Source organism: Streptomyces pacificus, from assembly GCF_011766325.1.
Classification (GTDB): domain Bacteria; phylum Actinomycetota; class Actinomycetes; order Streptomycetales; family Streptomycetaceae; genus Streptomyces; species Streptomyces pacificus.
The window spans coordinates 1-113,776 of record NZ_BLLG01000011.1 but is presented as its reverse complement, the minus strand read 5'-3'; the positions used below and the strand labels follow the sequence as shown (position 1 = coordinate 113,776).

Below are 113,776 nucleotides of genomic sequence, written 5' to 3'. Positions count from 1 at the left end.
CGCGCTGGCCGATCGCGGCGGCCTGCTGCACCATCCGGCCCACGGAAGCGGCGTCCACGATGGTGCTGTCCACCGCGGTTCCGTCGGCATCGTCGAGCCGCATGATTTCGAAGCGCATGAAAACTCCCCTCTGGCCGTCCCTGTGTATGCACCTCACAACGGGATGCCAACTACAAACATTCCCTACGCTAAAGAAATTTTTCGAATGACTAACTACTGGCGGACGGTCCCCGGCCCGCTCACAATGGGGTCGTCATGAACGACTCTGAGCTTTCCGAGATGAGCGCCCGCCTGGAGCGCACCAACGAGCTGCTCCAGCGCATGATCGCCGAGGTCGCCAAGACCCCGTCCACGCACGCCATCTTCGTCGACGCCGGTTATGCCTATGCTGCGGCCGGATTGCTGGTGGCGGGTACCGAGGACCGGCGCTCGTTCGACCTCGACGCCGAAGGGCTCATCGAGGCGTTCATCGACAAGGCCCGCACGATCTTCGCGGACAGCAGGCTGCTCCGCGTCTACTGGTACGACGGCGCGCGGCGCCGCATCCACACGGCCGAGCAGCAGGCCATAGCCGAACTGCCCGACGTCAAGGTGCGTCTCGGCAACCTCAACGCCAACAACCAGCAGAAGGGTGTCGACTCCCTGATACGCGGCGACCTGGAATCCCTCGCCCGGCACCGGGCGATCAGCGACGCGGCGCTCGTCGGCGGGGACGAGGACCTCGTCTCGGCGGTGGAGGCGGCCCAGGGTTACGGCGCCCGGGTCCATCTGTGGGGCATAGAGGCGGCCGAGGGCCGCAACCAGGCCGAACCCCTGCTCTGGGAGGTCGACAGCCAGCGGACCTTCGACCTCGACTTCTGCCGGCCGTACGTCACGCGCCGGCCCGTCACGACATACGAGGACGACAGCCCGCCCCCGCCCCGGGACGATGTGCGCTTCGTGGGCGCGCAGATAGCCGCCACCTGGCTGGCCGAACGCGGCCGGGATCCGCTGGGCGCCCTGCTGCCCGGCCACCCCTATCTGCCCGGCCCCGTCGACCAGGACCTGCTCAATGAGGCGGAGAAGCTGCTGAAGCACTCCCTGCGGGGCTATGCCCATCTGCGGCGGGCGCTGCGGGACGGCTTCTGGGAGCACCTGCAGGACCGGTTCTGAGGCCGCAGCGGCGGCTCTCAGGCCCGCAAAGGGCCCGCAGCCCCGCAGCGGACCCGAGGGGGCCCGTCACCCGGCCGGGCGGGGGCACCCCGGCCGCAGCAGCCCCGCGGGCCGGGTCTGCGGGGGCAGGACCGTCAGTGCCGGGACCAGAAGTCCACCAGGGCCTCGGCGGTCGGCGCCGGGCGGTCCGTGTTCGGCGAATGCTCGGCTCCCTCGATCACCGTCCTGGCCGCGCCGAGTCGCGCGGCCATCTCGTCGAGCAGCGGCACCGGCCAGGTGTCGTCCCGCTCGCCCGACAGCACATGCACGGGCAGCGGCCCCGCGGCGGCGAGCTCGTCGACCCGGTCCGGTTCCACGGTGAGCTGTCTGCCGGTGGCCCGCAGCTGGGCGGGCCGGTGACGCAGCCATCGGCGACGCAGCCGCTCGCCGTCGGTGGCCGCCTCCTCCGGCGGGTCGAGGGCGCGCATGGCCTCCCACAGCTCGCTCATGTCCATCACCGCCAGTGCGTCGTTCAGCAGCCTGACCTTGTGCTGCTGGGCGGGGGAGATGCGCGCAGGGCCGGACGACATCAGCGTCAGGGTCCGGAACGGGCGCCGGTCGAGGAGCACGGCGGCCCGGGCGATCTGGCCGCCCAGGGAATGCCCGACGAGGTGCACCGGCGCGTCGCCGATCGCCTCCGCCTGCGCGAGCACGTCCCGCGCCAGCTCGGGCTGCGCGTAGGCGGACTCGTCGTCGGGGCCTTCGGTCTCGTACTGGCCGCGTCCGTCGACGGCGACGGCCCGGAATCCGGCCGCGGAGATCGGCTCCAGCAGCGCGATGAAGTCCTCCTTGCTGCCGGTGTACCCGGGCAGCAGCAGCGCGGTCCCCCTGCGGCCGCGGACACCCCCGCCCGGCTCGGCGTCCAGCACGGCGAACTCCCCGCGGCTGGTGCGCAGCGCGTAGGCGCGGGCGCAGGCGGGCGGGCTGAAGGTGGGTGGCCGGCTCATGCGGACGAGGTTACCGGCGCGTCAGGCCCGTGACCTCAGGCGGGTCGCCGTCGCACGGCCGAGGGCCCGCCCCGGGGACCGGGGCGGGCCCGGCGCGAACGGCTCAGGCCTCCGGCTGGACGGCCTTGGCGCGGGCGCGGGTGCGGCGGCGCCGCGGTGCGGCCGGCTCCTCGGTGGTGGTGGGGGTGGTGGGCGCCTGCTCGGTGGGTGCCTCGGTGGTGGTTCCGGCGGCGGCCCTGGTGCGGGTGCGGCGGCGCCGCGGTGCGACGGGTTCCTCGGCGGTGGTCCCGGCGACCGCCGCCTCGGCCGTCTCGGTGCCCGTACCCACCCGGGTCCGCCGGCGCCGGCGCGGGGTGCGCGGCGCCTCCACCGTCTCCGCCGCCGTCCCTTCCGCCGTGTCCCCGGCCGCCGGGGCGGCCGGGGCACCGGTCACGGCCGTCTGCGCCTCCACCTCGGCGCCACCGCGGGTGCGGCGCCGCTGACGCGGGGTGCGGGTACGGGCAGGGGGCTCGGAGCGGTCGCCGGCCCTCCCGCGCGCCCCGCGGCCGCCCGGCTCGCCCAGGTCCTCCAGTTCCTCGGCCGCCAGACCGGCGCGGGTGCGCTCGGCACGCGGCAGGACGCCCTTGGTGCCCGCCGGGATGCCCAGCTCCTCGAACAGGTGCGCAGAGGTGGAGTAGGTCTCGGCCGGGTCGTTGAAATCCAGATCCAGCGCCTTGTTGATCAGCTGCCAGCGCGGGATGTCGTCCCAGTCCACCAGCGTCACGGCGGTACCGCTCGCGCCCGCCCGGCCGGTGCGGCCGATGCGGTGGAGGTACGTCTTCTCGTCCTCCGGGGTCTGGTAGTTGATCACATGCGTGACGCCCTCGACGTCGATGCCGCGTGCCGCGACATCGGTGCACACCAGCACGTCGACCTTGCCATTGCGGAAGGCGCGCAGCGCCTGCTCGCGCGCGCCCTGGCCCAGATCGCCGTGGACCGCTCCGGAGGCGAAGCCCCGCCGGGCCAGCTGGTCGGCGATGTCCGCCGCCGTGCGCTTCGTACGGCAGAAGATCATTGCCAGGCCCCGGTCCTCGGCCTGCAGCATGCGGGCGACCAGCTCCGGCTTGTCCAGGGAGTGAGCCCGGTACACGCGCTGGGTGATGTTCGCGACGGTCGCGCCCTGGTCGTCCGGTGCGGTCGCGCGGATGTGGGTGGGCTGGGACATGTAGCGGCGCGCGAGACCGATCACCGCGCCCGGCATGGTCGCCGAGAACAGCATGGTCTGCCGTCGCACCGGCAGCAGCTGGATGATCTTCTCCACGTCGGGCAGGAAGCCCAGGTCGAGCATCTCGTCCGCCTCGTCGAGAACGAGCGCCTTGACGTGCGAGAGGTTCAGCTTCTTCTGTCCAGCGAGGTCGAGCAGCCGGCCGGGCGTGCCGACGACGACGTCGACCCCCTTCTTCAGAGCCTCGACCTGGGGCTCGTAGGCGCGGCCGCCGTAGATCGCGGTGACCCGGACGTTGCGCACCTTGCCGGCCGTGAGCAGGTCGTTGGTGACCTGAGTGCACAGTTCGCGGGTGGGAACGACCACGAGCGCCTGCGGTGCTTCGGTCAGCTCACCGGACCTCGCCCGGCCCGCCTCCACGTCCGCGGGCACGGTGACCCGCTCCAGCAGCGGAAGGCCGAAGCCCAGCGTCTTGCCCGTGCCGGTCTTGGCCTGGCCGATGACGTCGGAGCCGGAGAGTGCGACCGGAAGGGTCATCTCCTGGATGGGGAACGGCGTGGTGATGCCGACGGCCTCCAGGGCCTCGGCGGTCTCGGTGAGGATCCCGAGCTCTCGGAAAGTCTTGGCCTGCGTAGTCAGGGTGTTGCCTCTTCTGTGAGACGCGGCGCGAGGCGAACGCTGGGGTCCTACCGCACCTGGGTACGGGTGCCGGCCGTGGATTGGCCGGAAGGCGCGGGACCACTGCCGTCGCTCGAGCGCTCGTGCCGCTGAGGGCCCCTCATGTGGCGGAATGCGCACAGAGGGCTGTCAGGTCGGAGCCGATCGGGCCACCGACCGGGCATCCTCATTCAGAGGGCCCGCCGAATTGTCCGGCAGGCTTAATACCACTGTACCCCGGATTCGCGCATCTGTGTTGGCCGCATTCACGGGAGCCGTGTCGGGACGGGGCTGACCAGGCCCTTCCTCGTTGACGGCGGCGGGCTATTGTGCGCTTCATGGAGACGCCTGACAACGCCACCGCGCCGGCCGCCGACGCGGCCGAAAAACCGACCGGCATCGCCGCCCAGGACTGGGCCGCGGCCTCCGCCGACCCCCAGTACCGCGCCGCGGTCGTGGACCTGCTGGGCGCGCTCGCCTACGGCGAGCTGGCGGCCTTCGAGCGGCTCGCCGAGGACGCCAAGCTGGCACCGACGCTGGCCGACAAGGCCGAGCTGGCGAAGATGGCCTCCGCCGAGTTCCACCACTTCGAGCGGCTCCGCGACAGACTGGCCGCGATCGAGACCGAGCCCACGGAGGCCATGGAGCCGTTCGCGGCGGCACTGGACGGGTTCCACCGCCAGACCGCCCCATCCGACTGGCTGGAGGGCCTGGTCAAGGCGTATGTCGGCGACTCGATCGCGAGCGACTTCTACCGCGAGGTGGCCGCACGGCTGGACTCCGACACTCGCGGCCTGGTGCTCGCGGTACTCGACGACACCGGTCACGGCAACTTCGCCGTGGAAAAGGTCCGCGCCGCGATCGACGCGGACCCGCGGGTCGGCGGCAGGCTCGCACTGTGGGCGCGCCGGCTGATGGGCGAGGCGCTGTCCCAGGCCCAGCGGGTCGTCGCGGAGCGCGACGCACTGTCCACGATGCTCGTGGGCGGGGTGGCGGACGGGTTCGACCTGGCGGCGGTCGGTGAGATGTTCACCCGGATCACCAAGGCGCACACGAAGCGGATGGCGGCGCTGGGGCTCGCCTCGTAGGTCTCCTGCCGCGGCTTCCGGTCACGACGCCCTGCCCGGCTTCCGGCCGCGCCCTTGAGCCGTCGTCTCCTGTCGCAGCCTGTGGGGAGAGGCCGCGGGCAGCGGATCCGGCCCGCGGCTGCGTGACTCAGGCGGCGGCTGACCGGCGCAGCCCTGGCGGTCCCGGCCGGATGAGCAGCGAGAGTGACACGGCTGCCACGAGCACGGCGCCGAGGAGGGTGCCCGGCAGATGGCCGGTGCCGAGGGCCGTGTGCGTCAGATAGGCGCCGAACAGGGCGCCGAGGATGCCCGCCGGGTACACCACCCGCTGGGTGGGGAGCCGGTCGGCAAGCCGCCGCAGAGCCGCCCAGGAAAGCGCGAGGCCGAGCAGGACGGAGCCGAGAGCCTCCAGGATCACCACGGATCACCTCACGGGCGGGCGGGCGGCGGATACGGTCGTAGCCCGTCCTACCCGGACCGGACGGCGAACAACCCTGGGTTCCACCCGATCACCGCCTGACACATCGGCCTCGGCCGATGTGGCGGCGGACACGCGGAGGGGCCCGGTAGGCGACAGCGTCACCCACCGGGCCCCTCCGGCAGCCGGTGCCCCTGGTGCCGCGACCGGCGGGTTCCGCCCTGCCGGGCTGACACCGCCGGTCGCGGCACCAGGGCAGCCGGCGAAAGCTCCCCGCCCCGGGTGCCCGGCAGCCGGGGCGCCAGAACCCTGCCGGGAGGCGAAGGAGCTTCCCGCCGTGCCGTCGGAGTCATCCGGGCACGTCCGGAACGAGGACGGCCCCCGCGCGATCGCATCGCACCGGACGCCGTAGGCCCCCGGCCCGGGGGCGGGGCGGAGCTGCCCTCGCCAGATGCCTCTACACGTCTACAGCGCGCCGAAGCCCACGCGGCGCGTGGCCGGCTCCCCGATCTCGATGTAGGCGATCCGGTCGGCAGGTACCAGCACCTTGCGTCCCTTGTCGTCGGTCAGGCTGAGCAGTTGCGCCTTGCCGGCCAGAGCGTCGGCGACCGCCTGCTCGACCTCCTCCGCACTCTGACCGCTCTCCAGAACGATCTCCCGGGGCGCGTGCTGCACGCCGATCTTGACCTCCACGGCTAAGTCCCTCCGAACGGTCAGCGATGCGCGGTCAACCGCGCCTTACGCAGCACACATTAGCCCGGTGAGGCGACATCGCACCGCCCGGCCGTACACGCCCGCAGCGAACAGCGGGGGCCGGGCGGTCACTGGCCGTTGCCGTGGCTCTCGGCCGAGTGGAGCGGGAAGCCGGCGATACCGCGCCAGGCGAGCGACGTCAGCAGCTGCACCGCGGTGCCGCGCGGGATGCCCGAGCTGCTGGAGAGCCAGTAGCGGGCGACCACCTGGGAGACCCCGCCGAGCCCGACGGCCAGCAGCATCGACTCCTCCCGCGACAGGCCGGTGTCCTCGGCGATCACTTCGCAGATGGCCTCCGCGCACTGCAGCGACACCCGCTCCACCCGCTCGCGCACGGCCGGGTCGTTCGTCAGGTCCGACTCGAAGACCAGCCGGAACGCGCCGCCCTCGTCCTCGACATACGCGAAGTACGCGTCCATCGTGGCGGCGACCCGCTGCTTGTTGTCCGTCGTCGACGCCAGGGCGCCGCGCACGGCCTGCAGCAGCGACTCGCAGTGCTGGTCCAGCAGCGCCAGATAGAGCTCCAGCTTCCCGGGGAAGTGCTGGTACAGAACCGGCTTGCTGACACCGGCCCGCTCCGCGATGTCGTCCATCGCCGCCGAGTGGTACCCCTGGGCGACGAAGACCTCCTGGGCCGCGCCGAGGAGCTGGTTGCGTCGGGCACGGCGCGGCAGGCGGGTGCCTCGCGGGCGCGCCGCCTCTGTCTGCTCGATGGCTGTCACGCCGCCTCCCACGTTCGATGTCACAAGCACAGTGTCCCGTGCGTGCGCTGTGCGCTCACGCCCGCCATCGTACTTTCGGGTAACCGCGGTGTGCGCGCTGCGGGCGCAGAATTTCACGGACCGGACGCCCACGATAGGCGGTGGCTCGAAGAAGACGAACAGATCAGCGGTAGTCGTCCTCGTCCAGGGTCACCACCCTGGCCTGCTCCAGAGCGTCTGCCTCGTTGGCGTCGGCCGGGTCGATGCGCGTGAGCGGCTCGTCGTCGGCCGGGCGCACCTCGGTGTGCTGCTCGGCGGCGTCGGCCTCGGGCGTCTCCTCGGGGAGCCCCTCGGGAAGCCCTTCCGGCCCTCCGCGTTCGTTCGGTGTCCCCTGGTCGCCCTTCGCCGTGAGGGCGCCGGGGTCCGTCGGGTCGGCAGCCATCTGGGTCGATCCCCCTTCCTTCGTTTTCCTCCGCTTTCCTTCGCTCTCCTCCATTTTCCGCCGTTTCCCGCCGCTTGCTGCCGCTTTCCTCTGTCTTCTCCTGACCTTCTCCTGACCTTCTCCCGACCTACTCGTGCCTACTCGCCGCCTACTCCTGCCGTCCCGTGTCGAGTCTCTGCTTCCTTCCGTTGTTCTCCGGTTCCCGCTGTTCCCGCTGTTCCCGCTCTTCGTCTTGTTTCTCTTGTTTCTCTTCCGCTACGGCGTCAGCCCGGAGACGGCTCCCCTGGATCGAGCCTAGGAGCATGCCCGGCCGGACGCTATGCGGTGTGTGACGCCGAACACAGGTTCCGCCGCGTGATCGTCTCGTAACATTGCCCCCATGTCTTCGACCGAGCCGCCGGGAATCCGCGCCGTCGATCCGGCCGGGCGGACGCGTGCCGTGCGGGTCGCCCAGGGGGAGGAACTCCGCTCCGTGGCGCTCCCCGGGCTGACGCTCACGGTGCGGAGCCGGCCGCCGGCCGCCCCCGGGCTGCCCCCGGCGCTCTTCGTCCACGGACTCGGCGGCTCGTCGCAGAACTGGACGCAGCTGATGGGCGCGCTGGAGGACGCGGTCGACGGCGAGGCCGTCGATCTGCCCGGCTTTGGGGACTCCCCGCCGCCCGGCGACGGCGACTACTCGATCACCGCCCATGCCCGTGCGGTGATCCGGCTGCTCGACGCAGGCGGCCCCGGCCGCGGCCCCGGCCCCGGCCCCGTCCATCTGCTCGGCAACTCGCTGGGCGGCGCGGTCGCCACCCGGGTCGCGGCGGTCCGCCCCGACCTGGTGACCACCCTCACCCTGATCTCGCCCGCGCTGCCCGAACTCCGTGCCCAGCGCAGTGCTTGGCCCACCGCGGCGCTCGGCCTGCCCGGTGCGGCCTCGCTGGTCCAGAGGCTGACGCGGGACTGGACACCCGAGGCGAGGGTGCGGGGGGCGACGGCTCTCTGCTACGGGGACCCGGGCCGGGTGACGGACGAGGCTCTGCTGCACGCCGTCGAGGAGATGGAGCGCAGGCTGGAACTCCCCTACTTCTGGGACGCCATGGCCCGTACCGCGCGCGGTCTGGTTGACGCGTACACGCTAGGGGGGCGCCATGGGCTGTGGCGCCAGGCGGAGCGGGTGCTCGCGCCGACGCTGCTGGTCTACGGCTGCCGGGACCAGTTGGTCTCCTACCGCATGGCGCGCCGGGCGAGCGCCGCCTTCCGCGACTCGCGGCTGCTGACCCTCCCGGACGCGGGCCATGTCGCCATGATGGAGTATCCGGAGACGGTCGCAGCGGCCGTACGGCAACTGCTCGACGACAGCACGAGGAGCTGATCCGGGGCGTGGGACGACACAGCCGCAAGGGCCCCGCACCCGAGGCCGCCGACACCACCCCCGGCGGCGCTGCGGACGCCCGGGGTCCGGCCGCCGGCCCCGGGCGGCGCAGGCGGCCGGGGCCGGTGTCGGAGCACTCCGGCCCGGCGGCCGGTGGAACACCGGCGCACGGCGTACCGCAGGTGCGCGGTGGCCACCCGCAGCAGGACGAGACGGGCGGTGGCCGGGTCGGGCCCGCGGCCGGCGGGCGGTACGGGGACTGGCAGGGCGTCCCGCGCGACCGCACGGCCGCCACCGGTGAACGGCGGCCGGGAGAGCCCCCCGCCGCCGTGTCCGGGCGGGCGGCAGCCGAGACCGGGCATGCACCGGCATCCCCACCCGGCGCCCCGCGCCCGCCGATCGGCGCGGGTGCCCGTATCCCGGGCCCGCGCCGGGAGTTCGTCGAGGCATTCGACCCGCCGCCGCCCGGCGACCGCGCCCAGGGCGCGGGGATCGAACCCGGGGGCGACGAGCCCCTCTCCAGACCCGCCCGCGGCCGCACGGTCACGGGCGTCGCGGCCGCCGCCGTGACGACGGTCCTCGCGGTCGTGGTCGCCGGACAGGTCGGCGACCAGGGGACCGGCGCCGCCGCCCCCGAGGCCGCCGAGGGCTCCGAGCGGGTCACCGAGGACGAGACGTCCCGCTCCGACCAGCGTGCGCGGCCGACGGGGCAGGCGACACCGTCCGCCCCGGCGCCGCCCGCGTACGCGCAGCTGATGGCCCGGCAGTTCCCGTTCGACCCCGAACTCAAGGGTCCGGGGAAGTTCGACGCGGTCCCGGGGCTCGACCAGGCGCCCGGCGAAGGCCGGAAGGTCCGCTACCGGGTGGATGTCGAGCAGGGACTGGGCCTGGACGGGGCGCTCTTCGCGGACGCCGTCCAGCAGACCCTCAACGACGAGCGCAGCTGGGCGCACGGCGGTGCCATGAGCTTCGAGCGGATCTCCTCGGGAGAGCCCGAGTTCGTCATCACCCTCGCGAGCCCGGGCACCACCGCGGTCTGGTGCGCCAAGTCGGGTCTCGACACCACCGTCGACAACGTCTCCTGCGACTCCGCCTCCACCGAGCGCGTGATGATCAACGCGTACCGCTGGGCCCGGGGCGCCGAGACGTACGGCGCCGGGGCGATGCTGTCGTACCGCCAGATGCTCATCAACCACGAGGTCGGCCACCGTCTCGGCCACGGCCATGTGAACTGCCGCACCTCCGGCGCCCTGGCCCCCGTGATGCAGCAGCAGACGAAGTCGCTGGACATCGGCGGGATCACCTGCCGGCCCAACCCCTGGGTGCATCCGGGGGGCTGATCGCGCCGGGCGCGCCGCCCGGCGGCGGTCGCGCGGGTGACACCGCCTTCGGCGCCGGGCCGCCGAGGGCCGGCGAGCCGCGCGGGGGACCGGGACCGCAGCGCCCGGGCGCTGCACTCGTACGCGCTCCCCGCCGTCCGGCCGGAGCCCGTGGCAGCGCGTGGAGAGAGGGCGTGCCGGGATCGTGCCGAGCCCCCGACGGCAGTTGACGGCAGCCGCGTGTAGCGCCACCAAACGCTACGAGAGCGGGAAAGTCACGTGCATTCACCCCTTCCGGTGGCGCGATGGACAACCGTCCGTCGCGCCACCGACAACTGCGCATAGGTTTTTGGCGCTGCGGGACGCCGGACGGAAGGCGCCCGCCCACACAGGAGATCGGGGGTGCGCTCGTGCGGATCGGGTTGCTCACGGAAGGTGGCTATCCGTATGCGACGGGTCAGTCCAGGCTCTGGTGCGAGCGGCTCGTGCGCGGGCTCCCGCAGCACGACTTCGACGTCTACGCACTCAGCCGCTCCGCCCATCAGGAGGACCAGGGCTGGATGGAGCTGCCGCGCCATGTCACGCGGGTGCGGACGGCGCCGATATGGGCGCCCGAGGACGACGGCCGCACCTACGGTCGCCGTGAACGGCGCCTCTTCGCCGCCCACTTCGCCTCCCTCGCCGCCGCCGTGTGCTCCGACGGCGACCCCGGGGCGTTCGCCGAGGGGCTGTACGGCCTCGCCGGCCTCGCCCGGGAACGCGGCGGTCTGCACGCGGCACTGCGCTCCGAAGTCGCCGTGCGCACCATGGAATCCGCCTGCCGTGCTCGCGGCGCGCGCCGTGCCGTGCACGCCGCGGCGGTACCGGACTACCTCGCCTTCACCGACGAGATAGAGCGCGCCCTCCGCCCGCTCTCGCTCGACTGGTACGGGGACGACTCCCTCGGCGCGGCCGATCTCTGCCATGCCGCGTCCGGCGGCACCGCGGCCCTTCCCGGGCTGCTGGCCAAACGCTTCTTCGGGACCCCCCTGCTGGTAACCGAGTACGGCGTACCACTGCGCGCCCACTATCTCGCGGCCTACGGCGCGCACCTCGCCGCACCCGTCCGCGCTCTGCTCGGCGCCTTCCACGGCTGCCTCGCCTCGGAGGTCTACCGGCAGGCGTCCGTGATCACCCCCGGAAACACCCACACCAGGCGCTGGCAGGAGAGATGCGGGGCCGACCCCGCCCGACTGCGCACCGTCTACCCCGGCATGGACGCCGAGCGCTTCACCGCGGTGGGGGAGGGGAACGACTCCGGCGACCCGCACACCCTCGTCTGGGTGGGCAGGATCGAGCCGGCCAAGGACCTCATAGCGCTGCTCCACGCCTTTGCGAAGGTGCACCGGGAGGAACCGGGAACGCGGCTGAGGGTCATCGGCCCCCCCGTCACGGGACCTGACTCCGGCCGCTACCTCGCGCACTGCAGAACCCTGGCCGCGCAGCTCTTCCCCGACGAGGCCGCGGACGCCCACACCGTCGGCGAGAACCCCGTCTCGTTCGAGGAGATAGGAGGCCCGAAGGCCCCCGACCTCACGGACGCCTACGCCGCCGGAGCGGTGATCGTCCTGTCGAGCGTCGTCGAGGGCTTCCCGATCAGCCTGGTCGAGGCGATGTTCTGCGGCCGGGCGACCGTGTCCACCGACGTAGGCGCCGTCGTCGAGGTCATCGGTGGCACGGGGCTCGTGGTCCCCCCTCGCAACCCCCGGGCTCTCGCCGACGCCTGCCTGGCACTGCTGCGCGACCCCGAACGCCGGGAACGGCTCGGTGCCGCGGCCCGTTCGCGGGCACTCGAACTCTTCACCGTCGAACAGAACGTCGCCGCTTTCCGCGGCATCTACCTGGAGCTCATCTCCCACAGCCCGGTCCACCGCCTCTCGGACACCGTGGACGGCGACGGTGCGCCGGTCCCCTTCGCCACCCCGGCGGAGGCCCATGCCCCCGGTCGCCTGACCGGTGGCCGCAGCCGCCCCAGCTGGGCGGACTCCGCTCCGGACACCACCGCTTCCCTCACCACCGCGGCCGCGCCAGGAGGGCCCGATGCCTGAGCCCACCGACCTCACCTCCGCCGGCCCAGCGGCCACCGCAGGGCAGTCCGGCTCCGGCTCGGGACACCGCCAGGTCCCACCGGCCGGTGACCCGGAGCAGGCCCCCGGTGCCGACGGCCCGGGGGGCACCGCTTGTGCCGACGCCGCTGAGCGTGCTGTCGTGGTCGGTGGCCCGGGTGGCCCGGGTGGCCCGGGTGGCCCGGGTGGTCCGGGTGGCGCTGCCGGTGTCGACTCCCCGGGGCGGATCGCCGTTGCAGCGGATCGTGGCACAGGCCCGAAGGAGCGTGCGGCGAGTGAGGACGCGGCGGCGGCCGGTGCTGTCGGTGCTGCCGGTGCTGCCGGTGCGGCCGCTCGGGCCCGGGACGGCCGGCGCGGGCCCGCCGACCCGGTGAGAGCCCTGCTGCACCGCCACCGGGAACTGTGCGAGCGCGCCGTGGACCCGCTGGAGATCGCCGCCGGCCTGGAGGCCCACGGCGTCACCGACAGGACCGCCGCACGCTTCCGGCACCGCGATGTCTTCTCCCTCGCGGAGGAGCTCTACGCCAGGGTCCCGCGGGGCGAGGAGGCTGCGCAGCCCCAGGCGGATGAGGCAGCCGCCGCACGCCCGGCGCACCTGGTGTCGGCGATGGCGCCGGGGGCCGTCGCGGTCGCCACCGCGGCCGGGCTCCGCTTCACCGACGGCGGAGCCCGGCTGGGAGCGGGGGCGGCCGGAGCCGTCGCGCTGGCCGTCGCGCTCGGCTGGAGTCTGCGGCGCGGGCCCCTGCGCGCCCCTGGGCGCGCCAGGCGGGTGACGCCCTATCTGGTGTGCTGGCTCGCGGCGTACTCGCTCCTCGGCGACGGCCTGCTGGCCGAGCTGGTCGCCGGCGGCCCCCTCGGACCCTGGCCGGTCGCGCCCGGCCCGCTCGTCGGCCTCGCCCTCGCCGTGGCTCCTGCCGCCTGGGTCGCTCGATTGTTCTCCGCCCGGGCGCGGCGCGGGCTCGGCGGCAGCAGAGGGCTCGAGGAGTTCGCCGCGGGCACCCGGCCCCTGCTGCTGGGCTGCGTCGCCCTCCACACCGGCGCCCTTATCGCCCTGCTCCTGCTGACGTCCCTGCTGGTGCCCGTGGTGATCGCCCCGGCCATCGCCCTCGGTCTGCTGCTCTTCCTCGCCCGGCTGCTGACCGTGCACGGCTACCCGCAGGCGGCGGTGACCGGTCTCGCGTTCGCCTGTGCCGGCGAGGCCCTGGCACCGGCGGCCATTCTCGGCGGCCGCCTTCCCGGGTGCGGTTTCCTCGCCCGACCCGTCGAGGCGGCGGTGCGTACCTGGGGTGCCGCGGCCGTCCCCGCTCTCGTGTGCGGCGCGGCCGCCCTGGGGCTGCTCGTCCACGCGAGCGCGGCCCTCTCGAGGGCCTCTGCCCACACCACGTAGCCCCACGTAGCCCCCATGTGAACCACTCGACCCGCACCCGACAGCACCGCCCGCACCCGACAGCACCGCCCGCACCGCCCGCACCCGACAGCACACCCCTCACACGGGGCCCACACGCCCCACTGCTCCCGCGGAGCCGACGCCGCGGGCGTATCCCACCACCGCACCATCCACCGAGGAGACAGACGACGATGACCCCGCACCACCCAGCACCGGCCCGTCGGCCCCGAGGAGCCGCGCGATGAGGGTGCTGCTGCTCGGAGCAAACGGATTCCTCGGCCGGTTCGTCGCCGACCGGCTCGTCGCCGACCCGGCCGTGCACCTGACCGCGCTGGGGCGCGGCGACGACGCCGACGTACGGTTCGACCTCGCGGGCGGCAGCCCGGGAGCACTCACCCGGTTCCTGGACGCCGTCCACCCGGGAGTCGTGATCAACTGCGCGGGCGCCACCCGCGGCGGCGCCCGCGACCTCACCCGGCACAACACGGTGGCCGTCGCCACCGTCTGCGAGGCCATGCGCCGCAGCCGCTGCGACGCCCGGTTCGTCCAGCTCGGCTGCGCGGCCGAGTACGGGCCCTCGCAGCCCGGTTCCTCGACCGCGGAGGACGCCGTGCCGCGCCCCGGAGGGCCCTACGGGGTGTCCAAGCTCGCCGCGACCGAGCTGGTACTCGGATCCGGACTCGACGCCATCGTCCTCCGGGTCTTCTCCCCGGTCGGCCCCGGCACCCCGGCCGGCTCGCCGCTCGGCCGGCTGGCCGAGGCCATGCGCCGCGCCATGCAGTCCGGCGACGCCGAGCTGAAGCTGAGCGGCCTCGGCATCCAGCGGGACCTCGTCGACGTGCGGGACGTGGCGCGCGCCGTGCACGCCGCCTCGCTCTCCGCCGCACAGGGCGTCGTCAACATCGGAACGGGCCGCTCCGTGCGGCTGCGCGACGCCGCAGCCGTGCTCGCCAGGGTCGCCGGGTACACGGGGACGCTGCACGAGCTGGACGGCCCGCCCCCACGCCCCGGTCATCCCGTGATCGGTGCTCCACGGGGCCCGGAGCCCGTCCCGGAACAGCTGGGCAGCACGCCCTACCCCTATCCCGACGGCTGCGGCAGCTGGCAGCAGGCGGATGTGCGAACCGCCCGCGACCGGCTGGGCTGGCGGCCGCGGATCAACCTCGAGGAGTCCCTCGCGGACATCTGGATGGAGGCGGCATGCCGCATCTGATCAGCACGGAACGCGCACTCTCCGCCACGGGCGCCGACCGGATCGGCCTCGGCGTCCCGGGCTACGCCCACCCCCTGGTAGCCCCGGCCGAATGGGCCGAGCTGACCCGACCGGGCACCCCGCTGCACTGGACCGTCCTGGACGTCGCGGACGGGCCGGGCAGCAGACCCGACCCCCACTGCCTGGAGGCGGCAGGCCGGCTCACCAACGCCGGGGTCCGGGTGCTGGGCCGCATCGACCTCGCCCACGGCGACCGGATGTTCAGTGAGATCCTCTCCGACGCCCATCGCTACCTCGACTGGTACCGCGTCGGCGGGTTCCTGCTGGACCGCTGCCCGGCCGGACCGGCCGACCTCTCCCGGGTGCGCCGTACCACGGCCACCCTGGAGGCCGTTCTCGACGGTGGGCACATCGTGCTGGGCCATGGTGCGCACCCCCACCCCGGATACACGGAGGCCGCCGACCAACTCGTCACCTTCCGCGGCGCCTGGACCGACTACCGCTGGTCGCAGGTGGCGGAGTGGACGGCCGACCATCCGCCGGAGCGCTTCGTCCATCTCGTGCACGGGGTGCCCCGGACGCATCTGGACGAAGCCATGAGGATCGCCCGCTGGCAAGGAGCCGGAACGATCTTCTTCACCGACCGCTGGGGCCCGAGACGGGGCCGGGACGGGGCCTTCGACTCGCTGCCCGGCTACTGGGACGAAATCGTCTCGCGGATCGGACCGGGTGTCTCGGAATGAGAGGGCGCGTGGCAGTGTTGCAGCGAGAGCAACCGTACTGACGACGCAACCACCAACGACGGAGTCCCCGTGTCGCTGCCACCCCTGGTCGAGCCGGCCGCCGAGCTCACCGTAGACGAGGTCCGCAGGTACTCTCGCCACCTGATCATCCCCGATGTGGGGATGGACGGGCAGAAGCGGCTGAAGAACGCAAGGGTGCTGTGTGTGGGTGCCGGCGGTCTCGGCTCGCCTGCGCTGATGTACCTGGCGGCGGCCGGTGTCGGCACGCTCGGCATCGTGGAGTTCGACGAGGTCGACGAGTCGAACCTGCAGCGTCAGATCATCCACAGCCAGTCGGACATCGGCCGTTCCAAGGCGGAGTCCGCCCGTGACAGCGTCAAGGGCATCAACCCGTACGTGAACGTGGTCCTCCACGAGGAGCGGCTCGAGGCCGACAACGTGATGGACATCTTCAGCGGGTACGACCTCATCGTCGACGGCACGGACAACTTCGCCACCCGGTACCTGGTGAACGACGCCTGCGTGCTGCTCGGCAAGCCCTACGTGTGGGGGTCGATCTACCGCTTCGACGGCCAGGCCTCGGTGTTCTGGTCCGAGCACGGCCCTTGCTACCGCTGCCTCTACCCGGAGCCCCCGCCCCCCGGCATGGTGCCCTCCTGCGCCGAGGGAGGCGTGCTGGGCGTGCTCTGCGCCTCCATCGGCTCCATCCAGGTCAACGAGGCGATCAAGCTGCTCGCCGGTATCGGGGAGCCGCTGGTCGGCCGGCTGATGGTCTACGACGCACTGGAGATGCAGTACCGCCAGGTGAAGGTCCGCAAGGACCCCGACTGCGCGGTCTGCGGCGAGAACCCGACCGTCACGGAACTCATCGACTACGAGGCGTTCTGCGGCGTGGTGTCCGAGGAGGCGCAGGAGGCGGCGCTCGGTTCCACGATCACTCCGAAGCAGCTCAAGGAGTGGATCGACGAGGGCGAGAGCATCGACATCATCGACGTCCGCGAGCCGAACGAGTACGAGATCGTCTCGATTCCCGGGGCGCGCCTGGTCCCGAAGAACGAGTTCCTGATGGGCGGTGCCCTCCAGGACCTGCCGCAGGACAAGAAGATCGTCCTGCACTGCAAGACGGGCGTCCGCAGTGCGGAAGTCCTCGCGGTGCTCAAGTCGGCCGGTTTCGCCGACGCCGTGCACGTCGGCGGAGGCGTGATCGGCTGGGTCAACCAGATCGAGCCGCAGAAGCCGGTCTACTAGCGCGTGTGGTGAGAGCCGCTTCGTCGACCGTCCGTCGGTCCCTGCCCGCGGGGGCCGACGGACGCCGGCCCGGACACGGCCCGGCCGGCCGTCAGCGGCAGACGGTGCCGGGTGCCGGTACCCGGCCCTCCAGCAGGTACTGGTCCACCGCTTCCGCCACGCACGTGTCGCCGCTGTTGTAGGCACCGTGGCCCTGGCCCTCGTACGTCACCTCGACCCCGACCCCCTCGCCGAGCGCCTCGGCCATGGCCCTGGCACCCTCGTACGGGGTCGCCGGGTCACCGGTGTTGCCGATGACGACGATCGGGGCCGCGCCGGGCGCGCTGACGTCGGGGGTCTCCCACTGCCCCGGCACCGGCCAGTGCTTGCAGCCCATCAGACCCCAGCCGAGGTAGTCGCCGAAGACCGGGGACGCCTCGCGGAACTCGGGGAGCCGCGCCTTGGTCTCGTCCAGGGAGTACCGCTCCTTGAAGTCGACGCAGTTGATCGCGGCGTTCGCCGCCTGGATGTTGCTGTAACGCCCTTCCCGGTTGCGCCCGTTCATCGCGTCGGACAGCGCGAGCAGCAGGGAGCCGTCGCCGCCGTCCGCCTCGTCGATCCCCTGCTCGAGCAGGGGCCAGTACTCCTTGGAGTACAGGGCCTGGGCGATGCCGTTGGTCGCCTGGGTCTGGGTGAGTTCACGGTCGCCGATGCCGGGGATCGGCCGCTTCTCCAGCCGGTTCTGGAGATCGATGACGAACTGCTGGATCTCCTCGGGGGTGCTGCCCGGCAGCTGGCACGCGTCTCCCCGCGCGACGCAGTCCTCGGCGAAGTTGGTGAACGCCAGCTGGAATCCCCTGGCCTGTGCCAGCGAGCCCTGCACCGCGGTGCTGGTCGGGTCGACGACGGCGTCGAACACCGCTCGTCCCACGTTCTCCGGGAAGAGGTGGGCGTAGACGCCGCCGAGCTCGGTTCCGTAGGAGATGCCGAAGTAGTGGAGCTTGTCGTCACCGAGGACCCGGCGCATCAGATCCATGTCCCGCGCGGCGTTGGCGGTGCCGACATAGGGCAGGTCAGGCCCCGAGTTCTCCTCGCAGGCCGAGCCGTACCGCCTCAGATTCTCGCTGTACGCCTTCTCCTCGGCGCTGTCGTCCGGGGTGGCGTCCTGGGCGTAGTACTCGTCCAGCTCCTGGTCGTCGAGGCACTCCACGGGCTGGCTGCGGCCGACCCCCCGCGGGTCGAAGCTCACCAGGTCGTAGCGGGCGCGCAGCCGCTCGAAGTCCGCCGCCGCCGCGGGCAGGGTGCTGACGCCGGAGCCGCCGGGGCCGCCGAAGTTGAAGACCAGGGAGCCGATCCGGTTGGCCTGGTCGCGGGCCTTCGCCCGGATGAGTGCCAGCTCGATGGTCTCGCCGTCGGGCTCGGCCCAGTCGCGCGGCACCTCCATGAAGGAGCACTCCCACGTGGTGCCGCCGGGCAGCGGTGAGGGCGCGGTTCCCCCGCCCTCGGCCTCCGAGGGCGCGGGGCACGGCTCCCAGTCGAGGCTCTGGCCCGTGAGGTCCCGGTCGCGCTGCACCCCGTTCCCGCCTCCGCCGTCGCCGTCCGCGCAGCCGGCGGTGATCAGGAGCGTGGTGGCGACGGCGGCGGCGAGCAGGGTCCCGGCGCGCCGCGCGGCAACGCTGCGGCGTTCGGGGCTCCCGGCGCCGGCGGCGCCGGGAGTGCTCGGCGCGTCGCCGTCCCGGCCCGGGGCGGCAGCGCTCCGGTGCGGGACGGATGCCTTCGGGGGGTCGGCGGTGCCGGTTTCCCGGCCGTCGCCGCCGGGATCAGGGCCGGCGGGGCGGCCGGTAGGAGAGGTCGGCATGCCCCCATCCTGCGGCTCGGCACGGCGGCCCGCCTGTCGGCGGCGCCCCACCGGGATCGGTTCGGCGGCACCCCGCCCACCCGGGACACCGGTATGGCGTCCGGGCTCCGCTCGGTTCCGCCGCCCCGGACGGAGGCGGTGAGCCGGACCGATCGCCGTGGACCAGGGCAGTGCGGACACCCGCGGTCCCGGCCGCCTCGCACGGTCGTGCGGGCGGCCGGCCGATCGGTCATTCGCGGCCCGTCAGAGCGCGCCCTTCCGGGTGAGGTGGTTGAACGACAGCCAGCCCGGCAGCACCGGGAGCCAGAGTGTCAGCAGCCGGTACATCAGTACGGCCGGCGCCGCGACCTCCGGCGGCAGCCCCACGGCGATGAGCCCCAGGGTCAGCGCGCCCTCCACGGCACCCACACCGCCCGGCGTCGGGGCCGCCGACCCCAGGGCGTTGCCGGCCAGGAAGACGACGGCGATGCTGGCATAGCTGAGCTGCTGGTTGCCGTTGTCGAAAGCCCGGATGGAGGCGTCCAGGCACATCACGAAGGAGCCCGTGAGCAACAGCATGCCGCCGATTCCGGTGATCAGCTTCCCCGGCCGCTGGAGGACGTCCAGCATGCGCGGGACGACCCCGGCGAAGAGGGAGCGCAGCCGGGTCGCCACGAACTTCCGCAGGAAGGGGATCGCGGTCACCACCAGTACCAGGACGGCGACCGTCAGCAGCCCGGCGATGACGGTCCTCGACGGCGTCAGCGACGATGTCTTCTCCGTGCCGGTGAGATAGCCGAAGGCGAGCAGCAGCAGGATGTGCGCGCCGAGCCCGAAGAGCTGCGAGGCGCCGACGCTCGCCACGGCGAGCCCCGGGCGGACTCCGGAGCGCTGCAGGAAGCGGGTGTTCAGCGCGACGCCGCCGACGGCCGCGGGTGCGACGATCTTCACGAAGGAGCCGGCGACCTGCGCGACCACGGTCCGGGGGAACGGCACCCGCTCCGGCACGAAGCCCAGCAGGCTCATCGCGGCCGCCAGATAGCTGAACGCCGAGAACAGCACCGCGGCGGCGACCCAGCCCCAGTGGGCCTGGCTGACCACGGCGAGATCGGTCCGGGTGATCTGGGACAGCAGGAAGTACGCGGCGATGGCCCCGGCGATCAGGCTGACGAGCGTGCGCGGCCGGATCCGCTCCAGCCGGGCGGGCTCCACCGGCGCCTGCGGACGGATCAGCAGTACCTGGTGGCGGATCTGGGCGAGCAGGTCCTCCTCGCGTGCCTCGTCCAGTGCCTCGCCCATGGCCCGCTTCTCGGCCTGCTTCTCGGCGCGCGACGATCTGCGGACGGCTTTTCTGCCGTCCTCCGCTCCGGGCGTGCCCTGCTCGGCCCTTTCCCGGCGGGCCGACTCGGCTGCTGCCAGCACCGCCTCCCGCTCGCGCTGTGCCCGCTCGCGTGCCAGTCGGCGCAGCGTGGCCCGGGTGGAGCGGCTGAGCGCGATGGGCTGCAGCAGCGGCAGGCAGTCCGCGACCCCGTCGGGCCCCAGCACCTCGACGGCCGCGGCGACCGCGCGCTCGGCTCCCACCCGCAGACCGACGGTCGTCAGCAACTGCGCGACGTCCATGCGCAGTACCACGTCGCCCGCCGCGATCTCGCCGCCGCGCAGGTCGGTCAGCACCACCCTGCCGGAACGATCCACCAGAATCGCGTCGCCGGTGAGCCTGCGGTGCGCGATACGGCGTGACTGCAGCGCCCGTACCTGCCGGAACGCTCCGTGGACCACCCTGTCGGTGATCTCCTCCTCGGACAGGCAGTCCAGCGACCGGCCGCCGAGGTGCTCGTACACCAGCATCACGGCATCCGGGCCGAGCTCGGACGTGGCGATCAGACGGGGCGCGTTGGCGCCGGCGGCGATGGCGGCGTAGGCGAGCAGCGCCTCCTGCTCCAGGGCCTGCCGCAGCGACTGGTTGGAGCGACGGGTGGTGATGCCCCGCAGCGTCAGCCGGCGCCACACCCGGTAGAAGTAGCCGTGCGCCTGCTGCTCGCGGTCGACGACGGTGACGTCGAGCGGCGGGCCGTCCTCCAGGGTGACGAGGTACCGCCGGCCCCGGTCGCCCTGGTCGGCGTAGTCCGGCGCGTCCTCGGCGCGCATGGCGGTCACCGGGCGGAAGCCGACGTGCCGGAGGCCGGCGAGAAGGGTCTGACCGGTCGGCCGCACGTTCGGGGAGCCGACGGCGTACAGCGTCCCGTAGGCGACGGTCCAGCCGATCAGCACGGTCAGGATGATCGAGAACGGTGTGGTGTAGCCGGCGACGAGCATCGCGAAGGCATCGAGGAGCAGCACACCCCACAGCGCGACGCGCCAGCGCGGCCTTCGCGCCATGCCGACTGCCGTCATATAGGCGATCACGGGTGCCAGATAGCCGTGGACCGGGTCGGTGAGCCCGCCGCCCGAGGCGGGCTGGGTCAGTGCGTCCTGGATCTGGGCCGGGGCGGCTTTGGCGACCCAGAGGTCGGTGGCGAGCGTCACCCCGTGTGCGAGCACGGCTGCGAGTACACCGTCGGCGATCCGCAGCCCGTCCCGTTTGATGAGCCGCTCGATCGCGAAGGCGACGGGGACCAGCAGCACCGCGATGCTCGACATCAGCCCGGCGAGTTTCACGAGCAGGTCGGGGGCCTGGCCGGTGCCCTTGGAGATGTCCGACTCGAGGCCGGTGGTGGTGCCGTGGGCGAAGGCGGCGACGCCCAGCACGACGGCGATCGCGAGGATGCCCGCCAGGAGCCGCGTCAGATCGGACGGGCGGTGGACGCGAGCCGCCAGCAGGGGCTCGTCGCCCGAGAGGCGGTCGATGTGGGCCACGTCGTCGCCGGCGCCGGGTGCGTGCCGGCGTTCGGGTTCCGGCGCCCGGTGCCCGGTCTCGCCCGGAGGGCGGGCCGGCGCGGTGGGCCGGTTCCGCGCCCCGGCGCCCTCGGCCGGGGTCGGGGTCGAGCCCGCCGGGGGGGCCGCCGAGGGGGCTCCGGAGGCGGGTGCGGCCGGGTGGGAGGGGGCGGCCCCCCGGCCCTTCTGCCCATCCCGGCTTTTCACCGGGTCTCCTTCCGGCGGCTCCCGGCCCTTCTCCGGCTTCCGGTTCCCCTCCGGGCCCTGGTCCCCCCCGGGCTCCCGGGTGTGGTCGGGGTCTTCCGCAGAGCCCCCGGAGTGGCCCGGGTTTCCGGCGGGGTCCTGGGGGCCCTGGTGCGGTCCGGCGGCTCCGGAGCGCGACTGGGGGCCGGAGGTGCTCGCCGCCGTGGGAGGCTGCACGCCCAGCTCCTTCGTCGTGTCGGTCTCTTCTTGATCTCGTATCACCAGTCACCGCCCGGACGATGGTGGCATGGCGAACCGACAGAGGGGGGCATCAGGGTGCGACGCGAAGGTACGTGCTGTGCTGTTTGCCCCCATTTCTCGTTATGTATGCAGTATGTCGTCGGCTCGGCTCGCTGTCGGTGGCATGGGGCAGGATGGGCGGGATGAGCGATGAGGTGCCGGAACGGCCGGAGCTGCCGGAGCTGCCGGAGTACGCGGAGCGTGTGCTCGCGGTCGCCGAGCAGATACCACCCGGCCGGGTCATGACGTACGGTGATGTCGCCGAATGGCTGGGTGAGGGGGGACCGCGCCAGGTCGGCAGGGTGATGGCGCTGTACGGAGGAGCGGTTCCCTGGTGGCGGGTGGTGCGCTCCGACGGCTCCCTGGCGGCGGGCCACGCGCTCCGGGCACTGCCGCACTACCGGGCCGAAGGCACCCGGCTGAGGCAGGCACCGCCGGGCGCGGAGGGCCATCTGCCGCGCCTCGACATGAGGCGGGCCCGCTGGGACGGCGTCACCCGCGCCCCGGACGGGACCGGCGGAGGAGCCCGCATCTGACCGCTTCCGCCATGCGAGGGCGCCGTCACGCGTCCGCGGTCCGCCGCCCGTGCCGGCGGAGGTTCCGGGCGGTCCGCCCGCGGCCCGGGGGCATGCGGGCGTAGCGTCTGCCCCGACGCCCGGGGCGTCCGCGCCGCCGGCGGCTCCTCCCCACCGCCCCCGGGCCCGTCCGCTCCGCCCGTGCGCCCGCGCCGGGCCCGTCGTCAGCACTGTCCGCACACCCACCAGGACCGGCGATCCACGTGAGTTCCTCCTCCTTCACCGGGAGTACACCGCACCGTCGGGTACGGCAGGGGTTCCCTCCGGGCCCGCAAGGGCGCAAAGGGCGGGCACCGGGCGCGTACCGACTGGTTCGCACCTCGCCGAGCCCGGTGGATCCCCCTCTCCTGGACGCCTCGCAGCGTGCCGTGGTTGACCATGGGCGCGGCCCCCTGCTCGTACTCGCGGGGCCGGGCACCGGAAAGACGACGACGCTGGTCGAGGCGGTCGCCTCCCGGATCGAGCGGGGTGCGGACCCGGAGCGGCTGCTGGTACTCACCTTCAGCAGGAAGGCGGCCGTCGAACTGCGCGACCGGATGGCCGTGCGGCTGGGGGGCGCACGGGCGCCGCAGGCCACCACCTTTCACTCCTACTGCTATGCGCTGGTGCGGGCCCACCAGGACGCGGACCTCTTCGCCGAGCCGCTGCGCCTGCTGTCCGGTCCCGAGCAGGACGTGGCCGTCCGGGAGCTGCTGGCCGGGCAGCTCGACCTGGAGCGGGAGGGAAGGGCCGGGGTGCGCTGGCCCGCCGAGCTGCGGGCGTGCCTCACCACCCGCGGCTTCGCCGACGAGGTGCGGGCCGTGCTGGCCCGCAGCCGGGAACTCGGCCTGAGCCCGGCTGCGCTGGCGGCCTTCGCCCGGCGTACCGGGCGTCCCGACTGGGATGCCGCCGCGTCCTTCCTCGCCGAGTACCTGGACGTCCTCGATCTGCAGGGCGTCCTGGACTACGCCGAACTCGTCCACCGGGCGTCGCTCCTCGCCGAGCGGCCGGGCACGGGCGACCACATCGCCCAGCGCTACGACGCCGTCTTCGTCGACGAGTACCAGGACACCGACCCGGCCCAGGTCCGGCTGCTGCGGGCGCTGGCCGGGGACGGCCGCACCCTGGTCGCGTTCGGCGACCCCGACCAGTCCATCTACGCCTTCCGGGGCGCTGACGTGAACGGCATCCTCGGCTTCCCTGCGGTGTTCCGGCGCGGCGACGGCCGCCCGGCCCCGGTCGCGGTACTGAGGACCTCCCGTCGCTCCGGGGAGGCCCTGCTGTCGGCCACCCGTCGGCTCACCCGGCGGATGCCGCTGCCCCGGCTGCCTTCGGACCGGGTCCGGGCCCACCGCGAGCTGACGGCCACCCGTTCGGGCGGCCGTGTCGAGGTCTACACGTACCCGACCGCATCGGCGGAACTCGGCAACGTCGCCGACATCCTGCGGCGCGCCCATCTGGAGGAGGGCGTGCCGTGGCACGACATGGCGGTCCTCGTGCGCGCGGGCACGCGCAGCCTCCCGGCGACGAGGCGCGCGCTCACCATGGCAGGCGTGCCGGTCGAGACGGACGGTGACGACATCCCCCTGCGCCACGAGCCGGCGGTGACGCCCCTGCTGACCGCACTGCGGACCGCGGCGAGGCCGCTCGCCCCGGGACACACCGCGGCCGAAGGCGGGGACGGCGGCGGGGACGGCGGCGGGGACTGCGGCGGGGAGAGTAGCGGGGAGAGTAGCGGGGACGGTGGCGGTACGGGAGAGGGGGGTCAGGACGAGGGCGGCTGGGGAGGGTATGCCGGGGACGGCCGCGGGCGCCCGGACGGCGTTCGGGACGGGGGCGGGCACGCCGGCTCCGGCGCCCCTTCCCGGCCGGACGCAGGCCCCGGTCCGGATTCCGCGGCTTGTGCGGGTTCCGGCTCCGGTTCCGGCTCCGGCTCCGGTCCGGATTCCGCGGCTGCGGACGCCGTGGGCTCTGGTCCCGAAGGCTCCGCTCCCGGCTCCCCGCCTCAGGAGCATGCCCCCGTCGACGCCGACACCGCGGTGACCCTCCTCACCTCCCCTCTCGGCGGCATGGACACCGCGGATCTCCGCCGGCTCGGCCGCGCCCTCCGTGACGAGGAGCGCGCGGCCGGCGACCGCGTACCGCCCCCGTCCGACGTCCTCATCGCCCGCGCCCTGGCCGAACCCGAGCGGCTGGCCGTGCACGACCCGGCGTACGCCCGCCCCGCCCGGCGGCTCGGCCTCCTGCTGCGCAAGGTCCGCGAGCTCCTCGACGGCGGCGGGACCGCGGAAGAGGCACTCTGGGAGCTGTGGACCGGCACGTCCTGGCCGCAGCGTCTGGAGCGGACGGCCCTCCGCGGCGGTCCCGCCGGCCGCAACGCGGACCGCGACCTCGACGCCGTCTGCGCGCTGTTCGAGACGGCAGCACGAGCCGAGGAGCGCACCGGCGGCCGCGGCGCCCTGAACTTCCTCGACGAGCTGGAGGCCCAGGACATCGCCGCCGACACGCTTGCGCGCCGGCCCGAACGCCCCGCGGCCGTACGGCTGATGACCGCCCACCGGTCCAAGGGCCTGGAGTGGGGCCTCGTCGTGGTCGCCGGTGTACAGGAGGGCCTCTGGCCGGACCTGCGCCGCCGCGGGTCGCTGCTGGAGGCCGACCGGATCGGCCGCGACGGACTGGCGGAGCCCCTCACCCCCGGCGCACTGCTCGCCGAGGAGCGCCGTCTGTTCTACGTCGCGGCCACCCGCGCCCGGGACCGCCTCGTCGTCACCGCCGTCAAGGCCCCCTCCGACGACGGCGACCAGCCCTCGCGTTTCCTCACCGAACTCGGCGCCGAACCACGGGACATCACCGGCCGGCCGCGCCGCCCGCTCGCCGTCGCCCCGCTGGTGGCCGAACTCAGGGCCACCACCGTCGACCCCGACGCCTCCGACGCGCTCACCGACGCCGCCGCGCGACGGCTCGCGCGCCTCGCCGCACTCACCGACGACGAGGGGCAGCCCCTGGTGCCCGCGGCGCACCCCTCCCGCTGGTGGGGACTGGAGGATCCGACGCACAGCGGGGTGCCCCTCCGCGATCGCGACCACCCCGTCACCCTGTCGGGGAGTGCCCTCGACCAGCTCGCGAACACCTGTGCTCTGCAGTGGTTCCTGGGACGGGAGGTCAGGGCGGACGCCCCCGCCACCGCGGCGCAGGGTTTCGGCAATGTCGTGCACGTCCTGGCCGACGAGGTCGCCTCCGGCCGCACCCCCGCCGATCTGGCCGTCCTCATGGAACGACTCGACTCCGTGTGGGACGCCCTCGCCTTCGACGCGCCCTGGAAGTCGGCCCAGGAGAAGGAGCACGCGCGCGCGGCGCTCGAGCGCTTCGTCCGCTGGCATGTGACCGACCGCGGCGGCCGCACCCCCGTCGCCACCGAGCACGAGTTCGACGTCACGCTCGAAGCCGGCCCGTACGAGGTGCGCATCAGGGGTTCCATGGACCGCGTCGAGCGGGACGAACGAGGGCGGGCGTACGTCGTCGACTTCAAGACCGGCAAGCAGGCCCCGACCAAGGGCGAGGTCGAGCGCCACCCCCAGCTCGCCGTCTACCAGCTCGCCGTCCGCGAGGGCGCCGTCGACGAGTTCTTCGACGGCGACCGCCCCCTGCCCGGCGGCGCCGAACTCGTGCACCTCCGCCAGGCCGCCCCCAAGAAGGAGGGCGGGGACGCGGTCCCCCGCGTCCAGTCCCAGGAACCCCTCTCGGGCGAATGGGTCGGCGACCTTCTCGCCACCGCCGCGGGACGGGTCCTCGACGAACGCTTCACCCCCAGCACCGGCTCCCAGTGCGAGCACTGCGCCTTCCGCTCCTCATGCAGTGCCAGGCCCGAGGGACGCCACATCGTCGAATGACGGCCGGGGCCGCGCCGCGCCGGGGCCCGGCGGCGGCCTTGCGGCCGTCGGCCATCGCGGGCGGCCCGGGGTGGACCAGCGGTGGCCGGCCCCCGCGGACCGCGCACCGCCGTCCGGCCCGGTCTGCGGGGGCCCGCGGTCCGCGGGGCAGCGGCGTCCGGCCGCCGCGGAACCGCCGTCCGGCACGGCGCACGGGGCCGCGGGGCCCGGTCCGCGGGGCCGCCGGATCCCGGGTGCCGGCGTCGATGTCGGTGGTCGCCGCTAGCCTCTCTGAGGTGTCCGCACGCATCACCGACCCCGAGCAGCTCAAGGAACTGCTGGGGGTCCCTTTCACCCCGGAGCAGACGGCCTGCATCATCGCGCCGCCCGCGCCGCAGGTCATCGTGGCCGGGGCCGGATCCGGGAAGACGACGGTGATGGCCGCCCGCGTGGTGTGGTTGGTCGGCACCGGCCAGGTGGAACCGCAGCAGGTCCTGGGGCTGACCTTCACGAACAAGGCCGCGGCCGAGCTCGCCGAGCGTGTTCGCGCGGCCCTCGTCCGGGCCGGGGTCACCGACCCGGACATGATCGACCCGGACGATCCGCCGGGAGAGCCGAGCATCTCGACCTACCACGCCTTTGCCGGACGCCTCCTCAAGGACCACGGCCTCCGTCTCGGGCTGGAGCCCACCTCCCGGCTGCTCGCCGACGCCACGCGCTACCAGCTCGCCGCGCGCGTGCTGCGCGAGGCCCCGGGCCCCTACCCCGCGCTGACCAGGTCCTTCCCCTCCCTGGTCGGAGATCTGCTCGCCCTCGAGGCCGAACTGGCCGAGCACCTGGTGGAGCCCGAGGACCTCCGGGCGCACGACTCCGCGCTGCTGCGCGAACTGGGGGGCGCCGTACTGGGCAACGCGGACCTGCGCAAGGTCCCCGAGGCGGCCGCAGCCCGCCGGGAACTGCTCGATCTCGTCGTGCGCTACCGCGTGGCCAAGCGGTCCCGCGACCTCCTCGACTTCGGCGACCAGATCGCGCTCTCCGCGCGGCTTGCGCTCACCCGCCCCGAGGTCGGCCGCGTCCTGCGCGACGAGTTCCGGGTGGTTCTGCTGGACGAGTACCAGGACACATCCGTGGCCCAGCGCCTGCTGCTCTCCGGTCTCTTCGGCCGGGGGCCGGCCCGGGGCGGTGCACCGGCCGACGGCACGGGCCATCCCGTGACGGCGGTGGGCGACCCCTGCCAGGCGATCTACGGGTGGCGCGGCGCGTCCGTCGCCAACCTCGACGACTTCCCCCGGCACTTCCCCCGTGCCGACGGCCGCCCGGCCACCCGCTTCACCCTGAGCGAGAACCGCCGCAGCGGCGGCCGCCTCCTCGACCTCGCCAACGGCCTGGCCGAGCCGCTGCGCGCCCGCCACGAAGGCGCCCGGGCGCTCCGTCCCGCACCCGGGGCGGAGCGGGACGGGTCGGTGCGGATCGCGCTGCTGCCGACCCACGCGGAGGAGATCGGGTGGCTCGCCGACTCGATCGCCCATCTCGTCCGCACGGGCAAGGAGCCGGGCGAGATCGCGGTACTGTGCCGCACCGCCGGGGATTTCGCGGCGATTCAGGGTGCGCTCGTCGCCAGGGACGTCCCCGTGGAGGTCGTCGGACTGTCCGGGCTGCTGCACCTGCCGGAGGTCGCCGACCTGGTCGCGGTCTGCGAGGTGCTCCAGGACCCGGGCGCGAACGCCTCGCTGGTCCGCCTCCTCACCGGCCCGCGCTGGCGTATCGGAGCCCGCGACCTGGCCCTGCTCGGTCGCCGGGCGCGCCTGCTGGTCCATCGTCCCGACGGCGGGGAGGCGGATGCCGACCAGCGGCTCGCCGCCGCCGTCGAGGGCACCGACCCGGCAGAGGTCGTCTCCCTCGCCGACGCCCTCGACACGTTCCTGGAGCAGACCGGGCCGGACGACGGCCTGCCGTTCTCCGCGGAGGCCCGGGTCCGCTTCGCCCGTCTCGCCACCGAACTGCGCGACCTGCGGCGTTCGCTGGCCGATCCGCTGATGGACGTCCTCCACCGGGTCCTCGCCACCACCGGCCTCGACGTGGAGCTCTCCGCCTCGCCGCACGCCCTGGCCGCCCGGCGCCGCGAGACCCTCGCAGGCTTCCTCGACGCCGCCGCGTCCTTCGCCTCCCTCGACGGTGACGCGACACTGCTGGCCTTCCTCGGATTCCTGCGGACGGCCGAACAGTACGAGAAGGGCCTCGACCAGGCGCTGCCGGGCGGCGAGAACACGGTGAAGGTACTCACCGCCCACAAGTCCAAGGGGCTGGAGTGGGACGTCGTCGCGGTGCCCGGCCTGGTCGCCGAGCAGTTTCCCAGCACCCGCCCCCGTGAGTCCTGGACCTCCCAGGCCAAGGTCCTTCCCCATGCGCTGCGGGGCGACGCGGCCACCCTGCCCGGCGTCACCTCCTGGGACGCGAAGGGCGTCAAGGCTTTCAAGGAGGAGATGAAGGCGCATCAGCGCACGGAGGAACTCCGGCTCGGATACGTGACGTTCACCCGCCCCCGCGCCCTGCTGCTCGGTTCGGCGCACTGGTGGGGCCCCACCCAGAAGCGCCGCCGCGGCCCGTCGGAGTTCCTGGAGGCGCTGTACGGGCACTGCGCGGCGGGCTTCGGCGAGATCGAGGCATGGGCCGAGGAACCGGAGGAGGATGCCCGGAACCCGGTACTGCATGCGGCGACGGCGGAGCAGGCGTGGCCGCTGCCGCTGGATCCCACTGCGACCGCGCTCCGACGGGAGGCCGCGCGCACGGTGCTGGCCCATCTGGAGTCGATGACCGGCGCCGGAGCCTTGCCGGTGCCCGGCCCTGTGGCCGGGCCCACGACCGGCCCTGCGGCCGGGCCCGCGATGGGTAGCGCCACAGCCGCCGTGCCCCACGACCGCGGGGGAGTCCCAGGCAGCGGAACCGTGCCGGGCGGAACCGGGGGTGTTCTCCAGGACGCACCGTCCGGCGTCGGCCTCTGGCCCGATGAGCTCACGGAGCCCGCCGGTGAGCCGTGGCCGGAGGAGGCGTGGACGGAGGAGCCGTGGACGGAGGGGCCGCGGCCGGAGGAGCCGTGGCCGGGGGGCTGCCCGCCCGCCCGCAGTGCGACTGGGGTCACGGAGAGGCCGACGGACCCTCGGCCCCCGAGCCCGCCTGCCGGAGACGCGGGGGAGGCCACGGTCCCCGCGGACGCCGGGGAGGTCGCAGACACCGCAGGCACGGCGGACATCGGAGACGCCGACGGGCCTTCGGCCTCCGGGCCACGCGGACCCGCATCCGGGGAGGGCGCGGCCATCGGCGCCGCGGACGACGGCGATGGCCCCGCTCCGGTGCCCGGCGGAGCCGCCCGTGCCCCCCACGACAGGGCGGACCCCGGTCCGCACGCCTCCCCTCCGGCCCGCTACCGGCTGCCCGGACAACGCGCCGAACCCCTCACCCCGGAGGACGCCCGGGCCATCGCCTCCTGGGACCGCGATCTCGAAGCCCTCACCGGTGAACTCCGCCGCGCCCGCGAATCCGTGCGAGAGGTTTCCCTGCCGGCATCGCTGTCGGCGTCCCAGCTGCTGCGGATCGCCGCCGACCCGGACGGTTTCGCACGGGAACTGGCGCGTCCCATGCCCCGGCCGCCCCAGCGTGCCGCCCGCCGGGGCACCCGCTTCCACGCCTGGGTGGAGTCGCGCTTCGAGGAACTGCCGTTGCCCATGCTGGGGCCGGACGAACTGCCGGGGGGCGACCCGGATGGGGCCGGTATCGAGGACGAGCGCGAGCTTGCCGCCCTGAAGGAGGCGTTCGAGCGCACGCCGTATGCCGGCCGCGTCCCGTACCGGCTGGAGGCCCCTGTCCAGGTCAACCTGGCGGGCAGGGTCATCAGGGGCCGGATCGACGCCGTCTACCGCGACGCCGCGACGGGCGCCTTCGAGATCGTGGACTGGAAGACCGGCCGTGGCCGTGACGCCGATCCGCTGCAACTCGCCGTCTACCGGCTCGCCTGGGCCGAGCAGCACGGCCTCCCGCCCGAGGCGGTCGCCGCGGTGTTCGTCCACGTGCGCACGGGAGAGATCGTCCGCCCCGGTGGACTGCCCGGCAGGGCGGGCCTGGAGCGCATCCTCCTGGACGACCGTGCGCCGGGTGGCGGCCCCTGGTCCGATGACGGCGGGGCCGGTGCCCCGGGGTCCGGCGGCAACGGGCCTGACTGAGGGCGTCCGGTTCCGAAGACGGCGGGCCGGTGCCTCCCGTGTCCCGAGGTCTTGTGTCGCAACGATCGGTGCCCCAAGGCCGGTGCCCCGGGCTCGGGCGCCGGCGCCCGAGCCCGGGACACCGCGCCCCCGCCCGTGCCTCCTGGGGCGGCCGCGGGGTGACCGTGCGTCCGACGGCCCCCGCCGGGCACTCCGTCCGCGCCCCCGGCTCGTGCCCCGCCCCGCCTCGCCCCGCCCCCACCGGCCGGTCGGGGGACCGCTCCCGGCGCCGGATAGGCTCGAGGCCATGAGCGACACCCCGGACAGCGCCGTCCGTATGTACATAGCGGAGCACCGCGCGGCTTTCCTCGCCGACCTCGCCGAGTGGCTCCGTATCCCGTCCGTCTCCGCGCAGCCGGAGCGTGGCGAGGACGTACGGCGCAGCGCGCGGTGGCTGGCGGCGAAGCTCAAGGACACCGGCTTTCCGGCCGCCGAGGTCTGGGAGGCTCCCCCGGCCGCGCCGGGCGCCGCCCACGGTGCGCCGGCCGTCTTCGCCGAATGGCCGTCGGGTGACCCGGACGCTCCCACGGTGCTCGTCTACGGCCACCACGATGTGCAGCCCGCCGCCAGGGAGGACGGCTGGGACACGGACCCCTTCGAGCCGGTCGTGAGAGACGGGCGGATGTACGGCCGGGGCGCCGCCGACGACAAGGGCCAGGTCCTCTTCCACACCCTCGGCGTACGCGCCCACCTGGCCGTAACCGGCCGCACGAGCCCGGCAGTGAACCTCAAGCTGCTCATCGAGGGCGAGGAGGAGTCCGGGTCACCGCACTTTCGGGCCCTGGTCGAACAGCACCGGGACCGGCTCGCCGCCGATGTCGTGATCGTCTCCGACACGGGTATGTGGTCGGAGACCACGCCCACCGTGTGTACCGGCATGCGCGGTCTCGCCGACTGCGAGGTCGCCCTGTACGGCCCGGACCAGGACATCCACTCCGGTTCCTTCGGCGGCGCCGTACCCAACCCGGCCACCGTCGCCGCCCGGGTCGTCGCGGCGCTGCACGACGAGAACGAGCGGGTGGCGGTCCCCGGCTTCTACGACGGTGTCCGCGAGTTGACCGCTACCGAGCGCGAACTCCTCGCCGAGCTGCCGTTCGACGAGTCCGAGTGGCTGCGCACGGCCAAGTCGTACGGGACGCTCGGCGAGGCGGGCCACACCACCCTGGAGCGCGTCTGGACCCGCCCGACCGCCGAGGTCAACGGCATGGGCGGCGGTTACCAGGGACCGGGAGGCAAGACGGTCATTCCGGCCGCGGCCCGGCTCAAGCTCTCCTTCCGGTTGGTGGCCGGCCAGGATCCGGACCGGGTGGAGGAAGCGGTGCGCACCTGGATCGCGTCCAGGGTGCCCGCGGGTATCCGCCACGAGATCACCTTCGGCGCGGCGACCCGGCCCTGCCTGACCCCCCTGGACCATCCCGCCCTGCGGTCGCTCACCCGGTCGATGAGCCGCGCCTTCGACGGGCAGAAGATCCGCTTCACCCGGGAGGGCGGGTCGGGGCCCGCCGCAGACCTCCAGGACGTGCTCGGTGCGGCGGTGCTCTTCCTGGGCGTTTCCGTACCGTCGGACGGTTGGCACGCACCCGGCGAGAAGGTGGAGCTGTCCCTGCTGCTGAAGGGCGCCGAAACCGCCGCGTACCTGTGGGGCGACCTGCCCGGCGCCCTCCGCTGAGGGACGGCCGGCCATCCGCAGACGACCGACCGGCAGACGACCGGCAGACGACCGGCACACGACCGGCAGAGAACCAGTCGATCCGGGAGAGTGGAAAGCACCTGTGAGTTCCCTGAGCCGACCCCGGGACCCGTACTTCGCAAGTCCGCGGAGTGCGGCCCCGGCAGGGCGTGTGGCGCAAGCCCCTCCCGGCCCGCGACGCCCGGCCCGTACGCCCTCGTGGCCGGCCCCGCACGGGGCGCGCCCCCTCGCCGGGTGGTCGGACTCCTCCGAGGGTGCCCGGTGCAAGGGTGACGGCGCGCCGTGCGCCCGCACGCGGCAGGCGCCGGGGGCCCCGCTCTGCGGGCGGACGCAGCCGCTCTCGCGCCGTGCCGCAGGCCGCGAGGGGCGTCACCGTGCCCTGTTCGGTCCTGTCGCCGAGGTGGTGGTTCCCGGGATCGCCCGGGGTCCCGGTTCGCCGGCGGTCCCCCGTCACACACGGCCGGGAACGCGCGGCGGTGCAGGCGGCGGGGGGACGGCGCCCCGAGCCCGCCCGGGCGTCACGGCCGATCTTCGCGGCCCGGACGCCGGCACGGCGGCCGTCGTCCGCGTCACCCGCGGCGGCCGGCCGGGGGCCGCCGGCGGCGGCGCAGCGGAAGGCCCCGGTCCCAGCCGATGTACACGAAAGGAGTACCCCTGTGCCAAGTGCGGAGTACCTGTCCGGTGACGAGGACGTCTGCCGGGGCCGTACCGGTCGGCCCGCTGCCGGCCTTACGCCTGACGCAGATCGGACTGCCTCGGTGCGGTGGGGCCGGCACAGCCCGCCGCTGCCGTCACCCGCCGCACACGCCGGGTCGTGCACCCGCCGGTACCGGGAGGTCGCACCCCTGCCCGTGAGGGCCGCAGAAGGGATGGTCCTCTGATGGGCACCTTCGACCATGTCACCGACGGCCGCCCCGTCGGCCTCACCGCGCCCAGCGGTATCGACCGCGCCGCGCACCACCGACTCGACGAGGCGTGGCTGGCCGCGGCGTGGAGCCACCCGACGACACGGGTGTTCGTCGTCTCCGGGGGGCAGGTGCTGGTCGACGATGCACCCGACGGCCGTACCGAACTGGTCACGACGCCTGCCTTCGAGGCGCCGCCCACCGAGACTCACCGGTACTTCCTCGGCACGGACGAGGACGGCGTCAGCTACTTCGCGCTGCAGAAGGACTCGCTGCCCGGCCGAATGGACCAGTCCGCCCGCCCTGCCGGACTGCGCGAGGCCGGTCTGCTGCTGCCCCCCAGAGACGCGGGGCTGATGGTCCACGCGGTGGCCCTGGAGAACTGGCAGCGGCTCCACCGTTTCTGCTCCCGCTGTGGCGAGCGGACCGTCATCGCGGCCGCCGGGCACATCCGTCGCTGCCCGGCCTGCGGCGCCGAGCACTATCCGCGCACGGATCCTGCGGTGATCATGCTCGTGACGGACGAGGAGGACCGGGCGCTGCTCGGCCGTCAGGTCCACTGGCCGGAAGGCCGCTTCTCCACGCTCGCGGGCTTCGTCGAGCCCGGTGAGTCGATCGAGCAGTCGGTGATCCGAGAGGTGTACGAGGAGGCCGGTGTCACGGTCGGCGAGGTCGAGTACGTCGCCAGCCAGCCGTGGCCTTTCCCGTACAGCCTGATGCTCGGCTTCATGGCCCGCGCCACCTCGGCCGAGGTCTCCGTGGACGGCGACGAGATCCACGAGGCCCGCTGGTTCTCCCGGGAGGACCTGCGGGCTGCCTTCGAGTCGGGGGAGGTCCTCCCCCCGTACGGGATCTCGATCGCGTCCCGGCTGATCGAGCTCTGGTACGGCAAGCCGCTGCCGAAGCCGGGTTCCCCCGTCTGAGTCCGCGCCCCGGCCGGGGCCCTCGAGTCCCGTGGAGGCTCCTGGTGATCGTGCGGCACGGGAACCGGCAGACCGCTCAGGGCCTCCCTGGGCGTCGGGCGACCCGGCCGGTCCGCCTGTCCTCGACCTCACCGTAGACCGGAACGTCGTCACCGGTCCGCGGTCGGGCAGACGGCCGCCGACGGCTACGCCAACGGTGCCCGATACCACGGAGCCGTTCAGCTCCCGGTCGGGCCGACCGGCCGGAGGACGGCCGGGAAGTGGGTCGGGTTCGGCGGGGACTTGGACGGGAACACGGGGCCGTGGGAGCTGCGGCTCAGTGGACGGGTCCCCATCGAAGGCGATCTTGGAGCAGTACTCCCGCGCACCTCGGTGGTCTCCGGGACGTGGGCAGGGCCCCTGCCGGAGCAGGGGCCCTGTCATGCCGACGGGGGCGGGAGGGTCAGCGGGCGAGGGCCTGCTTGACCTGTGCCAGGCTCGGGTTCGTCATGACCGACTCAGTACCGGAGGGGGAGATCGCCAACACCGTGGGGACGGTCTGGTTGCCGTTGTTCGCCTTCTCGACGAACGCCGCCGACTGCGGGTCCTCCTCGATGTTGATCTCGACGTAGGAGATCCCCTCGCGGTCCAGCTGGCTCTTGAGCCGCCTGCAGTAGCCGCACCAGGTGGTGCTGTACATCGTCAGGGTGCCCTGCATGTCTCTCTCCCGCTTCTCTGGGCAGGTGGGGGCCGGTGCCCCACGGGGTTTCCGGGTGGTGAACGCACGCGGCCCCGCCACCATTCCCCGTGCGGGTGCCCCGACGGTTCCCGTACCGGCGTCGGCGGTGCCCCGTACCGCTGCGCCCTGTGCCACCACGGCCACCGGTACGACCAATCCCCTACCACTGTGGACAACAGTCCCGGTGATCTCGTGGTACCTGGCAGCATGGCGGGGTGACAGCAGCAACGCACTCCTCTCTCTTCCCTCCGGTTCCCGAGTCCGCGGACGCGGTGCTGGACGGGCTCGACCCCGAGCAGCGGGCGGTCGCCACGGCTCTGACCGGCCCGGTGTGCGTCCTGGCCGGCGCCGGCACGGGCAAGACGCGGGCGATCACCCATCGCATCGCGTACGGGGTGCGGGCCGGGATACTCCAGCCGGCGAGTGTGCTGGCCGTCACGTTCACCAACCGTGCGGCCGGCGAGATGCGCGGCCGGCTGCGGCAGCTCGGCGCGGGGGGAGTGCAGGCCCGCACCTTCCACTCGGCGGCGCTGCGGCAGCTCCAGTACTTCTGGCCGAAAGTCATCGGCGGGGAGTTGCCCAGACTGCTGGAGCGCAAGGTCCAACTCGTCGCCGAGGCGGCCGCCCGCTGCCGTATCCGGCTCGACCGCAATGAGCTGAGGGACGTGACCGGCGAGATCGAGTGGGCGAAGGTCACGCAGACCGTCCCCGCCGACTATCCGGCCGCTGTCGCCAAGTCCCTCAGGGACGCCCCGCGCGACACTGCGGAGATCGGCCAGATCTATGCGCTGTACGAGCAGCTGAAGCGGGACCGCTCGGTGATCGACTTCGAGGACGTCCTGCTTCTCACGGTCGGCATCCTCCAGGATCGGCACGACATCGCCGACCAGATCCGCCGCCAGTACCAGCACTTCGTGGTCGACGAGTACCAGGACGTGTCGCCGCTCCAGCAGCGGCTGCTGGAGCTGTGGCTCGGCGACCGGGAGAGCCTGTGCGTCGTCGGGGACGCCAGTCAGACGATCTACTCCTTCACCGGAGCCACCCCCGACCATCTGCTGAACTTCCGCACCCGCCATCCCCAGGCGACGGTGGTGAAGCTGGTGCGCGACTACCGGTCGACCCCCCAGGTGGTCCATCTGGCCAACGGCCTGCTGGGGCAGGCGCGCGGCCGCGCCGCCGAGCACCGGCTGGAGCTGGTCTCGCAGCGCGAACCCGGCCCGGAGCCGTCCTATACGGAGTACGCGGACGAGCCCGCCGAGGCCGAGGGCACCGCCCGCCGGATCCGCGATCTGATCGCCGCGGGCGTCCCGGCCGGCGAGATCGCCGTGCTGTTCCGGGTCAACGCCCAGTCCGAGGTGTACGAGCAGGCCCTCGCCGACGCGGGCGTGCCCTACCAGCTGCGCGGCGCGGAGCGCTTCTTCGAGCGCGCCGAGGTCAGGGAGGCCGGCGTAGCGCTCAGGGGAGCGGCCAGGGCCGGGACGAACGACTCCCTGCTGGACGAAGCGGAGGATCTGCCGTCGCAGGTCCGGGCCGTGCTGTCGACCAAGGGCTGGACCGGGGAGCCGCCCGCCGGTTCGGGTGCGGTGCGCGACCGCTGGGAGTCGCTGGCCGCCCTGGTCAGGCTGGCCGAGGACTTCGCCAGGGGCCGGCCGGGGGCCGGCCTCGCCGACCTCGTCGCCGAGCTCGACGAGCGTGCTGCCGCCCAGCACGCGCCGACCGTCCAGGGAGTCACCCTGGCCTCGCTCCACTCGGCCAAGGGACTGGAGTGGGACGCCGTGTTCCTCGTCGGGCTCAGCGAGGGGATGATGCCGATCACCTATGCCAAGACCGAGGAGCAGGTCGAGGAGGAGCGCCGGCTCCTGTATGTCGGCGTCACCCGGGCCCGGCTCCATCTGTCGCTGTCCTGGGCGCTCTCCCGCTCACCCGGCGGACGCGCCTCCCGTCGGCCCACCCGCTTCCTGAACGGGCTCAGGCCCGGATCCGCGGCCACCGGCCCCCGAGCGGCCGGCGGCGCCGGAGGCGTCGAGCGCGGCGACACGGGCCGGCGTAAACGCCGAGGCCCGGTGCTGTGCCGGGTGTGCGGCAAGACGCTCACCGACGCCGGCGAGATGAAACTGATGCGCTGCGATGACTGCCCCTCCGACATGGACGAGGCGCTGTACGAGCGGCTGCGCGAGTGGCGCTCGGGGCAGGCCAGGGAGCTGGGCCAACCGGCGTACTGCGTCTTCACCGACAAGACCCTGATGGCGATCGCCGAAGCCGTGCCCGGCAGCGAGCGGGAGCTTGCCGCCATCTCGGGTGTGGGTGGACGCAAACTGGACCGTTTCGGCGCCGATGTGCTGGCCATCTGTGCAGGCCAGGAGGTTGGGGATGATGAGGAGGGCGACTGATGCGAACTCGTCGAGAAAATAGTTTGCGCGCGCGCCAGTCGTCCCCATAGGTTCTTAACCACGGGCACGGCGGCTTCTCCGAAGCCCCGTCTGTCTGTGCTGTACTTATCCGAATACGCGCGATCGGCCCCGGCCGGTCCCCCGAGACGCCGAGAGGAGGCGATTCCAGTGATCAGCATCAACACCGGCTTTACCCGCACCACTGCCGAAGCGGCCGATTTCTCGGTCGTCTCCGCCTGCTCGCTCGGCCTCTCCGGTTCGGCGCTCGCTGGCACTGGTCTGTCCTGCTCCGTGGCCGCTCTTCCGCTGGCCGTCGGCGCTGGTCTGCCCGTCCGGGAGCGCAATGAGCGACCGACCACGGCACTGGAAGCAGCAGGAGCGGCGGCAGAGGCCAAGGCCTATGCCCTCGCGGCGGCCAGTGCCGGAATCCAGAAGCAGACGACGCAGCACCACACGATGTGGGCCTTCCGTGGGCTCGAACCCTGGAGCGATCCAGCCTGATCCAGGATCAGGCCGGCGCCTTCAGGGCCGCGGAACCCCACCAGGGATCCGCGGCCCTTCTGTTTTCCCGATGAGGAAGCAGAGCGAAGGTGCCTCGGGACCAGCAAGACCCGGTACCAGCCGAAGCCCGGTCCACCGACCGGACAGAAAAGACGAGGAAGACACCACCGTGCAACTCGAAGCGCACGCCCCGTCCGTACCGCCTTCCCAGACGATCCCCCCGCCCGGCCCCACGGAGGACTCCCCCTTGACCCCCCTCACCACGCTCACCGCGCTCGACGACGCCATCGAGAGCCTCGGCGCACCCGTCCCCTGCCGTTCCTACGACCCGGAGGTCTTCTTCGCCGAGTCGCCGGCGGATGTCGAGTACGCCAAGTCCCTCTGCCGCACCTGCCCGCTGGTCGAGGCCTGCCTCGCCGGCGCCAAGGATCGGCGTGAGCCCTGGGGCGTCTGGGGCGGAGAGCTCTTCGTCCAGGGTGTGGTCGTCGCCCGCAAGCGGCCGCGTGGCCGCCCGCGCAAGAACCCGGTCGTGGCATGAGCGCGCATCCGGGAACCGTCGACCGACCCCTTACGCACGATCCCCAGAAGCAGGCCCCGATGACCTCTTCCCCCAGCGAGCCGTCCGGTTCCGCGACCCCGTACGTCACCGCCATCGGCGCGAACGCCTCGCGCCAGAACAGGACCCGCGAGATGCAACTCATCCCAGAAGCCCTGGCCCGTGCGCATATGCACGAGCGCCTGCGCGAAGCGGAAGCCGAGCGCCGAGCCGTGCGCCTGGTGGCCGCTCGGCGGATGCAGCGGCGTGCCGAGCGCGCGTCCCGCCGCGCCCGTCGCGCGCTGGCCATGGCCGTCATGCAGTGATCCGGTCGCCAGGCCGCCGCCGTTGACGGATGCCTGGCCGTCCGCACTGTCAGCGCCTCCTGTGGGGGCCGGTCCGAGGACCGGCCCCCACGGTGCGTTGTCCCGTCCCGGGCACCGCACGGGGTTATCGTCACGTGGTGGACAAACAGGCTCATCATCCTGCCCAGCCGGGTGCGGAGAACGTCGTGTGTTCGCGGTGCGGCGCGGTCGCCGAGGGCACTCCTCCCACCTGGACCTGCTCCGTGGAGAACGGACGCCGGCACTATGTCTGCGAGGAGTGCGCACGGGCCAATATCAGGGCCATCGAGGGCCGGCTCGACTCGTCCTGGTGGTGACCGTCCCGTCATGTTCTGGGCGGCCGGGCCATCGTGCTCCCGGCCGGGGGCCCTGTCTTGCCCCGGGGGCGCTGCCTTACCCCGGCGCGTTGTCCGGGCCGGCAGCGGCCCGGACAACGCGCCGGGGCGGGTCAGACCTCGGCCGCAAGGCCGTCGGCCTGGGCCTTGACCTCGCTGCCGGTCTCGGCAGCGGCGACGAAGCCGGGCAGCCAGGACTCGAGTTCGTCCCGGAGCCGCACGGTCGCGTTGAGCTGGCAGAGCACGCCGATCGTGCTCAGTGTCACACGGTGGATCAGCAGATAGGCCGGCGGTAGGTTGAGCTGCTTGCCCAACTGGTATGCGGGGGAACGGGGATCCGCTATCCGAGCCGCTTGGTCGCGCATCCAGCCCCGGGTGAAGGCGAACCGGTCCACCGCCGCGGGTTCGATGATCGGCAGCAGATACTCCAGCACCGCGGCCGGGTCGAGGTCGATCGATTCCTTGACGAAGCCCTCCTCGGACAGCACCCCGTAGACCGCGTCGGCCTCCCCCGCCAGAGTCATCCGGAGGGAATCGCCGATCGTCCGGGGGAGTCCGCCGGGCAGCCGGTCCACGGTGCCGAAGTCCAGGACGCCGAGCCGCCAGCGGGCCGGATCTCCTTCGCCGTCCTCCGCGCCGGCCGCGGGGAGCAGCCGGAAGTTGCCGGGATGCGGGTCGGCGTGCAGCAGCCCCGTCCTGGCGGGTCCGCAGAACAGGAAGCGGGCCAGCAACTGGCCGGCGCGGTCCCGCTGTCCGGGTGTGCCGTCGCTGATCACCTGTGCCAGCGGAATCCCGTCCATCCATTCGGTGACCAGCACCTGGTCGGCCTGGTGGACCACATCGGGGACGGCCACGTCGGGGTCGCCCGCGAACTTCGCGGCGTGCTCCCGCTGGGCCCGGGCCTCCAGTGCGTAGTCCAGCTCCTCCGACACCCGGTCATGGAGTTCGGCGATCAGCGGCTTGACGTCCATTCCCGGGATCAGCGGTCCCAGCAGCCTGGCGAAGCGGCTCAGCTGGGACAGATCCGAGAGCAGGGCCTCTCCCGCCCCCGGGTACTGGACCTTCACCGCGACCTCGCGTCCGTCGTGCCAGACCGCTCGATGGACCTGCCCGATGGACGCGGCCGCCGCGGGCTTGTCCTCGAACTCCAGGAAGAGGCCGCGCCAGTCCTCGCCCAGCCGCTCCGCCAGCGCCTGGTGGACCGTGTGCGTGGGCATCGGGGGAGCGGCCTCCTGGAGTTTGGTGAGCGCGGCCCGGTAGGGCCCGGCCACCTCCTCGGGCAGGGCCGACTCGAAGACCGACAGGGCCTGGCCGAACTTCATCGCACCACCCTTCAGCTCGCCCAGCACCTTGAACAACTGCTCAGCCGTGCGCTGCTGCATTTCCCGCGCCACGACCTCCGCGGACCTGCCGCCGATCCGCTTGCCCAGGCTCCAGGTGGCGCGGCCGGCGAAACCCAGTGGCAGAGCGGCCAACTTGGCCGTACGGGTGACCGCCTTCCGGGGAAGATCAGACATGCGCCCCTCCAATTCCCAGCTGCCGTGCCGCGGCCGCCGTCCGGAACTGCTCCGCCGGCGCCGCTGCCCCGGCCATTGTGTCGTGCGGCGCTCCCGGCCCCGAGAGGCACTCCCCCCGATTCTGCCCAGCCGCCCCGCAGGGGCAGTCCGGGTGGGCCGGGATCCGCCGCGATCGCCATTCGAGCAGTGGCAGCGACACCTCCCACCGGGCGCCCGTGCTGGCCGGCAGTGCACCGTCCAGGAACGACAGGGCATGCGAGGCCGCCATGCCGGCGACCGCCGTGGCGAGTCCGAGGTCGCACGGACCAGGATTCGCTTCCCGGCGGTGGGGCGTACGCCACTGGGCGGCCATCCGCGGCCACACCGGATCCAGCTCGGCCCGCCCCAGCGCGAGGCAGCCGGCGCACGCCGAGCCTCCCGGCAGCACCAGCGGGCCCACCACTGCGGACGCCTCGACCACACCCGTGTAGAGATGGGGGGTCCCGGTGGCCATCCAGCCCTCGGCCGCCAGCGGATCCGGGGCGTACGCGGGGAAGCCGTCGCGCGGGGCGACGATCACCAGGGAGAGCGGTGGCCGTTGCGGGGGCACGCCGTCGGGCCGCCGGGCGGCTCGCCGCCCGCTGCCGGGCGCGGACCGGAGCACAAGCTGCTGGGCGGACACGGCCCTGCGTTCCCCGACGGCCTCCGCGGGCAGCCCGCCCGGCGTCACGTCCCACGGCTCCACGCGCCCCCCGTCCAGCACGTCGACCCGGCCCACCCCGGAGGCCGACAGCACGGCGGCGAGCGCCGCCCCGACCCGGCCCGCGCCCCGCACCTGTACCCGCATCGCGCCCCGGGCAGCCAGCCGGGCCGCTCCGCCGCCCGGTTCGGCATGGACCACCGACAGCGACGCCAGGTCCGGACGCAGCCGGTCGTACGCCTCCTTTCTCTTCCGCAGCGCCAAGGCCGCAGGACCCCCGCCCGTCACGTCGTCCACCAGGCCCGCCTCTCCCAGCCGCTCCAGGAGGGCGTCGACATGGCCGTCGGGGAGCCCTATCGCCCGGGCCTCCTCACGCAGCCGGGGGAGTCCCCGCGTGCCGTCGAACAGCGACAGCAGGCTGCCCGTCGCGGTGTCCACCGGCCCCATCACCACGGCATGCGCCGCCGTCACCCCGAACTGCACAGAGCGCAGATCCCGCCACGCCTGCCGCAGTGCAGGCTTCACCATCGGATGCACGACAACCCCCGTTCTCAGACCAACATCGTCCGTGCCCGGACAGACTTCGCACGCTTGCTGTTCGTTCAGCGGTCTCACCGGGCTCTCTCGGTGCCCGATCAGCGGATTCCCGCGCCCCTCAGGCGAGAGCGATCCCGTGCGGCATCAGAATGCCCCCCATCGCCGGAGGCCGGAGAAAGTTGTCCACAGGCGGGGGGTATTAGTCATCCGAGTAGTGCCCCGTGCTCCTCCCGGCAGTGGCGCCGTGCGGGGCGGAGCAGTGGCGCCGTGCGGGGCGGAGCAGTGGCGCCGTGCGGGGCGGAGCAGGGCCGGGGGCAGGGCCGGGGCACGCCGGAGCAGGGCAGGACCGCTCTGCTCGCCGCCGAACCGCCCGGGGCGGGACATCCCCTGCTGCAGCCGGTACCGTCGGGGCGTGCCCGCCGACCGACCGTTCCGCGCCCCGAGCCAGCACCGCGCCCCGAATGCCCAGCCGTCCCGTCCCGCCGCGACCAGCCCGGTCGAGGTCCGGCGCAGTGCCAGGCGCCGTAGAACGGTCTCCGCGTACCGCGACGGGGACCGGACCGTCGTGCTGATCCCGGCCCGGATGAGCGAGGCGGAGGAGCAGCGCTGGGTGACGGTGATGCTGGACAAGCTGGCGGCCCAGGAGAGCAAGCGGACGCTCGGCGACGGGGAACTGGCGGAACGCGCCCGGGAGCTCTCCGAGCAGTACCTGGACGGGCGCGCGCGACCGGCGTCGGTGCGCTGGGTGACCAACCAGAACACCCGCTGGGGGTCGTGCACTCCCGCGGAGGGCAGCATCCGCCTCTCGCACCGGCTGAAGGGCATGCCGGAGTACGTCGTGGACTATGTGCTCCTCCATGAGCTGGCCCACCTTCTGGTGCCCGGCCACGGGCCCCGCTTCTGGCGTCTCCTGGACGCGTTCGCGCGCACCGAGCGCGCCCGGGGCTATCTGGAGGGCGTGGTCGCCGCCGACCGCCTGCCCCATCTTCCTGCTGCCCGGGGCGAGTGACCGGCTCCACCCCGTACCGAACCCACCCCGGCCTGACCCGATGTCAGAGCAACCCGTCAGCCCCCGTCAGCTCCCGTCAGCTCCCGTCAGCTCCCGTCGGACTGGCCGGACGCAGGCGCAGGCGCAGGCCGGCGGGGTCGGGGACGGCCGTCAAGCACGGACAGGGGGAGTTTCCCGGTGGCCGGAGAGGGTTGACGCGGCCCCCGGGCCGAGGTCCTCGGCCGACACCGGAGAGCGATCCGCACGCAGGGGGTGCGGATCGCCGCCCCCGGGCCGAGCTTCGGCATCGGCTGCTTCGGCCTCGACGCCGACGAGCGGCTCGGCGAGACCCCGCGCCAGTTCACGACGGTGACGTCCATCGGCGATCCGGTGCGCATCGGGTGATCAGGGCAGGGTCCCCGGCGACTCCCGGAGCCGGGCGCGGGTCCGTTCCAGAAGACGGACCACCGACCCGTCGGCGACATCCGCCACCTCCGCATAGCCGAACCAGCGCAGATCGAGTGACTCGTCGCTGATCGCCGGAGCCGCGTCCGGTGCCGCCAGTGCCGCGTACTGCACATCCAGGTGCCAGTGGCACGGCGCCGGGATCGCGTGCCGGTCCAGCGTCACGGGACCACCGGGCAGCAGCGCAAGCCCGGTGATGCCCGACTCCTCGGTCGCCTCGCGCACCGCTGCATCCGCGAGCGTGGCGTCCCCCGGCTCGCAGTGGCCGCCCATCTGCAGCCATCTGCCCAGCTTCCGGTGCAGGGTCAGCAGCACCCGCTCGTGCGCGGGGTCCACGACCAGGGCGCTGGCCGTGAGGTGCCCGGCCGGGCACGCCTTCCAGACGCCGTCGGGACGCTCTGCCAGATGGCCCAGGTAGGTCGCGCGCAGCTCAGGTTGCCCTCCGTCGTACTCCTCGAGCACGCGGACGGCGTCGTCGTGCAGGCTCACGTGCCGGTGCCCTCCCCGTCCCGGCCTTCCGGCTTGTCCTCGCCGTCGGCCGTGGTGCCGTCGGCCGTGGTGCCGTCGGCCGTGTGCCGACCCTGTGCCGCGTCCCGGCCGTCCGCCGCGTCGCCGAGCATCTTGTCCAGCTCCGAGAAGTCGAGCTGCTCGCGGTGGACGAACCCGTCCGGGTCGTCGAGATCGGTGGCCGTCGGCAGCATGTCGGGATGCGCCCAGAGTCCGTCGCGCCCGTCCATACCGCGCGCGTCGGTGAGCGACGCCCACAGCCGGGACGCGTCCCGCAGCCGGCGCGGCCGCAGCTGCAGACCGATGAGGGTGGCGAACGTCTGCTCCGCGGGACCGCCCGAGGCGCGGCGGCGGCGCAGCGTCTCGCGCAGGGCGTTCGCCGACGTCAGCCTGTTCCTGGCCGCGTCGTGCACCACCGCGTCGACCCATCCCTCGACCAGGGCCAGCGCGGTCTCCAGACGGGCCAGCGCGGCCTTCTGCTCGGGGGTCTCCTCCGGCTGGAACATGCCCTGCTGGAGAGCCTCCTGCACCTGCTCGGGGTGGGCGGGGTCGAACTGGCCCACCACGTCCTCGAGCTTGGACGTGTCGACCCTGATCCCGCGGGCGTAGCCCTCGACCGCGCCGAACAGATGCGAGCGCAGCCAGGGAACGTGGGTGAAGAGCCGCTGGTGGGCCGCCTCACGCAGTGCCAGGTAGAGCCGGATCTCGTCCTTGGGGACACCGAGGTCCCTGCCGAACGCCTCGATGTTCAGCGGCAGCAGCGCGGCCTTCCCGGCCGGGCCGAGCGGCAGGCCGATGTCCGTCGAGCCGACGACCTCGCCCGCGAGCACCCCCACGGCCTGCCCGATCTGCTGGCCGAACATGGCTCCGCCCATGGAGCGCATCATGCCGATCAGCGGACCCGCCATGGCCTGCATCTCCTCGGGCAGTACGTCGCTCATGGCGACGCCCACGCGCTCGGCGACGGGGTCCACGAGCTGCTGCCACGCCGGAAGGGTCGCCTCGACCCACTCGGCCCGGCTCCACGCCACCGCGGTGCCGGCCCCGGACGGCAGCGACGTGGCACCGTCGAGCCACAGGTCGGCGAGGCGCACCGCCTCCTCGACCGCCGCGCGCTCGGCGGGGCCGACGCTGGAGTCCTTGGTGCCGTCCTGCGTGCCCTGGGAGACGGTCTGGCGGGCGATCTGCTTGGCCATGTCCCAGTTCACCGGGCCGCCCTCGTAGCTCAGCATCTGACCGAGCTGCTGGAACGCGGCCCCGAGGTCGGTCGGATTCAGCGAGCCGAAGATCGCGGCGAACGGGTTGTCCCCGCCGCCGGAGCCCTGCCCGCCTCCGGGGAAGGCGAATCCGAAGGGGTTGGCCGGGCCGCCCTGACCACCGCCGGAGCCCTGCCCACCTCCGGCGGGGTCCTTCTTCTTGCCCTCGTCGCCGTTCTCCGGCTCCTCCGGCGGAAGGCCGAATCCGAATGGGGTGTCACTCACGGGTTTCCTCGGCTCGTAGGGCCACCGGCTTCCCGCCGGCGGCGAATGCCCGACAACACCACCAGCCTAAGCGGCGCCCGGCCGGCGGCGGAGGCGTCGACATGTGCAGCCTGACACGGGCTGGATGCTCCACCGGCTCACGGCCTGCGGCAGGATGGACGCCACCTCGTACGTACACGACCGTCCGCGCACGTACTAGAAGACAACCGCTGGAGACGCCCGGTGAGTTCCCCAGATCCACAGGTTCGCGCAACGCGAAACCCCTCGACCCCGGCCATGGGGCGCGGCCCCGTGGTCGCGGTGACCGGCGCCGCATCCGGCGTCGGTGACCTGCTGACCAGGCGACTGGTCGCTTCCGACGACATCGGCCGGGTCGTCGCGGTCGACGAGCGCCGGGGCGATGTGCCAGAGGCCCACTGGCATGTCCTGGACGTGCGCGACCCGGCGATCGCCGAGAAGTTCCGCGGAGCCGATGTCGTCGTGCACCTGGCGCTCGACCTGGATCTCGAGACCGACTCCGCGGCACGTACCGCGTACAACGTGCGCGGTACGCAGACCGTGCTGACCGCCGCCGCGGCCGCGGGTGTCCGCCGCGTCGTGCTGTGCACCTCAGCGATGGTGTACGGGGCCCTGGCCGACAACGACGTCCCGCTCTCGGAGGACGCGGAGCTGCGCGCCACGGCGGAGGCCACGGCGGTCGGCGACCTGCTGGAGATCGAGCGCCTGGGCCGCCGGGCGCCTCGCGCCCATCCCGGCCTGAACGTGACCGTCGCCAGGCCCGCCGTGCTGGTCGGCGGCACCGACACGGCACTCACCCGCTACTTCGAGTCACCGAGACTGCTCGTCGTCGCGGGCTCCCGCCCCACCTGGCAGTTCTGCCATGTCGAAGACCTGGTGAGCGCGCTGGAGTACGCCGCCCTGGAGAAGGTCGACGGTGAGTTCGTGGTCGGCTGCGACGGCTGGCTGGAACAGGAGGAGGTCGAGGAGCTCAGCGGTATCCGGCGCATGGAGCTGCCCTCGGCGGTCGCCCTCGGCGCGGCGGCGCGGCTCCACCGCATCGGCCTCACGCCTTCGCCGGCGGGGGATCTCGCGTACACCATGCATCCGTGGGTCGTCAGTGTCGGCAGGCTGCACGACGCCGGCTGGCGCCCCCGGTGGAGCAATGAGGAGGTGCTGGGCGCGCTGCTCGCTGAGGCCGAGGGCCGGCACACGGTCGCGGGGCGCCGCCTGGGCCGCAAGGACGCCACCGCGGCGGCGGGCGCGGCGGGTGCCACCGTCGCGCTGCTGGGCACGGCGGCCCTCGTCCGCCGCGCCCGCAAGCGCCGGGGGCTGTGAGGCGCATCCCGCCCGAGCACCGGACGCGGCCTTGCGCCCCTTCTCCCGGCCCTTCTCCCGGCCCGGCCGGGACGGACCGGGGTACGGCCGCCCTCCTTCTGTAGGAGGCTCCCACCTCCTTCGCCGCCGTCCGGTCGAACGCGCTCTTCCGGGATGTCGGCGGTGTGCGGCACGATGGCTCCATGGGACGCACCAAGGACCACCCCGGTGAGCAGGCGGCGGAGGACCCGATCCGGCTGCTGGCGATCAGGGATACCCCGCTCTCCGTCGACGAGGTGTTCCGCGCCGTGGGCGATGCGGCGGCCGGGGGCACGGCACTCTTCGTGGGCACCGTGCGCGACCACGACGGCGGCGCGGACGTCGATGCGCTCGGCTACTCCTGCCATCCCACCGCCGAGGCGGAAATGCGGCGCGTCGCGGAGAAGGTGGCCGCCGAGTACCCGGTCCGGGCCCTGGCCGCCGTCCACCGCGTGGGCGACCTGGAGATCGGGGATCTTGCCGTGGTCGTCGCCGTCTCGTGCCCGCACCGGGGCGAGGCCTTCGAGGCGTGCCGCGAACTGATCGACGACCTCAAGCACGAGGTCCCGATCTGGAAGCACCAGCACTTCTCCGACGGCACAGAGGAATGGGTCGGCGCGTAGCGCCGTCCGTGTGGGGTGGTGGTCGGGTGGCGGGTGGGTGGGTCGGCGCGTAGCGCCGTCCGTGTGGGGTGGTGGTCGGGTGGCGCAGTCGTACGGTGGCCTGTGGTCCGATTTGCGTAACCGCCCCCCGGGCACCAGCGTTGAAGCGGCCCCCGGTTAATCTGCTGATCGGTCGGCTGCACAAGCAGTGGGTTCCGGCTCATGGGGTAGGGAGGTCGTGATGGCGGCGCTGGCTTGGTTGCTGATCCCGCTTTTCGCCGTCGTCGGCGCGGCGATATGGGGCAGCTGGGCATCGAGGAATCGGACCACCGGCGATATCGCGGAACTCGCCGGCTACGCGCGCTTCCGTGACGCCATGGAGAAGTCCCGCTCCGGGACGGACACCGTCTGACGCGACGGGCCGCCGGGGCCCTCACGGGAACCGCCGTCTCCTGTCGGGGGCTGCCCTGTGCGTCCTTTGAGGGGCGTCCTGTCCCGGGGCCCGTACGGACCGGCCCGGCAGGTGCACTGACGGTCCAGTCCCGTACTGTCGTTCCATGCCACGCCGCACAGCGACGATGCTCGCCTCCACCCTGGTCCTCATCGTGCTGCTGTGCGTGGGCGTGTTCATGACTCCCCCCTACGCGGAGATGACGCCCGGGCCCACGGTGAACACCCTCGGCGACTCCGGTGGCGAGCCGGTCCTCCGGATCTCCGGCCGCAAGACCTATCCGACCTCCGGTCACCTCAACATGACGACGGTGCGGGTGACGGGCGCGGACTACAAGATGAACCTCGCGGAGGTCGTGTACGGCTGGCTGGCGCATGACAACATCGTGGTACCCCACGAGACGCTCTACCCGGACGGCAAGACCGAGGAGCAGTCGAACCAGGAGAACGCGGAGGAGTTCAGCCAGTCCCAGGAAAGCGCCAAGGTCGCGGCACTGCGCGAGCTGGGGATTCCGGTGAGTTCCCGTGTCGTCGTCTCCTCGGTCCGCAAGGACAGCCCGGCAGAGGGCGCCCTGCACGCGGGCGATGTGATCAAGGCGGTCGACGGCACGCCGGTGAAGCAGCCGGACGACGTCTCCAAGGCCGTGGTCAAGCACCGGCCAGGCGACAAGGTGACTTTCACCATCGTCCCGGCCAAGGAGGCGGCAGCGGCGGAGAAGGCCGGCAAGGAGCCGACGGCGTCCCAGGACGTGCAGGTCGGCACGGTACGGGCGGAGCAGCTCGACCGGACGATCGTGGGCATCACGGCCGGTACGGACCACACCTTCCCGTTCTCCGTGGACATCAGGCTGGCCGATGTGGGCGGCCCGAGCGCGGGCCTGATGTTCGCCCTCGGCATCGTCGACAAGCTCAGCCCGGCCGACCTGACGGGGGGAGAGTTCATCGCCGGTACGGGGACGATCGACGACGAGGGCGTGGTCGGTCCCATCGGCGGCATCGAGATGAAGCTGGTCGGCGCGCGGAACGCGGGGGCGAAGTACTTCCTGACGCCGAGTGCCAACTGCGCCGCCGCGGCCTCCGGCGCCCCCGACGGCCTCACGCTGGTCAGGGTGAAGACGATCGACGACGCGACGAAGTCCCTGGAGAAGATCCGCACCGGGAAGACCGCCGCTCTGCCCGGCTGCTCCACGGGCTGAGAACTCGCTCGGCGAGGGCGGCCCCCGCACTGGTCCGGCATGCGGGGGACCCGGGTCCGCCTGGGTCGGGAGGGACGCGGGGACAGGGGTCCGCCAGGGTCGGGGCTGATACGGGGGCCGGGGCGCCGCCCGGGCTGGAGGGGCGGGCAGCGACCGCGGTGCGCCCCCCGCCCCATCCCGCCTCTCAGCGCCGTTGCGCGGCCCTGTCGTCCTGACGTCCTGACGTCCTGAGCGTTGCACGGCTCCGAACGGCGACTCTCCCGGGCGTCCCCGCTGTCCCGGGCGTCTTGCAGCGCCCCGCGTCTCTCGGCGCAGCCACGCCTCGAACGTCAGGCCTCGAACGTCAGGCCTCGAACGTCAGGCCTCGAACGTCAGGCCTCGAACGTCGCCGAGAGGGCCTCGGCAAGCCCCGGCACCAGTTCGGCCCCGGTGAGCACTTCGGTCGCGCTGTCCTTCTCCCGCAGCCGCAGCGCCGACTCCCGGGCACCGTCCCGCAGCACGGCCACGGTCATCCGGACCTCCTGGCGGTCCGGATGCGCCGCCACCCACTCGGCAAGCCCCGCCTCGTCGAGGCCCTCGGGGACGGAGGTCTCGGCGGAGGGCGGCAGCATCAGCCGCTCCACGGTGAGTGCGCACCCCGCCACCGCGTCGGGCCAGGCGATCGTCCCGAGGAACTCGTCCAGCGGGATACCGGAGGGGATCTCGTCCTGCTCGACGGGGGTCAGCGGCGCGGGCGCGTGCGCTCCGCGAGGTCCGCCGGGTCCCCCGCCTCCGCCGGGTGCATCGGGTGCATCGGGTGCATCGGGTTCGTCGAGTCCGAGCTGGGCGGCGAGGCCCGGCTCCTGGGCGCGCAGCTGCGCGGTGTCGACGAGAGCGAAGAGCCGGGCCGGCTGGTCCCAGCCGAGGCCGGACGCGTACTCGTCGATCTCGAGCACCGCGCGGGTGAGCGGGCTCGCGGCCATCGGGGGGCCGCTGGGGGAAACATTGGACATGCTCAATATCCTGCCTCCTCCGGACCCGGAGTCGGGAACCAGGTAAAGCTTCAGTAAGTTGCATGAGTGGGCCCTACCATCACGAGGGCCCGCAGCAAGGGTGCCGCATGCAGGGGACGGCACCCGGACAACGCTTACACAACCGCGAACTCGAGGGGCGCACGTTGGCTTTCCAGATGCCGGACCGCGGCGGAGGCCCGACCGGGCCACGGATGAGAGTGGGCCGGCCGTCCCGGCGCGTACGGACGCTGCTGATGACGCTCGGCGTGTTGGCCGTGCTGGCCATGGTCTTTGTGATGTTCGCCGGGTTCTGGACCGACTGGCTCTGGTACCGCTCGGTGAAGTACTCGTCGGTGTTCACCACGACCCTCTGGACCAAGATCGGCCTGTTCGCGGTGTTCGGCCTGCTGATGGCCGCCGCGGTCGGGCTGAACATCTGGCTGGCGCACCGGCTGAGGCCGCCGCTGAGCGCGATGTCGCTGGAGCAGCAGAGCCTCGACCGCTACCGCATGGGCATCACCCCGTACAAAAAGTGGGTGCTCCTGGGGGTCACCGCGCTGGTCGGGCTGATCGCCGGAGCGTCCGCCTCCTCCCAGTGGCGCACCTGGCTCACGTGGATCAACGGTGTGCCGTTCGGCCAGAAGGACCCCCAGTTCGGCATGGACGTGGCGTTCTACGCGTTCGACCTGCCCTGGTACCGGTTCCTGCTGGGCTTCGGTTTCGCCGCCGCGGTGCTCTCGCTGATCGCCGCGGTCCTCACCCACTACCTGTACGGCGGGCTGCGGGTCACCAGCCCCGGCGCGCGGGCCACTGCCGCGGCCACCGGCCATCTGTCGGTGCTGCTGGGGATCTTCGTCGCGCTCAAGGCCGTGGCTTACTGGCTGGACCGGTACGGCCTGGCCGTCAAGTCCAGTGACTTCAAGGCGGCGGGAAACTGGACGGGCCTGCGGTACGTCGACGCGAACGCCTACCTGCCGGCGAAGACGATCCTCTTCTGCATCGCGGTCATCTGCGCCGTGCTGTTCTTCGCGACGCTCTGGCGGCGCACCTGGCAGCTCCCGGTGATCGGCTTCGGGCTGATGGTGCTCTCGGCCATCCTCATCGGCGGCCTCTACCCGGCCATCGTGCAGAAGTTCCAGGTCCAGCCGAACGAGCAGGCCAAGGAAGCCCCGTACATCAAGAAGAACATCGACGCCACACGCGAGGCGTACGGCATCGACGCGGCGAAGTCCGAGAACTACGCGGGCAGGGGCGACCCGGAGCGCAAGGCGCAGCAGCGCGAGCAGGCCGCCACGGCGGCCAGCTACCGGCTCGTGGACTCGAACATCGTCTCGCCCGCCTTCCAGCAGCTCCAGCAGGAGCGGAAGTACTACCAGTTCCCCGCGACCCTCGACGTGGACCGGTACACCGGCCCCGACGGAAAGCCGCAGGACACGGTCATCGGGCTGCGCGAGCTCAACATCAAGGGCATCCCCAAGCGCAACTGGATCAACGACCACTTCACCTACACCCACGGCTTCGGCGCGATCGCGGCCAAGGGCACCAACACCATCACCGACGAGGACCAGGGCACGGTCGGTGCCCCGGACTTCATCGAGTCCGGCCTGCCCACCAAGGGCCAGCTCGGCACGTACGAGCAGCGGGTCTACTACGGCGAGAAGACCGAGCAGTACTCGATCGTCGGCGGCCCGCAGAAGGAGCTGGACTACGAGAAGAACGGCGAGGTGACCACCAGCTACAAGGGCAAGAGCGGGGTCGACCTGTCCGGTGCCCTCAACCGGGCCGCGTACGCGGTGGCGTTGAGCGAGCCGCAGATCCTCTACTCCGGAGCGATCGGCGACGGTTCGCGGATCCTCTACAACCGCACGCCCAAGGAGCGCGTCGAGGCGGTGGCGCCCTGGCTCACCATCGATGGGGACGCCTACCCGGCGGTGGTCGACGGCCGGATCAAGTGGGTCGTCGACGCCTACACCACGACGAACGGGTACCCCTACGCGTCGCGCACGACGCTCGGGGACACCACGGCCGACTCGCTGACCGACAGCCAGCGTGCCGTCGTCGCGCAGCAGAACCAGGTCAACTACATCCGCAACTCGGTGAAGGCCACCGTCGACGCCTACGACGGGACGGTGAACCTGTACCAGTGGGACACCGAGGATCCGGTCCTGAAGACCTGGATGAAGGCCTTCCCGGACACGGTCAAGCCGAAGGGCGAGATCGGGCCGGACCTGCTGGCCCACCTCCGGTACCCGCAGGACATGTTCAAGGTCCAGCGTGAGCTGCTCACCCGGTACCACGTGACGGACCCCGACCAGTTCTACACCGGCAGCGACGCCTGGCAGGTGCCGAACGACCCGACGCAGAAGGACGGCAGTGCGGTCCCGCCGTACTACCTGAGCCTGAAGATGCCGGGCGAGCAGGAGCAGAAGTTCTCGCTGACGACGACGTTCACGCCCAGCGGGCGGCCCAACCTGGGTGCGTTCATGGCCGTCGACGCCGACGCCAACAGCGAGAACTACGGCTCGATCAGACTGCTGAGGGTGACCTCCACCGTGCAGGGGCCCTCGCAGGTGCAGAGCGAGCTCAACAGTGTGCCGGAGGTCGCGACGTTCGTCCGGGACCTGCGGGGCACCGACTCGGAGATCGACTACGGCAATCTGCTCACGGTTCCGCTGGACGGCGGTTTCCTCTATGTCGAGCCGGTGTACGCCCGAGGCGGCGCCGCCAACTACCCGCTGCTGAAGAAGGTGGCGGTGTCCTACGGAGGCAAGCCGGTCTTCAAGGACAGCCTCGACGAGGCGCTGAACGCGGTGTTCGGGGTGGAGGGCGCCGAGCCGCCGGCCACACCGCAGCCTCCGTCGGAGCCGGGTGACGACACCACGCCGCAGCCGCCGGCCACGGGCACCGCGGCGCTGGAGCAGGCCATCGCGGACGCCCAGAAGGCGTACGAGGCCGGCCAGGAGGCGCTGCAGAAGAACGACTGGACGGCGTACGGCAAGGCCCAGGCGGAACTGCAGGCGGCGCTGGACCGGGCGGCTGCGGCACAGTCGCAGGGCGCCTCGGGGTCGTCTTCGCGTAAACCCGAGGGCTGACCGAACGGGTGGTTCACCGGCAGGACGCCACTTCGCACCGTGGTACGGTAGGTACACAACGACGCGGGGTGGAGCAGCTCGGTAGCTCGCTGGGCTCATAACCCAGAGGTCGCAGGTTCAAATCCTGTCCCCGCTACTGAGATCGAGGGCCCGGATCCATCAGGATCCGGGCCCTTGTCATGTGTCAAGGAAGCTCTTCCCGAAATCTGTCCCGATTCGGGTGAGTTGAGTCCGGCGTCCCGGAGCGGCGCATGTTTGAGTTGTCTCTCTGTGGGCATGTCGACAAAACGCTGAAGTGACCTCAATGGCTGCGGTATACCAGGTGTACCCGGGTTGCGGGTGGTGCGACGATGGATTTCATGGGGGACGGGATAAATCTGTTGGAGATGGGGCGGTTTGCGCATGAGCACGCCGTCACTGCCGTGGCCGCGGTGAGTGTGGCCGATGCGACGGTCGCAGATGCTGCGGACGTTGCTTATGCCGTGGATGCCGTGGATGCCGTGGACACCGCGTGCGTCGGGGGTGCCGGGGACGCCGCGTACCCCGCCTACCCCGCGGACCCCGCGGACGCCGTGGATCCGCTCGAGTCCCTGACCCCCGTGGAACCTCTGCCCGTCACCGACGCCGAGACCGACGCCGAGACCGAGACCGAGGCCCGGCACCGTCGCGCCGCCGAGGCGGGCGACCTGACCTCCATGAGCGTCCTCGGGGCGATGCTCCTGCGCCGGGGCGATCTTGACGGAGCGGAGCCGTATCTGCGTACGGCCACCGCGGAAGGGGACCGTGCCGCCGCGAACAACCTCGGTGTGCTGCTGCACCAGCGCGGCTACCCCGACGAGGCGGCCTGCTGGTGGCGGATCGCCGCGGTCGCCGGTTCCGCGGCCGCGGCGCACGCACTCGGCCGGCACTTCCGGGAGCGGGGTGACGAGCCGGCCGCCGAGTACTGGCTCCGCCAGTCCGCCGAGCAGGGGCACGCACTCGGCGCCTACGCCCTGGCCGATCTGCTGGAGCACCGCAGCGAGCCGGACGCCGCGCGCTGGCTGCGCGCGGCGGCCGAGCAGGGCCACCGCGAAGCCGCGTACCGGCTGGCGCGTGCGCTGGAGCGGCGTTCGCCGGACGGTGGCGCCCCGGAGGCCCGCCGCCGTGCCCCGTCCGCCGCGGGCGGGGGTCCCCGCGGCCCCGGTGGCAGCGGTTCGCCCGGCGGCAGGGCGGGGGCCGGCAGGGCGGCTGGTCCGGCAGGGCCCGAGGGCGAGCTCGGGACGCAGCCCGCCGCCGTGACCGTCGGCCCCGACCCCGCCCCCGGCGCCGACGGAGCCCGAGACGCGGCGTCAGCCGTCATCCCCGCCCCCCGCAGTGCCGCCCGTAGCGCCCCCCGTAGCGCCGCCGAGCCCGCGCCGCCGGCCGCGTCCACGGCCGCAGCGGCGGGCGGCCCCGCCGCAGGCGGGGCGTCAGTGCGTCAGGACGAGGCGGAGCAGTGGTACCGGCAGGCGGCTGCCCGAGGGCACCGCCGGGCGGCGCTGCACCTGGGCGGCATCCTGGAGCGCCGGGGCGAGCTGAGGGACGCCGCGCGCTGGTACCTCACCGCCGCCAAGGACGGCGAGGCCCGTGCCGCCTGCGCCCTGGCGTTCCTGCTGAAGGACGCCGGCGACGAGGAGGGTGCCGCCGTGTGGTGGCTGCGGGCCGCCCAGGACGGCGACGGCAACGCCGCCAACGCGCTGGGCGCGCTGCATGCCGCCCGTGGTGAGCAGCAGTCCGCGGAGCGCTGGTACCGCGCCGCCCTGGACGCGGGTGATGTGAACGGGGCGTACAACCTCGGGCTGCTGTGTGCCGCCCAGGGCCGCACCGGTCAGGCCGAGCAGTGGTACCGCCGGGCTGCGTACGCCGGGCACCGCGAGGCGGCCAACGCGCTCGCCGTGCTGCTGCTCCAGGCCGGGGACCCGGTCGGTGCCGAGCCGTGGTTCTCCAAGGCCGCCGAGGCGGGGAGCGTGGACGCCGCGTTCAACCTCGGCATCCTCTATGCGGGCCGCGACGAGGACGGCACGGCGCTCGGCTGGTACGCCCGGGCGGCGGCAGCCGGGCACACGGAGGCCGCCCTGCAGGTCGGGATGGCGTGTCTGCGCGACGGGGATGAGCACGCGGCGGAGCGGCATCTGCGCTGCGCCGCCGGCAGCGGAAGCGCCGAGGCGGCGTTCCGGCTCGCGACGCTGCTGGACGCGCGCCAGCCGCCGCTCGGTGCGCCCGCGCTCGGTGAGCCGCTGGGGGAGAAGACCGAGTGCGAGGAGTGGTACGAGCGGGCCGCCGGGCAGGGGCACCGCCGCGCTCAGGTGCGTATCGGCATGCTCGCCGCGGCTCGCGGCGATGTCGTCGAGGCGGCCCGCTGGTACCGGGAGGCGGCGGAGGCGGGCAGCCGCAACGGCGCATTCAACCTGGGGCTGCTGCTGGCCCGTGACGGCAACGAGCGTGAGGCCGCTCTCTGGTGGGCCCGCGCCGCCCGGGCGGGGCACGGCCGTGCGGCGCTTCGGCTCGCCCTGCTGGCCGCGCGCCGCGGGGAGCTGGCGGAGGGCCAGCGCTGGTGTGCCCGCGCGGTGGAGCTGGGGCCCGCCGAGGTCGCGGACCGGGCGGCCGCACTCCGGGAGGCACTGCACCAGGAACTCACGGCCTGAGGCGCGCATCGTGCTGCTCGGCAGCTTGGCGGGTGCCTGGGTTGAGGCGTTCCGTTCGCAGTGCTTCCTGCCGGAACCCCGGATTCCGGGGTGCGTCGGCAGCGGGCCGATCGACTGATCTTCTGATCTTCAGCGATCGTGCGGTCCGCCGGGAGGGACCGCTGCACTGAGGCCAGGCCCGGTGCACGGGGCCGGGGAACCTGCCCCGCCTCCCTGGGGCGTCGCCGAGCCCATCACCCTGCCCGCGCCCGGCGGCGCCCGACGTCTGCGGTGGTCAGGCCGTGTTCGAGCGGGTCGAGGTGATCACGACGGATGTGCAGGGCATGGTGGCGTGGCCGCCGAGCTTGCCGATCACGGTTCCGGCGCTGTCCAGGACCTTCGCTGCTGGAGATCGACCGACACCGCTCACGCGGAGCCGGAACCTCCAGGGTGGACGGATACGGATTTGCTCCGGTCCGCGGGGTGACGTACTGTTGGCCAGGCCGACGCGGGGTGGAGCAGCTCGGTAGCTCGCTGGGCTCATAACCCAGAGGTCGCAGGTTCAAATCCTGTCCCCGCTACTGTAGGCCGAAGGCCCGGATCCAGTGGATCCGGGCCTTCGGTGCATCATGGGCCGGGTCGCCGGTGGACGCTCCGGGGCGGCCGGGCGCAGGTGATGCCCGTCGACGGCCGCGGACGGTGCGACGGCGGTCCGGGCGGAGGTCCGGGCGGCGGTGTGCGGCGGGATGAGCGGAGCGCCGTCGACGCGAATGTGTCGTCGGCGGCAAGGGGTGCTGCCGTCGGGAAGGGCGCGCCGCCGGACAGTATGCGTAAGCCGTAAGCCGTAAGCCGCGAGCCGCCGGATAGCCGACGGAACCCGCGAGCCGGGAGCCGGTGGGCAGTGGCCGGCGGTCCATGCCGGCCCGCCCGTGAACGGCCGGGGGAGCCCGCCCCGCGTGGACGGGCGCGGACGGGCGCTGATGTGCGGAGTCAGGCGCTCGCGCAGTTCGGGCAGAGGCCCCGGTAGGTGACCTCGACGTCCGAGATCGTGAAGCCGAAGCGCTCCGCTTCGGGCAGGTCCGTCAGTGGATTGCCGTCGGGATGGACGTCCCGGATCGCGCCGCAGCTCGCGCAGACCAGGTGCTGGTGCGGGCGGTGGGCGTTCGGGTCGTACCGCTTGGCGCGGTGGTCCGTCGCCACTTCCAGGATCTCGCCCAGGGAAACCAGCTCACCCAGGGTGTTGTAGACCGTGGCCCGGGAGATCTCCGGCAACCGCTCGACCGCGCGCGCGTGGACCTCGTCGGCGGTCAGATGGACGTGCTCGCCGTCGAGGACCTCGGCGACGACGCGCCGCTGCGCGGTCATGCGCCAGCCGCGTCCGCGCAGCCGTTCCAGGAGATCGCTCATGCGTATCAGCCTAACAGTCAGGGGAGCAGATCCCGAACGGATGTGAACTTGGATGGGCATTTGACTTAGACAGGGTCCATTGTAGGATCGGCAACAGCATGAGCCAAGGGACAGGACTGGCAGGCGATGACGCAGCTCTCGAAGGAGGCGCACATGACGCAGGGACCGCTCACCACGGAGGCCGGTGCTCCGGTCGCGGACAACCAGAACAGCGAGACCGCGGGCGCCGGGGGGCCTGTCCTCGTCCAGGACCAGCTGCTGCTCGAGAAGCTGGCGCACTTCAACCGTGAGCGCATCCCGGAGCGGGTGGTGCACGCCCGCGGCGCCGGCGCGTACGGCACCTTCACGGTGACCGCCGACGTCACCCGCTACACGCGGGCGAAGTTCCTCTCCGAGGTCGGCAAGCAGACCGAGACGTTCCTGCGCTTCTCCACCGTCGCGGGCAACCTCGGCGCGGCGGACGCGGTGCGCGACCCGCGCGGTTTCGCGTTGAAGTTCTACACCGAGGAGGGCAACTACGACCTCGTCGGCAACAACACCCCGGTGTTCTTCGTCAGGGACGCCGTCAAGTTCCCCGACTTCATCCACACGCAGAAGCGCGACCCGTACACCGGCAGCCAGGAGGCGGACAACGTCTGGGACTTCTGGGGCCTCTCGCCCGAGTCGACCCACCAGGTGACCTGGCTGTTCGGCGATCGCGGGATTCCGGCCTCGTACCGGCACATGAACGGCTACGGCTCGCACACCTACCAGTGGAACAACGAGGCGGGCGAGGTCTTCTGGGTCAAGTACCACTTCAAGACCGACCAGGGCATCAGAAACCTCACCCAGGCCGAGGCGAACCGGCTCGCCGGCGAGGACCCGGACAGCCACCAGCGCGACCTGCGTGAGTCCATCGAGCGCGGTGACTTCCCGTCGTGGACGGTGCAGGTCCAGATCATGCCCGCGGCGGACGCCTCGACCTACCGGTTCAACCCGTTCGACCTCACCAAGGTGTGGCCGCACGAGGACTACCCGCCGATCGAGGTCGGGAGGCTGGAGCTCAACCGCAACCCGGAGAACATCTTCGCCGAGGTCGAGCAGTCCATCTTCAGTCCCGCGCACTTCGTGCCGGGTATCGGCCCCTCCCCGGACAAGATGCTCCAGGGCCGCCTCTTCGCCTACGGCGACGCCCACCGCTACCGCGTCGGGATCAACGCCGACCACCTTCCGGTGAACCGCCCGCACGCCACCGAGGCACGCACCCACTCCCGTGACGGCCTGCTCTACGACGGCCGCCACAAGGGTGCCAAGAACTACGAGCCGAACAGCTTCGGCGGACCCTTCCAGAGCGACCGGCCGCTGTGGCAGCCGGTGCCGGTCTCCGGTGGCACCGGGAACCATGAGGCCCCGTCGCACTCCGAGGACGACGACTTCGTCCAGGCCGGCAACCTCTACCGGCTGATGTCGGAGGAGGAGAGGGGGCGTCTGGTCGAGAACCTGGCGGGCTTCATCGCCAAGGTCTCCCGGGGCGACATCGCCGAGCGGGCGATCGGCAACTTCCGTCGGGCCGACGGAGACTTCGGCAAGCGGCTGGAGGCCGCGGTCCAGGTCCTGCGCGGCTGATCACCAGCACTGGACCGCTTGCCGTAGCAGAGCGGGCCGGACCTCCCCGGGGAGGTCCGGCCCGCTGGCATGCCCGCGGTCAGCCCGCGAGTGCCGCCTCGGTCCGGCGCCGTCCCGGTGTCCAGCAGCGGATGATGTCGCGTACCGAGACGACGCCGACGGGTCCCTGGGCGTCGAGCACGATGAGATGGCGGAAGTCGCCGTGGGCCATGGTGTCCGCGGCCTCCTCCAGGGTCCAGGTGGGGGCGGCGAAGACGACGTCGGTGGTGGTGTGGGCGGCGGCGGATTCGAGGTCGGGGTCCTGGCCGGCGCCGAGCGAGACGAGGACGTCCCGCTCGGTGAGTATGCCGAGGCCGCTGGTGTCGGGGTCGAGGACGACGGCCGCCCCGACACGCCGTGCGGCCATCAGCCGTGCGGCCTGCCTCAGGGTGTGTGCGGGGCCGATGGTGAGGACCACCGTGCTCATGGCGTCACGGACGAGCATGAAGGGAGCCACCTCCTTGATGAATCCTTCAACGAGAAGGAATTCACAAGTTCACAAACGGGGGGACTCTCAGAGTCGCAGCGATCGGGCGGGTCGACAAGAGGGAACATGGCGCCCACGGGGGGAGCACCGGAAGCGAACTGTCCGGTTACCCGCCTCGCGCGGCCCTCGCTCAACCTCGGTTGAGGTACTCCAGCAACTCTGTGTGCAGCAGCCCGTTGGAGGCCGCCGCGTTTCCGCTGTGCGGTCCGTGGACACCGTCGAGGCCGGTGAACGTGCCGCCCGCCTCCTGTACGACGATCGCGGTGGCCGCCATGTCCCAGAGGGAGAGCTCGGGTTCCGCGCAGATGTCCACCGACCCCTCCGCCACCATCATGTACGGCCAGAAATCGCCGTACCCCCGCGTCCGCCAGACCGCCCGGCCCAGTTCCAGGAAGCCGCCCAGCCGCCCCTGCTCCTCCCAGCCGTCGAGCGAGGAGTAGGCGAACGAGGCGTCGGACAGCTCCGCGACCCGGGAGGCGTGCAGCCGGGTCGCGGACGACAGGCTGCGCCCGGTGTACGCGCCCGCGCCCTTCGCCGCCCACCAGCGGCGGCCCAGCGCGGGCGCCGAGACCACGCCCACGACCGGCTGGTAGCCGCCCTCGCCTGCCTCCATCAAGGAGATCAGCGTCGCCCACACGGGAACCCCGCGGACGTAGTTCTTGGTGCCGTCGATCGGGTCGACCACCCAGCGCCTGGGACCGGTGCCCTCCAGGCCGTACTCCTCGCCCAGGATCGCGTCCCGCGGCCTGGCGCGCTGGAGCTGGTGGCGGATCAGTTCCTCGGCCGCCTTGTCGGCCTCGCTCACCGGGGTCATGTCCGGCTTGGTCTCGACCTTGAGGTCGAGCGCCCTGAACCGGTCCATGGTCGCCGCGTCGGCGGCGTCCGCGAGGACATGGGCGAGACGCAGATCATCGTGGTAGTCGGCCATGTCCGCACTCTATCCCCGGGGCGCGGCCACTCCGCCCCGTCCGTCCGCGCCAGGCGCCCCGTCCGTCCCGTCCCACCCGTCCGCCCTGTCCCACACATCCGCCCTCTCCCACCCGTCCGTCACGTCCGTCACGTCCGTCACGTCGGGTCTGGTCCCGCCAGGGCCCGAAGACGACGGCGTTCCGCGGTGCTGCGCGGCCCCGGGGGCACTCTTGACAGCAGGTGTTCGCACATCAACTCTGAGCAAAGAGCAGCGGGGCCGGTGAGGGCCCCTCCCGGAAGGATCACGATGCCCACAGCGCGAGAAGCCCTGCTGAACGCCGCTCACAGCGCACTCGCCGGCCGGCCCTGGCCCGCCGTCCGCATGGTCGACGTCGCTTCGGCGGCGAGCGTCTCCCGGCAGACGCTCTACAACGAGTTCGGCGGCAAGGACGGTCTTGCCCGGGCGCTGGTCCGGCGCGAGGCCGACGCCTACCTCTCCGGCGTGGACCGCGTGCTCGGGGAGCCGGCCGCGGCCGCCGAGCAGCTGGTCCGGCTGGCCGAGTGGATCGTGGCGGAGGCCCGTTCCCGGCCGCTGCTGCGCGCCCTGCTCACCGGTGTGTGGAGCGACCGGCTCCCCGAGCCGAGGCCCGCCGGCCGGTCAGCCGCGGGTCCGGCCGTACCCGCCCAGCGGCGCGCGGACGCGGGCCACCCCGCCCCCGCAGACCTGGTGGCCGCGGTGCGCGACCGGTCGCTCGCCGCGCTGGAGCAGCGCGGCGGGAGCCGCGCACGGGAGGAGTCGGCGGAGGCGGGACGGCACTGCGAACTGGCCGTGCGGCTGGCGCTGTCCTGTCTGGTCGCGGGCCCGCCCGAGGGGGTCGGCCGGCTGGTCCGTACGGCTCTCAGTGGGCCGGGCCGGAGAGCTGCAGGCCGATGACCCCCGCGACCACCAGCGTGATCGAGACGATCTTCAGCGTCGAGGCGATCTCCCCGAGGAACACCATCCCGTAGATGGCCGTGCCTGCGGCGCCGATGCCCGTCCACACCGCGTAGGCGGGTCCGACGTCGAGCTTGCGCAGGGCGAGGGTGAGCAGTCCGAAACTGCTCACGGCGAAGACCGCGAACGCGATGGTCGGCCAGAGCCGGGTGAAGCCGTGCGACAGCTTCAGGCTGATGGCGAACCCCGTCTCCAGGAATCCGGCGACGACCACGAGTAGCCAGGCCATGTCAGTGCCTCCCGCGTCTCCCGCGCCTCCCGCGTCCCTGAACCGCGCACCGCGTACCACGCACCGCGACCGCCTTGTCTCACGTGCTGTGATTATGCACGCACCGCGGCCGCCCGCGCGGACGGCGGACGGCGGACCGGCGGGGTCAGTCGCCCTCGCGTCGCTCCCGGGTGGCCAGCAGCCGCCTCAGGGAGTAGAGGCGCGCCGGGTCGGCGTGTCCCCGGGCCGCCCACTCGTCCAGGGCGCAGTCCGGTTCGTCGTGCGAACACGCGCGCGGGCAGTGCTCCGTGCCGGGCTCCAGATCGGGGAAGGCGTGGATGACCCGGGACGGGTCGACGTGGTGCAGCCCGAAGGACCGCACACCCGGAGTGTCGATCACCCAGCCTCCCGCGCCGGCCAGCGGCAGGGCCAGCGCGGAGGTGGTGGTGTGCCGGCCGCGGCCCGTGACGGCGTTGACCCGGCCGGTCGAGCGCCGCTTCTCCTCCGGTACCAACGCGTTGACCAGCGTGGTCTTCCCGACGCCGGAATGGCCGACGAAGGCGGTGATCCGGCCGTCGAGGTGCTCGCGCACGACGCTCGCCGCCTCGCCCGCGTCCAGCTCGTCGCGTGAGGTCACGACGTGGGGGATGTCGAGCGCGCCGTACAGGTCCAGCAGCGCCGATGCCGGGGCCAGGTCCGACTTCGTCAGCACCAGCAGCGGTTCCAGGCCGCCGTCGTAGGCCGCTACCAGGCAGCGGTCGATCAGCCGCGGGCGGGGCTCCGGATCGGCGAGGGCCGTCACGATCGCCAGCTGGTCGGCGTTGGCGACGACGACCCGCTCGTAGGGGTCGTCGTCGTCGGCGGTGCGCCGCAGCACGGAGGCGCGCTCCCTGATGCGGACGATACGGGCGAGCGTGTCCTTGGCGCCGGACAGGTCGCCGACCAGTTCCACCCGGTCGCCGACCACGGCCGCCTTGCGGCCCAGTTCCCGGGCCTTCATCGCCACGACGGTGCGGTCGTCCACGAGGCAGGTGAGCCGGCCCCGGTCCACGGTCAGGACCATGCCCTCGGCGGCGTCCTCGTGCTTCGGGCGGATGCTCGTACGGGGCCGGTTGCCCTTGCGGTTCGGCCGGACCCGGACATCGTCCTCGTCGGTGTGCTTGCCGTAGCGGCGCATCTCGTGCCGCCCCGCTCAGTTCCCCGCGAGCATGTCGGTCCACATCCTCGGGAAGTCGGGCAGGGTCTTGGCGGTCGTCGCGACGTTCTCGACCTCCACGCCCGCGACGGCCAGACCGATGAGCGCGCCGGCCGTGGCCATCCGGTGGTCGTCGTACGTGTGGAACACCCCGCCGTGCAGCGGGCGCGGCCGGATGTGCAGACCGTCCTCCGTCTCGGTGACATCGCCGCCGAGCTCGTTGATCTCCTTGGTCAGGGCCGCGAGGCGGTCCGTCTCGTGCAGCCGCAGATGCGCGACGCCGCGCAGCGTGGAGGGGGAGTCGGCCAGTGCGGCCACCGCAGCGATGCCCGGGGTCAGCTCGCCGACCTCGCCCAGGTCGACGTCGACGCCGTGGATCCGGCCGGAACCGGTGAAGGTCAGCCCGGCCTCGGTCAACTCGTACGAACCGCCCATTTCGGTGAAGATCCCCCGCAGGGCGTCACCGGGCTGGGTGGTCCGCTCCGGCCAGTCCGGGACGGTCACCCGGCCGCCGGTGACCAGTGCCGCGGCCAGGAAGGGCTGGGCGTTGGAGAGATCCGGCTCCACGGTCAGGTCCCGGCCGAGCAGGGCGCCGCTGCGGACCCGCCAGACGTCCGGCTCACCGCCGGTCTCCGGCTCGTCCACCTGCGCGCCGACCGCGCGGAGCATGTCGACGGTCATCCGGATGTGCGGCATGGACGGCAGCCGCGAGCCCCGGTGCCGGACCTCCAGCCCCTGGTTGAAGCGGGGGGAGGAGAGCAGCAGCGCGGAGACGAACTGGGAGGACGAGGAGGCGTCGATCTCCACCTCGCCGCCGTCCAGCGCCCCGCGGCCGTGCACCGTCAGCGGGAGCGCGCCGCGGCCGCCGTCGTCGATCCGGGCACCCAGGGCCCGCAGGGCGCGGATCACCTCGCCGAGCGGACGCTCGTAGGAGCGGGGGTCGCCGTCGAAGCGGACGGAGCCGTCGGCGAGGGCGGCGACCGGCGGCAGGAAGCGCATCACCGTGCCCGCGTTGCCGACGTCGACCGCCGCGGGTCCGTGCAGCCCGGCCGGGATGATCCGCCACGCCTCGCCGCTGTCGGGGCCGCCGGTCGCGGTGGAGCTGGAGGAGACCTGCTCCTCGATGCCGACGCCCATGGCGCGCAGCGCATCCGCCATCAGCAGGGTGTCCCGGGACCTCAGCGGGCGGCGCAGCCAGCCCGGTTCCGCGGCCAGCGCGGCGAGTACCAGCGCGCGGTTGGTGACCGACTTCGATCCGGGAACGGTGACCGTCGCGTCGACGGGCCCACTCGCGTGGGGGGCGGGCCAAAGGGCGGTGTGCACGGGGCTCTCGGTCATGGCCCACACTTTAGTGGCCCCGCGGAGGCCCGGTCGCTCGCCGGCCGGTCGCCCGGCACCCCGACCGGTCAGGGATCGAGCAGCCAGCGGCCGCCCCCGATCAGGGAGCACAGCGACACGGCGTGGAAGAGGAACAGCCACACCGCGGGCGGGACGTGCGTCATCCTCGCCAGCTGGTCCGCGTCCGAGTCCGGCGCACCCCCGTGGCGGCGCTTGACCTGCAGTTCGAAGGGCGGCCGGACGCCGCCCAGCAGCAGGAACCACACGGCCGCGTAGGCGAACGCCGCCTGCACCTCCGGTTCGGTGAGCCAGGACACCAGCAGGAACGCGGCGCCGGTGAGGACCACGGTGAGCGCCCCGTACGCGTTGCGGATCATCACCAGCATCGCGATCAGCAGCGCGGTGGCGACCCACAGCAGCAGGGTGATGCGGTGCGAGGCGAGCAGCCAGGCGCCGCCGAGCCCGAGCAGCGGCGGGGCGGTGTAGCCCGCGGCCGCCGTGAGGATCATGCCGGGTCCGGTCGGTCTGCCGCGGCTGACCGTCAGTCCGCTGGTGTCGGAGTGCAGCCGGATGCCCTCCAGACGCCGGCCGGTGGCCAGGGCGATCAGGCCGTGCCCGCCCTCGTGGGCGATGGTGACGGCGTTGCGGGACAGCCGCCATATCGCCGACGGGACGACCGCGGCCAGGGCGAGCACGGCCGTGCCTATGACCAGCCAGCGGTCGGGAGCCGGCTGGGTCGCGAAGATCTCGAATGTGACCATGTACGGGGTGGCTCCTCGGGGGGCTCGGGGCGGGCGGTCCGGCGCGGACGTGATGGCGATGGCGGGGACGGCGGGGACGGCGGGGACGGCGGGGACGGGGACGGCGGGGACGGGGACGGTATCTGAGACGTCGGTGCGGCAGCGATCGTTCCCGCCGGCAAACATGCGGATCACCGCAGGACCACCGGTGGATCGCCAGGTGAGGGCCGCGCGGGGTGGTCCGGGCTCCTGCCGCACCGGTGCCGGCTCGGCGCCGTCCTCGGGGCACCGGGGGAGTGCCGGCGGCCGGCCCCGACGCCATCCCGCCCCCCGCCGGCAGGCGTCCCCGGAGGGTGCGCGCTTCAGCGGTCCGTCGCCCCACACCCGGTGACACCGGTACGGAAACCGTGCCCGGCGGCGGTCTGGCACTCTTGGACGTGTCCCGGTGACGGGAGCACGAGGTCAGCGCGACCCAGGGCGACCCGGAGAGACCCGGAGAGACCGGAAAGAGCCAGAAAGATCGAGGACCGAGCGGACACGGCGGACCCGTACCGGCATCACGCCGCCCGGCCGCCCCGGCCCCGGCGGCCGGGCCGACGCACGGGGTGCTGCCGGGGGCTGTGCCGACGGCGCGGCCGAAGCGGAATGATCCGGTGTTTCCGCGAGGCCGGAGGGGCGGTTGGAGATGTGCGGACGGTACGCGGCGAGCCGGAGGCCCGAGGACCTTGCGGGGCTCTTCCGGGTGGAGAAGTGGGAGTCGTCCCGGGAACTGGCTCCCGACTGGAACGTGGCCCCCACCAAAGAGGTCCTCGCGGTGCTCGAACGTCCTCTGAAGGATGCGGACGACCGCCGTCCGGTTCGGCAGCTGCGGAAGCTCCGATGGGGACTCGTCCCGTCCTTCGCCGGGAACCCGGAGGGCGCGGCCCGGATGATCAACGCCCGGGCCGAGACCGTCCACGAGAAGCCCTCCTTTCGCCGGCCCTTCCGGGCCCGGCGCTGCATCCTGCCGGCGGACGGGTACTACGAGTGGGTCACCGGCAGCGAGGAGCGCGAGCTGGAGGTGAAGGGGAGGAAGAAACGGCCCCGCAAGCAGCCGTACTTCGTGACCCCGGCCGACGGCTCCGTCTTCGCCATGGCCGGGCTGTACGAGTTCTGGCGCGACCGTTCGCTGCCGGACGACCATCCCCGGTCCTGGTGGGCGACCTGCTCCGTGATCACGACCGAGGCGGAGACCGGGCCGCTGGGGGTCGCGCCTGCCGAAGGACCCCGTTCGCTGTCCGACATCCACCCGCGGATGCCGCTGATGCTCACGGAGGACCGCTGGGACGCCTGGCTGGACCCGTCCCGTACCGACCCGGACGAGCTGCGCGGACTGCTGGCACCGCCGCCCACGGGGCTGATGCGCGCCTACCCGGTGGGCACGGCCGTCTCCAACGTCCGCAACAACGGGCCCGAGCTGGTCGAGGAACTGGCCGCCCCCGAGGTCGGCACGCTCTTCTGAATCCTTTGACTCCTTTGACTCCTTTGAATCCTTTGACGCCGTTGACTCCTTGCCGCGGTTCCCGGGGCTCTGATGTGACACTGCTGCGGTGGGCGAGAGCGAGATCGTAGGGACACCGGCCGGGGACGCGCGCATCACCTGGCGCCCGGCATCGGGCCGGGCGCGCGCGGTCCTGGCGTTGGGCCACGGCGCGGGCGGCGGCGTCGACGCCCCGGACCTGCGGGCCCTCGCGGCCGCGCTGCCACCCGCCGGGGTCACCGTGGCCCTGGTGGAGCAGCCGTGGCGGGTCGCGGGGAAGAGAATCGCGCCCGCGCCGAAGACCCTGGACACCGCCTGGCGGGGCCTCTGGCCCGCCCTGCAGGAGCGGGGGCTGCCGATCGTCGCGGGCGGACGCAGCGCGGGAGCGCGGGTGGCCTGCCGGACCGCCCGTGAGCTGGGCGCGGGCGCCGTCCTCGCACTGAGCTTCCCGCTGCATCCGCCGGGAAGGCCGGAGAAGTCCCGCGCGGAGGAGCTGCTGGGCGCCGGGGTGCCGGTCCTGGTCGTCCAGGGCGGCAGCGACCCGTTCGGCAGACCGGAGGAGTTCCCGGACGGTGCGTACGAGCTGATCGCGGTGGACGCCGCCGACCACGGGCTCGCGGTGCCCAAGCGGGCCGCCCTGACCAGACAGGAGGCACTGGGTGTTGTCGTGGCCGGCGTGCGGACGTGGATTACCGCCCTGGTGTGACACCGGTGGCCGCTGCCGGCCGGCTCCCGGCTTGCTGCCGGTGCTTCACGACGTGGCTTTCGATGGCTTTCGACCGGTTGTTTCCGCCCGGCTTCCCGCCCGGTTTCAGGCCGGCTCCCGACTGGCTTACCCAGCGGTGTGCGCCGGGTCGCAGACGGGGTCCTCCGGCGGGCGGCCGGGTGCCCCCGCCCCGACAGGATGAGCCGCGCCGCCCGCGCGGTCCCGCCCGTGGGCAACCGGGTCCCCCGCCGGGAATCGTCCGGGAATCGTCCGGGAATAGCGGAGGGCGCGATCCCTGTTGTGCAGCACGTCAGCACAGGAGAGTGGAGAGGGAGTCCGTCGCATGGGTTCGACCATCTGCCCGAACCGGTCGCAGGCCGCCGACCTCGACTGGACCGTGCTGCCCGCACCGAAGACGGCGACGACTCGGGCGGCGGGCGGAGTGGTTGGTCGTCTATCCTCCGATTCGAGCGGGTCCGGTCTCGGTCCCGCCACAGCGTTGGAGGAGGTGGGTCCGGTCACTGGGACCGACGACGGCAGCACGGAAGAGACGGCCGCCGAGCGCAACGCGCGATTCGAGCGGGACGCCCTCGGCTACCTCGACCAGATGTACTCGGCGGCCCTGCGCATGACACGCAATCCGGCCGATGCCGAGGACCTGGTGCAGGAGACGTACGCCAAGGCCTACGGCTCGTTCCACCAGTTCCGCGAGGGCACGAACCTCAAGGCGTGGATGTACCGCATCCTCACGAACACCTTCATCAACTCCTACCGCAAGAAGCAGCGCGAACCGCAGCGCAGCGCGGCGGAGGAGATCGAGGACTGGCAGCTCGCCCGTGCCGAGTCGCACATGTCGACCGGTCTGCGCTCGGCCGAGTCCCAGGCGCTCGACCATCTGCCGGACTCGGACGTCAAGGAGGCCCTGCAGGCGATTCCCGAGGAGTTCCGCATCGCCGTCTACCTCGCCGATGTCGAGGGCTTTGCGTACAAGGAGATCGCGGACATCATGGGGACGCCCATCGGTACGGTGATGTCCCGGCTGCACCGCGGCCGCCGCCAGCTGCGCGGCATGCTGGAGGACTACGCCCGCGAGCGCGGGCTCGTTCCCGCGGGCGCCGGGGAGTCGACGAACGATCGGAAAGGCGCGGGCTCATGAGCTGCGGAGAGCCGCACGAGACTGACTGCGCGGAGGTACTCGATCATCTCTACGAGTTCCTCGACCGTGAGATGCCCGATGCCGACTGCACCAAGTTCGAGGTGCACTTCGAGGAGTGCTCCCCCTGTCTGGAGAAGTACGGCCTGGAGCAGGCGGTGAAGAAGCTCGTCAAGCGCTGCTGCGGCCATGACGACGTGCCGGTGGACCTGCGTGCGAAGGTCATGGGCCGGATCGAGCTCATCAGGGCGGGCGAGACCGTGCCCGACCATGATGTGACCGAGGGCCCGGCGGACGTGCCGAGCCCGGCCGAGTAGCCGGCCCGGCCGGTGGGCGGACCCGGCGGCATGGCCCCGTAAGGGGCCGGAACCGGTGATGTCCGAGGGCGGTGTCCGTCCCGCGTTCCGCGTCCCTATGCGCACATATGCGCGCCTGTCACCCGATGGTGCCAATCGGCCGCAACCAAACGTCCGGATGTGAACAACTCGCTAGCCTGACGCTCTGTTTGGGGGCAAGGAGGCTGACGGCGGGTGAAACGCATTCCCGGACCGGCGCGCGCATACATCCTGTGCGCGGTGGTGGGCGCAGGAGTATGCGCCCTGCCCGCGCTGCGCCCGGGAGCGGACACGCCCTGGACCGCCGTGGCGCTGCTGGCCGGGCTGCACGCCCTGGGCGAGATGCCGGGGCGCCGCCGGATCCCCGGGCGGCTGCTCGGGGAGTCCGCCCCGGCCGGGTCCGGACCGTTCCTCCCCGTCCTGTTCGCCGCCGCCCTGCTCCTGCCGCCCGCCGGGGCCGCGCTGGCCGCGGTACCGGCGGCCCTGCTCGGACACGTGGACCGGCGCCCGGCAGGTGCCCGGCGGGCCTGGCGGGCCGCCCGGCTCGCCCTGGCCGCGGCGGCCGCTTCCGGCGCGGCGGCGCTGTGCGGTGGTCCGGCAGCCCTGGCAGGCCCCGCGCTCCCGTACGCCCTGGTCCCGGCCGGGGCCGCGGTGCTGGCCTGTTGCCTGGCCGTCACAGCCCTGGACGGGGGCATCCTCGCCACCGCCGAACGGGTGCCGGTACGGGCCGCCTGGCGCGGGTTGCTGTCCCGGTCACTCGGCCCGCACCTCCTCCACGGGCTGGCCGGGCTGATGGCGGCCGTCATGTGGCGGAGCGCCTACGGCCCGCCGGCCGCGCTCCTCGTGCTGCTGCCCGTGTACCTGTCGAGTCGGGTCCCCGCGCGGCACCACCGCGAGCAGCGCGCCCACCGGTGCACCGTCCGCGCGCTCGTCCAGGCCGTCGACATCAAGGACCGCTACACCGGAGGGCACAGCGAGCGGGTGGGCCGGGCGAGCGTGCTGATCGCCCGGGAGCTCGGCATGGACGGGGAACGGCTCGAGGTGCTCCGCATCGCGGGCATCCTCCACGACGTGGGCAAGCTCGGTGTCCCCACCCGGGTGCTGCGCAAGGACGGCCCGCTGACCCCCGAAGAGCGGCGGGTGATCGAGCTGCACCCCGAGTACGGGCACGAGATCGTCCGGGGCATCGGCTTCCTCGGCGAGGCCAGGGCCGCGATCCTCCACCACCACGAGCGACTCGATGGCAGCGGCTACCCCTGCGGACTCGCCGGACGGCAGATCCCCGAGGCCGCCCGTGTCGTCGCCGTCGCCGACGCCTTCGACGCCATGACCTCGACCCGCTCCTACCGCAGGGCGCGGCCGGTGCACACCGCGGTCGAGGAACTCAGGCGATGCGCGGGCACCCAGTTCGACCCGCGGATGGTGCGGGCCCTCGTCCGCGCCCTGGAACGCCACGGCTGGGAGGGCGCCGTCACCGCGGACGAGCCGGCCGTGCCCGCACAGCCGCCCCGCGGACGCGGCGGTGCGCCGGCTCCGCCGGGCGCGGCATCGGCCTTCCGGCACCGGCGGGGCGGATGAGGCCGACCGCACCGGGCGCCGTCTTCGCGGTCTTCGCGGCCTTCGCGGCCTTCGCCGTCAAGGTGGTCAAGGCCGTCACCGCCGTGAACGCCGCGGCCGCCGTGAACGCCGCGGCCGTCGTGCTCGCCGCGGCCGGGCTCGGGTGGACCGGGTGGCAGGGGGTCACCGAACCCGTGGTCGCTCTGACGTTCGGCCTGATGGTCGCGATGGGCGAACTCGCCGGCCGCCGAGCCGGGCCGGGAGAGCGGGAGCCCGCCCCTTTCGGGGCCGCGAGCGCGCTCGGCTACGCCCTGCTGGGCGCGAACGCCGGGCACGCCACCGCGCACGGCTTTCCGCAGACCGTGGCGGTGGTCACGGCCGGCGTCCTCGCCGGCGCCGTCCCACGGGTCGCTCGTGGCCGGGGACCGGCGCTCGGCCATGCGGCCCGCAGGATCATCACCGTCGCCTTCGCCGCGGTCTGCGTCCAGCCCCTCCACGGCCCGGGCGCACCCGCGGAATCGCTCGCCACCGGCCCCGGCTGCGTCCTGGCGCTGCTGCTCGTGCTGGTGCCCACCGCACTGTGCGACGCCGTTCTCGCGTCCCTGCTGCTGCGGCCTGGCACCCTCTCCGGTGGCGCCGAGCGCACGGGAGGTCCCCCCGTACCCTTCGGGCCGCTGCTGCGCGACGAGCTGCGCTCGCTCCCCGGCGCGGGCTGCGCGGTCTGGGCGACCGGTGCCGTGATGGCGCTCGGCACGGCTGTCGCCGGGCCCTGGGCGCTGCCGCTGTGCTGTCTGCCGCTGCTGCTCACCCAGTTGTCGCTACGGAGGCTCACGGCGGTGCGGACGACGTACCGGCAGACCGTCGCCTCACTCGCACGGGCGACCGAGGTCGCCGGGTACACGCCCCACGGGCACGCGCGCCGGGTCGCGGCCCTGAGCGCCCTGGTCGGCCGTGAGATGGGACTCTCCGGTTTCGACCTGACCGTGCTGGAGTACGCGGCGCTGATGCACGACATCGGCCAGTTGTCCCTGGTGGATCCCGTCCCGGCGGGGGCGACCGCGCTGCTTCCCGCGCCGGAGCAGCGCAGGATCGCCCTGCTGGGCGGTGCCGTCGTCCGCCGGACCGGGGTCCCGTCGGCCGTCGCGGTGGTCGTCGAGCGGCAGGCCGAGCCGTATCGCGAGCAGCCGCTGCCCGCCCGTATCGTCCGCGCCGTCAACGCGTACGACGATCTGACCGGTGACAGTGTGCGGAGCGCACTGACCGCGCTGGAACGGCTCAGGCTGGGGACCGCGCACGACTACCAGCCCGAGGTCGTGGAGTCGCTGGCCCGAGTGCTGCGCGGGGGTCTCGAGTTCGCTCGGCCCGGGTAACCCATGGGTAATGAGCGGGCGTCCGAGCGGGCATGGTTGGATGCGAAGGAAAGAGCGCTGAAGCAGGACTGCGGGGCGCCTGCGGGAGCGCCGGGCGCCGAGGCAGGGCTGGAGCAGCGCTTGTGGGAGCGCCGGAGAGCGCCGGAGAGCGCCGGAGAGCGCTGGAGAGCGCCGGAGAGCACGGAGAAGGAGCACTGAGAGACATCGGCACACGGTCATTCAGGCGGTGTGCGGGGGCAATGACCCGAGCGACCGGCAGGCGGGAATCGTGAGGATCTTCGGGAAGGTACGGCATCGGCCCTCCGCCTCTTGGCGGCAGGCCACCGACCGCGCGTTCACGCTGATCGGCGACGGCCGGTACGAGGACGCGGGCGCGCTGCTGACGCGCGCGGCGGACCTGGAGCCCTGGCTGTCGGAGTCGTGGTTCAACCTGGCCCTCCTGCACAAATTCCGCCACGACTGGGAGCAGGCCCGCGCCGCGGGCCTGCGGGCCGTCGCCCTCCTGGACAAGGAGACGGGCGCACCCGACTGGTGGAACGTGGGGATCGCCGCCACGGCCCTCCAGGACTGGCCGCTGGCCCGGCGCGCCTGGCAGGCCTACGGGCTGAAGGTGCCCGGCCGCCCCAGGGCCGCGGGCGGCGGGGCGGCCGCGGAGCCCGTCGGGATGGAGCTGGGCAGCGCGGCCGTGCGGCTGTCGCCCGAGGGCGAGGCGGAGGTCGTGTGGGGTCGCAGGCTCGACCCCGCGCGGATAGAGGTGCTGTCGATCCCGCTGCCTTCGTCCGGCAGGCGCTGGGGCGAGGTCGTTCTGCACGACGGTGTTCCGCACGGCGAGCGCACCACCACCGCGGGGCACAGCTTCCCCGTCTTCGACGAGATCGAGCTCTGGGCGCCCTCGCCCGTGCCGACGTGGGTGGTGCTGCTCGAGGCCGCGACGGAGGAGGACCGGGACGCGCTGGAACAGCTTGCCGCCGACGCGGGCTTCGCGGCCGAGGACTGGTCCTCGTCGGTGCGGCTGCTGTGCCGGACCTGTTCCGAGGGAGTGATGCCGAGCGCCGAGGGCGAGGGAGAGCATCTGGACCCGCACGACCACAGCGAGCCGGGTCATCCGGGCCCGCTGGGCCACCGCACGGCCGGTGAGCTCTGGGTGCCGGAGCGGGAGTGCGGGATCGCCGCGCCCGCCGCGCTCGTGCGGGGACTGCTCGACGGCTGGGTGGCCGACAGCCCCGGCAGCCGGGAGTGGCGCGATCTGGAGGAGGTCTGCTGACCACCGCCGCAGGGCCGTAGGCTGTACGGGTCATCGAGACGGTTTTGAGGAAGGCTTACGGCGGAAATGGCGCAGCAGGAGACGGACGAGCAGATCAGCGGCGGCTTCGCCGTCGACACGGAGGACTGCGAGGAGCGCGAGCGGACCCATCGCGAGCGCGGCAGCGCCCGTCCCATCACCGTCGTCGGCAATCCGGTGCTCCACCGGGAGTGCCGGGACGTCACCGAGTTCGACGACGGGCTCGCGGCGCTGATCGACGACATGTTCGCCAGCCAGCGGGCGGCGGAGGGCGTGGGCCTGGCCGCCAACCAGATCGGCGTGGACCTCAAGGTCTTCGTCTACGACTGCCCGGACGACGAGGGCGAGCGCCATGTGGGCGTCGTCTGCAACCCGGTGCTGCAGGAGCTGCCGCCGGAGCGCCGGGTTCTCGACGACTCCAACGAGGGCTGTCTCTCGGTCCCGACGGCGTATGCGTCGCTCGCCCGCCCGGACTACGCCGAGGTGCACGGCCAGGATGCCGAGGGCAAGCCGATCAAGGTGCGCGGCACCGGCTACTTCGCGCGCTGCCTGCAGCACGAGACGGACCATCTGTACGGCCGGCTCTATATCGACCGGCTGTCGAAGCGGGACCGCAAGGACGCGCTGCGGCAGATGGCCGAGGGCACGCCGCGCTACGAGACCGTGCCCAACGACTGAGCGCGCCGGCGGAGCCGTCCCGTGTGCGACGGCCGACCCGTGCCGGACAAACCGTCCCCGTGTGCCGTGTGCCGTGTGCCCGCCCGCGTCGTGTGCCGCTCGCCCCGCCCCGCCCCGCACGGAACCACCCGGTGCGGGGCGCGGTCATGATCGCCGAGGGGCCGCGGACCCGCCCGCGCGGACGGCACACGACGCGGGCGGGCGCCCGGACCGCCGAGGGGCCGCGGGCGGGCGGGGCCGCTGCCCCGCGCCGTCCTGAGCGCCTTCCTCAAAAGCCCTCGTCAGAGGCCGTCCCCGAAGAGCCGGGGCCCCGGCGACGTGAGAAGCCGGGGCCGCAAGCAGGTGTCAGAGATCCGCGCCAGAGATCCGCGCGAGATCCGTGCAGAGACCAGAGACCCGCGTCAGAAGTCCTCGTCCAGGTCGACCGTGCCCTCGACCGCGACCTGGTACGCCGACGGCCGGCGCTCGAAGAAGTTCGTCAGCTCCTGCACGCCCTGCAACTCCATGAAGGAGAACGGGTTCTGCGAGCCGAACACCGGGGCGAAGCCCAGCCGGGTCAGCCGCTGGTCGGCGACGCACTCCAGGTACGCGCGCATCGACTCGGTGTTCATTCCCGGCAGCCCGTCGCCGCACAGGTCGCGGGCGAACTGCAGCTCGGCCTCGACCGCCTCCTTCAGCATGTCCGTGACCTGCTGCCCGAGGGCGTCGTCGAAGAGCTCGGGCTCCTCCTTGCGGACCGTGTCCACGACCTCGAAGGCGAAGTTCATGTGCATGGTCTCGTCCCGGAACACCCAGTTCGTCCCGGTCGCCAGCCCGTGCAGCAGGCCCCGCGAACGGAACCAGTACACGTAGGCGAAAGCCCCGTAGAAGAACAGCCCCTCGATGCAGGCCGCGAAGCAGATCAGGTTCAGCAGGAAGCGGCGCCGGTCGGCCCGGCTCTCCAGCCGGTCGATCGTCTCGACCGAGTCCATCCACCGGAAGCAGAACTGGGCCTTCTCCCGGATCGACGGGATGTTCTCCACCGCGGCGAAGGCCGCGGCGCGGTCCTCCGGGTCGGGCAGATAGGTGTCGAGCAGCGTCAGATAGAACTGGACGTGCACGGCCTCCTCGAAGAGCTGCCGCGACAGGTAGAGGCGCGCCTCGGGGGAGTTGATGTGCTTGTACAGCGTCAGCACCAGGTTGTTCGCGACGATCGAGTCGCCGGTCGCGAAGAACGCGACCAGGCGGCCGATCAGGTGCTGCTCGCCCGGGCTGAGCCTGGCGAGGTCGGCGACGTCCGAGTGGAGGTCGACCTCCTCCACCGTCCAGGTGTTCTTGATGGCGTCCCGGTAGCGGTCGTAGAAGTCCGGGTAGCGCATCGGGCGCAGCGTCAGCTCGAAGCCCGGATCGAGCAGGTTCTTGTCGTTCATAGCAGCCGGCGCGGGGCGCCGTCCTCCAGAGGTGGGGTGCGGATGGCGGGGCGGAGTTACTGGCAGGCCTCGCAGGACTCCGGGTTCTCCAGGGAGCAGGCGACGGCATCGGGGTCGGCGGCCTGCTGGACGGGGAGGGTGGCGGCCGGGATGGTGGCGGCCGGGGTCGTGCCCGAGGCGGCCCGGGCGATCCGGGTCGCGGGGCGGGACCGCAGGTAGTACGTGGTCTTCAGACCCTGCTTCCAGGCGTACGCGTACATCGAGGAGAGCTTGCCGATGGTCGGCGTCTCCATGAAGAGGTTCAGCGACTGCGACTGGTCCAGGAACGGGGTGCGGGCCGCGGCCATGTCGATCAGGCCGCGCTGCGGGATCTCCCAGGCGGTCCGGTACAGCTCCCGCACCTCCGCTGGGATCCAGTTCAGGCCCTGTACCGAACCGCCGGAGTCGCGCAGCGCCTCCCGGGTCTGTGCGTCCCACACGCCGAGCCGCTTCAGGTCGTGTACCAGGTAGGAGTTCACCTGGAGGAACTCGCCCGACAGCGTCTCGCGCTTGAAGAGGTTGGACACCTGCGGCTCGATGCACTCGTACACACCGGCGATCGACGCGATGGTGGCGGTCGGCGCGATGGCCAGCAGCAGCGAGTTGCGCATGCCGGTGGCGGCGACCCGCTCGCGCAGCGCGGCCCAGCGCTCGGGCCAGGCCAGGCGCGTGTCGTAGTGGTCGGGGTGCAGCACGCCCCGGGCGGTGCGGGTCCGCTCCCAGGCCGGCAGCGGCCCGCTGCGCTCGGCCAGTTCGCAGGACGCCTCGTAGGCGGCCAGCATGATCCGCTCGGCGATGCGTGTGGACAGGGCCTTCGCCGCGGCGGAGTCGAAGGGCAGGCGCAGCTTGAAGAAGACGTCCTGGAGGCCCATCGCGCCGAGGCCCACCGGGCGCCACCGGGAGTTGGAGCGGCCGGCCTGCTCGGTCGGGTAGTAGTTGATGTCGACGACCCGGTCGAGGAAGGTCACGGCGGTGCGGACGGTGTCGTCCAGCCGCGCCCAGTCGATCACCTCCTCGCCGTCGGCGGCGCCCGGTACGACGAACGCGCCGAGGTTCACCGAGCCGAGGTTGCAGACCGCCGTCTCGCCGTCGTCGGTCACCTCGATGATCTCGGTGCACAGGTTGGAGGAGTGGACGGCGGTCCCGGGCTCCGCGGTCTGGTTGGCGGTGCGGTTGGAGGCGTCCTTGAAGGTCATCCAGCCGTTGCCGGTCTGGGCGAGGGTGCGCATCATCCGCCCGTACAGCTCACGGGCGGGGATGGTGCGGCGGGCGAGCCCGGCGGCCTCCGCCCTGCGGTACGCGGCGTCGAAGTCGCCGCCCCAGAGATCGACGAGCTCCGGCACGTCGGCGGGGGAGAACAGCGACCAGTGGGCGTCGGCGTCGACCCGGCGCATGAACTCGTCGGGGATCCAGTGCGCCAGGTTGAGGTTGTGCGTGCGGCGCGCCTCCTCGCCCGTGTTGTCGCGCAGCTCCAGGAACTCCTCGATGTCCGCGTGCCAGGTCTCCAGGTACACGCAGGCCGCGCCCTTGCGCCGGCCGCCCTGGTTGACGGCGGCCACCGAGGAGTCCAGGGTGCGCAGGAACGGCACGATGCCGTTGGAGTGGCCGTTGGTGCCCCGGATGAGCGAACCGCGGGAGCGGATGCGGGAGTACGACAGCCCGATACCGCCCGCGTGCTTGGAGAGCCGCGCCACCTGGTGGTAGCGCTGGTAGATGGAGTCCAGCTCGTCCAGCGGGGAGTCCAGCAGGTAGCAGGACGACATCTGGGGGTGCCGGGTGCCGGAGTTGAAGAGCGTGGGGGAGGACGGCAGGTAGTCGAGGCGGCTCATCAGCCCGTAGAGGGAGGCCACTTCCTCCAGCGCGCGCGGGGAGTCGTCCTCGGCGAGACCGCAGGCGACGCGCAGCATGAAGTACTGCGGGGTCTCGACGACCTTGCGGGTGATCGGGTGCCGGAGCAGATAGCGGCTGTAGAGGGTGCGCAGACCGAAGTACCCGAAGCGGTCGTCGGCGTCCGGGTCGACCAGCGCGTCGAGGCGCCGGGCGTGCGTCTGGACGAAGACGGCCGTGCGGTCCGCGATCAGCCCCTCGCGGTGGCCGGCGGCGATCGAGCCGGAGAACGCGGAGGCGCCCTGGCCGGCCGCCTCTTCGGCGATGGTGAGGGTGAGCAGTCGTGCCGCGAGCCGGGAGTACGCCGGGTCCTCGGAGATCAGGCCGGCGGCCGCCTCGGTGGCCAGTTCGCGCAGTTCGGCCTCGTCCGATCCCGCGTGACGGCCCCGGAGGGCGGCCCCGGCCACCCGGCCGGGGTCGGTGTCGGGCAGGTCGGCGGTGAGCTCGGTCAGGGTCCGCAGAAGCGCGGTGCCTGGTCCGTCGGCGAGCTGCGCTGAAGCAGGATCGGGCGGCGCGATGGTCACGGGGTGCTCTCCCTCGCTCGGCTGGGGGCCGGCGGGGCGGTGCGCGGACGCTCACCCGGGCAGGGCGGACCGCGTCCACCGGCCTTTTCCGCGAGGCCCGGACGTCTGGGCACCCGGGCCGGACGGTCCGGGCGCACCGCCGGCAGGTTCTCGGACTCACACGGGACGGGTCCTGGTTTCGGACCAGCGCACACCGGTACACCGTTGCGGGACAGTTCCGGTTTCCCACCGGATTCCCCTGCGTCGACAGCGAGGATGAGCATACATGTGGGGGCGGTGGGTTGCGGTACCCCCCACATGTTGTGTCGTGGCTCGGCTCAGGGCTTGAGGGCGGAGGTGCCCGGGGGCGGGGGGCCCGGCGCGGGTCCCCGGTCCCGCGGGGGTGTCCTGGCGGCGGGGCGGGCGGCGTTCCGGGCGGTGCTGTTCCCCGTGGTGCTGTTCCGTGCGGCGGTGCTGTTCCGTGCGGTGGTGTTCCGTGCGGTGGTGACGTTCCGCGTGGGTGTTCCGCGCGGCGGTGACGTTCCCCATGTGGTGTTCCGCGCGGTGGGGGCCGGTGGTGCCCTGTGCGGCGGTGGGGTGGGGGGTGCCCCGCGGGCGGCCGCGTCCTCCGTGGCCGCGGGGAGGCCCTCGGGCCTCCGCTCTCCCCCGAGGGAGGCGGAGGCCCGAGGCCGGCCGGCGGGAGCGGGTGCTCAGCAGCAGCGGAATCCCTTGCGGGGGTCGGCCTCCCGCTCGTCCGTGCGGCGGCGCTCGAACTCGCGGCGGGAAAGGACCTCCGCACCGGGGTCGTGTGCCCGGGTGTGCGCCACATAGCGGTCGTACACCGACTCGCCCGAGACCTCGCGCACGTACCAGCGGACCCAGCCGACCGCCCGCCGTACCCCGTTCGCCACCGCCGTGCCCGCCGTGCCCGCCATTCCCGCGACGGTACTCATGTCCGGCCGCTTACGGCGGCCTCGTGCTCCGGGGCACCGGCGCCGGCTCCGGCGGCGACCGCCGCGAGCTCCGCCTTCTCCTCCTTCGTGGCGAACATCCCGGCGGGCGCGACGAGCTTCGACTCGACGTACGGGGCCTCGGCGAGCCGGACGGTCTCCGGATTGCTGATCGCCCGGAAGCAGACCCGGGCGGCGTCCGCCAGGACCACCACGATGAGGAGGGCGAACAGTGCCGAGAGCACGCCGTCGACGGTCGAGTTGGTGACGATGGTGTGCATGTCGTCCATCGTCTTCGCCGGAGCCAGCACCTCGCCGGAGTCGATGCCCGCCTGGTACTTCTCGCGCTGGGAGAAGAAGCCCACCTTCGGGTCGGCGGAGAAGACCTTCTGCCAGCTCGCGGTGAGGGTGACCGTGACGTCCCAGGCGAGCGGGACGGCCGTGACCCAGGCCCACTTGAGGCGTCCGGACTTCACCAGCAGCGTGGTGCAGACGGCGAGGGCGACGGCGGCGAGGAGCTGGTTGGCGATTCCGAAGAGCGGGAAGAGCTGGTTGATGCCGCCGAGCGGGTCGTGCACGCCGACCCAGAGGAAGTAGCCCCAGCCGCCGACGACGACCGCACTGGCGAACCAGACGCCGGGCTTCCAGCTGATCTGCTTCATCGGCCGGTAGACGTTGCCGAGTGTGTCCTGCAGCATGAAGCGCCCCACGCGGGTGCCGGCGTCGAGCGTGGTGAGGATGAACAGCGCCTCGAACATGATGGCGAAGTGGTACCAGAACGCCTTCATCCCGGCGCCGCCGACGACCGCGGAGAAGATCTCCGACATGCCGAGGGCGAAGGTCGGCGCGCCGCCGGTGCGGGAGAGCAGGCTCGCCTCCTCGACGTCCTTGGCGGCCTGGGTGAGTTGCTCCGGGGTGACGGTGAAACCCAGGTTGGCGACCGCCTGGGAGGCGGAGTCGACCGTGGTGCCGATGACTCCGGAGGGGGAGTTGATCGCGAAGTACAGACCCGGGTCGAGGATGGCGGCGCAGATCATCGCCATGACCGCGACGAACGACTCGGTCAGCATGGCGCCGTAGCCGATCATCCGGACCTGGGTCTCCTTCTGGATCATCTTCGGGGTGGTGCCCGAGGAGACCAGGGAGTGGAAGCCGGAGAGCGCGCCGCACGCGATGGTGATGAAGACGAACGGGAACAGCGAGCCGGCGAAGACCGGGCCCTGGCCGCTGCCCGCGAACTCGGTGACGGCCGGCATCTTCAGCGTCGGCATCGCCACGGCCACGCCCAGGGCCAGCAGCACGATGGTGCCGACCTTCATAAAGGTCGAGAGGTAGTCGCGCGGGGCCAGCAGCAGCCAGACGGGGAGCACGGAGGCCAGGAATCCGTAGGCCATCATCCAGACGACCAGGGTGCCCGGCTCCAGGGTGAAGAACGCTGCGAGCGAGGAGTCCGCGACCCAGCCTCCCGCGATGATCGCGAGGAGCAGCAGCGCGACGCCGATGATCGACACCTCGCTGACCCTGCCCGGCCGCAGGATCCGCAGGTAGACGCCCATGAACAGGGCGATCGGAATCGTCATGCCGATGGAGAACACCCCCCAGGGGGAGTGCGCCAGGGCGTTGACGATCACCAGCGCCAGCACCGCCAGCAGGATGATCATGATCGCGAAGACGGCGATCAGGGCGGCGACGCCGCCGAAGGGGCCGATCTCGTCCCGCGCCATCTGGCCGAGCGAGCGGCCGTCCCGTCGGGTGGAGAAGAACAGGGTGACCATGTCCTGCACGGCGCCGGCGAAGATCACTCCGACGATGATCCATATGGTGCCCGGCAGATAGCCCATCTGGGCGGCGAGGATCGGGCCGACCAGCGGGCCCGCTCCGGCGATGGCCGCGAAGTGGTGGCCGAACAGCACCCGCCGGTCGGTCGGGTGGAAGTCGACACCGTTGTCAAGCCGCTCCGCTGGGGTGGCGCGGGTCTTGTCGGCCCGGAGTACCCGGTACTGGATGAAGCGCGCGTAGAACCGGTAGGCGATGGCGTACGAGCCGAGTGCTGCCGCCAGCATCCAGGCGGCTGAGACCTCCTCCCCCCGTGAGAGGGCGAGCATGCTCCAGCCGGCCGCGCCCGTCAGCGCGACGAGTACCCAGACTGCGGTGGCCCGCGGAGTCATGCCCCGTCGGGGTGTGCTAGGTGGTGCAGGCTCGGCCATCGTGTGGCTCCCGTCCCGTGCTGATTGCCTGTAACGCGCGAGCAATCTAGGTGACTGCTCATGCGGACGTCACCCCTTGTCCGCATTTCGGTACGGCAAAGACTGCGGGGCGGTGCCGGGTGGGCCGGCTCCCCGGCCTGGTCGGGTTCCCGGAGGGCGGCCGCGGTCTCCGCAGGCCGTCAGGGGGTCTCGGGGCGCCGCAGTCTGGCCACGAACTTGTAGCGGTCGCCCCGGTAGACCGAGCGGACCCACTCCACGGGGTCGCCCCCGGCGTCGAGCGAGTGCCGCGAGAGCATCAGCATCGGCAGGCCGACGTCCGTGCCGAGCAGCCCCGCCTCGCGGGGGGTGGCCAGGGAGGTCTCGATGGTCTCCTCGGCCTCGGCGGGGCGGACGTCGTACACCTCGGCCAGGGCGGCGTAGAGGGAGGTGTACCTCACCAGCGACCGGCGCAGCGCCGGGAAGCGCTTCGCTGACAGGTGCGTGGTCTCGATCGCCATCGGCTCGCCGGAGGCCAGCCGGAGCCGCTCGATGCGCAGCACCCGTCCGCCCGGTGCGATGTCCAGCAGTCCGGCGAGCGTGCCGTCGGCCGTCACATAGCCGATGTCCAGCAGTTGCGAAGCGGGTTGCAGACCCTGCGCCAGCATGTCCTCGGTGTAGGAGGTCAGCCGGAGCGCCTGGGAGACCTTGGGCTTGGCGACGAACGTGCCCTTGCCCTGGATGCGCTCCAGCCGTCCCTCGACGACCAGTTCCTGGAGCGCCTGGCGCACGGTGGTGCGCGAGGTGTCGAACTCGGCGGCGAGGGTGCGCTCCGGCGGCACGGGTGTGCCGGGCGGCAGGGTCTCGGTCATGTCGAGCAAGTGCCTCTTGAGCCGGTAGTACTTGGGTACGCGCGCGGTCCTGGCCGCCCTCCCGGTCTCCCGTACGGTCTCCCTCCCGGTCTCCCTCCCGGTCTCCGGTCCGGCCTCCGGCCCGGTGCCGGCCCCGTCCGCGGCCATGGCCTGCCTTTCCGACTCGTGTGGTGCTGCCGTCACCGGCGCCTCCGTTGATCGCGGCTCACATGGTGGCACGGTCCGTTCGCGGGCCGCCGCCCTGACCCGGGTGCCGGTCGGTGACCGGACGCGACAGCCCTTCTTATACACCCTGGACACCCTGAGAGGTCTAGTCCATGATCCGAGGTGGTGGTTCACGCCGGCCGAGGGCACTCGGGGCCGCACAGGACCGGGCGTGCGGCCCGCGGGCGTTGCGGTAGGTGCCGGGCATTTTCCGGGACATGGCGCTGCCGTCGACCCCCACCCCGGCCCCGGGGCGATGTGGCGCCGGCCGCGTTGCGCTCGCGTGAGCTGCAGCCTTTCCGCGAGTCGCGTGCGGTCGGTTCCCCATCCGTCAAGTACGCACCTGTCCTGGCCGCCGACTCCCGCCCGCGGGACGCATGGCCCCCGCCCGCCCGCCCGGTCGGGCGGGGCCGCGCCGCGTGCTACAGGTCTTGCCAGGCCGGCTTGTGGGCGTACGCGTGGCGGAAGTAGCCCGCCAGCTTCAGTTTCGAGGCCGCCGCCTCGTCGACCACGACCGTCGCATGCGGGTGCAGTTGGAGTGCCGAGGCGGGGCAGACCGCCGCGACGGGGCCCTCCGCGGTCGCCGCGACCGCTTCCGCCTTCCCCTCCCCGGTGGCCAGCAGCACCAGGTGCCGGGCCTCCAGGATCGTCCCGATCCCCTGGGTGATGACGTGCTGCGGCACCTGCTCGATGTCGCCGTCGAAGAAGCGGGCGTTGTCCGCGCGGGTCTGCTCGGTCAAGGTCTTGATCCTCGTGCGCGAGGCGAGCGACGAGCAGGGTTCGTTGAACCCGATGTGCCCGTCCGTGCCGATGCCCAGCAGCTGCAGGTCGACGCCGCCCGCCGCCGTCAGGGCCGTCTCGTACGCCTCGCAGGCGGCGCGGACGTCCTCCGCTGAGCCGTCCGGGCCGATGAACGATTCCGGACTCAGCCCGAGCGGTTTGAGGACCGTGCGCATCACCACCGAGCGGTATGACTCGGGATGCCCGGCGGGCAGGCCCACATACTCGTCGAGCTGTGCGATCCGGGCCCGGGAGACGTCCGCAGTCCCGGCCCGGACCCGTGCTGCCAGGGCCCGGTAGACGGGCAGCGGCGTCGATCCCGTCGCCACCCCGAGCAGGGCGTCCGGCCTGCGGCGGAGCAGGTCCGCGATGCCCTGCGCGACGAGTTCCCCGCCCGCCTTGGCGTCCTGGACGATGACAACTTCCACTGTGGGCCGCCGATCGATTGAGGGCATGTGGTATAGACCAATCTAGCAGAGCGGGGTGATGCCGGGGTGAACGCCGGCCGGCGGGAGGAGGGCCCTCGGGAGGGCCCTGGGCCGACCGGCCCGCGGATCGGCCGGCCCCGTGAGCCGCGCTGGTCGCCGGGGCAGGGACGGGCAGGGACGGGGTCGATGCCGTCGGGCGGTGGCGCCGTGCCATGGCGGACCCGGCCTGTCCGGAAGGCCGCGGGTGCGGCGCGGCCTCGCCGCACTCCGCTTCGGCGCGAACTGCCCGGCCCGCGGACCGGCCGCACTCGTGCGGTGCGCCGGTCGCGCTCTCCCCTGGTCCGGGGGCCGGGAATCGGGGCCGCGGGGTCGGAGCCGGGAGGGGTCTCGGCCGGCCTGGTGCCGCCCGCCGAAGGGGCGGCGCGGCGGGTCCTGCCGGCGCCGGAGCATTCGGCGCGCCCCCGGCCGTGGGGGACCCGCGGGCCGCGGCGCCGGGACGGGACCCTCAACCCGTCCGGCACCGCAGCCCGGAGTTGCCCGGCCGTCGGGTGTGCGGTCCCGGTCGGCCGTGTGGAGGCCCTCGGCGCAGTCAGGGCAGAGAGCGCCGGGTCCTCGGTCCACCCTCCTGTGCGGGGAGGGCGGAGGTCTTCTGCTGTCCGCCGTCCGGGGCGTGTCCCGGCACGGCGATGTCATTGTGGACTAGACCATTAAGCGCTGTCCATCCGTCTGCACACGCTTTTCCGGGCCCATCCTCCCCTACTCGGGCCCGTCCCGTCAGGTTCTCGCCAAAGGTACGCTCACAGCGTGCCCTCCATGAACGACCTCGTACGCCAGCACACCGCTCTGAGCGAGTCCGACCTCGAGTGGCTGCACCTGCTGGTCTCGGAGTGGCAACTGCTCTCCGACCTCTCCTTCGCGGACCTCGTCCTGTGGGTTCCCACCCTGGACGGCACGCGGTATGTCTCGGTGGCCCAGATGCGGCCGAACACCGGCCCCACCTCCTACCAGGACGACATGGTCGGGCATCTGGTCCCCCGCGGTCGCCGCCCGCTGCTGGACGCCGCGCTCGACGAGGGCCGCATCGTGCGCGAGGGAGACCCCGAGTGGCGCGAGGAGGTGCCGGTACGGGTCGAGTCGATCCCCGTACGGCGTGACGGCCGGGTCCTCGGGGTGATCGCGCGCAACACCAACCTGCTCACCGTGCGCACCCCCAGCCGGCTCGAGCTGACCTATCTGCAGTCCGCCTCCGACCTGGCCCAGATGATCGCCGCGGGTGCCTTCCCCTTCCCCGAGCAGCAGGTCGACATGGACGCCTCACCGCGTGCCGGTGACGGGCTGATCCGTCTCGACGCAGACGGTGTCGTCCAGTACGCGTCCCCGAACGCGCTGTCCGCGTACCACCGGCTCGGCCTCGCCGCCGACCTGGTCGGGCAGCACCTGGGCCAGATCACCGCCGAACTGGCGCCTTCCCGGGGGCCGGTCGACGAGGCCCTGATCAAGCTCGCCAGCGGATACGCGCCCCGGGAGACCGAAGTCGAGGGAAACGGCGGCGTCATCCAGCTCCGCGCCATCCCGCTGAAGCCCAAGGGCGCCCGTATCGGCTCCCTTGTCCTGCTCCGCGATGTCACGGAACTCCGGCGCCGCGAGCGCGAGTTGATGACCAAGGACGCCACCATCCGGGAGATCCACCACCGGGTGAAGAACAACCTCCAGACGGTCGCCGCGCTGCTGCGTCTCCAGGCCCGGAGGATGGACTCGGTGCGCGGTCGGGCGGCCCTCGGCGAGGCGGTCCGGAGGGTCGGGTCCATCGCCATCGTCCATGAGACGCTGTCCCAGAACCTGGACGAGCGGGTCGAGTTCGACGAGATCGCCGACCGGGTACTCGCCATGGTGGCCGAGATCTCCCCCGGCAAGGTCGACTGCCGGCGCACCGGCCGTTGCGGAATCCTGGACGCCGAGGTGGCCACGCCGCTCTCCATGGTCCTCACCGAGGTCCTGCAGAACGCGCTGGAGCACGCCTTCGCGCCGGGGGAGTCCGGCACCGTCGAGGTTTCGGCGGTGCGCGGCGGCCCCCGCTCGGCCGAGCGGCTGCTCATCACCGTGCAGGACGACGGCAGGGGGCTGCCCGAGGGCTTCGATCCGAAGACGGCGGGAAACCTCGGTCTCCAGATCATCAGGACACTGGTGGAGGGGGAGCTGGGCGGCACCTTCGATATGAAGCCGGCCGCCGGGCGGGGGACGCGTGCGGTCCTGGACATTCCGGTCCGCAGCCAGAAGTAGTTCCGGGCGGTTTGCCGGTACGGCCCCGCGCCGTGGGCGACGGGAGGCGCCTGCCGCGCGCGGTGCGATGCCTGCCCCGGGTGGACGGCAGCGAGCCCCGGACCGCTGGAGATGGTCCGGGGCTCGAAAGCTGCGGGATACTGCTGCGCGCTGCGGCTCGGGGGCGGTGATTGCGTACTCACCGTACGCGCCGCCGGGCTCAGGCTGTGGGCAGGGGGCTCAGGCGGTGGCGTTGCGTGCCCGGTTGCGGGCGGCGCGGCGCTTCATCGCGCGGCGCTCGTCCTCGCTGAGGCCACCCCAGACGCCGGAGTCCTGGCCGGACTCGAGCGCCCACTGCAGGCACTGCTCCATGACGGGGCAGCGACGGCAGACGGCCTTGGCTTCCTCGATCTGCAGCAGCGCAGGACCGGTGTTGCCGATGGGGAAGAACAGCTCGGGGTCTTCCTCGCGGCAAACGGCGTTGTGACGCCAGTCCATGGCTGCTACCTCTCTTGGTATGACATGCGTATTGCTTGTGAATGTGAACGCTTTCACGAATCCCCTCGCAAGGGAAGGGCCTGCAACCAGACGAACTGGCCGCGGTCCTGATCGAGGAGGGGTTCTGGTGCTCACTGGGGGCCGGTCTTGCGGGCCGTCCCGAGCGCCATGTAGAGATTCGCAAACCTCGGCGGCGGATACAACCCCTTCCGGAAAGTTTTTTTTGATTCCTCGGTGTCGACTAGGTCACAGCCGTACTTCCATGGGGTGGATCCGCGCCTAAACGTTCGACTGGAAGGACTTTTGCCGCTTCCGCTCACACAATCACACGCAGTGCACGGCGTACGCCTGTGAACGTCACACTGCTGCGGAGTCCGAGGTGGTCACCGTCCATCTGGAAAGGGAGTGGCACCTTCGAATGCAAGGTGAAGTCCGTGAGATCGTGAAAAGAGGTCACATGCCTGCCGCGCGGCCCGCGGTCCGGGGTCGAGGTGAGCAACTGGGTCGCGTAGCGGGCCAGCGCGGGGGTCGAAAGCCGGCTCAGTCCGAGCACGTCCAGGGCGCTGTCGAAGGACGCCGCCGGGGTCGCGTACACCGGGCGGTCCCCCAGGTAGGTCCAGGGGGACGTGTTGCAGACGATGGACAGCACCAGCTCGCGCACGGGGTCCGCCCCGGGCCGTTCCAGGGTGATCGCACCACTGCGGCGGTGCGGGTCCGCGAGGAACTGCCGGGCCGCCTGGCGTATGTAGAGGGAGTGCGTCGAGATCCGGCCGCGCTCCCGCTGCCGTTCGACCCTGCCGACGACTCCGGCGTCGAAGCCGAATCCGGCGCAGAAGGTGAACCAGCGGGGCGGGACGCCCTCGTCCGGTGTGCCCGGCGTGCCGGCCGCTATGCCGAGCCCCACCGTGCGGCCGCTCCCCGTCTCCAGGGCGTCCAGGATGGCGCCGGTGGCCTCCACGGCGTCGTTGGGCAGTCCCAGGGCGCGGGCGAAGACGTTCGTGGAGCCGCCGGGGACGACCGCGAGCCGCGGCAGGGCGTCGGGGTCCGGGCCGGCGTGCAGCAGCCCGTTGACCACCTCGTTGACCGTGCCGTCGCCGCCCAGCGCCACCACCATGCCGATGTCGTCGGAGTCGGCGGCCCGCCGGCCGAGGTCCCGCGCGTGGCCGCGGTACTCGGTGGTGACGGCCTCCAGCTTCATCTCGCTCGCCAGCGCGTGGATCAGCACGTCACGGGTGCGGGCACTGGTGGTGGTTGCCGCCGGGTTGACCACGAGGAGTGCACGCATGGCCGCCAGGGTACCTACCGCGCGGTACCCGGCCCAGTCCGGGGAGCGCGCCCCCGGCGCGGTACGCCCTGCGGGCCGGGCCGGGCGCGGGGCTACCCTGCAGGGGTGAGCAGCGCGGAGCAGACCCCTGAGACCGTCCCCGGCGCCCCCGTGCGGCGGCGGCCCGGCAGACTGGCCGTGGCGGCCGCCGTGTGCGGGTTCCAGGCCCTGGCGCTGTTCGCCGGCGGCCTCTCCATGCTGGTCTCGGGCCTCACCGGTAGCCCGGAGAGCACGTCGGGGGCCGAGACGGGCGGGGTGACGCTGATCGCGCTGGGCCTCATCCCGCTGCTCGCGGCACGCGGGCTGCTGCTGCGGCGAGGCTGGAGCCGCGGCCCCGCGATCATCACCCAGATCATGGCCCTTCCGGTGGCCTGGACCCTGCTCCGCGCGTCGGGCGCGCTGATCCCGGCGGGTGTCCTGCTGGCCGTCGCGGCCGTCACCGCGCTGGTGCTGCTGCTCGACCCGCGGACGACGCAGGCGCTGGGCATCCGCGGCCGCGCGTAGCCTCCGGCGGCCGTGCGCCCGCGCGTGGCCGTGCGCGCGGTTCGGGCGGCCCGGCGCGTGGTCCGGGCAGGTGGTCAGTGTGTGTTCCGCGGGTGGGCCGGCGGCCGTGTGCCGCATCGCCACCGGCGGTTCCCGACGGCCCGGGAGGGCGCGGTGCGGACCGTTTGGGCCGCCGGGCACACCCCTCGGGGGGCGTCCCGGAGAGTCACGCCTCGGGGGTCACTCCTCGACCAGGAGCTTCTCGCGCAGTTGAGCGAGCGTGCGCGCCAGGAGACGGGAGACGTGCATCTGGGAGATGCCGACCTCCTGGGCGATCTGCGACTGCGTCATATTGCCGAAGAAGCGGAGAAGGAGAATCCGCTTCTCCCGGGGCGGCAGATCCTCCAGCAGCGGTTTCAGCGACTCGCGGTACTCGACGCCCTCCAGCGCCTCGTCCTCGGCGCCCAGGGTGTCGGCGACAGCCGGGGACTCGTCGTCGGTGTCGGGGACGTCCAGCGAGAGCGTCGAGTACGCGTTGGCGGACTCCAGGCCCTCCAGCACCTCCTCCTCGGAGATGCCCAGCCGCTCGGCGAGTTCGTGGACCGTGGGGGAGCGGCCGTACTGCTGGGACAGTTCCGCGGTCGCCGTGGTCAGCGCGAGCCGCAGCTCCTGGAGCCGGCGGGGGACCCGCACCGCCCAGCCCTTGTCGCGGAAGTGGCGCTTGATCTCCCCGACGACCGTCGGTGTCGCGTAGGTCGAGAACTCGACGCCCCGGTCGGGGTCGAACCGGTCCACGGACTTGATCAGCCCGATGGTCGCGACCTGGGTGAGGTCGTCGAGCGGCTCGCCGCGGTTGCGGAAGCGCCGGGCCAGGTGCTCCACCAGGGGCAGATGCATCCGCACCAGCTGGTTGCGGAGTTCGGCGCGCTCGGGAGAGCCCTCCGGGAGTCCGCGCAGCGCGATGAACATCGATCTCGCCCCGCTCCGGTCGTTCGGAGCGTGGTGCCCGTGTTCCTTGAGGTCGTGCTCGTGGTCGCTCATGGCCGCCCTCTGCCAGTGCCTCGCCCGGGAGGTACCCCCAGCCTGCTTCTGCTCCGCCGCGGCCGGGAGGCCGTCGCGCTCGTCCACCGGGTGCGGCCTGGCCTGCTGCTCCGGGATGCCCGCCGGCGCGCCCGCCGGCTCCGCCGGGGCCGTGGGTCCGCCGTTCCCCGCTCCGGACATCCGCTCCTCGTCGCGCACCGGACCGTCCCCGTCCCTCACGCCGGCCCGGGTCCCGCGCCGCGCTGCTTGTACAGGCTGATGCAGACCGTGCGGTCCGGGGCCACGGAGGAGTCGACCTTGCCCGCCAGCGCCGAGAGCACCGTCCAGGCGAAGGTGTCGCGCTCCGGGGCGCGGCCGTCGGTCGTGGGGGCCGAGACCGTGACCTCCAGGGAGTCGTCGACGAGCCGGAAGACGCAGCTGAGAACGGATCCGGGGACGGCCTGCTGCAGCAGGATGGCGCACGCCTCGTCGACCGCGATGCGCAGGTCCTCGATCTCGTCGAGGGTGAAGTCCAAGCGCGCCGCGAGGCCGGCCGTGGCCGTACGCAGCACGGACAGGTAGGCACCCGCAGCGGGCAGCCGGACTTCCACGAAGTCCTGGGTCCCGGGCTCGCCTGCGATGTCGGACACCCTCACCTCCAAGGTGGCACAAGGTCGATCGAGGCTCCGGGAGGGCGTCCCGGAGCCGAGTGCTGCGCGTCGGTGCGCAGCCCGAACCTGGACTGGCGACGCTATCGCGATCCATGGTGCCGTGTCGCCGGGACCCCTACCCGGAGCTGTCACTCATAGTAAGCCCACAGGTACGCACAGTGGCTAGTGTTCTGCGGTCCTCAATTGCGAGAAGTCGGCGGAGCTTTGACGTACCCCGACGTCAGACGATCGAACCGTCCGCGAAGCACCACCGCCACTTCTCTCCGCGCTCCAGGGTACGCATCACCGGATGTCCCTCCTGCTCGAAGTGGTGGGAGGCGTGCCGGCCCGGTGACGAGTCGCAGCACCCCACGTGCCCGCACGTGAGGCAGAGCCGCAGCTGCACCGGGTGCGTCCCCTCGGCCCGGCACGCGGGGCAGGTGTCGCTCAGGGGCTCGGGTTCGGGGCGCGGCAGGTCGAGAACATGCTTGCACTCGCTCATGATGGCCAGGTTACGACGCCGGTGGGCGGCCGGGCGGCCGGGCGGCCGTGGGCCGGAGGGAAGGGCGGATGATGGACGCGCTGTCGGTGGTGGCGCTGGTCGCGGCGAGCGCCGCGGTCGCCGGGATCGCCCGCAGGACGGCGGTGCCGGCGCCGCTGCTCCTCGTCGCGGTCGGTCTGGTCGCCTCGTACCTGCCCGGAGTCCCGGAATACACCCTGGACCCGCACATCGTGCTGCCGCTGATCCTGCCTCCGCTGCTGCACATGGCCGCGCTGGACAGCTCATACCTCGATCTGCGGGCCAACGTCCGCCCCATCGCGCTGCTCTCCGTCGGCTACACGCTCTTCGCGACCCTCGTCGTGGGGTGGGTGGCGCACCTGGTGATCCCCGGACTCCCGCTGACCGCCGCGCTCGTGCTCGGCGCGGTGGTCGCCCCGCCCGACGCGGTGGCGGCCACCGCGGTCGCCCGCAGGCTCCGCCTGCCCGGCCGGGTCACCACGATCCTCCAGGGCGAGTCCCTGGTGAACGACGCCACCGCCATCACCGCCTACCGGGTCGCCCTGGCGGCCGCCGTCGGCGAGGGCATCACCTGGGGCGAGGGCGTCGCGATGTTCCTCGTCGCCGCGGCCGGGGGTGTCGGCGTCGGCCTGGTCCTGATGGTGCCGATCCACTGGCTGCGGACCCGTCTGCGGGAACCCCTGCTGCAGAACACCCTGTCCCTGCTGATCCCCTTCGTCGCCTACGCCGCCGCCGAGCACGTGCACGCCTCCGGAGTGCTGGCCGTCGTGGTCGTCGCCCTCTTCCTCGGGCACCGCTCCTGGCAGGTCGACTTCGCCACCCGGCTCCAGGAGGAGGCGGTCTGGCGGATGGCCGCCTTCGTCCTCGAGTCGGCCGTCTTCGCGCTGATCGGACTGCAACTGGCGCCCGTGGTGGGGCAGATCGGCTCCTTCTCGGCCCGGGAGGTCGCCGGGTACGCCGTCGTCGTCTTCGGCGTCGTGGTCGTGTCCCGCTTCGTGTGGGTCTTCCCCGCGACCTTCGTCCCGCGCGTGCTGTCACGGCGCATCAGGGAGCGCGAGCCCGGCGTGGACTGGCGGGCCCCGGTGATCGTCGGCTGGGCCGGGATGCGGGGCGTGGTCTCCCTGGCGATCGCGTTCTCCATCCCGGTCCTCACATCCGCCGGCGAGCCCTTCCCGGCGCGCAACCTGATCCTCTTCCTCACCTTCACCACGGTCATCGGCACCCTGGTGGTGCAGGGGCTCACCCTGCCCGCGCTCATCCGTGCCCTGAAGCTCCCTGAGCGCGATCCGACGAGCGTCACCCTGGCCGAGGCACAGGCGCAGAGCGAGGCGTCCCGCGCGGCGGAACGGCGGCTGGAGGAACTCGTCGCCGACCCGGGCAACGCACTTCCGGATCCGCTCCTCGACCGGTTGCGCACGGTCCTCGAACACCGCAGGAACTCACCCTGGGAGCGGCTGGGGGCGGTCAACCCCGTCACGGGCGAGTCCGCCGACGGCACCTACCGCCGCCTCACCCGCGAGGTGATCCAGGCCGAGCGTGCGGTGTTCGTGCGGCTCCGCGACGAACGCCGGATCGACGACGAGATGATGCGGGCGCTGCTGCGGCGGCTGGATCTCGAGGAGGCGGCCGCCTACCGCGAGCCCTCGGGCTGAGGCCCGCCGGTGACCACCGCCGCCACGGCCGTTCCCGGCGGGAAGGCGCCCTCGCCGGCGAGGACGACGAGTCCATAGAGCATTTTGGCGACATAGAGCCGCTCGACCGGCAGTGCGTGGCGCGCCTCGAAGTCCCGCGCGAACGCCTCGAGAGCCGGTGGGACGCGGGCGTACCCGCCGAAGTGGAACCGCTCGTCCAGCGACCAGTCGCCGGCCGGGCCGCCGAAGGCCTCTCTCTGGAGGGCGGCCGTCCGCTCGCCCAGGAAGCCCCCCCTGAGCACGGGTACGCCCAGCGCCCTCGCCCCGTCCCCGAGTCCGGCGGCGAGCCCGGCGAGCGTCCCTCCCGTCCCGCACGCCACGGCGGCCACATCGGCCGCGCCGCGCAGCTCGCGGCCCAGCTCCGTACAGCCCCGCGCCGCGAGGGCGTTGCTGCCGCCCTCCGGGACGACCCGGCACCCCGCCGGCGCCCCGCAGCGCACCCGCAGCTCCGCGAGCACCTCCGGCTCGGACGCACGGCGGTACGTGGCACGGTCCACGAAGTGCAGCCGCATGCCGTCGGCGGCGCAGGCGGCGAGCGACGGGTTGAGCGGCCTCTCGGCGAGCTCGTCGCCCCGGACGACGCCGATCGTGGGGAAGCCGAGCAGCCGCCCGGCGGCGGCCGTGGCGCGCAGATGGTGGGAGTACGCGCCGCCGAAGGTGAGCAGGGTCCGGCCGGCCGCCGCGCGCAGGTTCGGCGCCAGCTTGCGCCACTTGTTGCCGGGCAGCTCGGGGTGGATGAGGTCGTCCCGCTTGAGCAGCAGCCGCAGCCCGTGCCGCGCGAAGCGCTCGTCCCGCACCTCCTGCAAGGGGGAGGGCAGCCGGGGCCGAAGTGCGCGGTCGAGGTCTACGGGCTGGCTCACCCGCCCATTGTCGCCTCGCCTTCTCGCCGCCCCGTCACGGCGTCCGCGGCACTCCCCGGCCCCGCAGCTCCTCGGCGGCTCGGCGGCTCGGCGGCTCGGCGAACCGGGCGGACATTCCGCCGCCTCCCCGCCGGCGAGGGCGCTGGACGCCCAGCGGCGGGGAGGCCGGAGGCCGGGGCGACCACTCGGCGGCGAAGGACGCGAGCGCGGAGATCCGGCGGCATCCGCACACGACCGGCACATGCCGATGATCACGCGGTGCTCCTGTCCGGGCCCCGGGGCCTGCTCGCGCGGACAGCCTCCCGCCCGATCGGTGGGGGTGCCGGCCCGGTGAGTCCGCCGGCCGCGGCCCGCGGACTCACCGGGCCGGCCGGGCCGGCTCGCGAGGGCGGTGTCAGGCGAGCCGTTCGGCGATCCGGGCGCGCATGGAGCTCATGGTGAAGCCCCGGGGGTCGATCTTCCCCGGCTGCCACTCCAGATGCCCGATGACCGAAGGGGCGCCCCACCCGTGGCGTCGGCAGACGGCGGCGGCCGCTCGCTCGATCGCCTCCAACTGGGCTTGGGGCCAGGGGTCCTTCCCGTCGCCGAGGTTCACGCACTCGAAGCCGTAGAAGTGCGGGTTCCCGTCCGTGTTCGCCTCGTCGTCGGGGGGAAGCGCCGTCTCGGCGATGACGGCGCGCAGGACGTCGTCGTCGCCGGGCCCGGCGTGGTTGGCCCTGCCGTACCCGACGAGGTGGACCGTGCCGTCCTTGGCGATGACGCCGTGGCACAGCGGGCCCGGCAGGCCCTGGTAGCCGTCGCGGCAGAGGCGCACGCTGCCCGCGGTGCCCGAGGTGGCGGTGTGATGGATCATCACCCCGTGCACGGGGCCCCAGGGGCCGATGTGGCTGCGGTTGTGGGTGCGCCAGGCGCCGACCTGGACGATCGTCAGCCCCTCGCCGAGCAGGGCGCCGAGGAAGCTGTCCGCGGACATGGGTGGGGCCATGGCCGACTCCTTCACGGGATGTGGTGGGGGTGCGGTGTGGGTACGGGCTTCTTACCCGCCGCTCCCCGCCGAGTCGGTCCGTCCGCACGGTGTGCGAGCCGATCCGGCCAGTGCGCCGATCGGGGGCGGAACGCGCCCGCCGCGCCTCGCACATCATCGTTCAGTCCCACTCATTTGTGTAATGGTGCACGCACGCACCGTGCTGAAAGGCTCTTCGTCGCAGGTCGACTCATGATTGCGAAGGAGCCCCATGTCGGTTGGTACGGTCGGTCCGGTCGGTGACGAGGCGCGCGAAGGCGCCCAGGACGCGGCACAGCCGCAGCAGAGTCTGGGTACGGCGGCGGCGCGGAATCTCGCGACCACCACCAAGTCGGCCCCCCAGATGCAGGAGATCACTTCCCGGTGGCTGCTGCGGATGCTGCCCTGGGTCCAGGTGCAGGGCGGTACGTACCGGCTGAACCGCCGGCTCAGTTACGCGGTCGGCGACGGCCGGGTCACCTTCGTCCAGACGGGCAGCCAGGTCGAGGTCATCCCGGGGGAACTCGGCGAACTGCCGCCCCTGCGGGGATTCGGCGACGAGGCGGTGCTGCGCGAGCTGGCCCAGCGCTGCCGGCAGGTGCGGTTCGCGCCGGGTGACGTGCTCGCGGCGAAAGGCGAGGCGACGGACCGGGTGTTCCTCCTCGCGCACGGCCGGGTGGAGCAGATCGGCACCGGGCCCTACGGTGACGAGGCCGTGCTCGGCGTCCTCGCCGACGGCTCCTACTTCGGCGAGCGGTCGCTGGTCGACGACGGCGCCGTATGGGAGTTCACCGCCCGGGCCGGCACCGCGTGCATCGCGCTCGAGCTCACCCGGCAGGACGTGCTGACCCTCGCGGACCGTGCCGAGTCCCTCGCCGGCCACCTCCGCTCCGTGGTGTCGGTCCCCCAGCAGCGGACCAACAAGTACGGGGAGGCCGCCATCGACCTCTCGGCCGGCCATGTCGGCGAAGCCGTCGTCCCGCACACGTTCGTCGACTACGAGGCCTCGCCCCGCGAGTACGAACTGAGCGTCGCGCAGACCGTGCTCAAGGTGCACAGCCGGGTCGCCGACCTCTACAACCAGCCGATGAACCAGACCGAGCAGCAGTTGCGGCTGACGGTCGAGGCGCTGCGGGAGCGCCAGGAGGACGAACTCGTCAACAACAAGGACTTCGGCCTCCTGGCCAACTGCGACTACGGACAGCGGCTCCAGCCGCACGACGGCGTGCCCGGCCCGGACGACATGGACGAGCTGCTGTCGAGGCGGCGCGGCTCCAGGATGTTCCTGGCCCATCCGCGGGCCATCGCGGCCTTCGGCCGGGAGTGCAGCAGGCGCGGCGTCTACCCGGACACCGTGGACATCGGGGGGAGCCGCATCCCCTCCTGGCGCGGGGTGCCGATCTTCCCGTGCAACAAGATCCCGATCTCGAAGGACCGGACCACGTCGATCATCTGCATGCGTACGGGCGAGGACGACCAGGGCGTGGTCGGTCTGCACCAGGCCGGCCTCCCCGACGAGATCGAGCCCAGCCTCTCCGTCCGGTTCATGGGCATCGACGAGCAGGCCATCATCTCCTACCTGGTCACGGCCTACTACTCGGCGGCGGTCCTGGTGCCCGACGCCCTGGGCGTGCTGGAGAACGTCGAGGTGAGCCGCTGGCGCTGACACCCGGCGCCGCCCCCGGCGGGAGCGGCCCGGCGCCGCTCCCGCCCCGCCCGCACCCCCTGCCGTTCCCCCCTCCACCACCCCAGCGCATCAGCCCCCGCCCCCGCCCCCGTGCCGCCCCACCCGAGACCCACCTCCCGCAGCACCCTGTCAGCCCCTGTCAGCCCCTGTCAGCCCCTGTCAGCCCCTGTCAGCAGAGGACGAGACCGTGACCACGACCACCGCCGACGCCGCCGACGCCGCCGACGCCGCGGACACCGACTCACACGAGGCGGCGCGGCTTCTGGAACACACCCGCAGCGCCGTCGACCCCGGGCTGCGGGACACCGTCGACTCCCTTCCCGCCTCCATACGCCGCGTCGCGAAGTACCACTTCGGCTGGGAGCACGCCGACGGCACACCCGCCGCCGGGCCGGCGGGCAAGGCCATCAGGCCGGCCCTGGTGCTCGCCGCGGCCCGGGCGCTCGGCGGGGACCCGCAGCAGGCGCTGCGCCCGGCCGCGGCCGTGGAACTCGCGCACAACTTCACCCTGCTCCACGACGACGTCATCGACGAGGACGCCACCCGCCGGCACCGGCCCACCGCCTGGACGGTGTTCGGCACCGCGGACGCCATCGTCGCGGGTGACGCCATGCTGGCCCTGGCGCTGCGGCTGCTCGCCGAGGACCGGCATCCGGCCTCCGCGGCGGCCTCCGCGCGGCTGGCGGCCTGCGTGATCGAACTCTGTGCCGGCCAGCAGGCGGACTGCGCCTTCGAGCAGCGCGGGCCGGGGGAGGTCTCCCTCGACGAGTGCATCGCCATGGCCACGGCCAAGACCGGGGCGCTGCTGGGCTCCGCCTGCGCCCTCGGCGCGCTGTACGCGGGGGCGGGCGAGGAGGAGACCGCCGCGATGGACGCGTTCGGCCGGGAGGCGGGACTGGCCTTCCAGCTGATCGACGACCTCATCGGCATCTGGGGCGATCCGGACCGCACGGGCAAGCCGGCGGGCGCCGACCTGGCCGCGCACAAGAAGTCGCTGCCGGTGGTGGCGGCCCTGGGCTCGGGCACCGAAGCGGGTGCGGAACTCGCCGAACTGTACGCCGGGCCGATGACCCCGGGAGCGGTCGCCCGGGCCGCGGACGCGGTGGAGCGGGCCGGGGGACGTGACTGGGCCCAGCTGCAGGCGGCGGACCGGATGGGCCGGGCCGTACAACAGCTCTCCCGTGCCGTGCCCGACCTCGACGCAGCGGGTGACCTGCTCGCGCTGGCGGAGTTCGTCACACGCCGGAGCCGCTGAGTACACGCCGGAGCCGCTGAGCCACGGGCCGGATCCGCGCGGCCCTCCGTGCGCCGCCCGGATCGCAAACCTAGGATCGCAGCCGCCAGTTGACGATCTCGGAGAGGCGGCCCGGGCATGGGCGTACGGATTCGGCAGGCGGCGGAGCGGGACCGGGAGAGGGTGGTGCGGCTGCTCGACGAGGCGTTCCTGCACGACCCGGTCAGCAGCTGGGTCTTCCCCGAGGAGGCCCACCGCCGCCGGGTGCACGGCGTCTTCCTCGGGGTCTTCCTCGACACCGTGCTCGCCGAGGGCCGGGTCGACATGATCGAGGACGGGACCGCGGCGGCGCTCTGGCTGCCCGTGCCCGCGGCGGCGCCCGAAGAGGAGGACGACATTCCCGCCCGGATGCGGGAGATCGCCGACCCGGACAACGAACGGGCCGAACTCATCGGACGGCTGACCGGCGCGGTCCATCCGCAGGGCAGGGCGCACGAGTACCTGCTGCTGATCGGCGTCTCCCCGGACCGCCAGGGCGAGGGGCTCGGCACGGCCCTGCTCGGGCCCGCCCTGGAGCGGTGCGACCGGGAGGGGCTGCCCGCCTACCTGGAGGCGAGCAGCGCCCGCAGCTGCCACCTCTACCGGCGGATGGGCTTCGCGTTCACGGACAGCGCCATCCGGCTCCCCGACGGCCCGCAGATGTGGCCCATGTGGCGTGAGCCCGGCGCGCGGGGGAGCGGGGCCGTGGAGCACACCCGGCATCAGCCTGCCGGGTCCGCTGCGAGTAAGCCGGGCGGCGGGGGTGTGGGCCGCCCGCCCGCTCCTTAGCGGGCGCCCCGCGGGGGAAGCCCCGGAGCGCGGCCCTCTCTGTCGGCCTTGGGCGAGACGCCGGGCGAGACGCCGGACGAGGAGCCGGCCGCCTGAACGGAGCGGCGGAGAACCGTTCGAGAGCCGACCGGCTGTGCAACGCGGCCCCTCGGACCGCTACAGTCCGCGCCATGTCAACGGAGTCGACGGACGTGTGGACCGGCTGGTACCGGGACCGCCGCGGAGCGGAGGCGATCGCCCTGGCGAACGCCTCGGGCGGGCACAGAGTGAGCACCCGCATCAGGGGAGTCGAGTACGCGGGGCCGCATTTCGCCGCCCTGAGCGCGGTGGAGTCGGGTGAACGCCTCTTCGGCTGCGTACTGGAATGGGACATGCCGCTGCCCGTCACACTGGGCGGAGCGGCGGAGCGGGCCACCCTCGCCTGTCTGCTGGCACTGGGCGAAGCCGGGCCCGAGGGCACGCCCGGCCGGGTGGATCTCAACCTCACCCTGCTCTTCGGCGGGGCGGCGTACGGGTCCGGGGTGGCCGGTGGCGACTTCGACGCGGCACTGGAGCGGATCCGGCGGCAGTTGCCGGAGGGTGCCGAACTGGGCGGGAGGCTGCTGGAAAGCGCCTGAACGGCCCGCCGGTGGCCGGACTCGGGCGGCCCTCCTCACCGCCCCGTCGGGCATCTCGGGGGCCCGACACGTCATGCCGTCCGCCTGATCCGGGGGAGGGGAGCGGGGCATGCCTCATCGGCATCACGGCCGTTCGCCGTGGCCGGTTCTCCGACGGGGCCGCGCGGCCGGTGGTCGTGTGCGCCGGAGGCGGCCGTCGATGGGCGGGGCGGTGCGGCGGGCCCACCGGCAGTGATCAGCTCTGGGGGCGGGCGTGCCGGTCGGTGGTGAGGTCACCCAGTGCGGTGCCGAGGCGGGTGAGGGCGGACGATATCCAGGGCAGGTCCTGTGGTTCCGGCGAGGTCAGTGCCATGTGGCGCTGCTGCGGGGTGGTGCCGTACAGGAGGCTGGTGGCGAGCCTGAGGGTCAGGGCGGTGCCGGCTTCGCCGAACGCGCTGCCGGGCAGGGTGGCGATGCCGTGCCGCTCGAGCAGCGCGGTGGCCAGCTCGGTGCCGGTGGTGATCCCCCGGGCGCGCAGCGCCGCACGGTTGGGGCCGAAGTCGGGGTAGAGGTAGAAGCCGGCCCCGGGCGGGCGGCAGAGTGCTCCGGTCGTGCGGAGCCTGGTGTGCACCTCGGCGGCGATGCGGGCGTGCAGCCGGCGGGCCGCGGCGATGTGTGCGGTGACCTCCGGTGGGTCGTCCAGGGCGTGGGCGGCGACGGCCTGCATGGGTGCGGCCAGGCTGGACCAGATCTCGCTGGCGACCCCGGTCAGCTCCCGCTGCAGGCGCCGCCCCCAGCTGCCCGAAGGGGTGCGGGCGAAGCCGATCCGCCAACCGCCCAGGGCCAGGGACTTGCTCAGCCCGGTGGTGACGACGGTGCGTTCGGCCAGGTACCGCACCGGGCTGGTGACCGTGCCGCGGTGGCTCAGCTCGGCGTAGATCTCGTCGCTGACGACCGCGAGGCCGTGGCGTTCGGCGATCGCGCAGACCGCCTCGACCTGTTCGGCGGGGGCGATGGTGCCGGTCGGGTTGTCCGCGACGGTGAGGACCAGCGCACCCGGCCGGGCCCCCTCCGCCACGGCCCCCCGCAGGGCCTGCTCCAGCAGATCGGGGTCGGGAATGCCGCCGGCCTCCGCGGGGACGGGCACGGTGACGACGCGGCGGCCCAGCAGAGCGGCCTGGGCCGCGTAGGAGACCCACGACGGGCGGGGCAGCACCACGTCACCGCCGATCGCGGCCAGCAGGGCGAACAGCAGGGGCTTGCTGCCGGGGGCGAAGAGGATCTGGCCCGGTTCGGTGGACAGGCCGCGCCTGGTGAACCAGCCCGCCGCGGCGGCGCGGGCCTGCGGCGAACCGGCGACCGGGCCGTATCCGTTGCGCAGGTGGGCGTCGGCGAGCAGCTCGGTCAGGCCCGGGGCGACCGGCACTCCGGCTTCGCCGAATCCCAGGTGCAGCACGTCGTGCCCGGCCTCTCGAAGGGCCTGAACGGCCTCGTCGACGGCGAGCGTGGCGGAAGGGGACGTCATGGGTATCCGTTCCGTGCGGGCACCGGACAGCGGTGCCGTGGAGCCGCGGCGCTCCGCCGCGCCCCTCCAGCGTGCCCCGGGGAGTAGCATCGGCAACAGCGCGAAAATGCGGTGGACTGGATAAGGAGATCTGATGCTCGATCTGCGGCGGCTGGAGATCCTGGCCCGCTTCGCCGCCCGGGGCACCATCACCGCCACAGCCGCCGACCTGGGGTATTCGCCGTCGGCGGTCTCCCAGCAACTGGCCACCCTGGAGCGGGAGGCGGGCATCGCGCTGATCGAGCGCACCGCCCGGCGGGCGAGCCTGACCGACGCGGGACGCGAACTGGCCGGGCACGCCGCGCGCATCCTCGACGCCGTGGAGTCCGCCGAGAGCCGGATGCGCGCCCGGGCGGGCACCGTCGGCGGCAGGGTGGCCGTCAGCTGCATCCCCGCTCTCGCCCCCGCGCTCGCTCCCCGGCTGGCCGAGCTGCAGCGCGTCCACCCCGAACTGACCGTCGTGGCACACGAGACCGGTTCGGCCAACGCCGCCGCAGCCGTCCTGGACCGCCGCTACGACCTGGCCGTCATCGATGACTGGTCCGCGCACCCACCCGCCGACGGCACCGGTCTGGCCGTGCACCGCCTGCGCCGTGAGGACATCGTCCTGGCGGTCCCTGCCGGCCACCCGCTCGCCGGACATCCCGGCCCGGCCACCGCCGCGCGGCTACGGCAGATCGTCGCCGACCGGACCTGGCTGTGCGCTCCCGTCGGACAGCTCTCCCGGGCCGCCGGCGACCGGCACCTGGCCTCCGTCGACGCCACGCCCTCGCGGCGCTGGGAGTTCGAGGGGCTGCACGTCCTGGCCGCGCTCGTCGCCGCCGATGCCGGTGTGGCCTTCCTTCCCGCCGGCATGGCCGAGGAGCAACCGGGCGTCACCGGACTGCGGACCGCTCCCCGCATGCGGCGCACCCTCCTGGCGCTCACCCGGAGCACCACCCGCGATGACCCGGCCGTCGCCGTCTGCCTCCGTGCCGCCCGGCAGGCTCTCGGCGACGGGCGCTGAGCACGATCGGGTGCACGCCGCCGCGGGACCCTCGTCGGTCGGCAGCACTGCGGGGCCCTCGTCGGTCGGTCGCCGAGCCTGGCTGACGGGCGGCATCGTCGCGTAGCGTGGGCAGCTGCCGGTCGCGGGGGAGTGGGAGACGAGCAGAGCCGGGTCGGGAGCCGAGTTCCCGGATCCGGGCGATGTCCCGCCGTGCTGCGCGCTCGGTCACAGCCATGTGGTCGGCCGGCTCGCCGCAGGTCCACGACGGGCGGGCGTGAGGACAGCAGTGAGACCAGTCGCAGCAGGCGGGCGGATGTGCCGATCACCTCGTGAAGGTCCCGCATGAAGAGGACGGGAACTGTCCTGATTCCGTCGTAGCGTCTTCCTCATGAGCAACGCAAACACGTCCGCACCCGCGATCCGCTACGGGGCCGTCACCTTCGACTGCCCGGACCCCGCCGAAATGGCCCGTTTCTACGGCGAGGTCCTCGGCCTGCCCGTCGTCTACTCCAGCGACGACTTCGTCATGCTCGGCCAGGAGGGCTCGGCCGGACTGGGGTTCAACCGGTTGACCGACTACCGGCGTCCCACCTGGCCCGACCCCTCCCAGGAGAAGCAGGCCCACATCGAACTGGGCGTCGACGACCTGGATGCCGCGCAGGCTCACCTGCTGGCCCTGGGTGCTGTCGAGCCCCCGGCGCAGCCCCAGTCCGATCGGTGGAGGGTTCTGCTGGACCCCGCAGGCCACCCGTTCTGCATCACCCACCTGATCTGAGCACGACCGGCAGACCGGCCTCCATCACGCCGGGGCACCCGGGCAGCGGCGGCGAACTCGCCGCCGTCCTGCCGAGGGCGTGGACAGGCCGCGCGGCTTCCCCGGCTACGAGACCCAACTGATCAGCGCCGCCGTCACACTGCGGACCTGCGCACACCCGCGGCCGCATAAAGGGGACCGCACCCGGTCCGCAGTCCGCCGTGCTCGGCGGACTGCGGACCGGGTGCGGACCGGTAGGCGATATGACCAGCGAAACCGCAGATCAGGCGCCCTAGCCCTAGATCAGGCCTTCTTGGTCTCCCAGAAGATCCGGTCGATCTCGGCGATGAGTTCCAGGGCCTTCTCGCCCGTCTTCGGGTCGGTCGAGGCCTTGGCCGCGGAGAGCGCCTTCAGGGTCTCGTTGACCAGCTGGTGCAGCTCCGGGTACTTCTCGAAGTGCGGGGGCTTGAAGTAGTCGCTCCAGAGCACCGACACGTGGTGCTTGGCGAGCTCCGCGCGCTGCTCCTTGATCACCGTGGCACGGGACTGGTAGTGCGGGTCGTCGTTGGCGGCCATCTTCTCCTGCACGGCCTTGACCGACTCGGCCTCGATACGGGCCTGGGCGGGGTCGTAGACGCCGCAGGGCAGGTCGCAGTGCGCGCTGACCTTCACCTTGGGGGCAAACAGGCGGGAGAGCATTGAGCTGTCCTTCCTCGTGATCGTCTTCTCAGGTGGGAGATTACTCCGTGGGAGGCGCGTTTACCCGGGTGCCCCTGGGGCTTGGGTCAAAAGTCCAGGGTGATCGCGGGACGTGCGGTGGAACGTACCGAGAGACGGAGGTGGCCCATGACGGGTCTGGGGCGGGAGCCGGGTGCGCCCTTCGGAGTCGCGGAGGTGACCGGGCCCTCCATGCTCCCCGCGCTGGCGCACGGGGACCGGCTGCTGGTCCACTACGGCGCCGCCGTGCGGTCCGGCGACGTGGCCGTGCTGCGGCATCCGCTGCAGCAGGACCTGCTGATCGTGAAGCGGCTGGCCGAGCGGCGCGGGGACGGCTGGTGGGTGCTGGGCGACAACCCGTACGCCGAAGGCGACAGCCGGGTGTTCGGCGCGGTGCCCGGGGACCTGCTGCTGGGCCGGGTACGGGCGCGCTACCGGCCGCGGCCCCGCGGTCAGAGGTCGGTCCTCGGTCTGCTGGCCTGGGCGTCCTCAGCCGTGCGGCCCGTGCTTTCGGACCGCTCGGTCTCCAGGCGCTTGCGGGCCCGGTAGGCGGCGACGTTGGCGCGGGTGGCGCAGCGGTCGGAGCAGTAGCGGCGCGAGCGGTTGGTGGAGGTGTCCAGGTAGGCGTTGCGGCAGGGCGCCGCCTGACAGAGGCCGAGCCGGTCGACGCCGTGCTCGGTGAGGTGGAAGGCGAGCCCCATCGCGGCGATCGCGGCGTAGCCGGAGGTCGCGTTGGAGGGGTGGTCGGCGAGGTGCAGGTGCCAGCGGGGCCGGCCCTCGCCGTCGAGGAAGTCGTGGCCGGAGACCTGCGGGCTCACCGGGAAGTCCAGGAGCAGCGAGTTGAGCAGGTCCACGGCCTGGGTCTGGTCGCCCGAGTCCGCGGCGGCGAAGACCGCCCGGAGCCTGGTCCGCACCGACCGGAACCGGGTGACGTCCGCGTCGGTGGCCCGGCGCGCCATCGGGGACGCGCCGAAGAGTTCGCGGACGCCCTCCACCGAGGTGAGCGCGTCCTTGCCGCGGTCCGGCTCCTCGGTGTTGACCAGACGCACGGCATAGTCCGAGTAAGAGGCCAGTTCCACTTGTAGTCCTTACGGATGAGGGCTAGTGCCGGCGATGGATGAGGTAAGTAATGCTCTCGTTTCGAGGGTATTACGGAACGGAGGAGTGCGGATGACCGAGAGCACGGCCGCGACCGAAACCGACTGGCGGGCCTGGCAGGAGAGCGGGGACCGCCAGCAGGAGTGGTACATGCCCGGCCGCGAGGAGCGGTTCCGGGTGATGCTGGACATGGTCGAGGCCTTCGCCGGCCCCGAGCCGAGGGTCCTGGACCTCGCCTGCGGCACGGGGAGTATCACGGACAGACTGCTCAAGCGCTTCCCGAAGGCGGAGAGCGTCGGCGTCGACCTCGACCCCGCCCTGCTGACCATCGCCGAGGGGTACTTCGCCGGGGACCGGCGCGTCACCTTCGTCACCGCCGACCTCGCGGACCCTGCGTCTTGAAGTCGGCTCGGTGCCGGGTCACTCGACGGACGTGCCGGACCACGAGACCGTGATCCGGCTCCCTGCGAACATGCTCCAGTTCATTCCCCGTCCGGACAGTGAGGACAACGGTGGCAACAGCGGTACGTGAATGCCTCGCCAAGGCGCAGCGCTCGGCGATGCACCTTGAGATGCGGGACAGCTACATGCGGGATGACCCGGAGTTCATCCGTTGGCAGGAAGGGCACCGGTACGACCCGGCAGACCGCGAGTCGTGGTGGCGGTCGTGGCTGGACGTGGTGGCCGAGACGACCGGGCGTGGTGTCGTCATGCGTCGTCTGCGTGTGGTCTCGGAGCCGCTGAGCGACTACGTCCGGTACGAGTACGACGGCACCTTCACGAACGTCGCAGCCGGCGAGGACGTCCGTTGGCTGCCTCGCTCGCGGGCGCGTGATCTGCTGCTCCCCGCGCTGGACGGGTGGGTCATGGATGAGGAAACCGTGATCCTGCACCACTTCAGCGGCGAGGGGCAGTGGACGGGTGCGCGCATGGAAGTCGTGCATGATCCGACGTTGGCCGCGCAGTACGTCAGCGCGTATGAGGCAGCGTGGGAGCGCGCGATTCCTCACGCGGAGTACCGGCCCGCCTGATCACGCACCCATGGCTGTCTCTGCATCTTCCAGTGCCCGGCGGGCCCGGCAGGCTCTCGCGGAACGTCTCGCGGATCTCTGCCGGGATGCCGGGCTGACCGGTCTCGACCTGGCCGAGCGCTGCGGGTGGAGCCGGTCCAAGTCGTCTCGGATCATGAACGCCAAGACGCCCCCGTCCGCTGACGACATTCGGGCCTGGTGTCAGGCGTGCGGTGCCGAGGACCAGACCGAAGACCTGATCGCCTCGCTGCGGACCGCTGAGGGCATGTGGGTCAACTGGCGCCGCATGGAACGGGCCGGGCTCAAGCAGGCGCAGGAAGTGCGCTTGCCGCTGTATCAGCGGACCCGCCGTACGGCGAGCACGCGGAGGGCGGCATCCCGTCCGTCCGCCGGCATGCCGACACCCTGCGCGCCGGGGGCTTCGCCGAGGTGCGGCCGGTGTGGGCGTCCCCCTCCGACGCGTTGGTGCTCGCGCTGAAGTGACCCGGCCCGGACGACCGGAAGCCGGAGGCGGCAGGGCACGCCCTGCCGCCTCCGGCTTCCGGTGCGGTGTTCCACCGGACCGCTACAGCACCTTGGAGAGGAACGCCTTGGTGCGGTCGTGCTGGGGGTCGGTCAGCACGTCACGGGGGTTGCCCGACTCGACGACGACGCCGCCGTCCATGAAGACCAGGCTGTCGCCGACCTCGCGGGCGAAGCCCATCTCATGGGTGACGACGACCATCGTCATGCCGTCCTCGGCCAGGCCGCGCATGACGTCGAGGACGTCGCCGACCAGTTCGGGGTCGAGGGCGCTGGTGGGCTCGTCGAAGAGCATCAGCTTGGGCTCCATCGCCAGGGCGCGGGCGATGGCGACGCGCTGCTGCTGGCCGCCGGAGAGCTGGGAGGGGTAGTTCCCGGCCCGGTCGGACAGCCCGACGCGGTCCAGCAGCTTCAGGGCCCGCTCGCGGGCGACGGCCTTTGCCTCGCCCTTCACCTGCACGGGTGCTTCCATGACGTTCTCGACGGCGGTCATGTGCGGGAACAGGTTGAACCGCTGGAACACCATGCCGATGTCGCGGCGCTTGAGGGCGACCTCGCTGTCCTTGAGCTCGTAGAGCTTGTCGCCCCTCTGGCGGTAGCCGACGAGTTCGCCGTCGACGTAGAGCCGGCCCGCGTTGATCTTCTCCAGGTGGTTGATGCACCTGAGGAAGGTCGACTTGCCGGAGCCGGAGGGGCCGATGAGGCAGAACACCTCGCGGGGGGCGACCTCGAGGTCGATGCCCTTGAGTACTTCGATGTGGCCGAACGACTTGTGGACGCCTTCGGCCTTGACCATGGCGGTCATGCCGCGACTCCCTTCGGGCGGCGCACCGAGAAGACGGTGGCCCTGATCCTCTGCAGCGGGGTGGGCGGCAGGCTGCGGCTGGAGCCGCGGGCGTAGTAGCGCTCCAGGTAGTACTGGCCGACGCTGAGCACCGATGTCATGATCAGGTACCAGGAGGCCGCCAGGAAGAGCATCTCCACCGGGGCGCCGGAGGTCTGGCCGATGTCCTGGGCCTGGCGGAGCAGTTCGGAGTACTGGACCACCGAGACGAGCGAGGTGGTCTTCAGCATGTTGATGACCTCGTTGCCCGTCGGGGGCACGATGACGCGCATGGCCTGGGGGATCACCACGCGCCGCAGGGTCTTGGCGTGGCTCATGCCCAGCGCGTGCGAGGCCTCGGTCTGCCCCTCGTCGACCGCGAGCAGGCCGGCGCGGCAGATCTCGGCCATGTAGGCGGCCTCGTTCAGCCCCAGGCCGAGCAGCGCGGTCAGGAACGGGGTCATGAAGTCGGACCACTCGTTCTTGTAGAACGGTCCGAGGTTGATGAACTCGAAGACCAGGCCGAGGTTGAACCAGACGATGAGCTGGACCAGGACCGGGGTGCCGCGGAAGAACCAGATGTAGAACCAGGCGATCGACGAGGTCACCGGGTTCTTCGACAGGCGCATCACCGCCAGCAGGATGCCGCCGACGATGCCGATCGCCATCGACAGGCCGGTCAGCAGCAGGGTGTTCCCGACGCCTTCGAGGATGCGCGGGTCGAAGAAGTTCTCGGGGATGGCCCCCCAGTTGATCTTGCCCTGGGAGAAGGCGACGACGATCGACGCGAGGAGCGCGATCGCCACTACGGCGGCGACGTACCGGCCGTAGTGCCGCACCGGGATGGCCTTGATGGCCTCCGGTCCGGCCTTCGGCGTCGGCGGAGTGTCCTCCGGACCCGTCTTATCGATGTCGACAGTCACGTGGAGCCTTTCAGTGCTTCAGTGCCGAGGCCTGGTTCCGATCCGGATCAGGAACCGCCGTTGATCTTCGCCTCGGTCACCGCACCGGCCTGGACGCCCCACTTGGCGATGATCTTCTCGTACTCGCCGTTCTTGATGATGGCGTCCAGCGCGGCCTGGAGCGCGTCACGCAGCTCGGTGTTGTCCTTGGCCACCGCGATGCCGTACGGGGCCGCCTCGACCTGCTCGCCCACGAGCTGGAAGTCGTTGCCGCCGCCGGAGGTCTTCACGGCGTAGGCGGCGACGGGGAAGTCGGAGGAACCGGCGTCCGCGCCGCCGGCCCGCAGACGGGTCTGGGCCTGCTGGTCGTTGTCGAAGGGCTCGATCGCGATCTTGCCCTTCCCGGCCTTCAGGCACTTGTCGTTCTCGGTCTTTGCGAGGTCCTCGGAAACCGTGCCGCGCTGGACGACGATCTTCTTGCCGCACAGGTCGGACCAGGTCTTGATGCCCTGGTCGTCGCCCTTCTTGGTGTAGATCGAGACGCCGGCGGTGAAGTAGTCGACGAAGTCGACTCCCTCGCCCACCTTCTTGCCGGTCTCGGAGTCCACGCCGTCCTGGCGGGCCTTGGTGTCGGTCATGGCCGACATGGCGATGTCGTACCGCTTGGAGCGCAGGCCGGTGATCAGGGTGTCGAAGGTGCCGTTCTGGAACTCGAACGTCACGCCGAGCTGCTTGCCCATGGCCTCCGCGATGTCCGGGTCGATGCCGATGGCCTTGCCGGAGTCGTCCCTGAACTCCACCGGCGGGTAGGCGATGTCCGAGCCGACCTTGATGACGCCCTTGTCGCGGACCGACTGCGGCAGCTTGTCCGCCAGGGGGGCGGCGGAGGCGGTCGCGCCGTCCGTCTCCTTGCTGCCCGATCCGGAGTCGGTCTGGTCGCCGCAGGAGGTGAGCAGCAGGGCACCGGCGACCACGATCGCGCTGCCCGCGGCGATCCGGGACCTGGCGGCGGTCGAGCGGCGGGTGGTGCTTGCGGTCATGATCGTGGTCCTCCGGCAGGTGAAGGGGTTCGCCAGGTATCGCGCACTCGCCTTCGAGTGCCGACTGTGTGTTCTCGGCATCTTGCCATTCGGACTAGCCCATTCAGTGGGCCGCCCATGTCAAAATCGGATAACGGGTGATCCCCGAAGCGCCAGGGGCCGGCACATCCAGGCCGGTCGAGCCGCATCATCTGCGGTTCTTCCTTCTTCCGACCGGAGGATCTCCCGGTCGCCTTCCGGTGTGAGCGGCTCTCGTGGCGGTTGCTCCAGGTGCTGGGGCCTTGTCAGGGTATGTCACCTTTGCGGCGCCGTGGAACAGGCCACCGGGCGGCCGTGGGCGCCCGATGGACTCGTCTCCGGCGCCGTCCGTCCGGTAAGAAGGATCCTTACACCCCTCATCCGGGGCTCAGGGCGCGTTGTGCGGCGCGCCCGCGCGTACGCACCTCCCCTGCCACGGCGGGCCGACCGCCCGGGACGGGGAGCGGACGCGGTGCCCGCCCACCCCTCCTCAACCAGGAGTGGACACCCTCAACTGATGAAGACTTAAGGGGTCAAACGAACATGGCAGCGGAGATCGTCAATCCCGGCAGTGTCGGCGGGACGGAGAGCGCACCCGGGGAGTCCGGGGAACCCTTCGATCCGGCCTTCGCGCTGCACCGCGGCGGCAAGATGGCCGTCCAGGCCACCGTGCCGGTCCGGAACAAGGACGACCTGTCCCTCGCTTACACACCCGGTGTCGCCAAGGTGTGCACCGCCATCGCCGAGAAGCCGGAACTCGTCCACGACTACACCTGGAAGTCGCAGGTGGTCGCGGTCGTGACCGACGGCACGGCGGTCCTCGGGCTCGGTGACATCGGACCGGAGGCCTCGCTCCCCGTCATGGAGGGCAAGGCGATCCTCTTCAAGCAGTTCGGCGGCGTCGACGCCGTCCCCATCGCCCTCGCGACCACGGACACCGACGAGATCGTGGACACGGTCGTCCGGCTCGCACCCTCCTTCGGCGGGGTGAACCTGGAGGACATCTCGGCGCCGCGGTGCTTCGAGATCGAGCGCAAGCTCCAGGAACGGCTGGACATCCCGATCTTCCACGACGACCAGCACGGCACCGCCGTCGTCACCCTCGCGGCGCTGCGCAACGCGGCCAGGCTGACCGGCCGCGCCCTGGGCGACCTGCGTGCCGTGATCTCGGGCGCGGGTGCGGCCGGTGTGGCCATCGCCAAGTTCCTCCTCGCGGCGGGACTCGGCGACGTGGCGGTGGCCGACCGCAAGGGCGTCGTCAGCCGCGACCGGGACGACCTGAACCCGGTCAAGCGGGAACTCGCCGAGATCACCAACCGGGCCGGCTTCAGCGGCTCGCTGGAGACGGCCCTGGCCGGCGCGGACGTCTTCATCGGCGTCTCCGGCGGTACGGTGCCGGAGGCCGCGGTCGCCTCGATGGCGCCGGGCGCCTTCGTCTTCGCGATGGCCAACCCGAACCCCGAGGTCCACCCGGACGTGGCGCACCGGTACGCCGCGGTCGTGGCCACCGGCCGCAGCGACTACCCGAACCAGATCAACAACGTCCTGGCCTTCCCCGGCATCTTCGCGGGCGCGCTGCAGGTGCGGGCCTCCCGGATCACCGAGGGCATGAAGATCGCCGCGGCGAACGCGCTGGCCGACGTGGTCGGCGACGCGCTCGCCCCCGACTGCGTCATCCCGTCGCCCTTCGACGAGCGGGTCGCCCCCGCGGTCACCGCGGCCGTGGCGGCGGCGGCGCGACTGGAGGGCGTGGCCCGGCGCTGACGTCCGCCCGCCGCCGGGGCCGATGCCCTCGGCACCCTCACCTCGCGGCCCCGGACGCGCTCGACGCGGCCGGGGCCGCGGCGTGCCCCTCCGCCGATGCGGCACGCCCGCGCGGCGCTCTGGCCGGTGCTCTGGCCGGTGCTGAGGACTGCGCGACGGGCGGGTTGCCTCGCCTCCCTGCGAACGGGTGGCGCGGGGACCGGGAGCCGCCCCGGTCCGGGGAAGGCACAGGGGGCGCCTCTCCCGGGCCGGGGGACCCGCAGGGGTGTTGCTCCCGGGTCGGGGGACCCGCAGGGGTGTTGCTCCCGGGTCGGGGGACCCGCAGGGGTGTTGCTCCCGGGCCGGGGGACCCGCAGGGGTGTTGCTCCCGGGCCGGGGGGCGGCCAGGGACGCGTGTCACACCGGTGCGTGGTTCCGCCGCGCACCGGCCCGCCCTACGCTCACGGTCATGTTCGCCGCATACGCCGCCCGCATCGACCGCGACCAGCCGCTCAACGGCCTGGAACTGGGTGACCGCCCGGCCCCCGGGGACCGTCCCGGCTGGACCACCATCAACGTCAAGGCCGCCTCCCTCAACCACCACGACCTGTGGTCGCTGAGGGGAATCGGGCTCTCCGACGACAGACTGCCGATGATCCTCGGCTGCGACGCCGCCGGCGTCGACGCGGACGGAAACGAGGTGGTGCTCCACTCGGTCATCGGCCAGAGCGGCCACGGGGTCGGCCCGGACGAGCCCCGCTCCATCCTGACCGAGAGGTACCAGGGCACCTTCGCCGAGCAGGTCGCCGTCCCGGCCTGGAACGTCCTGCGCAAACCGAAGGAGCTGTCCTTCGAGGAGGCCGCGTGCCTGCCGACCGCCTGGCTCACCGCCTACCGCATGATCTTCACCAACGCCGGAGTGCGGCCGGGCGACTCGCTGCTCGTCCAGGGTGCCGGCGGTGGGGTCGCCACTGCCGCGATCGTCCTCGGCAGGGCGGCCGGGCTCCGCGTCTTCGCCACGAGCCGTGACGAGGCCAAGCGCAAGCGGGCCGTGGACCTGGGCGCGGTCGACGCGTTCGAACCGGGTGCCCGGCTGCCGCAGCGCGTCGACGCGGTCATCGAGACGGTCGGCGCGGCCACCTGGTCGCATTCGGTCAAGTCGCTCCGCCCGGGGGGCACCGTGGTCATCTCCGGTGCGACGAGCGGCGACCGGCCCTCGCACGCCGAGCTGACCAGGATCTTCTTCCTGGAACTCAAGGTCGTCGGCTCCACCATGGGAACCAAGGACGAACTGGAGGACCTGCTCTCCTTCTGCGCCGCGACCGGCGTACGGCCGGTGATCGACGAGGTGCTGCCGCTGGAGCGGGCGCGTGCGGGCTTCGAGAAGATGGCCTCCGGCGAGCTCTTCGGCAAGATCGTGCTGACCGGGTCCTGAATGTCCCTCTGCAGTCCCTCTGCAGTCCTTCTGCAGTCCCTCTGCAGCCCCTCGGACTGTCCTTTCCGTCAGGGATCTCCGGCACGCCGTTGCGCGCCGTGCCGGAGGCCCCGTGCGGACCACCCGCCCGCCGTACCCGTCCGCCCGCTACACCCTCCGGGGCGGGGTACCCGGCGGCGCGCGCCGGGTAGGGCGGCTCGCCCCAGTGGCGCGCACCGGGACGCGCGGCGGCGCCGGGACGCGCTCACTCGCCCACGCGCAGCAGCGCCGAGATGCGCCCGGCCGCGGTCGACAGATGGCTCCGCGCCTCGGCGAGTTGGGCCGGCGTCACACCGTGGTCGCGGGCGGCGTCGCGGATGTCGTCGCGGAAGCGGTCCAGGAGGCGTTCGAGATCGCGCGCCGGGTCCCCGGACTCCGCCGTCTCCTCCGCCCACCGGGGCGCCCCGCCGGCCGGGTCCGGCTCGGTGCGCGGGCGCCCCGCCGTGTCCCACGAGGCCAGTCCCCCCAGCTGCGCGGTCAGTTCGGAAAGCCCTTCCCGTACGGCTGCCGGCCAGTCGCCGCGGGCGAAGTGCCCTTGGACCTGGTCCTGGACCTGGCGGGCGATCCGCTGCATCTCGTCCCGCGCCCGGTCCTGCGCCTCCCTGGCCTGCCGGCGTGCCGTCTGCGCCTCCTCGCGGGCCCGGCGGGACTCGTTCTTGGCCCGGCGCGCCTGCTCCTTCCACTCCTGCTGCGCGCGGCGCATCTCGTCCTTCGTCGCCCGCCGGGCCCCGTCGTCGGTGCCCGGGCCGGTGGTGCTGCGGTTCTCCGTCGCCGCGGCGCGCATCTCGCTGCGCAGCTTGCCGGCGGCGCCGCGTACGTCGTCGCGGATCTCCGCGGCCAGTTCGGAGACGGACTCGCGGATCTCGAGCTCGAGGTCGGCCAGCTCCCCGCGCCGGCCGGCGAGTTCCTCGCGGCCCTCGTCGGTGATCGAGTACACCTTGCGGCCGCCCTCGGTGGCGTGGGTGACCAGTCCCTCGGCCTCCAGCTTGGCGAGGCGCGGGTAGACGGTGCCGGCGGAGGGCGCGTAGAGCCCCTGGAAGCGCTCCTCCAGCAGGCGGATGACCTCGTACCCGTGGCGCGGGGCCTCGTCGAGGAGTTTCAGCAGATACAGGCGCAGCCGGCCATGGGCGAATACGGGGGGCATGTCAGAGCACCTTTCCTGTCTCGTCCTCGTACGGCTCGTCCGCGCGGGGCGGGCGGCGCAGGAGGGCGATGGACCCGGACACGGTGGTGGCGTGCAGGGAACCGCTGCCGGTGCCGAGCGTGCCGGTGATCTTCTTCGCGCCCCATCGCCCGCTGACACGGAGGTCCTCGAAGGCGTTGGAGACCGCGCCGCTCGTGGTGTTGGCCTCGACGCGCGCGTCCGCCGGGTCCGGCAGGCGCACGGCGACCTGACCGGAGACGCTGGTGAGACGGAGGTCCGTGGGTGTGCCGTCGATGTCGATCGCCATGTCGCCGCTCACGGAGTCGGCCCGTACGGACGAGCCGGCGCCCTCGATCACGGTCAGATCGCCGGAAACGGAGTGGAGGCGCAGGTCGCCGGTGACGGCCTGGGCCTCCAGGCTGCCGGTGACGGTCTCGGCCCGGACGGTGCCGGACAGTCCCACGAGCGTGGTGTCACCGGTGACGCCCCGTACGTTCGTGCGGCCGCGGATGCCGGAGACGACCGCGGCCGCTCCGACGGCACCGACCTCGACGGAGGCCCCGGCGGGTACCGCGAGGGACACCACCGCGTGCCGTTGCCGCTCCTTGCGGTCGAGCAGCTTGAGCAAGCCCGTCCAGGGCGGGTCCGTGTAGGCGACGAGGATTGCGGCGCCGGTCCGCGTGACGGTCAGCGGCGGGCCGTCGATCTCGGAGACCTCCAGCCGGGCGGAACTCTCGTCGGTACCGACGATGTTCACCGTGCCGTTGACGATGCGCACGCTGAGGGATGTCACGGGCTCGTCGAAGGTGAGCTTCGTCGGCTCGGCGACTTCCCATGTCGAGTCGGGCATGGTGCTGACCTCCCGGGGCCTGCCTGCAACGCAATATATCGCGTCTTGTCATTGACACGATATATCGCGGCTACCGGAAGTCAAGGGGTGCCGCCGGGCGGCGGCACATACGGGCAGAGTGGCCCAACGTGAGGCGCATGAACGCGACGTGCGCCGGAGCGCTGCACTGCCGGGCCGAGTACGACGTCATCAGGCCCTCGTCCCCCTCCTCCTGCGTGAGCTGTTCCTCCTCGCTCCGGCGGGCCGGGGCTGGAGCATGCTCGTACCGGAGGGGGAGCCCTGGCCGAACGACGCCGAACCCGTCGACCGGGTGTGCTCCGGCTGGGCCGCGGCCCTCGCCGTCGCCACGAGCCACCCCGCGCCCGCCCTCTGGTGGGACGCGGACCGCGTGGGCTTCACGCTCGCCACGGGGTTCCGCTGCCCGGTCGGCTACGTCTGGCCGGCGGACGGCACCACGGCTGGGGAGGAAGAGGCGATGCACACCTTCGCGGCCAGGCTCGCACTCGCCCCCGTCCTCGATCTGCAGGCCCTGGAGGCTGATCCGTCCCGATCCGGACACGGGCGCCCGCGCTGGCCGGTCGGACCGGCCGCGGTGCCGACCCGGACCGGACCCGCCCTGCCCGAGGGCATCGCACCGGGCGCGGACACGGACGGCATCCGCGCCGCGGCCCGGGCCGCGGCCGCGAGGGAGCAGGGCGTGGCCGCGAGGGAGCAGGGCGTGGCGCAGAAGGGGCGCGGGCGCACCGTGCACGCCGTCGGCCACCGGCCACCGGCCACCGCGGTCCGGCGTCCCGGCCCTCGCGCAGATCGCCGCGGGCTTCCCGCCGACTGTCCGCGGCCTCGCCCGCCGCAGTGCGGGGTGGAGGGCCGCCGGTGCCGTACTGCTCGCCCACGGCCTACCGGCGCGCTGGCCCGCGACCGTGCGCCGGCGCGGTGACGGTGCGGCCCGGCGGCCGCAACCGCCCTGCTACTCCTCGTCGTCCTCGTCGTCGAGCCGTGCCAGCCAGGTGGCCAGCCGCTCGACCGGCACCTCGAAGTCCGGGTTGAGATCGACGAACGTGCGCAGCTGCCCGGCGAGCCACTCGAAGGTGATCTCCTCCTCGCCGCGCCGCTTCTCCAGCTCCTCGATGCCACGGTCGGTGAAGTACATGGCCACCAGCCTAATCCGGTCCCGGCGGTGGTCAGGCGGCGGTACGGCGGTGGTCGGTCGGGCGTCTGCGCGGTCGTCGCCACAAGCGTCTCCGGCGGGCGCGGACCGGCGCGGACCGGTGTATCCGGGCGGATCGGTGTATCCGGGCGGTCCGCGCCGACCGGCGGCGGCCGGTCATGACCGACAGGGCGCACGGGAGCACCTGACGCGCGGGGTCGGACGCCGAGATGCTCAGCGCCTCGTGGCGGTGGTTCGAGCCCGGCGCGTCCACACAGTGTCCGCCGGTCCATGGAACCGGCCGCCGCCCCCGTGAAGTTCCCCCACTGAAGTGGACAGCCTGATACTGGGACGGATCGTCCCGGAGGAAGCAGTCCAGGTTGAGTGGCATGAGCAACATGAGCAAGCGGTACACGGCCGAGTTCAAGCGCGACGCGATCGCGCTCGTACGTTCATCGCCGCATCGAAACGTCACCGAGATCGCCCGGGAACTGGGGGTCAGCCCCGAAGGGCTCTGCGGCTGGGTGAAGCAGGCGCAGATCGACCGGGGCGAGGGGCCCACGGGCGCGCTGACCAGCGATGAGCGTGACGAGCTTCGGCGCCTGCGCCGTGAGCTGGCCGAGGTCAGGAAGGCGAACGAGATCTTGGTAAAAGCCGCGGCCTTCTTCGCGAAGGAGATCGTGAAGTAGGCGCTGTGTGCCGCTTCATCGATGCGGAGAAGGCCACCGAGGACAACCCCGATGGCTACAGTGTCGCGCTGCTGTGCCGCACGCTGGGCGTCAACCGCTCCACCTACTACGCATGGCTCGCTTCATGGCCTGCCGTCGCCGAACGGCAGTGCGATGACGATGAGTTGGCCGACCGGATCCGCGAGATCCATGCGGGCTCGCGCGGCGCGTACGGCGTCCCGCGCGTGCACGCCGCGCTGCGGCGAGGGGGCCGTGCGATCAACCGGAAAAGGGTCGAGCGGATCATGCGGGAACGCGACATCCGAGGCGTCACCCGCCGCAAGCGCCGGTACCTGACGAAGCAGGATGCCAAGGCCGCCCCGGCCCCGGACCTGGTCGGACGCGATTTCACCGCCG

97 protein-coding genes, 2 tRNA genes, 4 pseudogenes and 1 riboswitch (1 of these 104 cut by a window edge) are annotated in these 113,776 nt (G+C 72.7%); of the genes and pseudogenes, 58 read left to right on the top strand and 45 right to left on the bottom strand.

The window, feature by feature from the left end; all coding sequences use genetic code 11:
- Window positions 1-118: the 5' portion of a DUF8834 family protein gene (locus tag SCWH03_RS18850; protein ID WP_173265435.1), read on the bottom strand. It extends 35 nt beyond the left edge of the window; only the first 118 of its 153 coding nucleotides appear in the window; it begins with the start codon at window positions 116-118; its stop codon lies off the left edge, out of view.
- A 137-nt stretch (window positions 119-255) separates the two neighbouring features.
- Between SCWH03_RS18850 and SCWH03_RS18845 the strand changes: the two genes are divergently transcribed.
- On the top strand, window positions 256-1,152 hold the full coding sequence (locus SCWH03_RS18845) for an NYN domain-containing protein (protein WP_173265434.1): 897 nt from the start codon (window positions 256-258) through the stop codon (window positions 1,150-1,152).
- Between the two features lie 134 nt (window positions 1,153-1,286).
- On the opposite strand, the gene SCWH03_RS18840 is transcribed toward SCWH03_RS18845, so the two are convergent.
- Together SCWH03_RS18840 and SCWH03_RS18835 are read right to left on the bottom strand one after the other, a co-directional pair.
- Complete coding sequence (locus SCWH03_RS18840; protein WP_173265433.1) at window positions 1,287-2,138, bottom strand: alpha/beta fold hydrolase; 852 nt, start codon at window positions 2,136-2,138, stop codon at window positions 1,287-1,289.
- A 103-nt stretch (window positions 2,139-2,241) separates the two neighbouring features.
- Entirely contained in the window at window positions 2,242-3,879 is a 1,638-nt protein-coding gene (locus SCWH03_RS18835; protein WP_173265432.1) for a DEAD/DEAH box helicase, read from the bottom strand.
- 458 nt (window positions 3,880-4,337) lie between these two features.
- Here SCWH03_RS18835 and SCWH03_RS18830 point away from each other — a divergent pair, with 458 nt between their 5' ends.
- Window positions 4,338-5,087 (top strand): ferritin-like fold-containing protein, encoded by a 750-nt coding sequence (locus SCWH03_RS18830; protein WP_173265431.1) that lies wholly within the window; start codon window positions 4,338-4,340, stop codon window positions 5,085-5,087.
- A gap of 127 nt (window positions 5,088-5,214) precedes the next feature.
- On the opposite strand, the gene SCWH03_RS18825 is transcribed toward SCWH03_RS18830, so the two are convergent.
- The 4 genes from SCWH03_RS18825 to SCWH03_RS18810 all read right to left on the bottom strand — a co-directional run bounded on the left by SCWH03_RS18825 (window position 5,215) and on the right by SCWH03_RS18810 (window position 7,380).
- Complete coding sequence (locus SCWH03_RS18825; protein ID WP_173265430.1) at window positions 5,215-5,484, bottom strand: hypothetical protein; 270 nt, start codon at window positions 5,482-5,484, stop codon at window positions 5,215-5,217.
- Window positions 5,485-5,949: 465 nt separating this feature from the next.
- Window positions 5,950-6,177 carry a DUF3107 domain-containing protein gene (locus tag SCWH03_RS18820; protein ID WP_173265429.1) on the bottom strand — a complete coding sequence of 76 codons (228 nt, stop codon included), beginning with the start codon at window positions 6,175-6,177 and terminating at the stop codon, window positions 5,950-5,952.
- Window positions 6,178-6,305: 128 nt separating this feature from the next.
- Entirely contained in the window at window positions 6,306-6,959 is a 654-nt protein-coding gene (locus tag SCWH03_RS18815) for a TetR/AcrR family transcriptional regulator (protein WP_173265428.1), read from the bottom strand.
- A gap of 163 nt (window positions 6,960-7,122) precedes the next feature.
- Complete coding sequence (locus SCWH03_RS18810; protein ID WP_173265427.1) at window positions 7,123-7,380, bottom strand: Rv3202a family protein; 258 nt, start codon at window positions 7,378-7,380, stop codon at window positions 7,123-7,125.
- A gap of 379 nt (window positions 7,381-7,759) precedes the next feature.
- Here SCWH03_RS18810 and SCWH03_RS18805 point away from each other — a divergent pair, with 379 nt between their 5' ends.
- The 7 genes from SCWH03_RS18805 (at window position 7,760) to moeZ (ending at window position 16,752) form a co-directional block, all read left to right on the top strand.
- Window positions 7,760-8,737, top strand: a complete 978-nt coding sequence (locus tag SCWH03_RS18805; RefSeq protein WP_173265426.1) for an alpha/beta fold hydrolase — start codon at window positions 7,760-7,762, stop codon at window positions 8,735-8,737.
- An 8-nt stretch (window positions 8,738-8,745) separates the two neighbouring features.
- Window positions 8,746-10,077: a DUF3152 domain-containing protein gene (locus SCWH03_RS18800; protein WP_173265425.1), complete on the top strand. Its 1,332-nt coding sequence runs from the start codon at window positions 8,746-8,748 to the stop codon at window positions 10,075-10,077.
- Window positions 10,078-10,466: 389 nt separating this feature from the next.
- Window positions 10,467-12,143, top strand: a complete 1,677-nt coding sequence (gene pelF, locus SCWH03_RS18795) for a GT4 family glycosyltransferase PelF (protein WP_173265424.1) — start codon at window positions 10,467-10,469, stop codon at window positions 12,141-12,143.
- Entirely contained in the window at window positions 12,136-13,548 is a 1,413-nt protein-coding gene (locus tag SCWH03_RS18790; RefSeq protein ID WP_371872720.1) for a hypothetical protein, read from the top strand. The genes pelF and SCWH03_RS18790 overlap by 8 nt, the downstream gene beginning before the upstream one ends.
- Before the next feature lie 241 nt (window positions 13,549-13,789).
- Window positions 13,790-14,761 (top strand): NAD-dependent epimerase/dehydratase family protein, encoded by a 972-nt coding sequence (locus SCWH03_RS18785; protein ID WP_173265423.1) that lies wholly within the window; start codon window positions 13,790-13,792, stop codon window positions 14,759-14,761.
- Window positions 14,749-15,504 carry a spherulation-specific family 4 protein gene (locus tag SCWH03_RS18780; RefSeq protein ID WP_173265422.1) on the top strand — a complete coding sequence of 252 codons (756 nt, stop codon included), beginning with the start codon at window positions 14,749-14,751 and terminating at the stop codon, window positions 15,502-15,504. The genes SCWH03_RS18785 and SCWH03_RS18780 overlap by 13 nt, the downstream gene beginning before the upstream one ends.
- Window positions 15,505-15,573: 69 nt before the next feature.
- Complete coding sequence (gene moeZ / locus SCWH03_RS18775) at window positions 15,574-16,752, top strand: adenylyltransferase/sulfurtransferase MoeZ (RefSeq protein WP_173265421.1); 1,179 nt, start codon at window positions 15,574-15,576, stop codon at window positions 16,750-16,752.
- A gap of 91 nt (window positions 16,753-16,843) precedes the next feature.
- On the opposite strand, the gene SCWH03_RS18770 is transcribed toward moeZ, so the two are convergent.
- Both SCWH03_RS18770 and SCWH03_RS18765 read right to left on the bottom strand, forming a co-directional pair.
- Window positions 16,844-18,589: an alpha/beta hydrolase gene (locus SCWH03_RS18770; protein ID WP_254076850.1), complete on the bottom strand. Its 1,746-nt coding sequence runs from the start codon at window positions 18,587-18,589 to the stop codon at window positions 16,844-16,846.
- A 243-nt stretch (window positions 18,590-18,832) separates the two neighbouring features.
- Complete coding sequence (locus SCWH03_RS18765; protein WP_173265420.1) at window positions 18,833-21,862, bottom strand: lysylphosphatidylglycerol synthase domain-containing protein; 3,030 nt, start codon at window positions 21,860-21,862, stop codon at window positions 18,833-18,835.
- A 206-nt stretch (window positions 21,863-22,068) separates the two neighbouring features.
- Here SCWH03_RS18765 and SCWH03_RS18760 point away from each other — a divergent pair, with 206 nt between their 5' ends.
- The 6 genes and pseudogenes from SCWH03_RS18760 to SCWH03_RS29195 form a co-directional block, all read left to right on the top strand.
- Window positions 22,069-22,461, top strand: a complete 393-nt coding sequence (locus SCWH03_RS18760) for an MGMT family protein (protein ID WP_173265419.1) — start codon at window positions 22,069-22,071, stop codon at window positions 22,459-22,461.
- A 242-nt stretch (window positions 22,462-22,703) separates the two neighbouring features.
- Window positions 22,704-26,369 (top strand): ATP-dependent helicase, encoded by a 3,666-nt coding sequence (locus SCWH03_RS18755; RefSeq protein WP_173265418.1) that lies wholly within the window; start codon window positions 22,704-22,706, stop codon window positions 26,367-26,369.
- A 275-nt stretch (window positions 26,370-26,644) separates the two neighbouring features.
- Window positions 26,645-30,565: an ATP-dependent DNA helicase gene (locus SCWH03_RS18750; protein WP_173265417.1), complete on the top strand. Its 3,921-nt coding sequence runs from the start codon at window positions 26,645-26,647 to the stop codon at window positions 30,563-30,565.
- A gap of 286 nt (window positions 30,566-30,851) precedes the next feature.
- Window positions 30,852-32,273: a M20/M25/M40 family metallo-hydrolase gene (locus tag SCWH03_RS18745; protein WP_173265416.1), complete on the top strand. Its 1,422-nt coding sequence runs from the start codon at window positions 30,852-30,854 to the stop codon at window positions 32,271-32,273.
- 901 nt (window positions 32,274-33,174) lie between these two features.
- Window positions 33,175-34,122: an NAD(+) diphosphatase gene (nudC, locus tag SCWH03_RS18740; RefSeq protein WP_173265415.1), complete on the top strand. Its 948-nt coding sequence runs from the start codon at window positions 33,175-33,177 to the stop codon at window positions 34,120-34,122.
- A gap of 41 nt (window positions 34,123-34,163) precedes the next feature.
- Window positions 34,164-34,492: pseudogene (locus tag SCWH03_RS29195) on the top strand (XRE family transcriptional regulator); the annotation flags it as partial.
- A 72-nt stretch (window positions 34,493-34,564) separates the two neighbouring features.
- Here the strand turns inward: SCWH03_RS29195 and SCWH03_RS18735 are convergent.
- Window positions 34,565-34,819: a mycoredoxin gene (locus SCWH03_RS18735; protein ID WP_173265414.1), complete on the bottom strand. Its 255-nt coding sequence runs from the start codon at window positions 34,817-34,819 to the stop codon at window positions 34,565-34,567.
- A 236-nt stretch (window positions 34,820-35,055) separates the two neighbouring features.
- Here SCWH03_RS18735 and SCWH03_RS18730 point away from each other — a divergent pair, with 236 nt between their 5' ends.
- The 5 genes from SCWH03_RS18730 (at window position 35,056) to SCWH03_RS18710 (ending at window position 38,927) form a co-directional block, all read left to right on the top strand.
- A complete protein-coding gene (locus SCWH03_RS18730; RefSeq protein WP_173265413.1) occupies window positions 35,056-37,230 on the top strand; it encodes an ATP-dependent DNA helicase UvrD2 in 2,175 nt (724 codons plus the stop codon).
- 168 nt (window positions 37,231-37,398) lie between these two features.
- Window positions 37,399-37,731 carry a hypothetical protein gene (locus tag SCWH03_RS18725; RefSeq protein ID WP_173265412.1) on the top strand — a complete coding sequence of 111 codons (333 nt, stop codon included), beginning with the start codon at window positions 37,399-37,401 and terminating at the stop codon, window positions 37,729-37,731.
- 169 nt (window positions 37,732-37,900) lie between these two features.
- Window positions 37,901-38,269, top strand: coding sequence for a WhiB family transcriptional regulator (locus tag SCWH03_RS18720; RefSeq protein WP_173265411.1), 369 nt, complete (start codon window positions 37,901-37,903; stop codon window positions 38,267-38,269).
- Window positions 38,266-38,592: a putative WhiB-interacting protein gene (locus SCWH03_RS18715; protein WP_173265410.1), complete on the top strand. Its 327-nt coding sequence runs from the start codon at window positions 38,266-38,268 to the stop codon at window positions 38,590-38,592. The genes SCWH03_RS18720 and SCWH03_RS18715 overlap by 4 nt, the downstream gene beginning before the upstream one ends.
- A gap of 137 nt (window positions 38,593-38,729) precedes the next feature.
- Window positions 38,730-38,927: a hypothetical protein gene (locus SCWH03_RS18710; RefSeq protein ID WP_173265409.1), complete on the top strand. Its 198-nt coding sequence runs from the start codon at window positions 38,730-38,732 to the stop codon at window positions 38,925-38,927.
- Between the two features lie 131 nt (window positions 38,928-39,058).
- Here the strand turns inward: SCWH03_RS18710 and SCWH03_RS18705 are convergent, their stop codons facing one another.
- Both SCWH03_RS18705 and SCWH03_RS18700 read right to left on the bottom strand, forming a co-directional pair.
- Entirely contained in the window at window positions 39,059-40,462 is a 1,404-nt protein-coding gene (locus SCWH03_RS18705; RefSeq protein WP_173265408.1) for an ABC1 kinase family protein, read from the bottom strand.
- The gene (locus SCWH03_RS18700; RefSeq protein WP_173265407.1) at window positions 40,455-41,678 is read right to left on the bottom strand and encodes a ThiF family adenylyltransferase; all 1,224 of its coding nucleotides are present in this window, start codon (window positions 41,676-41,678) and stop codon (window positions 40,455-40,457) included. The genes SCWH03_RS18705 and SCWH03_RS18700 overlap by 8 nt, the downstream gene beginning before the upstream one ends.
- Before the next feature lie 412 nt (window positions 41,679-42,090).
- Between SCWH03_RS18700 and SCWH03_RS18695 the strand changes: the two genes are divergently transcribed.
- Together SCWH03_RS18695 and SCWH03_RS29645 are read left to right on the top strand one after the other, a co-directional pair.
- Window positions 42,091-42,687, top strand: a complete 597-nt coding sequence (locus SCWH03_RS18695) for a M48 metallopeptidase family protein (protein ID WP_173265406.1) — start codon at window positions 42,091-42,093, stop codon at window positions 42,685-42,687.
- A gap of 252 nt (window positions 42,688-42,939) precedes the next feature.
- The gene (locus tag SCWH03_RS29645) at window positions 42,940-43,071 is read left to right on the top strand and encodes a hypothetical protein (protein WP_272491084.1); all 132 of its coding nucleotides are present in this window, start codon (window positions 42,940-42,942) and stop codon (window positions 43,069-43,071) included.
- Here SCWH03_RS29645 and SCWH03_RS18690 read toward each other — a convergent pair whose 3' ends face one another.
- On the bottom strand, window positions 43,072-43,620 hold the full coding sequence (locus tag SCWH03_RS18690; protein WP_173265405.1) for an NUDIX hydrolase: 549 nt from the start codon (window positions 43,618-43,620) through the stop codon (window positions 43,072-43,074).
- Window positions 43,617-45,119 carry a zinc-dependent metalloprotease gene (locus SCWH03_RS18685; protein ID WP_173265404.1) on the bottom strand — a complete coding sequence of 501 codons (1,503 nt, stop codon included), beginning with the start codon at window positions 45,117-45,119 and terminating at the stop codon, window positions 43,617-43,619. The genes SCWH03_RS18690 and SCWH03_RS18685 overlap by 4 nt, the downstream gene beginning before the upstream one ends.
- A 222-nt stretch (window positions 45,120-45,341) precedes the next feature.
- Between SCWH03_RS18685 and SCWH03_RS18680 the strand changes: the two genes are divergently transcribed.
- From SCWH03_RS18680 to SCWH03_RS18665, 4 genes are all read left to right on the top strand, one after another.
- Window positions 45,342-46,454, top strand: a complete 1,113-nt coding sequence (locus SCWH03_RS18680; RefSeq protein ID WP_173265403.1) for an SDR family oxidoreductase — start codon at window positions 45,342-45,344, stop codon at window positions 46,452-46,454.
- Window positions 46,455-46,636: 182 nt separating this feature from the next.
- Window positions 46,637-47,095, top strand: a complete 459-nt coding sequence (locus tag SCWH03_RS18675; protein WP_173265402.1) for a molybdenum cofactor biosynthesis protein MoaE — start codon at window positions 46,637-46,639, stop codon at window positions 47,093-47,095.
- Window positions 47,096-47,315: 220 nt separating this feature from the next.
- Window positions 47,316-47,486 carry a hypothetical protein gene (locus SCWH03_RS18670; RefSeq protein WP_173265401.1) on the top strand — a complete coding sequence of 57 codons (171 nt, stop codon included), beginning with the start codon at window positions 47,316-47,318 and terminating at the stop codon, window positions 47,484-47,486.
- A 145-nt stretch (window positions 47,487-47,631) separates the two neighbouring features.
- The gene (locus tag SCWH03_RS18665; RefSeq protein WP_173265400.1) at window positions 47,632-48,720 is read left to right on the top strand and encodes a YlbL family protein; all 1,089 of its coding nucleotides are present in this window, start codon (window positions 47,632-47,634) and stop codon (window positions 48,718-48,720) included.
- 371 nt (window positions 48,721-49,091) lie between these two features.
- Here the strand turns inward: SCWH03_RS18665 and SCWH03_RS18660 are convergent, their stop codons facing one another.
- Window positions 49,092-49,712, bottom strand: a complete 621-nt coding sequence (locus SCWH03_RS18660) for a PPA1309 family protein (protein WP_173265399.1) — start codon at window positions 49,710-49,712, stop codon at window positions 49,092-49,094.
- A 176-nt stretch (window positions 49,713-49,888) separates the two neighbouring features.
- Here SCWH03_RS18660 and SCWH03_RS18655 point away from each other — a divergent pair, with 176 nt between their 5' ends.
- The 3 genes from SCWH03_RS18655 (at window position 49,889) to SCWH03_RS18645 (ending at window position 55,467) form a co-directional block, all read left to right on the top strand.
- Window positions 49,889-52,804: a UPF0182 family membrane protein gene (locus SCWH03_RS18655; RefSeq protein ID WP_173265507.1), complete on the top strand. Its 2,916-nt coding sequence runs from the start codon at window positions 49,889-49,891 to the stop codon at window positions 52,802-52,804.
- Between the two features lie 62 nt (window positions 52,805-52,866).
- Window positions 52,867-52,940 (top strand) — tRNA-Met (locus SCWH03_RS18650).
- A 214-nt stretch (window positions 52,941-53,154) separates the two neighbouring features.
- Window positions 53,155-55,467, top strand: coding sequence for a tetratricopeptide repeat protein (locus SCWH03_RS18645; RefSeq protein ID WP_173265398.1), 2,313 nt, complete (start codon window positions 53,155-53,157; stop codon window positions 55,465-55,467).
- Between the two features lie 274 nt (window positions 55,468-55,741).
- On the opposite strand, the gene SCWH03_RS29640 is transcribed toward SCWH03_RS18645, so the two are convergent.
- On the bottom strand, window positions 55,742-55,876 hold the full coding sequence (locus SCWH03_RS29640) for a hypothetical protein (protein WP_272491082.1): 135 nt from the start codon (window positions 55,874-55,876) through the stop codon (window positions 55,742-55,744).
- 77 nt (window positions 55,877-55,953) lie between these two features.
- Between SCWH03_RS29640 and SCWH03_RS18635 the strand changes: the two genes are divergently transcribed.
- Window positions 55,954-56,027, top strand: a tRNA-Met gene (locus SCWH03_RS18635).
- A 409-nt stretch (window positions 56,028-56,436) separates the two neighbouring features.
- On the opposite strand, the gene SCWH03_RS18630 is transcribed toward SCWH03_RS18635, so the two are convergent.
- Window positions 56,437-56,853 carry a Fur family transcriptional regulator gene (locus SCWH03_RS18630; protein ID WP_173265397.1) on the bottom strand — a complete coding sequence of 139 codons (417 nt, stop codon included), beginning with the start codon at window positions 56,851-56,853 and terminating at the stop codon, window positions 56,437-56,439.
- 153 nt (window positions 56,854-57,006) lie between these two features.
- On the opposite strand from SCWH03_RS18630, the gene SCWH03_RS18625 reads away from it, so the two are divergent.
- Complete coding sequence (locus SCWH03_RS18625) at window positions 57,007-58,458, top strand: catalase (RefSeq protein WP_173265396.1); 1,452 nt, start codon at window positions 57,007-57,009, stop codon at window positions 58,456-58,458.
- Window positions 58,459-58,537: 79 nt separating this feature from the next.
- Here the strand turns inward: SCWH03_RS18625 and SCWH03_RS18620 are convergent, their stop codons facing one another.
- Both SCWH03_RS18620 and hisN read right to left on the bottom strand, forming a co-directional pair.
- On the bottom strand, window positions 58,538-58,942 hold the full coding sequence (locus SCWH03_RS18620; RefSeq protein WP_173265506.1) for a CBS domain-containing protein: 405 nt from the start codon (window positions 58,940-58,942) through the stop codon (window positions 58,538-58,540).
- Window positions 58,943-59,114: 172 nt separating this feature from the next.
- On the bottom strand, window positions 59,115-59,912 hold the full coding sequence (gene hisN, locus SCWH03_RS18615; protein WP_173265395.1) for a histidinol-phosphatase: 798 nt from the start codon (window positions 59,910-59,912) through the stop codon (window positions 59,115-59,117).
- 288 nt (window positions 59,913-60,200) lie between these two features.
- Between hisN and SCWH03_RS18610 the strand changes: the two genes are divergently transcribed.
- The gene (locus SCWH03_RS18610; RefSeq protein ID WP_173265394.1) at window positions 60,201-60,827 is read left to right on the top strand and encodes a TetR/AcrR family transcriptional regulator; all 627 of its coding nucleotides are present in this window, start codon (window positions 60,201-60,203) and stop codon (window positions 60,825-60,827) included.
- Here SCWH03_RS18610 and SCWH03_RS18605 read toward each other — a convergent pair.
- The 4 genes from SCWH03_RS18605 to SCWH03_RS18590 form a co-directional block, all read right to left on the bottom strand.
- Entirely contained in the window at window positions 60,793-61,116 is a 324-nt protein-coding gene (locus SCWH03_RS18605) for a DMT family transporter (protein ID WP_173265393.1), read from the bottom strand. The two genes, SCWH03_RS18610 and SCWH03_RS18605, sit on opposite strands and share 35 nt — an antisense overlap.
- 145 nt (window positions 61,117-61,261) lie before the next feature.
- Entirely contained in the window at window positions 61,262-62,272 is a 1,011-nt protein-coding gene (rsgA, locus tag SCWH03_RS18600; RefSeq protein ID WP_173265392.1) for a ribosome small subunit-dependent GTPase A, read from the bottom strand.
- A gap of 15 nt (window positions 62,273-62,287) precedes the next feature.
- A complete protein-coding gene (gene aroA / locus SCWH03_RS18595) occupies window positions 62,288-63,628 on the bottom strand; it encodes a 3-phosphoshikimate 1-carboxyvinyltransferase (RefSeq protein WP_173265391.1) in 1,341 nt (446 codons plus the stop codon).
- Window positions 63,629-63,696: 68 nt separating this feature from the next.
- Entirely contained in the window at window positions 63,697-64,389 is a 693-nt protein-coding gene (locus tag SCWH03_RS18590) for a M50 family metallopeptidase (protein ID WP_173265390.1), read from the bottom strand.
- A 664-nt stretch (window positions 64,390-65,053) separates the two neighbouring features.
- Between SCWH03_RS18590 and SCWH03_RS18585 the strand changes: the two genes are divergently transcribed.
- The 8 genes from SCWH03_RS18585 to def all read left to right on the top strand — a co-directional run bounded on the left by SCWH03_RS18585 (window position 65,054) and on the right by def (window position 72,968).
- Entirely contained in the window at window positions 65,054-65,869 is an 816-nt protein-coding gene (locus tag SCWH03_RS18585; RefSeq protein ID WP_173265389.1) for an SOS response-associated peptidase, read from the top strand.
- Window positions 65,870-65,957: 88 nt separating this feature from the next.
- On the top strand, window positions 65,958-66,593 hold the full coding sequence (locus tag SCWH03_RS18580) for an alpha/beta hydrolase family protein (protein WP_173265388.1): 636 nt from the start codon (window positions 65,958-65,960) through the stop codon (window positions 66,591-66,593).
- A 508-nt stretch (window positions 66,594-67,101) separates the two neighbouring features.
- Window positions 67,102-67,749, top strand: coding sequence for a sigma-70 family RNA polymerase sigma factor (locus tag SCWH03_RS18575; protein ID WP_371872724.1), 648 nt, complete (start codon window positions 67,102-67,104; stop codon window positions 67,747-67,749).
- The gene (gene rsrA / locus SCWH03_RS18570; RefSeq protein ID WP_173265387.1) at window positions 67,746-68,063 is read left to right on the top strand and encodes a mycothiol system anti-sigma-R factor; all 318 of its coding nucleotides are present in this window, start codon (window positions 67,746-67,748) and stop codon (window positions 68,061-68,063) included. The genes SCWH03_RS18575 and rsrA overlap by 4 nt, the downstream gene beginning before the upstream one ends.
- Before the next feature lie 213 nt (window positions 68,064-68,276).
- Complete coding sequence (locus SCWH03_RS18565) at window positions 68,277-69,659, top strand: HD-GYP domain-containing protein (protein ID WP_173265386.1); 1,383 nt, start codon at window positions 68,277-68,279, stop codon at window positions 69,657-69,659.
- Window positions 69,656-71,008: an HD-GYP domain-containing protein gene (locus SCWH03_RS18560; protein WP_254076847.1), complete on the top strand. Its 1,353-nt coding sequence runs from the start codon at window positions 69,656-69,658 to the stop codon at window positions 71,006-71,008. The genes SCWH03_RS18565 and SCWH03_RS18560 overlap by 4 nt, the downstream gene beginning before the upstream one ends.
- Before the next feature lie 268 nt (window positions 71,009-71,276).
- Window positions 71,277-72,272, top strand: coding sequence for a tetratricopeptide repeat protein (locus SCWH03_RS18555; RefSeq protein WP_173265385.1), 996 nt, complete (start codon window positions 71,277-71,279; stop codon window positions 72,270-72,272).
- 66 nt (window positions 72,273-72,338) lie between these two features.
- Window positions 72,339-72,968, top strand: coding sequence for a peptide deformylase (gene def, locus SCWH03_RS18550; RefSeq protein ID WP_173265384.1), 630 nt, complete (start codon window positions 72,339-72,341; stop codon window positions 72,966-72,968).
- Window positions 72,969-73,369: 401 nt separating this feature from the next.
- On the opposite strand, the gene SCWH03_RS18545 is transcribed toward def, so the two are convergent.
- From SCWH03_RS18545 to nagB, 6 genes are all read right to left on the bottom strand, one after another.
- Window positions 73,370-74,377 (bottom strand): ribonucleotide-diphosphate reductase subunit beta, encoded by a 1,008-nt coding sequence (locus SCWH03_RS18545; protein ID WP_173265383.1) that lies wholly within the window; start codon window positions 74,375-74,377, stop codon window positions 73,370-73,372.
- Between the two features lie 56 nt (window positions 74,378-74,433).
- Window positions 74,434-76,827 carry a ribonucleoside-diphosphate reductase subunit alpha gene (locus tag SCWH03_RS18540; protein ID WP_173265382.1) on the bottom strand — a complete coding sequence of 798 codons (2,394 nt, stop codon included), beginning with the start codon at window positions 76,825-76,827 and terminating at the stop codon, window positions 74,434-74,436.
- Window positions 76,828-76,951: 124 nt separating this feature from the next.
- Window positions 76,952-77,096: riboswitch (cobalamin riboswitch) on the bottom strand.
- A gap of 420 nt (window positions 77,097-77,516) precedes the next feature.
- Complete coding sequence (locus SCWH03_RS18535) at window positions 77,517-77,759, bottom strand: YbdD/YjiX family protein (protein WP_254076846.1); 243 nt, start codon at window positions 77,757-77,759, stop codon at window positions 77,517-77,519.
- Window positions 77,756-79,963 carry a carbon starvation CstA family protein gene (locus SCWH03_RS18530; protein ID WP_173265381.1) on the bottom strand — a complete coding sequence of 736 codons (2,208 nt, stop codon included), beginning with the start codon at window positions 79,961-79,963 and terminating at the stop codon, window positions 77,756-77,758. The genes SCWH03_RS18535 and SCWH03_RS18530 overlap by 4 nt, the downstream gene beginning before the upstream one ends.
- Before the next feature lie 179 nt (window positions 79,964-80,142).
- Window positions 80,143-80,958: a GntR family transcriptional regulator gene (locus tag SCWH03_RS18525; protein ID WP_173265502.1), complete on the bottom strand. Its 816-nt coding sequence runs from the start codon at window positions 80,956-80,958 to the stop codon at window positions 80,143-80,145.
- Between the two features lie 479 nt (window positions 80,959-81,437).
- Window positions 81,438-82,223 (bottom strand): glucosamine-6-phosphate deaminase, encoded by a 786-nt coding sequence (gene nagB / locus SCWH03_RS18520; protein WP_173265501.1) that lies wholly within the window; start codon window positions 82,221-82,223, stop codon window positions 81,438-81,440.
- Between the two features lie 813 nt (window positions 82,224-83,036).
- Here nagB and SCWH03_RS18515 point away from each other — a divergent pair.
- The gene (locus tag SCWH03_RS18515; RefSeq protein ID WP_173265380.1) at window positions 83,037-84,503 is read left to right on the top strand and encodes a sensor histidine kinase; all 1,467 of its coding nucleotides are present in this window, start codon (window positions 83,037-83,039) and stop codon (window positions 84,501-84,503) included.
- Between the two features lie 219 nt (window positions 84,504-84,722).
- Here the strand turns inward: SCWH03_RS18515 and SCWH03_RS18510 are convergent, their stop codons facing one another.
- A complete protein-coding gene (locus tag SCWH03_RS18510; RefSeq protein WP_004937597.1) occupies window positions 84,723-84,980 on the bottom strand; it encodes a WhiB family transcriptional regulator in 258 nt (85 codons plus the stop codon).
- A gap of 316 nt (window positions 84,981-85,296) precedes the next feature.
- A complete protein-coding gene (locus SCWH03_RS18505; protein WP_173265379.1) occupies window positions 85,297-86,265 on the bottom strand; it encodes a diacylglycerol/lipid kinase family protein in 969 nt (322 codons plus the stop codon).
- Between the two features lie 105 nt (window positions 86,266-86,370).
- On the opposite strand from SCWH03_RS18505, the gene SCWH03_RS18500 reads away from it, so the two are divergent.
- On the top strand, window positions 86,371-86,808 hold the full coding sequence (locus SCWH03_RS18500) for a hypothetical protein (protein WP_173265378.1): 438 nt from the start codon (window positions 86,371-86,373) through the stop codon (window positions 86,806-86,808).
- Window positions 86,809-87,027: 219 nt separating this feature from the next.
- Here the strand turns inward: SCWH03_RS18500 and SCWH03_RS18495 are convergent, their stop codons facing one another.
- From SCWH03_RS18495 to SCWH03_RS18485, 3 genes are all read right to left on the bottom strand, one after another.
- Window positions 87,028-88,008 (bottom strand): RNA polymerase sigma factor SigF, encoded by a 981-nt coding sequence (locus tag SCWH03_RS18495; RefSeq protein ID WP_173265500.1) that lies wholly within the window; start codon window positions 88,006-88,008, stop codon window positions 87,028-87,030.
- Window positions 88,009-88,043: 35 nt separating this feature from the next.
- Entirely contained in the window at window positions 88,044-88,457 is a 414-nt protein-coding gene (locus SCWH03_RS18490; protein WP_173265377.1) for an ATP-binding protein, read from the bottom strand.
- A gap of 241 nt (window positions 88,458-88,698) precedes the next feature.
- Entirely contained in the window at window positions 88,699-88,959 is a 261-nt protein-coding gene (locus SCWH03_RS18485; protein WP_173265376.1) for a UBP-type zinc finger domain-containing protein, read from the bottom strand.
- A 71-nt stretch (window positions 88,960-89,030) separates the two neighbouring features.
- On the opposite strand from SCWH03_RS18485, the gene SCWH03_RS18480 reads away from it, so the two are divergent.
- Window positions 89,031-90,629 (top strand): Na+/H+ antiporter, encoded by a 1,599-nt coding sequence (locus SCWH03_RS18480; protein WP_173265499.1) that lies wholly within the window; start codon window positions 89,031-89,033, stop codon window positions 90,627-90,629.
- Here the strand turns inward: SCWH03_RS18480 and SCWH03_RS18475 are convergent.
- Window positions 90,608-91,528 (bottom strand): 1-aminocyclopropane-1-carboxylate deaminase/D-cysteine desulfhydrase, encoded by a 921-nt coding sequence (locus SCWH03_RS18475; protein ID WP_173265375.1) that lies wholly within the window; start codon window positions 91,526-91,528, stop codon window positions 90,608-90,610. The genes SCWH03_RS18480 and SCWH03_RS18475 overlap by 22 nt on opposite strands.
- 394 nt (window positions 91,529-91,922) lie before the next feature.
- Window positions 91,923-92,513 (bottom strand): peptidoglycan recognition protein family protein, encoded by a 591-nt coding sequence (locus tag SCWH03_RS18470; RefSeq protein ID WP_173265374.1) that lies wholly within the window; start codon window positions 92,511-92,513, stop codon window positions 91,923-91,925.
- A gap of 250 nt (window positions 92,514-92,763) precedes the next feature.
- On the opposite strand from SCWH03_RS18470, the gene SCWH03_RS18465 reads away from it, so the two are divergent.
- The 4 genes and pseudogenes from SCWH03_RS18465 to SCWH03_RS18450 all read left to right on the top strand — a co-directional run bounded on the left by SCWH03_RS18465 (window position 92,764) and on the right by SCWH03_RS18450 (window position 96,897).
- Complete coding sequence (locus SCWH03_RS18465; RefSeq protein ID WP_254076845.1) at window positions 92,764-94,197, top strand: family 2B encapsulin nanocompartment shell protein; 1,434 nt, start codon at window positions 92,764-92,766, stop codon at window positions 94,195-94,197.
- A gap of 208 nt (window positions 94,198-94,405) precedes the next feature.
- Window positions 94,406-95,473: a family 2 encapsulin nanocompartment cargo protein polyprenyl transferase gene (locus SCWH03_RS18460; protein ID WP_254076844.1), complete on the top strand. Its 1,068-nt coding sequence runs from the start codon at window positions 94,406-94,408 to the stop codon at window positions 95,471-95,473.
- Between the two features lie 117 nt (window positions 95,474-95,590).
- Window positions 95,591-96,181: pseudogene (locus tag SCWH03_RS18455) on the top strand (GNAT family N-acetyltransferase); the annotation flags it as partial.
- 269 nt (window positions 96,182-96,450) lie between these two features.
- On the top strand, window positions 96,451-96,897 hold the full coding sequence (locus tag SCWH03_RS18450; RefSeq protein ID WP_254076842.1) for a DUF6304 family protein: 447 nt from the start codon (window positions 96,451-96,453) through the stop codon (window positions 96,895-96,897).
- Window positions 96,898-97,132: 235 nt separating this feature from the next.
- Here SCWH03_RS18450 and SCWH03_RS18445 read toward each other — a convergent pair whose 3' ends face one another.
- Window positions 97,133-98,401 (bottom strand): pyridoxal phosphate-dependent aminotransferase, encoded by a 1,269-nt coding sequence (locus tag SCWH03_RS18445; protein WP_173265373.1) that lies wholly within the window; start codon window positions 98,399-98,401, stop codon window positions 97,133-97,135.
- A gap of 133 nt (window positions 98,402-98,534) precedes the next feature.
- Here SCWH03_RS18445 and SCWH03_RS18440 point away from each other — a divergent pair, with 133 nt between their 5' ends.
- A complete protein-coding gene (locus SCWH03_RS18440) occupies window positions 98,535-99,446 on the top strand; it encodes a LysR family transcriptional regulator (RefSeq protein WP_173265372.1) in 912 nt (303 codons plus the stop codon).
- A gap of 370 nt (window positions 99,447-99,816) precedes the next feature.
- Window positions 99,817-100,203: a VOC family protein gene (locus SCWH03_RS18435; protein WP_173265371.1), complete on the top strand. Its 387-nt coding sequence runs from the start codon at window positions 99,817-99,819 to the stop codon at window positions 100,201-100,203.
- Between the two features lie 282 nt (window positions 100,204-100,485).
- Here SCWH03_RS18435 and sodN read toward each other — a convergent pair whose 3' ends face one another.
- Complete coding sequence (sodN, locus tag SCWH03_RS18430) at window positions 100,486-100,881, bottom strand: superoxide dismutase, Ni (RefSeq protein WP_109296223.1); 396 nt, start codon at window positions 100,879-100,881, stop codon at window positions 100,486-100,488.
- A 147-nt stretch (window positions 100,882-101,028) separates the two neighbouring features.
- Between sodN and sodX the strand changes: the two genes are divergently transcribed.
- Complete coding sequence (gene sodX, locus SCWH03_RS18425; RefSeq protein ID WP_173265370.1) at window positions 101,029-101,448, top strand: nickel-type superoxide dismutase maturation protease; 420 nt, start codon at window positions 101,029-101,031, stop codon at window positions 101,446-101,448.
- Here the strand turns inward: sodX and SCWH03_RS18420 are convergent.
- The gene (locus SCWH03_RS18420) at window positions 101,352-101,978 is read right to left on the bottom strand and encodes a CGNR zinc finger domain-containing protein (RefSeq protein ID WP_173265369.1); all 627 of its coding nucleotides are present in this window, start codon (window positions 101,976-101,978) and stop codon (window positions 101,352-101,354) included. The two genes, sodX and SCWH03_RS18420, sit on opposite strands and share 97 nt — an antisense overlap.
- A 91-nt stretch (window positions 101,979-102,069) precedes the next feature.
- On the opposite strand from SCWH03_RS18420, the pseudogene SCWH03_RS18415 reads away from it, so the two are divergent.
- From SCWH03_RS18415 to SCWH03_RS18405, 3 genes and pseudogenes are all read left to right on the top strand, one after another.
- Window positions 102,070-102,390: pseudogene (locus tag SCWH03_RS18415) on the top strand (class I SAM-dependent methyltransferase); the annotation flags it as partial.
- Between the two features lie 119 nt (window positions 102,391-102,509).
- A complete protein-coding gene (locus SCWH03_RS18410) occupies window positions 102,510-103,028 on the top strand; it encodes a DUF6879 family protein (protein ID WP_371872716.1) in 519 nt (172 codons plus the stop codon).
- A gap of 10 nt (window positions 103,029-103,038) precedes the next feature.
- Window positions 103,039-103,389: pseudogene (locus SCWH03_RS18405) on the top strand (helix-turn-helix domain-containing protein); the annotation flags it as partial.
- Between the two features lie 204 nt (window positions 103,390-103,593).
- On the opposite strand, the gene SCWH03_RS18400 reads toward SCWH03_RS18405, so the two are convergent.
- The 3 genes from SCWH03_RS18400 to SCWH03_RS18390 are packed head-to-tail and all read right to left on the bottom strand — an operon-like array spanning window position 103,594 to window position 106,315.
- A complete protein-coding gene (locus SCWH03_RS18400) occupies window positions 103,594-104,355 on the bottom strand; it encodes an amino acid ABC transporter ATP-binding protein (RefSeq protein WP_272491081.1) in 762 nt (253 codons plus the stop codon).
- Window positions 104,352-105,296 carry an amino acid ABC transporter permease gene (locus SCWH03_RS18395; protein WP_173265368.1) on the bottom strand — a complete coding sequence of 315 codons (945 nt, stop codon included), beginning with the start codon at window positions 105,294-105,296 and terminating at the stop codon, window positions 104,352-104,354. The genes SCWH03_RS18400 and SCWH03_RS18395 overlap by 4 nt, the downstream gene beginning before the upstream one ends.
- A gap of 47 nt (window positions 105,297-105,343) precedes the next feature.
- On the bottom strand, window positions 105,344-106,315 hold the full coding sequence (locus SCWH03_RS18390; protein ID WP_173265367.1) for an ABC transporter substrate-binding protein: 972 nt from the start codon (window positions 106,313-106,315) through the stop codon (window positions 105,344-105,346).
- A 561-nt stretch (window positions 106,316-106,876) separates the two neighbouring features.
- On the opposite strand from SCWH03_RS18390, the gene SCWH03_RS18385 reads away from it, so the two are divergent.
- Together SCWH03_RS18385 and SCWH03_RS18380 are read left to right on the top strand one after the other, a co-directional pair.
- Window positions 106,877-108,097, top strand: coding sequence for an NAD(P)-dependent malic enzyme (locus SCWH03_RS18385; RefSeq protein WP_173265366.1), 1,221 nt, complete (start codon window positions 106,877-106,879; stop codon window positions 108,095-108,097).
- 448 nt (window positions 108,098-108,545) lie between these two features.
- On the top strand, window positions 108,546-109,511 hold the full coding sequence (locus tag SCWH03_RS18380) for a zinc-binding dehydrogenase (protein ID WP_173265365.1): 966 nt from the start codon (window positions 108,546-108,548) through the stop codon (window positions 109,509-109,511).
- Window positions 109,512-109,755: 244 nt separating this feature from the next.
- On the opposite strand, the gene SCWH03_RS18375 is transcribed toward SCWH03_RS18380, so the two are convergent.
- Both SCWH03_RS18375 and SCWH03_RS18370 read right to left on the bottom strand, forming a co-directional pair.
- Window positions 109,756-110,694, bottom strand: coding sequence for a helix-turn-helix transcriptional regulator (locus tag SCWH03_RS18375; RefSeq protein ID WP_173265364.1), 939 nt, complete (start codon window positions 110,692-110,694; stop codon window positions 109,756-109,758).
- Between the two features lies 1 nt (window position 110,695).
- On the bottom strand, window positions 110,696-111,544 hold the full coding sequence (locus SCWH03_RS18370) for a DUF4097 family beta strand repeat-containing protein (protein WP_173265363.1): 849 nt from the start codon (window positions 111,542-111,544) through the stop codon (window positions 110,696-110,698).
- Between the two features lie 148 nt (window positions 111,545-111,692).
- On the opposite strand from SCWH03_RS18370, the gene SCWH03_RS18365 reads away from it, so the two are divergent.
- Window positions 111,693-112,481 (top strand): hypothetical protein, encoded by a 789-nt coding sequence (locus SCWH03_RS18365; protein WP_254076841.1) that lies wholly within the window; start codon window positions 111,693-111,695, stop codon window positions 112,479-112,481.
- Between the two features lie 30 nt (window positions 112,482-112,511).
- On the opposite strand, the gene SCWH03_RS18360 is transcribed toward SCWH03_RS18365, so the two are convergent.
- A complete protein-coding gene (locus SCWH03_RS18360; protein ID WP_173265362.1) occupies window positions 112,512-112,694 on the bottom strand; it encodes a DUF6104 family protein in 183 nt (60 codons plus the stop codon).
- Between the two features lie 386 nt (window positions 112,695-113,080).
- Here SCWH03_RS18360 and SCWH03_RS18355 point away from each other — a divergent pair, with 386 nt between their 5' ends.
- Together SCWH03_RS18355 and SCWH03_RS18350 are read left to right on the top strand one after the other, a co-directional pair.
- A complete protein-coding gene (locus SCWH03_RS18355) occupies window positions 113,081-113,380 on the top strand; it encodes a transposase (protein ID WP_173265361.1) in 300 nt (99 codons plus the stop codon).
- A 5-nt stretch (window positions 113,381-113,385) separates the two neighbouring features.
- A partial coding sequence (locus tag SCWH03_RS18350; RefSeq protein WP_173265360.1) for an IS3 family transposase occupies window positions 113,386-113,776 on the top strand: 391 nt, incomplete at its 3' end.

Coding starts and splice junctions, on each gene's coding strand:
- SCWH03_RS18845 (WP_173265434.1), top strand. CDS start 256: ATGAACGACTCTGAGCTTTCCGAGATGAGCGCCCGCCTGGAGCGCACC.
- SCWH03_RS18840 (WP_173265433.1), bottom strand. CDS start 2,138: ATGAGCCGGCCACCCACCTTCAGCCCGCCCGCCTGCGCCCGCGCCTAC.
- SCWH03_RS18835 (WP_173265432.1), bottom strand. CDS start 3,879: ATGACCCTTCCGGTCGCACTCTCCGGCTCCGACGTCATCGGCCAGGCC.
- SCWH03_RS18830 (WP_173265431.1), top strand. CDS start 4,338: ATGGAGACGCCTGACAACGCCACCGCGCCGGCCGCCGACGCGGCCGAA.
- SCWH03_RS18810 (WP_173265427.1), bottom strand. CDS start 7,380: ATGGCTGCCGACCCGACGGACCCCGGCGCCCTCACGGCGAAGGGCGAC.
- SCWH03_RS18805 (WP_173265426.1), top strand. CDS start 7,760: ATGTCTTCGACCGAGCCGCCGGGAATCCGCGCCGTCGATCCGGCCGGG.
- SCWH03_RS18790 (WP_371872720.1), top strand. CDS start 12,136: ATGCCTGAGCCCACCGACCTCACCTCCGCCGGCCCAGCGGCCACCGCA.
- SCWH03_RS18785 (WP_173265423.1), top strand. CDS start 13,790: ATGAGGGTGCTGCTGCTCGGAGCAAACGGATTCCTCGGCCGGTTCGTC.
- SCWH03_RS18780 (WP_173265422.1), top strand. CDS start 14,749: ATGCCGCATCTGATCAGCACGGAACGCGCACTCTCCGCCACGGGCGCC.
- SCWH03_RS18770 (WP_254076850.1), bottom strand. CDS start 18,589: ATGCCGACCTCTCCTACCGGCCGCCCCGCCGGCCCTGATCCCGGCGGC.
- SCWH03_RS18760 (WP_173265419.1), top strand. CDS start 22,069: ATGAGCGATGAGGTGCCGGAACGGCCGGAGCTGCCGGAGCTGCCGGAG.
- SCWH03_RS18745 (WP_173265416.1), top strand. CDS start 30,852: ATGAGCGACACCCCGGACAGCGCCGTCCGTATGTACATAGCGGAGCAC.
- nudC (WP_173265415.1), top strand. CDS start 33,175: ATGGGCACCTTCGACCATGTCACCGACGGCCGCCCCGTCGGCCTCACC.
- SCWH03_RS18735 (WP_173265414.1), bottom strand. CDS start 34,819: ATGCAGGGCACCCTGACGATGTACAGCACCACCTGGTGCGGCTACTGC.
- SCWH03_RS18715 (WP_173265410.1), top strand. CDS start 38,266: ATGAGCGCGCATCCGGGAACCGTCGACCGACCCCTTACGCACGATCCC.
- SCWH03_RS18705 (WP_173265408.1), bottom strand. CDS start 40,462: ATGTCTGATCTTCCCCGGAAGGCGGTCACCCGTACGGCCAAGTTGGCC.
- SCWH03_RS18675 (WP_173265402.1), top strand. CDS start 46,637: ATGGGACGCACCAAGGACCACCCCGGTGAGCAGGCGGCGGAGGACCCG.
- SCWH03_RS18670 (WP_173265401.1), top strand. CDS start 47,316: ATGGCGGCGCTGGCTTGGTTGCTGATCCCGCTTTTCGCCGTCGTCGGC.
- SCWH03_RS18665 (WP_173265400.1), top strand. CDS start 47,632: ATGCCACGCCGCACAGCGACGATGCTCGCCTCCACCCTGGTCCTCATC.
- SCWH03_RS18660 (WP_173265399.1), bottom strand. CDS start 49,712: ATGTCCAATGTTTCCCCCAGCGGCCCCCCGATGGCCGCGAGCCCGCTC.
- SCWH03_RS18655 (WP_173265507.1), top strand. CDS start 49,889: ATGCCGGACCGCGGCGGAGGCCCGACCGGGCCACGGATGAGAGTGGGC.
- SCWH03_RS18645 (WP_173265398.1), top strand. CDS start 53,155: ATGGATTTCATGGGGGACGGGATAAATCTGTTGGAGATGGGGCGGTTT.
- SCWH03_RS18630 (WP_173265397.1), bottom strand. CDS start 56,853: ATGAGCGATCTCCTGGAACGGCTGCGCGGACGCGGCTGGCGCATGACC.
- SCWH03_RS18625 (WP_173265396.1), top strand. CDS start 57,007: ATGACGCAGGGACCGCTCACCACGGAGGCCGGTGCTCCGGTCGCGGAC.
- SCWH03_RS18620 (WP_173265506.1), bottom strand. CDS start 58,942: ATGCTCGTCCGTGACGCCATGAGCACGGTGGTCCTCACCATCGGCCCC.
- hisN (WP_173265395.1), bottom strand. CDS start 59,912: ATGGCCGACTACCACGATGATCTGCGTCTCGCCCATGTCCTCGCGGAC.
- SCWH03_RS18610 (WP_173265394.1), top strand. CDS start 60,201: ATGCCCACAGCGCGAGAAGCCCTGCTGAACGCCGCTCACAGCGCACTC.
- SCWH03_RS18605 (WP_173265393.1), bottom strand. CDS start 61,116: ATGGCCTGGCTACTCGTGGTCGTCGCCGGATTCCTGGAGACGGGGTTC.
- rsgA (WP_173265392.1), bottom strand. CDS start 62,272: ATGCGCCGCTACGGCAAGCACACCGACGAGGACGATGTCCGGGTCCGG.
- aroA (WP_173265391.1), bottom strand. CDS start 63,628: ATGACCGAGAGCCCCGTGCACACCGCCCTTTGGCCCGCCCCCCACGCG.
- SCWH03_RS18590 (WP_173265390.1), bottom strand. CDS start 64,389: ATGGTCACATTCGAGATCTTCGCGACCCAGCCGGCTCCCGACCGCTGG.
- SCWH03_RS18585 (WP_173265389.1), top strand. CDS start 65,054: ATGTGCGGACGGTACGCGGCGAGCCGGAGGCCCGAGGACCTTGCGGGG.
- rsrA (WP_173265387.1), top strand. CDS start 67,746: ATGAGCTGCGGAGAGCCGCACGAGACTGACTGCGCGGAGGTACTCGAT.
- SCWH03_RS18560 (WP_254076847.1), top strand. CDS start 69,656: ATGAGGCCGACCGCACCGGGCGCCGTCTTCGCGGTCTTCGCGGCCTTC.
- def (WP_173265384.1), top strand. CDS start 72,339: ATGGCGCAGCAGGAGACGGACGAGCAGATCAGCGGCGGCTTCGCCGTC.
- SCWH03_RS18545 (WP_173265383.1), bottom strand. CDS start 74,377: ATGAACGACAAGAACCTGCTCGATCCGGGCTTCGAGCTGACGCTGCGC.
- SCWH03_RS18535 (WP_254076846.1), bottom strand. CDS start 77,759: ATGAGTACCGTCGCGGGAATGGCGGGCACGGCGGGCACGGCGGTGGCG.
- SCWH03_RS18530 (WP_173265381.1), bottom strand. CDS start 79,963: ATGGCCGAGCCTGCACCACCTAGCACACCCCGACGGGGCATGACTCCG.
- SCWH03_RS18525 (WP_173265502.1), bottom strand. CDS start 80,958: ATGGCCGCGGACGGGGCCGGCACCGGGCCGGAGGCCGGACCGGAGACC.
- SCWH03_RS18515 (WP_173265380.1), top strand. CDS start 83,037: ATGAACGACCTCGTACGCCAGCACACCGCTCTGAGCGAGTCCGACCTC.
- SCWH03_RS18510 (WP_004937597.1), bottom strand. CDS start 84,980: ATGGACTGGCGTCACAACGCCGTTTGCCGCGAGGAAGACCCCGAGCTG.
- SCWH03_RS18505 (WP_173265379.1), bottom strand. CDS start 86,265: ATGCGTGCACTCCTCGTGGTCAACCCGGCGGCAACCACCACCAGTGCC.
- SCWH03_RS18495 (WP_173265500.1), bottom strand. CDS start 88,008: ATGTCCGGAGCGGGGAACGGCGGACCCACGGCCCCGGCGGAGCCGGCG.
- SCWH03_RS18485 (WP_173265376.1), bottom strand. CDS start 88,959: ATGAGCGAGTGCAAGCATGTTCTCGACCTGCCGCGCCCCGAACCCGAG.
- SCWH03_RS18480 (WP_173265499.1), top strand. CDS start 89,031: ATGGACGCGCTGTCGGTGGTGGCGCTGGTCGCGGCGAGCGCCGCGGTC.
- SCWH03_RS18470 (WP_173265374.1), bottom strand. CDS start 92,513: ATGGCCCCACCCATGTCCGCGGACAGCTTCCTCGGCGCCCTGCTCGGC.
- SCWH03_RS18465 (WP_254076845.1), top strand. CDS start 92,764: ATGTCGGTTGGTACGGTCGGTCCGGTCGGTGACGAGGCGCGCGAAGGC.
- SCWH03_RS18450 (WP_254076842.1), top strand. CDS start 96,451: ATGTCAACGGAGTCGACGGACGTGTGGACCGGCTGGTACCGGGACCGC.
- SCWH03_RS18445 (WP_173265373.1), bottom strand. CDS start 98,401: ATGACGTCCCCTTCCGCCACGCTCGCCGTCGACGAGGCCGTTCAGGCC.
- SCWH03_RS18440 (WP_173265372.1), top strand. CDS start 98,535: ATGCTCGATCTGCGGCGGCTGGAGATCCTGGCCCGCTTCGCCGCCCGG.
- SCWH03_RS18435 (WP_173265371.1), top strand. CDS start 99,817: ATGAGCAACGCAAACACGTCCGCACCCGCGATCCGCTACGGGGCCGTC.
- sodN (WP_109296223.1), bottom strand. CDS start 100,881: ATGCTCTCCCGCCTGTTTGCCCCCAAGGTGAAGGTCAGCGCGCACTGC.
- sodX (WP_173265370.1), top strand. CDS start 101,029: ATGACGGGTCTGGGGCGGGAGCCGGGTGCGCCCTTCGGAGTCGCGGAG.
- SCWH03_RS18400 (WP_272491081.1), bottom strand. CDS start 104,355: ATGACCGCCATGGTCAAGGCCGAAGGCGTCCACAAGTCGTTCGGCCAC.
- SCWH03_RS18390 (WP_173265367.1), bottom strand. CDS start 106,315: ATGACCGCAAGCACCACCCGCCGCTCGACCGCCGCCAGGTCCCGGATC.
- SCWH03_RS18385 (WP_173265366.1), top strand. CDS start 106,877: ATGGCAGCGGAGATCGTCAATCCCGGCAGTGTCGGCGGGACGGAGAGC.
- SCWH03_RS18380 (WP_173265365.1), top strand. CDS start 108,546: ATGTTCGCCGCATACGCCGCCCGCATCGACCGCGACCAGCCGCTCAAC.
- SCWH03_RS18375 (WP_173265364.1), bottom strand. CDS start 110,694: ATGCCCCCCGTATTCGCCCATGGCCGGCTGCGCCTGTATCTGCTGAAA.
- SCWH03_RS18370 (WP_173265363.1), bottom strand. CDS start 111,544: ATGCCCGACTCGACATGGGAAGTCGCCGAGCCGACGAAGCTCACCTTC.
- SCWH03_RS18360 (WP_173265362.1), bottom strand. CDS start 112,694: ATGTACTTCACCGACCGTGGCATCGAGGAGCTGGAGAAGCGGCGCGGC.
- SCWH03_RS18355 (WP_173265361.1), top strand. CDS start 113,081: ATGAGCAACATGAGCAAGCGGTACACGGCCGAGTTCAAGCGCGACGCG.